The sequence below is a fragment of the Ruegeria sp. C9 genome (assembly GCF_056537585.1).
Genome location: NZ_JBQFRU010000006.1, coordinates 222,472 through 337,814, shown reverse-complemented (window position 1 = coordinate 337,814; position 115,343 = coordinate 222,472). Strand labels below are relative to the sequence as shown.

Below are 115,343 nucleotides of genomic sequence, written 5' to 3'. Positions count from 1 at the left end.
CTCTGCCAAAATCTCGAACGCGCTAGTTGAACTTAAATCTAGCTCTAGATACCCGCCCAGATCGACCTCGGTTCCGCCTGTTATTACATTGGCGTCTTGGTGGTCAGACGAAGCAAACCAACCCGAGGGTAGCCGTTCGATAGTATCGGTTACGGCGGGTCCCAATGCTCGCATCATATCCGGAAGGTCCTCAGTCACTCGCCGGAGGTTCAGCGAAGTCTGCTCTAAAGCCGGAACGTCGATCGGCACACGCGCGGGTCGCGTTATTGCGTGGCGGACATCAATTGAACGCACACGGGAGAGTTCGGGAATGGGTCGCGTCGCAAGCGCTGAATAAAGTTGTTTCGCCAGTTCTGTTAAGGCTGCATGACTCGGAGCTCGCTGACCAAGCAGGCCGCAATTCTGTTCGCCTTGCTCGTTGTTTTCACACGAGCCGAACAGCTCCCCAATATCCCCCAACGTCTCACAAAAGGCACCCGTTTCTCGAAGAGTTGCAGCTGTATCTACCAGCTCAGACCATCCGGTCAGGGCATCAACGGAAGGTCGGCACCAAAGATCGAGCATGTAAGTACTCCCGGCCGGAATCTTCAATATCACCTCGCAGCAAGTGACGCCTTCCACCAAAGCAAGTGTTTTTGATTTTTCTATTTCAGGAGCCTTGAGTTTTGTCTCCCGCTTCAAACGCAGGGCGATGGGTTGGACCTCCGGGTATCTGGCAACTTCTACGAAAGCTACACAAAGCGCGACGTCGCCGTCTTCACCGACAGCGGTCTCAGGCTTGCGCAGGCGGATCACCAGTTCGGAGGCCATCGGATCCGGGTAACAAGGAACCGTCCGACCAAGGCGCAGTGTTTTCGTCCTTCTGGAAGCAAAAACAGTATCGCCTGTTGGTGTTTCTGGTAGCGGCGGCTGTTTCCCAGCCGGCGCGCCAGCTTTCTGCCAGCGTTCTAGATCGCGCGACCATTCGCGCATCGCTTTCAGCCAATCTGCCCCGTCATCAAAAGCAGCGCTGACAATCGCGTTTCGGTCCGCCGCCGCGCCCAGATCATGGCGCAAGATCGGGGCACCGCCCCAGCCTGCGTCCATATGAATATCACGAAGACCATCGCGCGGGCGATCTACTGTGACACGCCGATGATAGGCCGTACGCCAGGGGGGCAGGTCTGATACAGATTCGATACGAGGGTTCACAACGTTGAACCAATAGGGGCCGACCTCATCAAACAATCCGTGTTGTTCTGCAGCTTCCAAATTCAAGAACGACGGCAAGACGATCCTGGTTATTGTGTCGGATCCAATAAGATCAAAGGTGGCGTCGTCGTTTACGCGCGATCGCAGGATCACGGTACCAGATGTTTGGGGCAGGTAGTCCGAAGGATTATCAACCCGGTAACGCCGAATTTCTTCATCAGCTTCGGATTTGGGTATCGCCACACTAACCGGTGCGATTGCTTCACTGCGAAGGAAGCGGCGCCCTTCCACCGGCACATTCGGATCATCCTGGGGCGGAAGCGCGGCATTGGGAGTATCGAGAAACGCTTGGCGCGCACTTTCAGCGTCTAATGTGCCGCCTCCAAGATATACGGCGCGAAAACCAAGACGCCCGGGTTGGCCGAAACGCAAAGGCGCGACCAAATCGGATTCCGAGACATCTTCATCCGCAGCGCTGAGCAGGTCTATTTCACGATTCATCGAGATGTCTTGCTCGGGGTCAATTGGACAATCGCGTTCCGACAACCCCGTCTCAATTCCCATCGGATCACCGAGGTAGGACAGCTCCGCCTCACTAACTTTTGCGATTAAACTGCGTTGGGCTCCTTCGCCCAAAAGCTTCGCCTGCGGCACTGATCGATCAACCGCGGCTTGTGCAAATTTGCGTTCACCCGGTCGATAAAAAGGGGCAATCAAAGCGTCAACATCGTCAATACCAGCAAGCTTGGTTTGGCCGTAGTGAATTCGCCGAGCGGTTAGAAGGTGCCAAGTTGTGATGTCATTGTCGTTCTCGTCGCGATGCAACAAGCCATAGGTCGGCAATCGACCTACCGTCAAATCGGTCGCATCGACATATCGTGCTTCGGAGTTCTGCGTGCATGCCGCACGAGATGCGCCAACCTGGCGGGACAACTCCGAAGAGCAAGCGAAGTTCAGAACTGATAGTCCGCCGGAGCGTAAACAAGAAGGTTCGATGTATTCAGTGTCAACGGCTTCGTTCCACTCTTCGGTTGGGTCTGCTTCACTACGTCTCATCGTATCGCCCACGAGTCCCATCAACCGATCGGCCCGGCTGCCTGCATCCTGAGCAGCCGACTGTACATCTATGGAAACGGTCTCAAACCTCGGGCGCCCCTTTTTTGTTCGGGCTCCTAACAAAAACACCCCATTACTTTGGGTGAGGGCGCGAGAAATCTCATCTGAATCAACACCTGCAATGCGCAGGATGACTTCTTCGCGAGTTGTTGGCAGAAACTGCACGACCTTACCCCCATTGATCCGCGCTTTCGCCAAGGTCCAAATGCAGCGGTTTTGCTGGCTGACCGCTAACTCATTAGATGCGAAACGTATGAAGCAAAAAACCTCACCATCCTGACCTCCCAATTCCAACGCGAGTTCAGTGGCATCAATCTTGAGATCTACAAAGGTTCGAAACAAGCGACCGAGGTCTGGCGTTTCGTCAAGATTGAACAACCGCTTGGCTGCCAAGTTAGGTTTTTTGAGCTTTCCTTCAGTCGCTAAATCTTCGTCAGGTTTTTTGTATTGCTTTGATTCTTCGTCGCTGCTGTCGCGCGCTTTTACCGAGCGCTGCAGCTCTGCGAATTCGATCTCACCAATCGCGTTCGCCAGCAGAAATTGCTTCCGCAATGAAAGTAGTTCTTTGTAAATCGAAGCAATATTTCCGTTCAGATGCGAGCAGGCGCAGCTTTCAGTATCAAGCTGTTCGGTGATTTTCTTCGCAATTTCCGCGATCACCTCGGAGCCGCAGGTACCAGCCCCTTCGCCTTGCGTCACCGCACATGCGGCACGCGCCTCATCAAGTGCGGCCACCGCCATCTTGCGTTTCTTAGCAAGGGTGTCAATTTGGGTTACGTCGCTGCCCTTGACCTGGATATCTGTGCCAATCGCCTGTTCGTCGCTTTCTTTTGCGTCAAGTTCGGCAAGTAGTTCTTTGTATTCTGTCCAGCTGCTGAGGGCGGTTTCTGCACTTGACCGGGCGATTTCGGATAAAGTCGCGCGTGCTGCAACAGGATCATTCGAGAGCGCAAGATAAAGTGCTTCTATCGCGCGTGCCATCTTGGTCAGCAATGCGATGTCGCCTTCTTTACCCGACATGCAAACCATCGAAACAGGAGGGCCCTTTTTCATCGCCTCGTCGAAAGTGTTCAATCCCTTGATCAAGGAAGCCCAATTGCCTTTGCCGTCATTCGTTTCAGGGATCAGTTTATCCCACAGCAAACACGCATCCGATGCGTCGGAGCGTCTGTTCCAGAGCGCGGCACCAATCCTGCGATCCGACTGTTTTGGAGGAGGCAGGAGTTTTGCATTCGCGTCAGAGGGGATCACAGCTATTTCGAAGGCTGTTCCAAGCGCGCGATCCACAATTTGGTCAATTTTCTGTGGCCAGATTGAGACGGGCAGCACACCGTCCCCGCTGTCTTTGAGAGGACGCAATGCCAAGGTGATTTTGACGTCGTCGCCGAATACTCCACTTGGCACCGTTCGGGCTAGTACGTCGACCTTTGCGTCTGGTTCGGTGATATTACCGTTTGCTGGGATCAATTGCGTAGCTCCTTGCACGATGGCTGGCGAAATAGCTTTTCCAGACCTGGTAGTCTTGGTCTTGTCTGCGCGTATTAACGCGTATGGCAGCGGTGGAAGACGGTTTGTCGGGCCCATTCAGACTGGCGTAACGCACTGGGTTTGGCCCCCATAGACTCGCCGATTGTTCGGCACCGGCAGAGGAGAAACCCTTGCCCTCTTTTTTGAAGAGCGTGATCGAGAATTCGACTTTAGCGATTCCGACAGAGAACGAGAATGTGAAGACGGCTGATCCTGTCATTGAGCCTGAACCATCCATCCCCATCGTAACGAGCAGGCTAGCTGAAATTCCGAATATCGCGACCCGACCGGACCCACCCGCAAAAAAATCACCCGACATTTCGGTGAAGCTGCCCATCTTGCGAATGAAGACGCCAACGGTCACGCGCCCTTCCAGCGTTAGCGGGCCATAGGCTATGGCCCCGCCGCCACCAAAAACAAAGCTCGCATCGAAGCCCGTGATGCGCCGCCCGTCAGAAGTAAGCTGAAAGTGCCCACCTCCACCCCAAATTCCTGCAATGATAACAAAAGGATCATCCCTTGATGACAAAGCGGCACCAAACAGCGCCTTTCGGTTTTCGAAGGGTAAAATGGCCAGTGCCGATAGGCCAATATTCATGAATGTCACACCGCCCAAATTGATGGCAGCAATGTTGAGCCTATAACCCGCCTCGATCCCCAAAACACTGGTTGCAGGTTTCACATAGGCACCGCCGGAGCTTGCCGAGAGTGATTTTGCCAACTCTTGGACAAACTCCAGCTCCTTACCGATTTCGTAGCGAACAAAATCGATGGAAAAAGTCGGATCGCGCCCAAGTTGCCATCCCATACGCGCTTCGGAGAAATAGAGTGTGATGGCATCGAACCCGCCAAGTAGCTTAATTTTGAATGGCGAGAGGATGGCTTCGGCGTTTGCCTCAACTGGGAGGTTCGACGAGCCGTCACCAAAGATCGCGTCACCGACATCAATTGTGGTCTTTGAAACAACCCCGAATGAACCAGGCTCACCCGGAGTTGGTTCAAAAATGCCACCGAAACCACGGATTGGCGCGTTGAAGCGCATGGTAGTGGTCAGCCTAGTCGGAACGATTTTGCGTATCTGGGTCTCGATGAGTTGACGCACATTGCCCAAGTCGATCAGGGTAGAAATATCCGAGCGAATTATCTGATTGAGAGTCGTGTCAATGCTTTCCACGATCTGAAACAAGGAAATTGTGCTGGCGTCGGCGGACCAGCGCGCGACTATGGTGCGAAGCGCACGTGTCTTCTCTGAACCAGGATCATCGGAATTTAGCGTGGAAATCCAGCTCTGCTCTTCCGCCAACAAATCTGCTGGCTGTGTTTGGGACACTTTCAGAAACCCGACCTTCTGACTGTAGACATTTTCCAGAGGCAGATCGGGATCGCTAACAGCGACGAACAGATGACGTGCATCGATCGGCTGTGATCCGGGAGCAAGCGGGATGCCTAGGAACTCTAGCGCCTGATTCAAAAAGCTTTCTGTTTCACTCGTCATAGTGGAAAGGATCGTAAACCGTGTCTTAGCAAGAGCATCAAAAAACGCCTCTCCCGCATCCAATCTACCTGCCTGGAAAACCGTTCCTACTACAAAGTCGATGGCTTGGCCGACCTGCGAATCAAGACTGGTCTGTAGTGACGCGAGAGTGTGAGCGGCATCTGCAATGACGACATCGCGCACATTCTCTGCGGCAGAACCAGCGGTGTCCTTGATTTCATCTAGAAGACTTTTGACGGCATTTTTGGCATCGAATCTGAGCGCCTTTTTGATTGCGTCTACCGCTTCAAAGCGGTCTTCAAGGCTACCACCACGTGCAGTTTCGAACGCTTTTAAGGCCGAGGAGATCTCACCCAGTCTCGTCCTAATCGTTTCAGGCTGCTTGATCTCCGAAAGTTCAACCCGCAGTGCTGAAAACTCTTCTGCTATGGGGTGAAGAATGGAGTAGTTGGCTGCCAAACTATTGAGTTCGGCTGCGGCTGCACTGACAAGCTCAAGGACTTCGATCCTCGCTTTGGTGATTTCATCGTCCGCTTGAGCGGCAATATTCGGAAGGCGGTCAATCTCGATCAACACCATTTCGATCAAACTCTGCGCCAGCCCAGCCAAATTGGCCTCAACTTCGCCAGCCAAATCAATCAGCGCTCGCCTCAGATTGACCAGCGATTGGACCTTCGCTGGGGCGGCGTCATTCAGCAGTTCGTTGATCTTGGCTTGCGCGTTCTGGAAATCATCCAAGCTCAGTTGATCAAAAGTCACTTTGTAGGCATTCGCAGCCCTTTCCAAGGCCGCGAACATACCTTCGATCAATTCGGGCCAGGCGCGCAGCATGGCCAGAAGCTCCGTTTTAGGGAATGTAACGACCAGAGCTTCGTAGGTCTCGATACTTGGGTTGGCCTCTGCAGTATCGATAGCATTTTGCGCGGTTTGCTTGGCATCAAGGAACGATTGGTAAGCCCGGTTTGCGCGGGCTTGTTGCCGTGCAAAGTCGGCGAACAGTGTTCCTGCAATGATCCGCATGTTTTCGGCGGCATCGCGAATCTGTGCTAGTTCGTCTTCCGTCTCAAGCCCGAGGGCCAAAAACTCACCAACAAACCTGCGCTCAGCTGCAAGAAACCCACCAATCACCGAGCCATCGCCCAGCAAAAACCTTCTTAGTGGACTAAAACCGATCTCGCGTCGCAGATCGGATTGGCCTTGAGCCAGTGCGGCATCGACTAATTGAAGAGCTTCGTTGATATCTTCAACGGTGCTTTCCGTTTCTTTCAACAAAGATTCGAACTCGGCAATCGGTTCTGCGGTGGTTTTGAGATAAGCAGGGTCAGTAATCGGGACGACAGGTTGTGTAACGCCGGCCATGCTACTAGCCGTCGCAAGGACACAGCTATAAGCATTTAGTATCGGACGGGTTACGCTCAGAACCCCGTCCTCATCGACAAGATTGCCAAGAGTGTTGGTGATTTCGGTCGAAAAACTGCCCGCCACAAACAGAGCATCAATTTCGGCAAATGTGTCGACAATGGCGACGATCTTTCCCTCGATGCTCGTTTCAGTTTGGATCTTATTAAAGTTGATCTTGGTGTTGGTTATTCGCGCACTAAAAGCCTCAGGTGTAATGCCAAAGACTGTTTTAATCGCTTCGTTTTGTAGTCTGGCAAGCTCGATGGCAACTTGGGCAGCAAGCACGGTCGACGCACCTTGCTTTAGCTCGGCCAGACGTATGGCGGCAATCTGAAGCTCGACCAACGCTTCCCAATACTGTAAGGCTTCTCCTTCCAGATTAGCAGCTTCATCCTCAAAATCAGCTGCGATTTGTGCAAGTGCTGATGATTGTTCGATGGAGTTCAAAAGTAGTATGCGTAGATCAAGTTCCTGTATCGCCTCAAAAACCTCATCGAAACTAACTTTGGTTTCAAATGCCTCGTCGATTACTTGCTCGAGGAGGATGGTAATTATTTCTTCGGTAATGCGATCGAATTTCTCATCTATTGCGTCCGCACCACTGCGGCTTGAGAATGGAAGAAGCTTTTGAATTTCAACAACTATAATCTCACGATTTTGGACAATCGCTGAGCTTATCTCATCTAATACTACTTTCTCGATATTCTGCTCTGTGAGAAATTCATCAAAATTTATGGTAAGTTCAGAGAGTCGCTCGACCATTGAGCGTAGGTCCTCAATTTGCCGAAGTTCATCAAGGAAGAGATTTCGTAACTCCAACTTGAGAGGGGAAATAGGATCGTGCGCGACCTGATCTATTGCCACAAGAAGTGCCTTACCAGCAGTCGGAATTGCCATGCTAAGGCTCGCAGCCTTGGCATCGTTATCTTCCTTTGCAACGTTTTCGACAGCCACTCGAAGCCGTGTCAAACCGCTTGCTACACCTGGATAAACACGCCTGATCTCAAGTCGTTCTATCCCTAGATCAAGCGCAGCGCTCAAGAAGGTCTCTTCTACGGTCTCGATACCCTCCAGCAACTCTGGCAACACAGTGCCCCTGAGGAATTGAACGAGCTCAGTAAGGTTCTGTCCAGCTTGATCAAGGCTTTCGCTGATTTGCGGAACGTTGTCGGCAAGTGTGGCCAGAAGAACATCCAGAAGCTCCGTAATTTTGAAAACGCCTAGAATCTTGGCGTTATTGTCGCCTAGGATCTGCTCAAGCACTGTCGATACAGAGGTCGGGGCCTGCACGAAACGAATGTTGTTTATGCGCCCGACACCAGGCACCAAAAGGCTAGCCTCATCACCGGTAGAATTTGCTGGAGACAGTACCTGGCCAAACGCTGGCACTCCATAAACTTCGCCAGAGTTAACAGTCAGGCGTGAACGCGACGTGACCGGACCCTCTTTGCGGGCCAAAACGGCAAGGAATCCGGAAGGACGGCCAATCGCACCAATGCGGTCGCCCTTCCGGCCGACATCCAACGATATTACGCTTAGAATATCTAGTATGGCCTCGATTTCGGGCCTGTTCCCCTGGGCGCCCGACAATTTTTCAGGGTTTGGGTCAGGCAAACCTCTAAGAAGAAACGCCTTGTCGAAGGCTGCGATACAAATCTGTCCTCGTCGACCGCCGGTTAGGCGCGCGATTCTGTCGAGACGAAGTAGGGTAAATTGGATGAATGGGTAGAAGGGCGGCTGATCGCCGGCTGTCAAGAGTGGTCCAAAATCGTAATTTTGACGCGGACTACCCAGAGATTTCAACCGCTCTTCACGGACACGCTTACCCTGTTTGAAAGCATCATTTTCACCTGCGAAATCCCCAGGTGGTACCACAAAGCGACCAGGTCGTCCTTGCGCGCCTATGATCCAGCCCAGAGTTTCGTATCGGCTGTCTCCATCTTCGATTTCCGGGCCATAGCGGCGTGCAGTCCCACCCTGTCGAATGGTTCGCCGGCTGGTCGACGACAGCTTCGCAACCCAGTCCGAATCGTCTTCGTTACGGGGCTGATCGTCAAGGCCATTATAATATTCGACAAGGTTGGCAATGGTTTCCGGGTCGCGAGCAGCCTCGGCGTCAACGAAGATCAGTGGCATCTCCATGCGATCGGGCACATCATCGATCTGTAGTTCAAAGCGCACGTTAGCTGTCTGGATAGGGGCAGTGCGTGGCCAGAAGACTCGCCCTTTTCGTTTCGGTCCAAACAGAATGCGACCATTTGCAGTTTCTTTGATCTCGCCGTCGCTGGGTAGCGGCACAGGCTCGTCAGGATCAACAATATCCGGCGTCTCACGGGTCAGCAGCGTAAGCTTCTCGACCGGCCAGCCGCGCCCACCATCCGGTTGGTCGTACCAGACCGTTTTGTCAGGCTGCGCAACTCGAATAAAAAAACGTTGAACCAGATAGGCGGTCGGTCCCCTTTTACTGCTCGCCGGTGGTTGAATGTATTTGCGTTCGGTTACTTTGACCAAAACCGCGTGGTTTCCGAGCGGGAACAGATAGCCTTTGTAAACAACCTCAACCTTGATATCACGTCCAAGAACCGCGCGATGGCGCCAACGCTTAATGGTTGGGGCTGGAAACAAAGGTCGCCGGTCGCGGGTTTGCGCAGGAGCAGCTGGTTCAAAACTCGTGTCTAAATCTAGTGTGCCGCCCAAAGCAGACAGTCTTAGCTCACTAAACCTCAGTGCCTTCGGGCGATAAATCGCATGGCTATCAAGCGCTTCCAACTCCTTGCCTTCTGCATTGGTTACTGTGTCGACACGCAAGTCAATCAGTTCATAACCATCTGGCGGCACCACCGCATCAGCATCGTTTCGAATTTCCAGCGTTGTAGGGTCGATCTTGCCCATAACAGGTTGACCCGGAACGGAAGTAATTTTGACCAGTTCGTCGCGATCACGGGCGTCCAGACTTGCACGAAAGAGATCAGGACCATTACTTTCAGGTCCTGTTTCCTCAACAATGACGGCCTCTTCGATTTCACCATTCCTTCGCCTAACCCGAGGCAGCGACCACGGCGCCAGCGGCCCTCGCGGTGGTGGTTCATACAATCTAGCCAAGGGGTCGTTGTCGCCGCTAATGCCATCTACGGCCGCGCGGGCTAGATAGGTTTCGGGGCGAAAGTCGTCAGACCAAACCGCACGCAGAAGCGGATTTGGTTGGACTGATGACAAAGAAGCAGTCCAAAGCGGTGCCTCTTCCAGCTCATTAAAATCTTCAGTTTCCGGGGCATCTTCATAAATCTCGGGTTCAACTGGACGGGGCAAAACCCAGATTGCATCTTGCGCTGGCGATAGATTTAGTCGGAACGGCAACTCGATGGAGGTTTCAAAGTCGTGTGGCGGTGTTGAACTGGCGCTCCATATTTCTGCCATCCGTGTGGCCGATGTACTCTGACCGTGCTCGTCTCGCCCGATACCTTGGTGGTGCAGAATCTCAGCAATATTCGTTTCCCGAACTAAGGTGCCATCGGGCTCGCGTTTGTGCTTGACTTCGGCGCGGCGGGGTACCGCCGCAGTTCGATCTGTCCAATCGAGCAATGTGTCCAATTTGAATACCTTTGGACCTTGCACGCCGGGTTGGCCAGGAGGGTCCCATTCGAAAGCCAAACGCGACGGACCTGAGCAGCGTGCGCGTGTTCGCTCCTTGAAGGGCTCAAGTGCACCACCGGCTGGATCTGAATAAAGGAAAACAGCATCCACGAAGAGTTGCCTTGCGCGAGGATGATTAATTGTCTCACGCACCGCGTGAAATTCGGAAAAATTATCAAGAGTATCTTTCGGCAATCCCTCCTGTCGAAAGATGTGGCTTCGCCAGAACTCGCGGAACGCAGCATAATCTGACGCAACTTCATCTTTGAGCTCTGCATATTTTTGCTGAAGCGCAAAACTCTGTACAGCGGGGTTGGCGAAGCCGTTTGGCAATTCGTCCAGATCATTGCTGATCGCAGCTCCGACCTTCGTTTCGGGGTCGACCGTGAATTTCTCTATTTCAATACTCAGTTTGTCGATGCCATTGACGTTGCTGATCGAAATAGGCGGGAGGTTGTCGATAGCAGCTTTCAGGCTTTCGAACTCTACGTCCGCCTCTACATTTAGAAGTCGATTGATCAACCGGTTTGCAGTTTCAGTTAGCAATTCCGGGATGACGATGTCCCACGCGGTTTTAGCAACATCAGGATCAAGGTCTTCGGGCCCCACATAGATGAGTTGATCATCGGGCAAACGTCCGGTTGGGGCATAGTTTTCCTTCGCCGCCTGGTTCACAAGCTTCGAATTAAATTCCAGTAAAGCGCGTATACTCTTTTCGTCACTCAGATGTTTGGTGCTCTTCTCCGGAAGATCAGCAATGATCAGCAAGATCGCCTCGGCATGTTTTCTTAGCGCCTTCCTGGCCTCTATCTTACTCTGTCGATCGCCCTTGCGAAGGGTATTGAAATGACCATGAAGACTGGCGATCTCTGCTGCGCGTTCTTCGATAGGAAGATATTCGACGAGGTCGAAAAAATTGACTCTGGGTAATCCTTTGGCGAAGTTCTCCTGCCTGAAATAGGCTTCTTCCGCCATGTGTTGAGCCGCGAATTCGGCCCTGATGACCGGCCGCATCGAAGAATCTATAGAAGTGGCTGAGCGATTTTCACGGAAGATATCTGAGCTTAGCTCTAGTTCGGCGTTCTCTCCAGTTGCCGAGAGGCGCATATTGCTGAAGCGAAAGTTCAGTGAAAGAAAATCACGCGGTCGGCTGACCCTCAGGTTCACATTGCCGAGAGGCACATCAAGGCCCGGCCGAGCTGCTGCCACGGTAGCAAGCCGATCTCGGGGAATATCTGCAATGATATGGCCGGCACTACGCAGCGACAAACGATTTGGGTCGGTTGGATTTTTATCTGCGTCCCCTCTCGGGTCGTAAATGCCGGATAAGACGTCTTGAAGAAGAAGATAGGGTCGGGGTCCTTCCCCGTGAGCTTCAGCTTTACTGAAAACCTCGGCGTCCCGCAGTTGAACAGGCAACCCGGTCGTCGTTCCCTGCAAACGAAACATCCGAACCTGACCGTTCGTCAGTTGGGTTCGAACGGAAACACCGGCTTGAAAGTGGATAGGGCCGAAGCTGACAGTTGAGAGCTGTGGCACACGGTTGGCTGAGGTGGGCGGTAATACTTTAAGGCTTGTCTTCGGAAGCTGTTCTGGCCCATCCACTTCGACCCCATATTCCTCGTATAGTGGAAGAGGTCGGGCTTCATCATTATCCGCGTGGAACTCAAGTACCCATCCCCGGTTTGGGGGAAGCCTCAGAAGTTTGAGGGATGGTGTGGTTGCCGTGGCCTCATCATCTAATGCCTGTGCGGGACCAGGGTTCTTCTGAAGCAGGGTGGTGTTCAAATTCAGATCCGCCAAAAGCTGTTCCCTGCTTTGAACAGACAATCGCCACTCACTTTCCAGATCAATAGTGACGCTCCTACGTTCCGGTTGATCTAATTCAGAGGTCTTGCGAACGGTGTTGAACCGCAGCCTGACCGTCGGACGAGGTGGGTTTTCGTTTTGGCCTCTCAAAGCAGAGACAGTTAGAGTAGTTTCCAGATCCGACGGTGTTTCAAACCTCTGCGCGGAAAAGTCAGCCTCTCCATCCCATCGCTTTCGCGGCTCAAGCCCGACTAGTGCGCGCGGCCCTCGCACGGCACCACCTCGGTCAGACAGGATTTCGAAATAGGAATCTGCAGCCTTCTGCTGATCCTCAATAATCTTTCCACGCTTCCAGCCAAATTGAAGCGATTGAAATCTGATTGCCTGGTCGGCCAATGTCATCTGGCCAAGCCCTTCATTTAAAGGCCGTACTTGCCAGAACCATTCTGTTTGCTTGTCAATCTGTCTTTGAAGAGAGAGCGCTGTACTGAAGCCTTCGGCATACAACGAGGCGACAAACCGCTTTGATGTGCCCAATGGTCCGCCGCTGATCCGGCTGAAAGTTTCACTTACCCAGCCAGGACCGATAATCAGAGAAAACCCCTTCTCACCTTTCATAACATCGTAAAGCGGAGAGACGCGTTCTCCATCAAATGGTGATGCCGGGAATTCTAAGGCGGTTCGTCGAGACCGATGAACCCAGGTGTTGGTCAGTAGCCGAATTCGCCACAGATTCTTCGAAGTCCCGTCTGCGGATCTGATCGGATCATTAAATACAATGAACTGATGGAAAAGTCTGCGACCATCGCCGCCAAGATCACGATGCAGAAAATGATCTGCTCCTAGGACTGTGATTGTTAGTTCGGTATCTGCGGCAACTGCTTCTCCCTGGTTTCGATCAACTACTGATAGACCGTCTAGCCGAAGTTCGAGCCGATCATCACCAGGCAAACCCAATGGCGCGAACGTCTCGGGACGAAAGGTGAGCGTTGGGTTAGCAGATGAGTTTTGCTTTTCCTCCTGGCTAAGGCGCAATTGGACTAATACTAGTTTGTTTTTTTCATACTTTGTTTCGACGTGAAGGTCTGTAAACGCTTCTGCTGCACGCGCCCCGCCCGGCAAAGTCGCCGCACTTGTAGCGGCACCGACTAGAAATGTCCGTCGGGTAATCGGAAGCTTTGGAAAGCCTTCAGACAAACCTTATTAGTGGCACTTCAATAAGCACCAAAACCAATCTAATTAATCTCAATTTACTTCTCCTCATCGAGGGAGACAAAAGAAACGATTCTGTCTGAAGATGCTCCAACTGATTCGTGATTTTGGCAAGAAAAATTTTTAATCTAAAACTCGGAAGCCAATTAAGTTATTGATTATATTAAGTAAATTTGCACTCTAGCACCTTTTTTTGCTGTTTTTCGATCCGCGGAATCGAACTTCGGTTCCTCCAAGACGAACTCGAATTCGCGGCGGATACGTGCGTGACACTCAACATTCTGAAATGTTTCGTGTTCAATTTAGATCACCAAGTAAGTCAATTGAATCACGAACACCTGTAGGAAATTGATTTCACTAGTCTGAAGTTGATGAGGACAGTTTGGTTAAGTTGCATTTAAAGATGTTCAAGGCGTTAATCACTACTTTCAATAACCAATCATCAGTTTTTACTTGTCTTCCCATATCCCGCCCAATTAAGTTTTGATGTCCAATTCAAGCCTGACCCCTGCTCATGGAAAGTCGTGCTGATGACCGGGAGCCTCCAGATATCAAGCGCCCATCTTTGCGATCTCACCGAGCTTTTCCACTCCGCCACTGGATTTGTTGGGCGACGTCAGGCTCAGCTACACTTCGAAAAAGCAACCTGTCTGAAGTTGCTTTTCACAGCCGATGGTCGCCACGGTAGCGGATGCGGTAACACCACTTTGAGCATTTGATTTCGGCATGATCACGCTCAAGGTTTAACCTGTTTGGCATTTCAAACTTTTATAAGCGCCTAACGTGATTGCTCTGCCGCAAGGTCACTGTCGACTCGTGCAGCTGTCATCTCCTCGATCAAGAAGCAACCGGAATTTGTGCCTCAAATTGATATTTTTTGCACAACTTAATGCTCTCGCGATTCATGCGGTGCCGAAAGTTGATCTTTCGGTTCAAGTACGACCGCTATTGAGTGAAGAACGGACCAGCGATCTGACGCGCGTCTTCAAAATTAGCAGGAGGGGTGTCAACTATCACCGCCGAAAGGCGGATTACTGCCGCGAGATCAGGACCGACAACGTTTTTTGTTCCAATCGCACCGGTGCTGCCTTGCTTCCCTGTTGCACCCGGCCTTCCGTCACTCTCATTCTCTTGCGATCCACCTAGACCGGTGCAACCGGTGCCACCTCGACCTTGCCTGCCGCCTGCGCCGCCCCCCCCAGGGCTTCCGGCCGCAACGATCAGTTGATCGCCGCTGACTAGTCCTTCGCCAAACAGGAGGTCTATCGTGCCGCCGTCGCCTGCGTTGCCGCCGGAACCGCCGTTTCCGCCATCACCTCCCGCATGCGCTCCTCGATAGGCCCCGAAACCGCCACAGTTGCCGTCACGACCATCCGTGCCCGCAGGGCCTTGGCCTCCAGATGCACCGTCACCTCCGCCAAGTTCAAATCGCAGTGTTGAGGCGAAGGTCCCGAAGGCCGCCAGAACAACACCACCATTTGCTCCGTCTCCGCCATCGATCGGCCCTATGGGACGTGTCGAAGGTGACATCGACACGCGGATCCGTCCATTTCGGATTTCGCGAGCAAAGAGGGCCAAATGACTGTCGGCGTTTAAGACTCGACCTCCAAGCTCAATCTCGTTTGCGATGATGACGGTCCCGGCTGGCAACCTGATGTCGTCACCTAGGGTGAGCCGGTTTGCGGTAAGAACAGTCGTTTTTGGCACGTCATCTAAAAGGACATCACCACAGCGCTCCTGATCTCCGACATTACAGTAGACGACATCTTCGAGTTTTGGTTTCAGGAACTCTGATACTGCGGGGATGACACCCGGGATACCGAAAAATGCCATCAAGCCCGAAAGAAATACCAGTCCGCCTAAGACCGTGCCAACACGCTGTTTCGTCATCATTCCTTCTTTCGACAAAATAAAAACGTTCATTGCAAAGTCCAAAGAGATGGTAATTTTGCGGCATACAGAGATCAAGCGCACTGCGCTGGATCAGGATGAATCTAACGTATGATCTTGCTTCACCACCATTGGTAAATTCCGCTACAGCCGCGAACCTAACAAAGCAGACCTTGATGCCAGTTCATTTAACGGAAGGTTTTGTCCGGAAGTTAGGGTTTACCGCGTTTGCGGGGGCGCGTGCCGTGCTCGACTTCTGGTCTGGGCTGCAGAATACCAAATCCACCGCGGTCCAGCTGAATATCCATCCGGTCCATGTTAAGGCACTGATCCGGCATAATGTTCTGGAAGCCTATCGTTTTGGAACGTCTCTGCGCTATGTTCCATCGTCCACGGTACAGACCTTGCTGACTAGGCTTGAAGGCCTGCGCATTGCCTCTCGGGCACGTCATAGATTGCCCCTCTCGGAGTACAGCCGACAGAGCAGGGTGGCCCTGGCTCGCGTTGTCGCCGATTGGGTAGCAGGCCGACTGAGCGGCGTTTGGAGAGATCCGGACGTAGAGGGGTTGGCTGGAATTCTTATAGACTGCGCTGAGATCTTGGAAAAATCGGAGCGCGTGTTTTCTGGTGATCTGTCGCTTCTGGATGCAGCGGCGCGCTTGAGAATTAGTATCGGGTCAATCCGGCTCTTGCGGGATTGTGGATACCTTAAGCAGGTAAAGCTGCGAAACCCGGACACGCAGCATTATCGTTGCTACATCACTGAAGAGAGTATTCAGGCTTTTGAAAAACACTATGTAACGCTGGGCCAAATGGCAGAGCAGTTTGAGATCGCCGCGATCCATTTGGCTCCGGCACTGGATCGCAGAGAAGTTGAGACAATCCCCTGCGAGGCTGGATTTGTTCGTGCCTACCCGAACGAGACACGAGACGTGGTTCGGGAACTGGCGACCAGAGTAACGAGTTAATCTGACTTGATAGTCTCGACGGATATTTGAACCAGTGCGCTGCGGAGTTGGCCAGATACTCTACCGCGCATGCTCACCAATAATAGCAAGGTTTGGGACATGATAATGCCGCCTCCGATGGCCATAGTTCCGCGGTTGCTCGCCTAGTTCCTGTTGACAAAAACTGTGTTGTACCTTCCCAGATGGCTGTCTTGACACTGCGAGAAACACGATGACCCGTCCAACTTTCACCTCTAGCGTTTCGCCTGAGATCGAGCAGGTCATCCAATCTAAGCTCACCGCTTTAGAAGCAGATCATGATGTCCGAGTGCTGTTCGCCATTGAAAGCGGCAGCCGCGCATGGGGTTTCCCGTCTCCCGACAGTGACTACGATGTACGCTTCATCTAAGTACACCGGCCAGACTGGTATCTGAGCATTGAGCCCGGTCGCGATGTCATCGAACTGCCCATTGAGGGCGATTGGGACGTAAACGGGTGGGATATTCGTAAAGCGCTTGGTTTGTTGATCAAACCTAACCCCGTGATGTTGGAATGGTTATCCAGTCCTATCAGGTACAGATGGAATGATGCGATATGTGAACGGCTGATTGCCTTCGCAGCCAAGACGACCTTCGGCGAATCCTGTCTGCACCACTATCGCAACCTGGCACAGAAACAGTGGGACAAGCATGTTGGTGAGAGCCAGGATGTGAGCTTCAAAACGTATTTCTACATCCTGAGACCCGCCTTGGCGATCTCCTGGATCCGGCAGATACCCGATACGCCACCCCCAATGAACCTGCATGATCTCATTAAAGATCAGGACCTATCTCCTAACCTACTCGGGCATATTAACAGGCTTTTGGTGTCAAAAAGCAAAACCAAGGAAATGGGCCGTGGGCAGCGCATAGCGATCGTTGACGATTTCATACAAGATCAAATGGCGTGGGCAGCCGTGATGAAAAAGAACGAAGATCGCCACGACCTCATGGCCGAGGGTAATTGCTTGCTACGGCACATCGTTAAGGAAAATGTCACGGCCTGAAATGCCAATATCGAAGGCATGTGACAGCAGATCGGGCGTTCAACGAGAGACCGGTGCATATAACACCCGAACTGCGATGTGCAGAGGCTTTCTGCTATTGTCTTTTTTCCAAGAAATCAAAACCGGACCCTAGTGCAGCGTGCGGCGAATATTCCAAAGGAAGCCCATTTCAGTCATATTGGTTTCATGCTGCGCGCGCGCGAAGTACGACAGATGTTGCTGGCGCAGAAAATCAAACTCCGTAACGCAGCTGAAAACTGGCCGTTCATTCACAACGCAGCAGTGTCTTACGCTCACGCCCAGCGTGTGGGATAGACTATCCCAAGCTACTATGCTCCTATCTTATGGGATCAAAGGGTGCTTAATGCGGTCATCGTCACATATTGCGATCCTGGTTACTGCAGTTGTCGCCAGCACCGGCCTTTACCTGTCATCTTACAGGTATTTCCTTTCGGAAGAGCTTTCGAAAGCACAGGGACGGCTTTCTCTTTATCAAAGTTCGGTCACCGCTGAGTTGGAGCGCTTTTCGCATCTCACATACGTAATGGCGCAAGACCCATTTGTAATCGGAACTGCGCAAGGTGACAGTACCGGAATTCTCAATCAGAGATTCGAGGATTTTGCAACACAAGCAGGCCTGGACGCGATTTATCTAATGGATCGGAATGGTGTAACGATATCGGCTTCCAACTACCGTGAGGCCGGAAGTTTTGTAGGACAGAATTACGCGTTCCGCCCATATTTCCAAATGGCTCTTTCCGGCGACCAGGGGCGGTTTTACGCGATCGGGACAACAACAGGATTGCCGGGTTATTTCATTGCCAATGCGGTGCATGGCGAAGCAGGAAAACCAGCCGGTGTCGTTGCTATTAAGATTGATTTTTCCAACCTTCAGGAAAGCTGGAAACACTCGGGCGAGCAGGTTCTTTTGGCTAATGAAGACGGCATCGTTTTGCTTTCTTCGAACTCGGATTGGCAATATCGCGCGTTGAAGCCATTGTCAGAAACTCAGCAAGAACGGATTCGAGCTGCCAGGCAATTTCCGGGGCAAGACTTAGATGCGTTGGATTGGGTTGAATTGCCGGGAGACCAGGCCAGAATTGCTGGTACGAAGCGCCTGCACCTTGCAGCTACGGATTTACCCCATGGCTGGTCGCTTCACTATTTTGCAAGTGACGATCAGGCCGTAGCACGTAGTTGGCTTGTAACTGCAGTCTTTGTCCTTTTGGCGGGGCTCGCATTTATCTTTTTCCAGATACAACGCGCAAGGCGAGTAGGCGCGGCCTTAGTGCGGTCCGAAGAAGAAGAAGCAAAGCTGCGGGAGGCAAATGAAAGGCTCGCTATCGAAATCGACGACCGCACGACAGCCGAGCGGAGCCTGAAACGCACCCAAGGCGAGTTGGAGCGCGCAAGCCGATTGGCGGCTCTGGGGCAATTATCCGCGTCGGTCACGCATGAACTGGGCCAGCCCATCGCTGCGATGCGCAATCACCTGGTGGCAGAAGAGATCTCATCTTCCGGTGAGTCCAAGCTGCCGCAAAAAATTGGAAGTCTGGTCGACAGGATGGAAGGGATCACGCGCCAATTGCGGTTCTTTGCGCGTTCAGAGAGTGAGGCGTTTGACGACGTAGACTTATGCACTTCGGTCAATGCCGCTTTGGCTCTGGTTGCGCCAAACATCGAGCAGGGTAAGGTGAAAATCTCAGTTGATGCGCCGACCGGTCCGGTCTTTATCCGGGGCAGTGCACTGCGGATCGAGCAGGTCATCACCAATCTTTTGCGCAATGCGATTGACGCGATGGACGAAGTGGATGCACCTGAAATCCATATCGCTGTCGTAGCTACTGATGATGAAGCGGTGTTGGAAATTCAGGACAACGGTCACGGGTTGGGCGAGGCAACGCTGGCTGAGTTGCAAGAGCCATTTGTAACCACAAGAGAGAGCGGGAGAGGCATGGGCTTGGGGCTGGCCATTTCCACCAGCATTGTCAAAGATCACGATGGCACAATGGCGGCCCGAAATCGTGATGGCGACGGAACAGTTTTTCGCGTCACCTTCCCGATAGCCTCAAATACTGAAGAAACGGACGAATGACCCAGCAGCAAGCCTTCAAGGTTCTGGTCGTTGATGATGACAAATCGATGCGACAATCGCTAGTCGAGTTGCTCGAAGCCGCCGGCTGGACTGTTAGCGCCCTGTCGCGCGCGACCCACGTGACGGAACATCTGGCCAACGCCTCGCCCGATGTCATTTTGTCTGATGTGCGTATGCCCGGCATGTCGGGGCTTGAATTGCTGGCCAGCCTGGACAGGAATGTGGCGCCTCCGGTGGTATTGATTTCGGCACATGGTGACATCCCGATGGCCGTTCAGGCCATACAGGATGGGGCGTATGGGTTCATCGAAAAGCCATATGAACCACGGCGATTGCTGACGGTGCTGAGGCACGCGGCTGAACAAAACCGAATGCGGAAAAGCAATGCTCGCCTAAAAGACAGGCTGTTTAAACTGTCAGGCCTTGACCGCATCCTGCTGGGTCAAACAGACGCCATTACAGACTTGCGAGAAGAAGTACTTGATCTTGCCGATACATCGGTTGCGGTTTTGTTGCAGGGAGATACGGGCACCGGGAAAGAGCTGGTTGCCCATGCTTTACATGATTTGAGCCGCTCGCCGGAGGCACCGTTTCTGGCGCTGAATTGCGCCGCATTGTCGGCCGATACGTTTGAAGCGGAAATGTTCGGCGTCGCGGGTGAATCCGACGGAAGGCTTGTGGCGGCATCAGGTGGAACCTTGTTTTTGGATGAAATCTGCTCGTGCCCACCTTTGGCGCAGGCCAAGTTACTAAGGGTCATCGAAGATCAGCAGGTCTTACCAGTGGGGGCTGTGTCGCCGCTGCCGGTGAGCTTCAGGGTCGTGTCAGCAACCAACGAAGACGTTGTACTGGCAGCCGAGGAAGGCCGCCTGCGTCAGGACCTTTTGTTTCGATTGAATACCGTCGTCCTGTCCTTACCTCCGTTACGGCAAAGACGAGATGATCTGGTTCTGCTAGCAACGCATTTTTTGAGCGAATACGCGCAGGTTTACGAGATAGACGCGCCGGAGCTTGATCAGGACGATTTGGCTGCTCTGCTTGCCCATGACTGGCCCGGCAATGTGCGTGAATTGCGCCATGTTTGCGAACGGCGTATTTTGGCGGCCCGACGCGGAGGAGGGTCGGTGGCGCAGGCTATCCAAAGCGATCAGCAATTTGACGAAGTGCCAGATACGCTGCGCGAAGCGGTTGCAGCTTTTGAACGCGAGCTCATCGGCAAGGCCATAAAGGCGCATAAAGGCCGCATGGATGCCGCCGCCGAAGCGCTCGGGATTGGCCGCCGAACGCTCAACGAAAAGATCGTCAAACTCGGTCTCGATAAAGAGACGCTGTTGTAAGCGAAACCACTCTGCGGATATCCGCAGGGAAACAGAAATTCCTCGCGCGTTTTCCTTCATAGGCAGGCTGCTGCGCATCCTGAATACTCTGCCCAAACACATTGCGTGATCTGGGAGGAGCCATTATGCGCAAACATCTTAACCGGGCGGCCATTGCCGCCCTGTCGCTGACCGTTGCATCCGAAGCACTGGCTGTCGAATGGAATGTTTCCCTGTGGGGCAAGCGTCGTGCCTTTACTGAACACGTCGAGAAACTTGCCGAACTGGTGAGCGATAAGACGGGCGGTGAGTTCACACTCAACATCAGCTATGGCGGCCTGTCGAAGAACAAAGAAAACCTCGATGGGATTTCAATTGGCGCGTTTGAAATGGCCCAGTTCTGCGCTGGCTATCATCGCGACAAAAACCCCTCGATCACGGTTCTGGAACTGCCGTTTCTGGGTGTGACATCGCTGGACCAAGAGGTGGACCTGTCGATGGCAGTCTATCAACACCCGGCCGTTGTCGAGGATCTGGCCCGCTGGGACGCAACCTTGCTGATGCCTTCGCCGCTGCCGCAGTACAACCTTGTTGGCGTCGGTGAAGCGCCCAATTCCTTAACTGATTTCGAAGGTCTGAGCGTTCGGGCGACTGGCGGCATCGGTAAAGCGATGGAGACGGTTGGGGCAGTTCCGACATCGATGTCTGCATCCGAAGTGCGTCAGGCAATGGACAGCGGCATCGTCAAAGCGGTCAGCTTTGCGCCACACGCGCATATGTCCTTTGGCACCATTGAAAATGGCAAGTGGTGGACGACGAACCTCAATCCCGGCACCGTCAACTGCCCTGTCGTGGTGAACACGCTGGCGCTGGAAGATCTGTCTGACGAACACCGCGAAGCTCTGCTGGGATCGGTGGAGGAGGCATTGGATCACTACGTGAGCCACTACCAAACCAAAACGATGGAAGCGTGGGGCCCTGAGCTGGATCAACGCGGCATCGAACGAGTCACTTTCAGCGATGAAGAAATCGCAGCGTTTAAAGAAGCCGCTGCCGCCCCCGCGGCCGAGGCCTGGATTGCAGAAAACACCGAGCGTGGCCTACCAGCACAAGAGCTCTATGATCTTGTGACTGGGAAGATCGCAAACGGCAGCTAATCCACTCACAACCCGGCGTCGGTCAAGCTGGCGTCGGGTACCTTTTTCCCTGACAGCGGAGCAAAACGATGGCCGGGTCATCCCTGGTGCTGTCCAACGACAGCCGTCTCAGCATTCTCGATCAACACCTCTACAAACTGGAAAGCTTTCTGGCCTTGATCAGCGGTCTTGCAGTCTTTTCGCTGATGGTCATGGCCGTAGTCTCCGTTGGTGGTCGGAACTTCGCCAACGCACCACTTCCCGGTTACGTGGACTGGATCGAGCAGGCCATGCCGTTAATCGCCTTCATGGGGATTTCCTATGCGCAGCGTGATGGCGGCCACATACGAATGGACATGGTTGTTGGAGCGCTTAGAGGCCGGACGCTCTATATCGTTGAGTTCATTACAACCGCTGTCATTCTGGCGCTGATCGTCTTGCTGATCTGGGGGAGTTGGGCGCATTTCGCACGCAGCTTTGACTTTGGTGCGCCACTCTGGAGCCGCGACAGCTCTATCGACATAGGTATCCCGTTGTGGCCCGCAAAGCTGTTGGCCCCCGTCGCCTTTAGCGTGCTTTGCCTAAGGCTTGTTCTACAGCTCTGGGCCTACGGTCGCGCGATCCGACACCCCGATCAAGCACCTATTGCCGTCCCACTAATAGCCGATGCAGCCACTCAAGCTGCAATGGAAGCCGAGCACGTCTCCGGCCACGACAACTGAGGTTAAAACTGATGGAACCCATTGATATTGGTCTGATCGTCTCGGGCGGTATGCTTGTTCTTGTGGTGTTAGGGATGCGCGTGGCCTTCGCCGCCGCGACAGCAGGCATGGTTGGTCTGATCTGGATCTTCTGGGCCAAGTTTGGTTATGACCCGGCGCGGTTCGGCAAGGCTGTGACTGTGGCCGTCAAAACAGCAGGGCAGGTGCCGCACTCCAAGATTTCAAGCCAAGCGTTGAGCCTTATCCCGACTTTCATCCTGATTGGCTACCTCGCCTATTACGCGGGCCTGACCAAAGCACTGTTCGAAGCCGCAAAGCGTTGGCTGGCATGGGTCCCCGGTGGGCTGGCGGTTTCGACCGTTTTCGCAACCGCTGGGTTTGCGGCGGTATCCGGGGCCTCGGTCGCCACATCCGCTGTGTTCGCCCGTATCGCCATCCCCGAGATGCTAAGGATCGGCTACGACAAGCGTTTTGCTGCAGGTGTCGTCGCTGCAGGCGGTACGCTTGCCTCGCTCATTCCGCCTTCGGCCATTCTGGTCATCTACGCGATTATTGTCGAGCAGGACGTTGGCAAACTGCTGTTGGCCGGATTCATCCCGGGCATGTTCTCGGCGGTAATTTATGGCTTGCTGATCATTGGCATGGCCGTCGTGATCAAAGGATTTGGTCCCGCAGTCTCAGGCTTTACATGGAAAGAGCGTTTCATGTCTCTTCCGCCCGCACTGCCTATCTTGTTTGTCGTCGTTACCATCATCTTCTTTGTCTACAACCCATTCGGCGGCGATGCTTGGGGCACGCCAACCGAGGGTGGCGCAATCGGTGCCTTCGTGGTGTTCCTGATGGCACTGTATCAGGGTATGCGCTGGGCCGAACTCAAAGACGCGCTTTTGGAAACCGCCAAGCTGAGCGTCATGATTTTCACGATCATTTGGGGCGTTTTGGTCTACGTTCGTTTTCTTGGTTTCGCCGAACTGCCGAGCGCATTCTCCGACTGGATTACCTCGCTTGAGATGTCTCCGATGCTAATCCTGATCTGTATTCTTCTGGCTTACGCTGTACTGGGAATGTTCATGGATGCGATAGGTATGCTGCTCCTGACGCTGCCGGTAGTTTACCCTGCCGTCATGGCGTTAAACGGTGGTGAAGCCGTAAGTGCAGCCGAAAGTACCTTCGGCATGTCCGGGCCGATGTGTGCCATCTGGTTTGGCATTTTAGTTGTCAAAATGGCTGAGTTTTGCCTGATCACGCCACCTATTGGGCTGAATTGCTTTGTCGTGGCCGGCGTTCGTGATGACTTAAGCGTTCAGGATGTTTTTAAAGGTGTAACGCCCTTCTTTCTGGCGGATGCTGCAACCATAGCGATGCTCGTTGCTTTCCCTGCTATCGTTCTGTGGCTTCCCGGACAGGTTTGAAGTGGTTTTCCGATGGGTCCAACGGCGATTGATAGGTTCGAACTCTCTTGCATCCGAAAATGGCCATGCTAGCAGTTGGCGTTCCGAATACGAACTGGACCAATGACAGCTTACTAAGCCTGGTTTGCGTCGCGGTAAAAGACTCGCTGCAATTGCAAAGCGATGCTGCGTCAGCCAAGGCGGAATTGCCAATACCGGCTCTGTCCGCGAGGCAGCCTTTCGCACTTGTTCCACTGAACGGCCATCACTCAACCAGAGATCGCTTCACATAAAACCGCTTCAGCGATGTTCGCGGTTTGTTATGGTTAGCACTTTCAAGTTTTGGTTGTTCTAAGCGACCAGTAGGCCGACATTGTGTTGGATGTATCTTGATATCCTCTTGGCGCAACAATGCACCAATTCGTCGCCTTCGCTCGAATGTCGGCAATTTCGCTAGCACTTGGATTAGAATCGAGCTTTCAGCGTAGGCGCTTAATTTTGCCGGTCATTCGCAAGCCATCACGAATGTTCAGTCCCATCATTGTGAGGTTGGCCGCCCCGGCGATCAGCTCAACCACCTGAACCGTGTAAAATGTACTGTCGAACTCGCCAGCGGCAGCTTTGCCAGCCAGAAACCAGGCTGCGGGTACGAGAATCAGCAAGCCGTTTAGCGCGATTATCGGCATTCGGGCCTTCTTGGCTTTCGTAAGCGCATCCTTGCGTTTCCGGCCCATTACCATGCCCGATCCGCCAGCAATCGCCATTGCCGGTATGAGGATGAACATGCCTTTTAGGATCATTGCCTTGACGGTTGCGACTGTTTCATGGCTCGCAAAGAGCTCGCTGGTGGCCGTTGATGTCCAGAAAAGGAGGATCATCACAAAGCCGATGCCGCCTGCGATGGCGTGAATCTTGGTTTTCATTGCGGTTCCCTCAAATTGGCTTCTGGAAAGGGCTTCGTCAGGCCGTGCAGCAATTTGGCACCGCAACCTTCTCGAACAGATGGGGGGCGGTTACAGCGCTTGAGGGATAGTGGCTGAGCTGCTGCTGAAACTCGGGGTTTGAAAACGCGGCGCGAAAGTCCGCCACAGCCTCCCAGACCGCGTAGTTCATATACATGCTGCCGTCACCAATGGCTTTATGCAGCTGGGTGCTGATGTAACTTGGCTGCTTTTTCATCCATTCGGCATCGCTCTTCCAAGCTTCAACCAAGGCGATTTGGTCAACAGGATCGACTGTGAAGAGATTGACGAGAACGACGGGTCCAGCGTCGACGCCCAATTGCCGTTCAATGGGAAACTCCGGGTCTAGGGGTTTGAAACTTACCATTGCAGTACTCCTTGAAAGCAACTTCATTTTGGTGTCATGTTGTCATATTTAGGAAGCACTAAACACAATGACAATATGTTGTCAAATAAAATGAGGAGTCGATATGCCTAACGAGCGAAGGACCGAAGCAGGAGAAGCCGTCACAGCCTTGATACTGGATGTGTTTCGGCTGAACGGTCGATTGCAGCTTGCCGGTGATCGGCTCGTATCAGAACTGGGTCTAACAAGTGCCCGATGGCAGATCCTTGGTGCCATTGCCTATTCTGATCGACCGGAATCCGTTGCCTGGCATGCACGGACGATGGGCGTTCACCGGCAGGGCGTACAACGGATCATCAATGAATTGAGCAAAGAAGGCATGGTGGAGTTTCAGCCGAACCCACACCACAAGCGGGCGCAATTGGTCGTACTGACCCCAAAGGGGCAGGAGTTATACGAAGCCGCGATTGCGAAGCAAATCCCATGGGTGAATGAACTCTCGGAAGGTCTGCCGCCCGATGATATTGCGACAGCGCAAAATGTTGTTGACCGTCTCAAAACACGCCTTGAAGAAGCCTCAATACGAGAGGTTCAGACCCCAAATCAGAGCTGACGCTTATCCAGAGTGCAGCATCGGTTATTCTGGGCTCGGAACCGACCTCTGAGGCAATCCAGCAATAAGTGTAACCAAAATGGTCAACGTCGGGTTCGAGAGGAACACGATGCTGGGGCTTCGCTGTTGCTCTATCATATTGCGCCAAAGGACCATCAGAACACGCCAAAGGGTTTCAAGCCTCTGGCGCGGTGGAAATCACATGCGAATATAGGATGCGCTAATACACTCGCTTCAGGAGGCGAAATCGCCAAACCGTCTTTACCCAATGGCCAAGTCTATTACACAGTTGGCCAAGTTGTTGAGAATCTCGCCCGAGAAGGTGTTTCTCCGAGCCGGGTTTCCACGTGATTTCCTGCGCAACGAGGGCAAGGGGATCACGCCCGCGCAAGTTTTCGATCTGTGGCAGGCAGTTGAAGAAGAAGCCAAGCGCCCAGAATTGCCGCTCGTCTTGGGCAAACTCTTTGCTCATGCGCCATTCACGCCCGCGATATTCTCTTTCTCCTGCTCGCCCGATGTACGTACCGGGCTTCAACGACTGTCGGTGTTCAAACCGCTGATGGCGCCGATCACTCTGGACCTGTCCGAGGACGATGATTGCCTTCATGTTGCAATCGGTTCAGTCGATCCCACCATTCAAATCCCACCGCGAATGCTCTGGTTCGAAGCACTTTACCTGCTGGAGTGCGCCCGTTGCCACACTGCCGAGCATATCGTGCCAGCACACGTGAAGCTTCCAGTCATTGAACATCCGGGTGAGGAATTACTTTCGTATCTGGGACGCCACCCAACGCCTGGCGCAAGCATTTCCCTTCGTCGCGAAGACGCGGACCTGCCCCTGATCACTGAAAACGAGGAAGCCTGGCCGGAATTTGAAAAGCAACTTCGTCGCAAGATGGAGTCTTATGAAACAGACACGCCCATCGTGATGCGCGCCAAGCGGGCTCTACATGACATGTTGCCTTCCGGTGAGGCAAATATTGAGGCGATGTGCAAGAGGATGGCCATGTCCAAGCGCACGTTGCAACGCCAACTGAAGGAGCAAGGTGAGACCTTCCAAACTCTGCTGGAATCAACCCGTTTAGAACTGGCGATGCACTATCTGAGTGAGGAGGGGCTAAACGTCGAGGAAATCTCTTATTTGCTGGCATACCGCGAGCCGAACTCATTCTATCGCGCGTTCCAAAGCTGGACCGGCATGACCCCGGCCGAGGTGAGGGATATGTCGGAACTTAGTCCGCGCCCACAACGCAAGTGAACTGCCGCGCTATCGTACGCTCCAATCTGCGTTTGTATCCGGAGATTCCGATCGCATCGACTTGGGCCAAACGGAGCAAATGATCCGGTACAAGACAAGTTGTCCAAAACAATTGGAGAAAATAATGGCAAACACACAGCAAGTTGCGCTCGTTACCGGTGCATCGTCGGGCATGGGTAAAGTGATTGCTCAGCAACTGATCAAGGATGGATTGACTGTCGTCGCCGCCGCCCGACGGGTGGAGCAAATGGACGATCTGAAAGCGCTCGGCGCGCATCCTGTTGCCATGGATGTCTCGGATGAGGCCAGTCGCAAATCCGCTGTCGCTGAGATCACCAACAAGTTCGGGGGCGCGGATGTGATGGTGAACAATGCGGGTTTCGGACTTTATGGTGCGGTCGAAGACGTGCCGATCGAGGAAGCACGCTATCAGATGGACGTGAATCTGTTCGGTGCTGCCGCGTTGATACAGGAACTGCTTCCCGACATGCGCGAGAAACGTGCGGGCAAGATCATCAACATAACGTCGATGGGTGGCAAGATCTATACGCCCTTGGGTGCTTGGTATCATGCCTCGAAACACGCTCTCGAAGGTTTGTCTGACTGCCTGCGGCTTGAGCTGAAACAGTTTGGTATTGACGTGGTTGTGGTCCAACCCGGCATCATTCAGACCTCTTTCGGAAATGTTGTCGAAGGCCCGATGCTGAAGTTTTCGGGCAATACGGCCTATGGACCGATGGCCAAAACCGTCGCCAAGGCAACCGCCGAAAACTACAAGGATGGTGGCGGCTCGTCTCCACAAGTGATTGCAGATGTTGTGTCCCGGGCGGTGAAGGCTCGCAGACCCAAGACCCGCTACGCCGCCGGAAAATACGCAAGCTTGATGATGGGCGTCCGCAAATGGTTGGGCGACCGTGCTTTCGACCGCATGGTCATGTCGATCGCTCGCTGATCCTGCTTTCCCCAACTCGCTCCGACCGAACACTTAAGGACAATCAGATGAAAACCAACAACGCCATTACTCACTTGAACCCGCAGAAATGGGCCGACACCTCTCCCGCCGAGAGGTTAGCCCTACTGGAAGCTGTACGCGAAAACCTAAAGAAATTTGGCGGTGAACTCGCTGCCTCGGACACGGCCATGAAGAATGATCAGATGGGTGAAGAGATTTATACTGACCCGTTATCAATGATCGCCACGATTGTTCCGATGGCCAATACCGTTTCTGCTGCAATCGACGTTTATGAAGGCATCGTGCATGGAAAGATGCCGGAACCGATCAGCATCACCAAAGTTGGTAATGATCGCTATGACATTGCGGTCTTCCCAATCGACACCAAGGACAAGCTGATGAACGGCGACCGGAAGGATTTCATTCGGGTCAAGGGCGAACCGAAGCAAGTGAATCCGATGGACAAATCTGCCGGGATCACCGCCGTATTGGGCGCAGGGAACTATTCGTCGTCTTTGGAGATGCTCAAGGCAATCTTCTTCGACAACAAGGTCGTGGTGCACAAACCACACCACCTGAATGCCGATAGCGATAAGGTTTGGGAAAAGGTCATGGCCCCGCTGATCGATCATCAAGCCCTGGCTTTCGCTGATCACGACCAAGGCCGTGTGCTGACGACTGATACCAGGATCGACAAGATCTACTTCACGGGCGGTGCGGGTACCGCCAAAGCAATTCAAAGTGCCACCCAGGCCGAATTGATCTCCGAATGCGGAGGCAACAACCCGGTGATCATCGTGCCGGGCGACCGCCCTTGGACCGATAAGGAAATCGCTCATCAAGCACACCAGATAGTCACGATTAACAAGCTCAACGGTGGAGCTGTCTGCGGTCGGGTTCAAACATTGGTAACCTCGAAACACTGGGCCCAGCGGGATCAGTTCCTGGATGCCATTCGCAAGGCGATCGTCGAAGACACGCCCGCCGAGGGCACCTATTATCCGGGGGCTGGCGAGGTGAAAGACGGGTTCCTCAACGCCTATCCGCAAGCTGAGCGGCTGTCACCGGAGGGCGGTCTGTTCAAGGCGGCTGAAAACCTGCTGATCACCGGGATCGAAGTGGACAGTTATGGCACACGCAACGAGGCTTTCTGCCAGATCACAGGTGAGGTGCCGTTGGACGTGCCTGCCAACGCTACCGAATTCCTGCCCGCTGCAGTTGCCTTCTGCAATGAAAAGCTGCTTGGCACGTTGGGCAGCGCAATCCTGATCGACGAGGACACCAAGAAAACGCATCAGGCTGCTCTGGACCGAGCGATAACTGATATGGAATACGGCGCAATTGCCGTAAACGCCATGCCACCATTCATCTTCCTTTCACCCTGGTTGACATGGGGCGGCAACGAAGAAGGCAAGGAGTTCGTCTCGGGAGTCAGCAATTTCGGCAACGCCATGTGCTTCGAGAATGTCGAGAAATCGATCTTGACTGCTGGCTTCATGTCGCCTGGTCACATGATAAAAACCAACAAGGGCGCCTTTGACACGCTGGCTACGGAAATGGCCAATTATGCGGTTGAGCCATCCTGGCGAAACCTAACATGCCTGATGGGTGGTGCTATCATGGGTGGTTTCCGTCGGAAGGATTTCTGAGGCCAGTAACCCGGAGCCACGGTGCGTTGTACGTGATGACCCTAATACCATTTTGGCGGTAGGGTTTGAGGTTGTGGGCGTTTTTTCAAAATGCTGGATTGGGCGGTTTTGCGACTCTCGCGACCATTGGGGGCAGGCAGTTACCTTCTGATAGAGGCGTTTGATTATGTTAAGGACGACCTACCCCGGACGTTCAACTCGAGTTTTGAGATTTCCGTGTTGGCGGGCAGAATAGCCATTCTTTGACCGCGTGCATTTAATTGGCGTTGGCTCTTAGACGATCCACTCAAAGGCATACCCGGCTCCAATCGACCCGAAGACAGCAAGCAACAGATATAACATGAATGGCTTCAGTTTGAGCACCGGTGCGATGGCCATTGCACCCCAGATGCTGACTACGCCACCCGATACAAGGAAAGCCATCGCTGCGCCTTCGGACATGCCGTTGTCGATCAGCCCTCGCGTCAGTGGGAGTGCCGCGTACCCGTCGATATAGGCTGGGGCACCAATGAAGACAGCGGCGGGTATGGCCCACCATTTGTCTTCCCCGACATATACTGCTAGCGATCCGGGCGTCAGTGCCGTGTTCAGGGCGTACTCGGCTGCAAACGCCGGTATCAGGCAAATTAGGATAAGCCGACTGGTTGCCGAGAACTGTTTGCCAAAGGAACGTCGTCTCGCCTCGGACCTCCATACCCAAGGATCAAAGGGCTGACCTTCGCCGCATCGCGCAGCACTTAGTTGGCGAGCGAGATCATTATCGCGAAGCGCATTCATTGCCCAAGGCGCCCTGGAAAATAGCCCGGTAATCGCCCCCCCGAATACACCCAATCCGAAAGCTGCAAGAGTTTTGCCAATCGCAAAGCTCAGACCCAATGTTGCGGCGGTGGTCGCGAGCATCGCCGGGTCCGTTATCGGAGAGGACAGCCAGAATGCCATGATCGGTGCAAGCGGTACACCTGCAGCCAGCAACCCAGCCATTAACGGCAACACTGTAACACCGCAGACGGGCGTAACAGCTCCGATCAGCGACGCGGCCAACACCGATCGAAATGTCCTGCCCTCAAAGGCAGCAGCAATATGAGTGTCCGCGCTGCTGGCAATGATCCAGGCCGCAAGGATGATACCCGGAATGACGATTGGGGCGACGACAATCAAGCCCAAGACGACAAACTTTACAGCGTTTGCCGCGTGTTCCGGCCAAACAAGACAGACACCCGACAACAGCACCAGAGAAACGCCCCACATCAGATTTTTCCGGGTAGATGGTCGATGGGCAGCGGTTTGATCGGACATTACCTACTCCTTTGAACTTGAAAATTAGAGTGGCACGAGCCATCTTTGAAACGAATAGTTTCAATTTCAGATATTGGAAAAACAGATGGAGAATCTGGATAGCGATCTTTTGCGAACCTTCGTCGCCGTGGCTGAGGCTGGCAGTGTCACGGATGGTGCAGCTCGTATCCACCGGTCCCAATCTGCAACGAGCCTTCAGATCAAACGCCTGGAATCCATTCTGGGCCGCCCTGTTTTTGATCGGCATGGTCGCGGGGTTGTGTTGAGCGATGCGGGGCAGACGTTGCTGTTCGTTGCGAAAGACGTGACGGCCCGCCTCGACGCGGTACAGCGGGAGATTTCACACAATTCTGTGAGCGGAAAACTACGCTTGGGCATACCCGACGATCACGGGCGCGCCAAACTCGCGACGATTATTGCGGCGTTTACCAGTCATCATCCTAAAGTCGAACTGGAGGTCACCTGCGCCTTGAGCGCACATTTTCCTGATGCGCTCGACAAAGAGCTGTTGGACCTTGCGGTTTACGAGGTTGAAACTCCATCTGGTTTTGAGGAACTCCTTTATGAAGACCCGACTTGTTGGGTGTCTTCGGCACATCGGGATTTTTCAGCCGATGAAGTCCTACCAGTGGCCCTTTTCGATGAAGCGTGTTGGTGGCGCGACGCTGCAATCAGTTCGTTACAAGCCCGCAGAAAGCCATACCGTATCGTCTATTCGAGCCAAAGCGTTTCTGGCGTGATTGCAGCGGTAGAGGCAGGGATCGCGGTTGGATTGTTGGGCCGGTCGTCGCTTCACATCGGGCTATCCGTGGTCAACGAGACATTGGGATTTGGTAGCACACCTGCCTCCAAACTTGTGATGACTTCAGGCAGACCGAAAGGGCATGGGCCGCAGGACGCAATGAAAGCTGCTATTCGAACGGCATACTTGTCCAGAGCATGATGGGCCGTTCTAGCCCTTTTCCAACCTTCTTTGCATGAAGGATCAATGGCCGCTTGCAGGTGAATTGAAGCAATGGACGTTGGGCGCGATGATTAGCTGACCACTCAACCAAAGATCGCTTCACAAAATTCTCTATGCCATCACGTATGTCATCCAAATGAACGGTCTGCTGGCGGAAGATGGTGAGATCGGTCAATAAACGCTGCATCAGGTACTGATGCTGAACAGAGCTGTCACGGCAGCCTTTGGGGAGGGCAAGAAAGTATTAAGCAGCGCCAACGAAAGTAGTCTGACTCGCCACATGTCGCGCTTTCTTCTGGCGAGGCGGCGGTGGGTCCAATCGTGGGAGGGCAATGTCTTAACCTGTCTGAATGCCGGGAATGTCGGCTATGAACAAACGTGACCATCTTCTAGAATACTGAACTTGTCGCGGCCAACTAACCTACAGACTAAGTTCTCAGTGTGCTGGTCAACTCATCCTATACCCAACATTTCTAAGCGTAACGATCCGCTGACCCTCGCTTCCAATTTTGCGCCGTAGGCGACCAACGTAAACATCGACGACGTTGGTTAATGGATCTTCGTTCATGCCCCATACGGAGTTTAGGATGCGCTCTCGGGACAGAACCCGACCCACATTTGTTAGAAATAGTAGAAGAAGATCGCGTTCTTTTTTAGATAACTGAACCTCCTTGCCAGCCACGGTCACGTGAAGGGAGCGTCTGTCAAAGCTCAGGGTTCCGCATTTGATGACGGTGTCTCCGAGATCGCTGGCATAATTGTTGGCGCGCCGGTGCAGGGCTTCAATGCGCGCGATGAGTTCGTCGAAGTCAAACGGTTTCGGAAGATAGTCGTCAGCGCCAATTTTCAATCCTTCGACCCGTTCTTCGGGGCTGTCCAATGCGGTTAGCATCAGGATGGGGATTTTGGATTTACGGGCGCGCAACTTGCGGCAGACATCCTGCCCTTGAATTCCCGGCAGCATCAGATCCAAAAGGATGACATCGTATTCGCCTGTGGTCACGTGCTCTAGAGCTTCTTCCCCGCTTGAGGCATGATCGACGGTCCAGCCTTCTGCGGACAAACCACGACGGATGAAATCGGCAACGCGTACCTCGTCTTCCACAAGTAGAATATTCATGTCAGCCTCAATTCGCTCGGTGCTTCAATCCATCACAATGCCAAAAGGAGTATGGCCGCTTCGGTTCTGGAAACAGAAATTCAGATATACAAAAAAACATCAGCCCATCTCTCGCCACGTATCTGATTGCACAACTTTCATCCGTGGCCCTTTGGGCAGTGTTAAGACAATTTTCAAACCACCCTTTCGACGGTCCTGAAGGTCAACGGTTCCACCATGGGCCTCGACAATTGATTTGACGACTGGAAGGCCAAGACCGCTGCCCTCGATTCCCTGACCCGAGGCGTTCGAACCCCTATAGAAGCGGTTGAACGCCTGGGACTTTTCTGCAGCGCTTAAACCGGGCCCGTTGTCTTCGATTGTAATTGAGCATGAGGCGAGGCCCTCTTCCAGCTTGGCCTCGATCGTAGGACCGCCATAGCGCCGGGCGTTTTGCAGCAATGCCAAAAGGGACTGGCGCAGGCGAACTTCGTCGACCGAAGCGACAACTTTGTCCTTGGGCGTTTCAACCTGAACCGGCTCAGGGAACATGGCGATGGCATCGTGCAATATCTTTCGCAAGTCGGTCTTCCTGCGATCAAGCCGAAGCTGACCCGCCTCGAACCTTGCCACCGTCAACATATCGTCGACGATCTGATTGGTGTGCTTGGCAGAATCCCGGATACGGGCCAGGGAATCTGAGACTTCTTCGGACAGCTTGTCAGATGTCCTTAATGTGACATCGGCCTCGCCAAGTATGATCGCCAGTGGCGTGCGCAATTCGTGGCTTATGTCGGCCATCAGCTGTTTGCGGTTTTCTTCCCCGGTCTCAAGTTTGTCGATGAGTTGCTGGAGCTCGGACGTTCTTGCCGCGACGGTTTGTTCAAGTTGTCTTTTTTGTTCCGCGCGGCCGGCTTCACGTGCGGCCAAACCTTCGGCCATGCTATTCAGAACGGTACCGAGTTCCCTGAACTCGCGACTGCCACCAAGCCTCACAGGCTCAGAGTAGTCGGCCCTGCGCAGATGGCCGATACCTTCGGCAAGTCGGATCAAAGGCTTCCTGATCTGACGATTGAATGACACGAGGGCCACCAGAAGCACTCCAATGGCAGCTGCCACAATCATGTAGACCAATCGTTTGTTCCATTCCCTGAAAACCGTGGCCTCTGTCAGAACGTCTTCGACTTCCTCGATCTCTTCATCAAGCGCGGATTTGATTTTTCGGTCAAGTTCGTCATCGATGTCTCCGTCCAGAAGGGCTGCCAGACGTTCGATGCGAACAAAGGTTTCAACCGGGCTGCCTTCTGCTGTGAGGCTGGCAATGGCTGCATTCACGGATTCAATGTCGTCCTCAATCTGATCGAGCAGTTCCAGCTCTTCGATTTCCTCGTCGCCAACCATTTGGATTTCGCGCGCGATGACATTTCGAATGTCTTCAAGAGTTTTCGCGATTTTAACTTGCAGCTCTGCTTCCCGGGCACCGTCATCCCGATCCCCGATCAGAAGCGCGTCGCCATGTTGTTTGAACAGGCGGTAAAGGTCTGCCTCAAGCCGGAGATGGAGCCCATAAGATTCTTGGGCCAGCAATATCCGGGCGTCCCACCAACGGGTTTTTTCCAGACTGTAGAGGGTCAATCCCGCAAGCCCGCACAGAAACCCGACGAGAACAGCGGCGTATACTCCAAACAGGGTGGATGAGCGCATATCAAATGACCTTTGAATTCTCATTCAGATTAGAGGTGACGTGATCATCGGCCAATATTATCGTTGCCGACGAAAGCTCTTGAAACGCCGCGAGCAGTTCAGCTTGTTGATGTCGGCAGGCAGCCCACCTGATTGAGGAGATTACAACAACTTCGGCCTCGCACAGTACAGCGCGCGCAAGATCTAGCCGCAAAGTTTGATCAGATGACAGCCCGTGGCCGTTTTCAGCGATACGTTGGTCAAGACCTTCGGGGGCCATGAGCAAGTCGGATAGACCTAATTGCCTCAGCACTTTCGCGATCCTGCGGTCGCTGGGCCGTTTCCGGCACATCAAGGTTGCGGATCGGCGCAAACTGCCCTGAAGCCCGATATGGGCGTCTCCGATGAACGCGAGTTTTGGTGGAATTTGATGCTCACCATAGCGCACTTCAATGCCGTCATAAGTGTCAAAGCCCGCGATACATCGCGCGAGCTTACTGGCGTACGGTCCCGTCAACTCTGAGGTCCTGTTCGGTTTGGCAACAAATGTGAAAGGTGCTTCGTCAAGTTTTCCGGTGACGTTAATGACTATGGCATCGGTTTGTTGTGCGACGTTTCGATTGACCGTTGGCTCCGAAAGAAGCCGTTGAGCTTTCTCGCGCGCAACGCGCCAGGCACAGTGAAGATCCCAAGCACTCGCGAGATTTTGTAACGGAAGCGCGATCAATGCCATCACAGCAAGGCAGGCCGCAACGGTCGCAGGGGCGATGCCTGTTTGGCCAGCTTGCCAAAGCATCAAGAGACTCACGAATGCTACACCCAATCGCAGGATCGCCTGAAGGCCAACCACGCGGCCACGGCGTGCCAGCGCATCATGGCGCAGCGTTGCACCTTGCGTGTCTAGCTTCTGTAATTCGCGGTCTGTCCTGCCCATTAGGTCGAGTTCAGGGGCAATCGCAATCCGCTCGATCATGGAGATCGCAATGCTGGCCCGGCGCCGGCGCAGTCTTCGGTGCCTATGCTCAAGATGCCAGGCCATTGCCGCTGCTAGCAGCAGAGTCAGACCAAGTGCTGCCATTCCACTGACCGCAAGTACGGGATTTAGATAAAATAGAATGGCTGCGGCGCCTGGGATTATTACTGCCGCAGAACAGACGCTTGGTAAACCGCGTCCAAACCAAATGCGGGCTGCTGACAAATCACCAACAAACCTTAAGGACAGCGCGCCGACTCGGCGTCTCTCATGGCGCGATTTGGGAAGTTTTGCGATCTGCTGATAGAGCGCACGCCGCAATGAGATCGCATAGCTTTGGCCGAGCGCTTCCGCACGATATCGGCACAGGAACAGACAGGCGGCAGTGCCTACACCGGAACCGGCCAATTGCAATACGGTCTCTATGGCAAGCGCATGTCCCGCGTGTATCGCCCCAAACGCGTCCCGTGTCGCGAAAGCAGCAAAGGCTAGTGCAACCGCTTGAAAGACACTGCTTGATACCACGAGGACCGCATCGATGATGCGATCCCGTGTGGCCAACCTGGGGAGGGGGGTCATGCGGCCACGTTCTCTGGTTCATGCCGCATCAGGGGGGCAACATGTTGGGCGATCATTGCAGGCGACCAAAGGTCTTCACGCGACAGGATCGGGCACCCGGTGGCTTCAAGCGCTTCGGCCGAGGCGAGGGGTGAGCAACTTACCTTCCCAGAAATCGCAAATGGGCTTAGCCCAACCCGTTTAAGCACGGTGACGCCGCCTAATGCGCTCAGCGCATCTGGTGCTGCAAACAGGATGCCATCCAGACGATCCCGAATGCGTGAGGATCGGAGTATTGCGCGGGTTTCCTGTTGGAATACGCCATCTGCGATTTCTACAACCACCACCTCGGCCCCTCGCGATGCGGCTGTCGCGACCAGAGTGTCAAAGCCGGTTTCGATCTTCTCCAGAGGCATCCGATAGGTTGATGCCATCCCGACATCCGTAAAATCAAGCGCGGGCGCGCCTGCATCCTCAAAATTGTTGAAATCGCCAAAGGCCCCGGTGCCTGTGGCTTTGACACCCGACGCAGAATACCCCGCACGCGTCAAGCCATGCCCCAGGCTTGACGCAGCAGTTGTCTTGCCGGAATTCATCGATGCCCCAAAAACGCCGATAACAGTCACTTGGTTATTGGCCGGCAATTGGGGCAGAGCATAGTCCGCGATATTGATCACCCGATTTTTAGCGTCGGTGAGAAGGCCTAGGGTTTTCAGCCGTGTGGGGTCCTCCATACGGATATGCGCGGCATCCACCCGGCCCGCTACGCCGCCGCCCGCAACCAGATCGATGAGATCATCGTCGACAACGGCACTGGCAAGAAACTGGTCTGGCGCATAGCGATCACCCAGGCACAAAACAACAAAATCGCCTGGATAGCTGGTCGAAACACGCCGTTCGGCTAGCTGTATTTTCTTGTGGTGCCCGATCTCGACGATCTCGCAGAGGATCAGATCACCTGCTTTTGCGTTGCTCATCTCAGTGCTGAGCCCGTGAACATCCGACCGATCAACGCGGCGGGTTGTGAATGCCCATTTTGCGATTTCACAAGCGCTGAGGGGGATTGGGGGAAACTGTTTCATGTTTTGCTCCGTGGCTGACGTGTCCATGGTTTCATCTTGTCAGCACCGTGTGAGAAAGGTTGCAAAGGTGCATGAAGGGACGTGGTGCGATTGAATGAACAGCAGATGAACGCGATGTTTGAGCGGGGGAATTGGGCGCGGGCTTAGATTCGTAGCGGCCCCAAAATCCCGGGTTGGCAGAGAAAGACGGATTGAGCTAAACACCCAACGTCGGGTGGCCGGCGATCAGTCGTCATCGCCGTCATCATCCCCATTGTCGTCCCCGCTATCATCTCCACCGTCATCATCACGGTCGTCACCGCCACCCTTTCTGCCAGAGCCGGCATTGCCGTCATCTCGCTCTCCTCCGTTCCGATTTCCCCGATCTTCACGCTCGTCTCGATCATCATTCTTCCTGTCCGAGCTTTGCCGTAATTCCCTGATCGTAATGCGGCCGTCACCATTTTGGTCGATATCCTCAATCAATCTGCGCGCACCTGCTTCTCCGAATGCAGCCACAAGTTCATTGAAACTAAGAACGCCGTCAGAGTTTGTATCGACAGAGCGAAAGCTCGCTGTCTGTGCAGTGGCTTTGCCCGATAGACCAATCCCGATCATCAAGATAAGAGCGAAAATGAACGAATAGAACGTATGGCCGGATGTCCTTATTCTGCACTTTGTCGCCTCGCGTCGATCTAACAACAAAGATATCCCTTTAACCGACGTTTGTTCCTTGAGATTCAAGTATTTCTATCTCAGTAGGACAAGATAGCGCGCTCGGATGAAGCGCTGATATTCTGCTGATGAACGTCAGATGAATTTTGGTGACGCTATGGAGTGCTTTGCAGATTGTTTGGCGTGGAATTTAAATTAGCGTTTTCGCTGGCTAAATTTATCAGATGATAAATTAACTATACTTTGCAGCCGCGTGAGTTATCGGGTCCGATATGTTTACTTAATGTCAGCTTGCAACAGACCTTCAGTCAGTTCGCTTCCCGACTGAGAGTATTTAATACTTTCGTATTAAGTGCTTCTACCCGAAAAAACCTAGAGGCTTGTCAATTGTTTTTATGGAGCTTGACCAGTTCGTGACAGCTTCTTAGTTGGTTGTACCATCGCATAACTCGTCAGGAAGTCTGGCGACTTTCTTTAATATAACAACAACTTGCTTGCTCTCACCGTTAGAAGGCATACCAAGAGATTCAACGTTAAGCCACAGCCGACGTCTGAATGCTCGCACGGTCAGTTGATCAACCATTTGCTCCGAAGCTTCCATTTTTCGTCAACGTAAAAAATAAATTCTTACAAATGTTTAAGCTTTATGAAAGGTCGGTTAAAACTCTGAATACTCTACGGACCACTTAGTCGTTTGGTAACGAGGCGAAGGTCTGATGCTGAGTTCTGTTTTATCCGTTTTGGCTGGCGTTCTTTTTGAGCTCGGTCATTTGTGGCCCGCATTCCTTCTTGGTTCGGAAAGTGTACTGGCTTTTACAACCAACACTGCCCAATATTTGGCCCTTGCCTGCGTTGTCGCACTGAGTTTTTTGCACAGAGGGCACAATAACTCCCGAGACCCTAGCGCAGTAGTTTTGAAAGTGACATCAGAACCCAAGTGTCTTCCCCGTCAAGGGACAGGCGATCTTCCTTGTTTGGATGACAGATTGGTTGATCAGCTGTTTCTTCACGCCCAAGCAGTTCGAAGAAACAGGCACCCAGTTCGACATTCTACTTCCACGATCACAGCGAGAATTGGATAGCAAATGTCGAGACACAAAGGTGATGCCACCTCTGTGCTGGCCAGATTTGGCGAAAGGTTTGGCTTGGTTCAAAAACTCGTCATTACCATCCCACCTGCAAACAATAGGACTCGTCCAATCAATCAAATGCGCGGTGCGGGTCAGATCAACAATTCTAAGGCCAAAAAGGAGCCAAACATGTCGTTGGACATTTCTAAACTAAGTGAAATCAAAGGTCTTCTGGGGGCGTGCCTCGTCGACAGCGATACAGGCCTTACTTTAGGCACAGAAGGCGGTTCCAAGTTTGATCTTGATACCGCCGGGGCAGCGAATGTTGAAGTCGTCCGTGCCAAACTTCAGGCAATTGAAGCTTTGAAACTTAACGATACCATCGAAGACATTCTGATCACGCTTGGCAAACAGTTTCATCTGGTTCGTCCACTAGACAAAAACCCAAACATTTTTGTGTATGTCGCGTTGGATAAGAAGACCGCCAATCTGGGGCTCGCCCGATTGCAAGTAAAAGCTGTTGAAGAAACGCTCAGCCTCTAGCCTGCAACGAAATGCCAAATGGACTTAGCCATCCCGTTATGGCTGAGTTCACTTAACCCCGCATTGGTAACTGCGATAAACGGATCCAACGGTAATGTCGGAGGTCTTAAAATGAAAGTACTCGTCGCAGAAGACGACAAAAAGACCGCCGAATTTGTCAATTCCGGGCTGAGATCGAACGGTTTCAGTGTGGAGTGGTATGATGATGGTCGAGATGCTCTCTCATATTGTTTGTACAACGAATGTGACGCCATAGTCTTAGACCGTATGTTGCCCGGAATGGATGGTCTCTCTGTTCTCAAGGCCTTGAGGGCCGCGAAGAAACAGACCCCAGTTTTGTTCCTCACATCAATAGGCGACGTTCAGGACAGAGTTGAGGGTTTGACCGAAGGTGCGGATGACTACCTGGTTAAGCCTTTTCATTTTTCAGAACTTCTGGCGCGCCTAAACAGCATTATCAGACGACAGCCGACCGGCATTGCCTCAACTGGGCTTCAAGTCCACGATCTTTCGATGGATCTGCTCAGCAGGGTGGTGAAAAGGCAAGACGTTACAATAGACTTATTGCCCCGTGAATTTGCGCTGTTGGAAGTTTTGATGCGGAATGCCGGTCGGATCGTGACACGCAACATGCTTTTGGAGCAAGTCTGGGACTACAACTTTGATCCAAATTCGACCGTGATTGAAACGTATATAAGTCGCCTTAGGTCGAAGATCGACAAACCCTTCGAGACGCCACTTTTGCACACGTCTCGAAACGTTGGATACAGCATTCATGGGCCGCTCTAGCATTCTCTCAGGTGCTCCGTTCCGATCGGCTTGTTTCGCGGCATTGATAGTCTGGATCATAACTACAGTGTTTGGCTCTGCTGTCTACTTAGCGCTTGCAGACAGGCTTCGCAGTGATCTCCAGCAACAAATCCTCGATGAAGAGCTCCTGCTTCATGAGATTTTACTGGACGGCGGCTCAGAACCAGTTCAGCGAGCAATTGAACATTTGAATAGTCCCATTCGAACTGGGCTTCACGTAGTCGCGCTGTTCGACCAGAACGGTTCATTACTTGCTGGATCAGTTGCGAAAACGCCCGATACGATAGGTTGGCACGAAGTCGATCCGGATTTTTTGCAGATCGGTGGGACCGCGCCCGTCTATCTTCTCCATGTATCAGAGTATCTTGGGTATCGCACAGTGGTCGCTCGCAGCCTGACACCACCTAATCAGGCTTTGAAAACCCTTTGGGAAGGGTTGTTGCTGCTGACGCTTTCGACAACTGCCGCTGTCCTGGGTCTTGGCTATTACTTCAGCGCTCAAGACCATCGAAAACTTCAAAGGATTGAGCGAACCCTCGACCAGGCCTTTCAAGAAGATATCAGCCTTCGTCTTCCCGTGTCAGATACAAGCGACCTAAGCGATCGAATTTGCCATATGATCAACCGACGTCTCGACTGGATTTCGAGCTCACTCAACTGTGCTCAATCCACTGCGGTCACAATTGCCAGCGATTTGAGGAGCCCTTTGTTGAACGGGTTCATGGCTTTACAAAAGGTATATTGCGAAGTTGAGCATGGTGGTGACCCACGACAAGGCCTCGACGATCTAGAGAAAAATCTTAGGCGCATCAGAACTGTCTTCGACACAGTACTCACAGTATCTCAAATCGAGGCTGGCGGGCATGAAGTAAGCTTCCAAACCGTCAATTTGAGTGCACTCGTTGAGAATGTGGCAGAGGCGTTTCATCCGGTTGCGGCGGAAGCAGGTAAACACATCACTGCTGACTACAACGCCGACACGATTTTGATACGAGGCGACGAAGACATGCTGAAACGGCTGCTCGTCAATCTTGTGAACAATTCACTCCGGTTTTGCCCTTCTGGATGTTGGATCAGGATTTCCCTAACGGCCACGACTGAAGCGATACAGCTGATTGTTGAAGACAATGGACCGGGGGTTCCGGATCCACAAATCAGCAAGATTTTTGACGCGTTTTTCCGAGTTGACCACACAAAAAACGACACTGGAAATGGGCTCGGCCTATCGCTTGTTAAGGCCATCGCAATGCGGCACGGCGCACTTATCACCGCAGAAAACAACAAACCGGGCCTGCGGGTATGTGTGAGCTTTGGGAAGCCGCCGATTGCGGCCCGAACACAAGCTGATGATTTGTGCAGCTCAGAATTCTAACCATCACCTAGACCACTCAAACCTGAAAGTTCAACCTCTTTGATCGGAAACACAATGATGAAAAATGCAATATTCCTAGTGGCACTCCTGCCTGCGAGTGCGGCGACTGCGGGCGAGACAGTATTCCAATGCAGGTCAGAAACAAACGGAGAAGTAATCCAGGTTTTTCAGGATGCCGACCTCTCAGAAGCGCGACTAATAGTGCAGGATACAGAAGGCATGGCCTCTGTCGCACACGGTCTGGACGGCATAACATTCATCCACATCAAGCCCGACGAAGTCTGGACGTTGGTGCTCCATTTTCCAACCATGACCTATGAGTTGTCCACTCATGGTGCCACACCAATCGAAGATCACGGACATTGCACAAAGAGTGGATGATCAACACAAATCACTCGGTGTTCATCGGGTAGATCGCAATAACCTTTCAAAAACGTAAGGATGGTGAAAACCCGCTGGCAAGATCACGTTGCAGAAGGTGCTGTCAGGTTCGGAACTGAAGCCGAATACTCGACTGAGGAAGCACTCGTACCCCTTCTTGAGGGTATTACCGGTGCCGTGAAGACACGGACCACTCACTCGTAAGCAAGCTTCCCTCAGTCAAAGCAGCGCGCCCTTCCTCCCCCTCGGAAGGGCGCGTTGTAAGTTCAACTAAACCTGCTTTCTGTTGCTTCCTAATACCGGCCGTGAACTCCTTGTGCGTTGGCTGTCAAAAATGGCTCGATGTGCTCAATCAAGTGCAGCTTGCATGGACGTCAAAGCGTTGACTCTACTGAGCTTCGCTGGGTCCGCATCGCCAGTGTTGCAACACATTCGGCCAAATTCCCCATTTTTCGAATGAAAATGCAGCTAAAACCCTCAGATCACATACTCGATCCGCCAGAACAGGTTCGTCGTTAGCCGAACAACATGGTGACGACACAAAAACCGGACTAAAGAAGAATGAAACGCTCAAACATTGTATCTGGAGCAGCCTTTACTACCGCGTTGTATGCTGCGGTTGTCATACTTCTTTCGGTTGCAGCATTGGCATTTTTGACATTTGAAAGAATTCGTGGCGACTTGCAGCGTGAAATGGACTCGTTGCTAATCGATGAAATGCGTTTCATACAAGAAATTCTGGACGATAACGACAACGATTCCGACGTGGTGCAAGCGATTGATGACGCGACACTCTGGTTGCCGTTCGACACGAGTTTGATTGGTCTGTTCGATAGTCAAGGGAAGCGTCTGGCTGGAAACATCGACGAGTACCCATCCTTTCGAGGCTGGGGGGAAATCGAAGATGATGGCATTAACCTAGGCGGTGAAAAGCGTATCCATCGTGTAAATGTGCAAACCTACCGTGGCTTCGTAATCGTGGTTGGTCGCGATCTTGCATTTGTAACAAGCACACTTCGATCGTTGGCTTGGTCTTTGGTTGCAATCGGATTAGGAGCAACGCTTTGCACGCTATTGGTTGGCTACATCACCAGCATAAGAACATATCGCAAACTTGATCAAATGGCGAAGACGCTCAACAAAGTCTCAAGAGGGGAAGTCAAAGCGAGGCTTCCGGTCGGCAAGAACAATGATCAGATAGACCGGGTTTCAAGGCTAATGAACAGCCATCTCGACAACCTGACTGCTTTGATGTCAACAACACGATCAGCCGCTGCGGCCATTGCGCATGATCTGAAGAACCCGCTCACCCATGCTTACATCACACTTCAGCAAGCGAGGGATTCACTGCAATCGGAGGGTAAATCTGTCGAAGCTATTGACCAAATTCAATCTGAACTTGATCGGCTCAAATGGACCTTTGAAACAGTTTTGCGGATCAATCGCATCGAAGAAGGCAACAGTTCAAAAGCGTTCAGCTATCTGGATTTGAATAGACTGGGTCGAGAAGCTGTTGAGAACATGATCCCGCTAGCGGAATTGAAGGCACAAAGCCTTAGTTTTGTGGAGAACCAATCAGGGCGCACACTAATCGAAGGCGATGAGGGTATGCTAAAACAGCTCTGTGCAAACCTTTTGCAGAACTCAATTGATCATTGTCCAGAGCATTCCAAGGTTCTGCTGATCGTTGAACAAGAAGAAAGCATCGTTACGCTTTCGGTAGTCGACAATGGCCCTGGCGTTCCAGAAAACACACTAGGTAAGCTTTTTGTTCCTTTCTATAAACTGGAAAGTGAACGTAACAGTGTTGGGAATGGTTTGGGGTTGGCGCTAGTGAAAGCTATTGCAGACCACCATTCGTCGCTCTTAACTGCCATAAACAATTCACCTGGGTTGACTGTTTCAATTCAATTCGAAGTTGCGTAAGGGCACTTAAAAGGTGAGCGAACCTATCTTGGTGTTTACGAAACTTGGGACCGAAGAAGGTAGTCGAACAATCAAAGCCGGGAGAGACTGTCTCGAAACAGCGACCGTTCGAGGTGTCGACAGGGCGGGGATGCCCCGCTTTGATGTAATCAGGTAATTCGGCGTTTCTAAACAAACCCAATATCGCTGACGGAAGCAATTCGTCGCGATGGGTGTGGATAAACTAGTGGACCTAGATTGGCTATATAAGAAGAACGAACTGCTTAAACGAGCCGAGTCGGATTTAACGTTGTACAACTTAATCCTGTTGGTGGCTTCAAACGGCAACTTCTAAGGCCGGCTGATCGTTGTGCGTGCATTGACCGTGTGTGCTTCAGGCTCAGCGTCTTGGAAACGCCCCGGTGGCCGACATCGAATACCAGAACCGTTTTGAAATCGGTCTAATCGGTCTTGGTATAGTTGGCTGACTGCCTAAAGCCCGTGCGGCCTGGAATATTGGGCTACTTTGATGTGATGGAAAACCTTTGAGTCGCAAAAGGCAAAACCAGTGTGCCTATCAAAAGTCGAATCACTCAAAATCAATGGCTTACTGGTCGCCGAATGGCAAAACTATGTGTCGCCCTACATTCCTGTTGAACGTCACACGAACCTGACCCAACCGTCACAGTTGGACCAGAAACGGGGTGAACGTTCGACATTAGAAGGCGCCCCCAAAAGTTGGACATCAGTTGAGTTTGATCTTTGCGTCATCAACTTTCACGCCACCCCCATCTCAGACTCCCGCAAACAGTTTGGTTTGATCTGACTTCCCTTTCGGAAAATTAGAGCTGATTTGCAGGCCAGACAGCGAAGCTGCCTGTTCCTGCTAATCTGCCACGTGGCGAACGCGGGAGGGGGCGAGACAACGCTATTCGAAAGGGGTGGTGCGGCCCGCAGGCACAGCCGAGGACACGGCCCTGTCTAAGAGGGTTGCCCGAGGGGGAGGGCCGGGCCCTCACCCTGACGGCTAGGGGAGTTTGGCTTGTCCCAATCCCGCTGGCCCACGAAAGGACGGTGATGGGAAAGAGGGCTTGCTGCTGTTTGCTATTGAACCCGTCTGTCAAACTTCAAAAAATAATTGTGGCAACACAGCGGACTTTCGCTGCGCTTGAAAAACCTGACTAGGCTCTGGGCAGTGCCTTCACAGCGGTGCAGCTCCGCAATGCTGTCCTCACCATTCAGGCCGTCCAGCACGATCCTGATTTGCTCTTCTGCCGAAAAATTCTATCGGGTCACACCGCGAGTGTCCTTTACCACCTTCTCACCGTGGCTATGCTTGGTTCCGGGTTTCTTTATCCTCGCTACTCCTTGGCGGTTATGGTGAGTCCGAAACCCTTCTGTAATCGGGCGCGGTATTGCAAGGACATTGCGCCTGAAAGTGCTTGCTTCTGTCCGTGATCTGCGTGGTGCACTCAAATGCTGCGGTTGGCTCTGACGGGGAAAGCCTATTTCCCTTGCGGCATATATTTTTATCAGGGTTTCTGTCGGCATTTCCCGCGCTGCGTCCTTTCAGGGGCGCCTTCCTCGCGAGGGCAATTTTGGCGCGCTTTGCACCACATCGGGCGGCAACACGCATCGGCCATGCCTTCAACGGAGTCCATCAGGTGGTTCTCACAAGCATCACATGCGCTGCTTCGTAAAGCGTCTATCCCACACTGGCATCGCCGGGCTTGGTATTTGATGTGACTCGATCCGTTTGTCTGGATTGGTTTCGCCATGGCGTCATGCCAAAGCAGGCTCCCACCGACTTAGATGAACGGAAACGTTTGGGTCCCTCAATGGCAACACGGAAGCTCATTGCAACTATGGCGCCGACACCGGGAGTTGTCATAAGGCGACGACAGACATTATCTTTGCGAGACTGATCTCGAACCTGCTTGTCCAATTCAGCAAATTCTTCTGCCATCGCATCACGCGCTGACGGGAGCGGGAAGATTGCCGCCACCAGGACCGGGTTACCTGCGATCATGCACATTGCCGCGCTCTTGACTGAAACATCAAGACCCACGAAATAAGTCTCGGTCATCTCCTTTGAGCTTCAAATCACTACCACAATTTTGGTGAACCGGCCCGATGACCGCATCTCCCTTATCAAATCCACCTAAACTAATCCATTGGCGCCGACGTCAGACACGACTGCATGCCTGATCTGAGACGGCACATTGTTAACCCGTCAGTTCCCTCGATTGCGAGCCTCCAGCCGTTCCAGATTGATGACTGTAGACAGCATCAGCCGATCGTGGCTCCAGTCCTGTGTTTGGCGAACTGATGCTGATCCGATGGCGAGAACTAATGCAAATGAAAGTATCAGTCCAAGAAATACCGCAGGCAGTCGGGTGTCTGCCATCGGCGCTTCGGTCAACGCTAACACGCGCTGCCGCAGTACGTGCTTTGCCTTTGTTCCGTAAACCAGTGCCACATTAAGAACACGTGGATTGTTCAACGTAATCGATCGCGCGCAGAATTCCAGCAAACAGGTCGTATACTCCTTTGAATCTATTCCCTTACGAGACACGACGGATTGGTCACAGGCCAATTCGCGTAGCCGGTCGAATTGGTGTTTGAGCACCAGATAGGCCGGGTTCCAGAACAGCAAAGGTCGCAAAAGCTCGAACCCAAGCTCCCATTCCACGTCATTGGCTCGGATGTGCTGAAACTCGTGCGCCAGGGCAAATCGCAACTCATTTGGTGTGTTCAACAGATGACTGGGCAGCACGACGTGCCGGCGGCGAAGGCCACGCACAGCGAACGGTACGGTAATCCGATCTGACAGGCGAATGTCCACCTTGGCGGATTGCCGCCAAAGAAAACTGGTCGTGATCGCGCTGCGGATGGCCCATGCATCGCGCATCACACGAACTGTCAGCACCGCTGCAATAAGAGCGAATGCGATCAAGGCGCAGTTTGCGGCCATGCTTGCGCCTGCCAGTACGTGGTCCAGCCACCGCTCGCGCGTGTTAAGTAGGGTTTCAAACTGTGCTGCTGGCATGGCAATGTCGCCGCGCAGATAAGCGGCCACGGCAATATCCCCCAGTGCAACAGGTTGCCCCGGCCAGACCAGTCCTGCAAGGCTCGAGACCCCTGTAGCCAAAATGGGGCTGACAAGAACGCAGATACAAAGTGCCTTGAGCAAGCGAAGCTGAGCCACAAATCCATATCGCATCGATGTCCTATCCAGCGCCGCGCGCACTGCCAACCAGATAAAGGCCGACAATCCAAGCACGACATTCAGATCAAGAAACGTATCGAGAACCGGTTTAACCGCTGTCATTTTGCAGTCTCCTCTCTACCAGTGCTCGAATTTCCTCCAAATCATCTTCTGTCAGCCCCTCATCGTCGACCAGCCTTGCAACCAGCGTTGCGGGTGTGTCGTCAAACAGGGTCCGAGAAAGATTCTGCAGCGACCGCGACTGGTACCTGTCCTTTTCCAGCAGGGGTCTGTAGATCAGCGACTTGCCGTTCTTCTCGCTTTCGACGAACCCTTTTTCATCAAGGATACGCAGAATAGTCGCGCCGGATGTATAGGCCAAATTACGATCAGAAGGCAGGCGATCAAGGACATCACGGACCGAACCCTGACCCAGCGCCCAGAGCTCATTCATAAACTCAAGCTCCACTTCGGTCAGTAGATTTGTTGTCTTTTTTTTTCGCATCGATCTCGGAGTCGCCATTTCTTAGTATGCCTGACAGACAAGCATCCTTTCGCTGTTTCTCAAAGCTTAAACTTTCCAGAAGACGAAGACGCCCCAACCGATGGACAGGAAAAGAGGCGTCCATACAGGTTGGCCTACCAGCCCAAGCCAGGCCAGGAAGATATAGGTCGAGCCGAGCAGTGTTATGAACAACCGATCGCCCAACGTGGTTGTCAGACCAAGTACACCGCGACGTTCAAGGCCGTCGCGGAACTTGAACCCTTCCATTAGTCCAATTAGTGCGATGGCCGCGAAGATACCCACGAATACCGCCAACGTCGCCGGGGTCCAGGCCATCCAGAAATCAGGCCAAAGAGGGGCGATCCACGAGAATCCCTTTTCCTCTTGCTGGCCAACATTGCCCCATCCGGCTTGCTGGGCGAATGCCATCGAAGGCAGGAAGGGGAGGGTGAGAAGAAGTCTACGCATATCGAACCTCACACACGGCCCATCGCGAAACCGCGCGCGATGTAGTTGCGGACAAACCAGATGACAATGGCACCAGGGATAATGGTCAGTGTTCCGGCTGCAGCCAGCAGACCCAACTCATACCCCGCGCTGGAGGCGGTGCGGGTCATCACGGCGGCGATGGGCTTGGCCTCGACCGCGGTGAGGGTCTTGGCCAGCAACATCTCGACCCATGAAAACATGAAGCAGAAGAAGGCCGCGACGCCGACACCCGCTTTGATGTTGGGCAGGAAGATCGTCACGAAGAAGCGCGGGAAAGAATAGCCGTCGACATAGGCTGTCTCATCCAATTCTTTCGGGATGCCGCGCATGAAGCCTTCGAGAATCCAGACCGCCAGCGGCACGTTGAACAGCGTGTGCGCGAGCGCCACGGCCAGATAGGTGTCGAACAGGTGGATTGACGAATAGAGCTGGAAGAAGGGCAGCGCGAACACCGCCGCTGGCGCCATCCGGTTGGTCAGCAGCCAGAAGAATAACTGCTTGTCGCCCAGAAACCGATAGCGCGAGAACGCATAGGCCGCTGGCAGCGCTACACAGACCGACAGCACCGTGTTGATCGTCACGTAGATTATCGAGTTGATATAGCCCCAATACCACGTCGGATCGGTGAAGATGGTGACGTAGTTCTCCAGCGTGAAGGTCTGAGGGAACAGGGAAAAGCCCGACAGGATCTCGTTCGTGGTCTTGAAGGACATCGCCACCAGCCAATAGATTGGCAGCATCAGGAACGCGATATAGAGGATCGGGATAATGGACCTCTTCTTCATTGCGCGTCATCCTTTGTCATCAGAGTGTAGAAGACCCAGCTGACCAGCAGCGTGATGGCGAAGTAGATCAGGCTCATCGCGGCCGCAGGGCCAAGGTCGAACTGTCCCAGCGCGATCTTTACAAGGTCGATCGACAGCAAGGTGGTTGAATTGCCGGGGCCACCGCCGGTCAGAACGAAAGGCTCGGTATAGATGTTGAAACTGTCCATAAAGCGCAGCAGAACGGCGATGGTTAGGACAGTCTTCATCTTGGGCAGCTGGATATAGCGAAACACTGACCACGGGCTGGCACCGTCGATCTTAGCGGCCTGATAATAGGCATCCGGGATCGACACGAGGCCCGCATAACACAGCAGCACAACCAGCGACGTCCAGTGCCAGACATCCATGACGATCACGGTGATCCAGGCCGACAGTGGCTGTTGTGTCATGTCATAGTTGATGCCCAGGACGTCATTCAGGAAGTAGCCCAGCAGGCCGATCTTGGGCAGAGTAAAGATATTCCACATCGAGCCGACCACATTCCACGGGATCAGCATCGGCAGGGCCATCAGGACCAGACAGACCGGCACCCAGAACCCTTTGCGCGGCATGGAAAGCGCCACGATGATACCAAGCGGCACCTCGATCAGCAGGATCAGAAAGGTGAACAGGAACTGCCGTCCCAGAGCTGCCTGAAACCGGTCGGAACGCAGGATCTGTTCGAACCAGCCCAGTCCTTCCCAGAAGAACTGGTTGTTACCGAAGGTCTCCTGCACCGAATAGTTGACCACCGTCATCATCGGCACCAGCGCATTAAACGCGACCAGCGCCAGCACCGGCAGGACAAAGAACCATGCTTTTTGGTTTTCCGTTCTCATTGCGTCCGCTCCTCGGTTGCGATCCAGCCGTCGCGGTAGACGCGAGATTGTTCGGGTTTGAATTGCAGGTACACATGTGAGCCAGGGTTGGGCGCATTGTGTTCTGCTACGGCTTTCACCGGCGTATCACCGACCATGGCACTGACCACATAGTGTCGCCCGATATCTGCGACCTTGGTGACATGGGCAGGGATGCCGGTTTCGCCAAAGCTTATATATTCAGGCCGGATACCCAGATCGGTGCGGCCTCCGTCACCGTGGGTCTGGCCTTCCAGCATCACTTCATGGCCTTCGAATAGGGCCCGATCGCCCTTTGCTTCGCACGGCAGCACATTCATGCCGGGTGAGCCGATGAAATGGCCGACAAATGTGTGCTGAGGGCGTTCGAACAGTTCCACAGGGGTGCCGATCTGCACGACTTCGCCTTCCTGCATCACGACTACTTCGTCCGCGAAGGTCAGCGCCTCGGTCTGGTCGTGCGTGACGTAGATCATCGTGGCTTTGACGCGCTGGTGCAGCTCTTTCAGCTTGGACCGCAGTTTCCATTTCAGATGTGGGTCGATAACAGTCAGCGGCTCATCGAACATCACCGCGTTCACGTCGTCGCGCACCAACCCACGACCCATCGAGATTTTCTGTTTGTTGTCCGGGCTCAGACCTGAGGCCCGGGTATTCAACATATCCGTAACGTCCAGCATTTCTGCAATCTCATCGACGCGACGTTTGATCGTTGCCGGGTCAACCCCCCGGTTCTTCAACGGGAAGGCCAGATTTTCGCCCACAGTCATCGTGTCGTAGATCACCGGGAACTGGAACACCTGCGCAATGTTGCGTTGATCTGGGGGCAAGGCAGTAACGTTCTGACCATCGAACAGAATCTGTCCCTCGGAAGGCGTCAGCAACCCCGAGATGATGTTCAGCAGCGTTGACTTGCCGCATCCTGATGGCCCCAGCAGCGCATAGGCGCCGCCATCGCGCCAGGTGACGTCGATTTCCTTCAGGGCGTAATCATGTGGCCCCTTGGGATTGGGGAAATAGCTGTGTCGCAGGTTTGCAAGCTTGATTTGTGCCATGTCAGGCTATCCTTTTGCCGTCTTGGCCGAAATACCGGCAATGGGCCGGGTTCATGTAGAAGCTGTGGTCTTCGCCCACCTGATAGGGATGGACACCCGAGGCCAGGGACACCCACGCCTCATCCCCATGCTGGAAGTGCGCGCTGGAATCCGAGCCCGAAAGCTCGGTCACGATGACACGCCCGGTCAGCTCCACGTCGGCGTCGGAAGAGCGGAACGGGGTCACCCGGTGCGGACGCACGGCGACCAAGTAGTCACCATCGGCTATATCGGTGACTTTCCAGCCACCACCGCCGACCAATTGCGCCTGCGCTTCAGACACAGTGATGCGCGCCACATTGATGGGCGGGTCAGAGAACACACGAGCTGCAGAGATGTTCTCGGGGTTGCGATAGATATCTGAGGTGGGGCCAAATTGGGTGACGCGCCCGTCCTCCATCAAAGCGGTGTAGCCGCCAAGCATCAACGCCTCTTCCGGTTCCGACGTGGCATAGACGACCACGGCCCCGCGCCCGGCGAACAGGTCGGGCAGTTGTTCACGCAGTTCTTCACGCAGCTTGTAATCGAGGTTGGCCAGTGGTTCGTCAAGAAACACTGCGCGGCTTTCCTTTGCAATCGCGCGGGCCAGCGCGGTACGCTGCTGCTGGCCACCTGACAACTCATGCGGACGGCGCTGTAGCATTGGGCGCAACTGCAGCAAGTCGGCGGCCTCTTCGACGCGGCCTTCGATTTCGGATTTTGCCATCCCCGCCACGCGTAAGGGCGAGGCGATGTTGTCGAAAACGGTCATATGCGGGTAGTTCACGAAGAACTGGTGTACCAAACTGATCTGCCGCTTTTGCGTGTTCAGCTTGGTGACGTCCTGCCCGTCCATCAGAACTTTGCCCGAGGCGATCGGGTCCAGCCCGGCCATCATCTTGATCAGCGAGGTTTTGCCCGACCCCGTCGCGCCCAGCAACACGTTGAAATGGCCAGTCTTGAGCGTCAGGTTCGTAGGCTTGATATGGATGACATTGCCAACCCGTTTGGTTGCGTCTTTAAGTTCGATCATGTCCGTGGGTTCCGGTCCTTCAGTGCGTCGCACTGGCCTTGGGGTGGGGATGCCGCACACGGCACCCCCGGTTTCGCTTGCTTACTGAGACTGCCAGCGCTGAACCAGTTCGTCATAGTTGACGGTCTGGCCCTGCGGCTTTTCGTTCTCAAGCTTGGCCTTGGGCGAGCCCGGCTTTTCCAACCAGAAGGCGGCATCCTGCGGCTCGTTCAGACGCGGGCCACAGCCACCGTAGACACCGGCGCTTTCGTCAGCGGCCTGCATCCGGGCCATAGTGATGTCCATCTCTTCTGCCAGACGGTCCATCGCCTCTTGCGGGGTGAAGGCGCCCGAGTTCACGTCACCGATCTGCTGCCACCAGATCTGGGCCAGCTTCGGATAGTCCGGCACGTTGATGCCGGTCGGTGACCATGCCACACGGTCGGGTGAGCGGTAGAACTCGACCAGACCACCCAGCTTGGGTGCGCGCTCGGTGAACGACTCGTGGTTGACCGAGCTGTCGCGGATGAAGGTTAGGCCCACATGGGATTTCTTCACGTCGACAGTCTTGGACGTCACGAATTGGGCATAGAGCCAAGCCGCCTGAGCACGATCCGCAGGCGTCGACTTCAGGAAGGTCCACGACCCCACGTCCTGATAACCAACCTTCTGGCCTTCTTCCCAATAGGGGCCGTGCGGACTGGGCGCCATCCGCCACAGCGGCGTGCCTTCGTCATCCACGGTGTTGTTGCCCTCGGACTTCGGCTTCACCATGTCCGCGGTGAAGGCGGTGTACCAGAAGATCTGCTGAGCCACGTTGCCCTGGCTGAGCGCCGGCAGCGACTGGTAGAAGTCGTAAGACGCCGCTCCTGGAGGCGCATACGCTCGTAGCCATTCATCCCACTTGCGGATCGCATAGACCGCAGCCGGGCCGTTCGCAGCACCACCACGCGAAACGGACGCGCCAACAGGGTTACAGGTGCCCGCTTCCATGCGGATGCCCCATTCGTCGACGGGAACGCCGTTCGGTTCACCCACGTCACCGGCACCGGCCATCGACAGCCAGGCGTCAGTCATGCGCCACCCGAGGTCAGGCGCGCGCTTACCATAATCCATGTGGCCATAGATCGTGGTGCCATCGACTTCTTTCACGTCATTGGTGAAGAACTCGGCGATGTCTTCGTAGGCCGACCAATTGACCGGAACGCCTAGGTCATAGCCGTATTTCTCTTTGAACGCGGCCTTGTTGGCTTCGTCATCGAACCAGTCCTTGCGGAACCAATATAGGTTCGCAAACTGCTGGTCAGGCAATTGATACAGCTTGCCATCAGGGCCGGTGGTGAACTGAATGCCCATGAAGTCATCCAGATCCAGCGTTGGCGAGGTTGTCGCCGCCCAATCACCTTCCATCATATCGGTTAGCGGATAGGCCAACTGCAGGCGCGAATGTGTCCCGATCAGGTCGCTGTCGTTGACATAGCCATCATACAGATTCCGTCCGGTTTGTAGCTGAGTCTGTACGGCCTGAACCACTTCGCCTTCGCCGAGAATTTGGTGATTGACCTTGATCCCGGTTATTTCCTCGAACGCCTTGGTCAGAACCTCGGATTCATAGGAATGTGTCGGGATACCCTCGGACAGGACATTGATTTCCATTCCCGAGTACGGTTGTGCAGCATCGATGAACCACTTCATTTCGGACAACTGTTCGTCCTTCGACAAGGTCGATGGCTGGAATTCGTCGTCGATCCAACGTTGTGCTGCGGCTTCGTCGGCCCAAGCAGGACCATGCCCCGCAATGACGGCCGCTGCCGCCACGGCGGAAAGTAGATGTCTCCGCATCTGTCTCCTCCCAAAGATTATGTGATCCGGTGCAGACCGGATGGCAAACAGCATCGATGATATTCGGCGCTGCTGTCAAACTAATTTTTTAGTAGAAAGGAAGAAGTAGAGTAAACCATTGTTTGATATCAATTATTACCGTTTGCGTTGGAGGATGAACTTCATGGATCACGCCAATTAGCATCAAATACGTGCGCTGCAAACGGCCCATTCCTTCCGTTCGACCCTGGTCACCTTCTCGCGGTGCTGACCGTCAAAGCTGTCGTTCGCTGCAATCGCGAAGCTGGAAAGTAGACGATGATCTGGGGAACGGCTCTGAGCGGAGATGTAACTGTAACGGACGATGTTGCAGCTTAGCCCAACAGACCTGCCATCTATGGATTGTGGTTTCGTCAGGACCCAAGGGCGGGTGCTGATTTGGATGGCCTTTGTGTACTTCGAAGATCTCACGTGCAAACTATCATTCCAGCTCGAACATCTGATCAGTTGGACTTGGCGATCTCTAATGCTTGTTCCCTTAGCCAATTGATCGCTGGATTGAAGCGGCTACGCTCGTGGCGGACAAGAAAATAAGGGAAGCCACAACTCGGCCGAAACGGAGCTGAACAAAGAGAGGTCAATTTCTGGACTTGCTTTGCCAGCCGCTTGGGGACAGCTGCAACTGCATCCGTCTGTCCTACCAAAAAAGGTAATGTGGTGAAGTAAGGCTGCTGGAACACAGCATTCGAACCATCTCCTTTTTCCCTCATGATCGTATCGGGTTTCAGACCCGAAGTGCCCGGAAAACTGAACTCGATTAACCGGTAAGCTGAAACGTCTTGCGGAGTAAGTGCCCGTTTTGATGACGCATGTTCTTCAAGCGGATGGCCTTGTCGGAACAGGATTTCGTAGGTTTCATCAAATAGCTTCTGAACAAGTAAATCGTTCCTGGCATCCAATTCCGCGTATAGCAGCAGATCAATTGCTCCTTTTTCCAAATCGGTAAAGCTTTGCGGCACCAGTGGCGAGACATCGAACCTTATTGCTGGTGCGGTAACGGCAAAGACCTCCATCATGGGTCCCAGGACAGCCGCGACGCCGTAATCTGTCGAAGCGATGCGGTAGCAATAGTTGGACTGTGCTGGATCAAAGGCGGAAGGCTGGAAGACGTCAGCTATCGCTGACAGGGCAGCATCGACCGGTTCATTCAAGCCCAGAGCATGATCCGTTAATTGGTATCCGGACTGCGTTCGGATCAGCACCGGATCTCCAATAAGGTCGCGTACCCGGGCGAGTATTCGACTGGCGGCGGGCTGGCTGATCCCCAGATGTATTGCCGTGCGTGTCACGCTGCTTGTGCGAAGCAGGAGCTGCAGGAACCGTAGAGTCCTAACATCCAGAGAAGTTAAAATGTCATTCATTTTTTGCATGCTCATCATGCTGTTTGCGTCATCCCAATTATGCCCGTCGCGAGTTAACTGACAAGTGAAGCCTAACAGGGCGCCCCCCCAGATCGGGGCGCTAGATCCAAGATCGTTTGGTTGTCGAGACCATCAAACTGTATACGAAAGGGCAGCAGCAGTGATTACACGACGCATGTTCAACTCAATCGCGATTGCAACATCCTTGAGCGGAGCTTTCGCCGCCCGCGCTAGCACAGCGGAGGCATCCGGTGACCCAGATCAATCGGCATTTGGCTCTTATGATGTTGAAACAGTGTCCTTTGACAGCTCTGGGGAAACCCTTGTTGGAAAGTTGTTGAGACCTGCTTCGGAAGGACCTCACCCGGCCGTTGTGATCATCGGCCCTGTTGCATTCGTCAAGGAACAGTCACCGGTGCAATATGCAACCCGCCTGGCATCGCGCGGGCTGGCCGTTCTGATATTCGATCCACGCTATCACGGAGAAAGCTCGGGCACACCCCGACGCTACGAGTCTGGTGAAGCCAAGGTTGAAGACTGCCAAGCCGCCCTCGGTTTTCTCGCAAACCAAGAAGGCATCGACGCAAACCGGCTTCATCTTCTCGGGATTTGTCAGGGCGTCAACTGGGCGATTGAAACAGCGGTGACAGACGGTCGCGTGGCCTCTCTCGGGGTTGTTGCGGGCCACTATCTAACTGAGGAAACCGCCAGAATGTACCTTGGCAGTGATGCCGAGGTTGAAGCACGCATGGATCGCGCGGCCAAAGCAGCCACCGAATTCGAAAAAACGGGGGAAGCAAGCTACATCCCAATCGTCGGCTCTGAGGATGCCCTTCTGACCGCAACAGCCATCGCAGACTGGTACCTACCATGGGATAACAGGGCCCCTTGGCTGACTTTCAAAGGGGGTTGGGAAAACCGCATCACCGCGATGAGCGAAGCTGGCATTTGGGGCTGGCGGATCGACGAAACAGCCCCTCAACTGAGCCTGCCTGTATTGATGATCCATGGCGACAGAGCGGCAAGCGGTCAGGTCATTCCCCGCCGCATTTTTGAAGAAATCGCGTCAGAAAAGAAGACGCTGTATTGGATCGACGGCGCCAACCAGCTTCAGTTTTACGAAGACCCGTTGATCATTGATGCCGCCGTCAATGCTCTGGCTCCGCACTTTCTTGCCTCCAATCGAACCCTTTGATGCAAACCGCTCGGTTCATTGACGCCGCCCCGGAACAATCATTGCCGGAAAAACGGGCGGCAACATCAAGGCACAGATACACCGGAGAAATATTTGAGATGAGAGTTCTTTCGCTATTGTTCACTTGCACCACGGCCTTACCTGTTGTCGCCGAACAGGAGCTGCCGCCCTTTACCGAAGCCGTTTTGCCGATGGGAAATGATGTCTATACCGTATCGATTGGACCGGGTGGGCCAGATGAAGAGTTCAGCTCAGACGCCACTAACGGCGGGCTCTACAAGCTCACTCCTGATGGCGCGACCGAAGAAATCAAACTCTCAGATGGGCAAGGTCTGCGCAACCCAACAGGGATGGTGCGTTCCGGCAACCAGATTGTCATTGTGGATGGCAATGAGGTCATTTCTACCGCTTCGGATGGCACGGTAAACTGGCGTCAGGCTCTCGATGACGATGGTGTTTTTCTCTACGATATCGAAGCCCTCGACGACGACACCCTTCTTGTGAGTGATTTTGGGCGCGGCGCATTCCTATCGGTCGCAGCCCAAACCGGACAAATTCAACCTCACCTCGGCGCTTTGCGCATCAGTGGTCTCGCCCGCTTTGCAATCGCAGAGACAGGTATTTACGCTGTGTCCTGGGGCAGCGACGACGCCTGGGACAGCGCTTTGTATTGGGTTCCGCATTCAGGCAACGGAGATACTGCTGTAGCTGTTTCAACCGGCTTTGGTAACTTGGAATCCGTTGAAGTCGTGAACGGCACAATTGTTGTCGGGGGTTACCGGGGTCACGAGAAGTACCCGAATGCGAGGCTCTTGCGCGTTGGAACTGATGGGTCCGTAGATCCGCTGAGCGTCGGGTCTCATTCGCGTGGGATTTCCGATATACTCTTCGATGGGTGGTCGATTTGGCTGACCTATTTCTATGACGCATCCTATGCGGAGTTGCCGTCTCAGACGGTGAAAAATCTCGACCAATAGACGCACTCCGGTTTTCATAGCGCCAGGCTTCCGCAGTAGCATATGGTCGGGGAGCTAACTAGCGGTCCAAAGCGGCCACTGGACATGCTGCAATGGCAGCGCACTTCCAGACATTCGCTACAGACGCGTAATGCTCGCTCTGCAGGTGGTCACGTTAATTGTTTCCCATTGCGTGCCTTAGATATCACGTTCGTTCGAGTGTTAGTCTTTTGATGTCAGATTATGGCAGCCGATCACGCCTGCATATTTCATCGCTTACAAATTTCTCCACCCATTGATCAACCCAACCGCCGCGTCTGCATAGCTCCTTGGGAACTGGTCGGATGTCCGGGCTTTCATGATCGTATGAAGTCCCAGCAACAGGCCGATCAGCAGCTTTGCCGCCTCATCCGGGTCAACATCGATGCGCACGGCCCCTTCTAATTTGGCGCGGCTGAGGATCGCCGCAAACCGTCCTTCCAGGGCGGTGAGGTATCTCTCGATTCGGGCATTCACCTCGGGGTCAGTGCGGTGAAACGAACTGATCGAATTGAAGGCAAGGCACCCCGCATCCTCGATCTTCGGCATACGTTCTGCCGAGGCGATACCCTGGAACCAATCGCTGAGGTCATTCAGCGAATAGGTGTCGGGGTCGGGGAAGTGCCGAGCCTCGGCATTGTCCAGATAAGTATCAAGTGTCTTTAGGAAAAACTTCTCTTTTCCGCCATAGGTGGTTTGCAGTGTGAACCGAGTTAGCCCGGTCTCCTGCTCCAGTTCCCGCGTGCTGGCACCATGGTATCCCCGCCGCCAAAACAGGTCCAAAGCGCCTGCCACAGCACTGTCGTGATCCGTCTTGCGTTTGCGCGCCACAGATTTCTCCTTGCTTTTTCTATCCGCATGGATAGTAATAAATTCCTATCCACTTGGATAGCATTGCGGGCGCACGGCTGCAAATGCCACATGGCCCCACGTCAAACGGAGACCTGACATGACCGCCATCGACCCGACAACCGGGGCCTCAAAGCCCGTAACACTGCGCGCCATCTTTATTCTGAACGCGCTGAAAATCCTGCTGGCCCTTGGCTTCTTCGCCGCGTTCAAATTCTACGGGCTGCAGGTCGGAGAACTGGCAGGCCCCCAAGCCGCCAACCTGATGCTCTATACGATGCTGGGATATATGGTGACTTTTGCCTGCATCATCGCATCCATCCTCAGGCGCAGCCTGGTCGGTATCCGCGCAGCGATTGCCGTTGATTTTCTGGTCTCGATCCCGGCAACGGCGGTCATCGGCTTTATCATCGCGATCATCAGCATGGGCCTGACGTTCACGGCCTCTGCCCGCGCCTATTTCGCATATCGCGGCTGAGGTGTTCCGATGAGTCGCCCAAACACGATCGACGGCCATTGTATCTGCGGCGCGGTGCGCTTTCGGGTGCAGGACAACATGGCCGCCTTCAAACTCTGCTATTGCAGCTTCTGCCAAAAGGCCTCGGGCTCGGCCCATGTTGCGAATGCGTTCACCACGCCCGATCAGATCGTATGGCTGGAAGGCAAAGACATGCTGACCACCTTCGACGTGCCCAATTCCCAAGTACGCCGGGTGTTCTGCCGGAACTGCGGGACGACGCTGCCATTCGAGACTCAAAACGGCAAGTTTCTGATTGTCCCCGTTGGCAGCTTGTCCTGCCCGCCGTCCCAACCCGTTAACGCGATCGTTGGCTGGGCGTCCCGACCTGCATGGTATGGTGAGGCGCTGGGTCTGATCGAAGAGACTTGCAATGCAGAAAGAGTGGCTCAATGAGTACCGAACAAGAGATCTCACCCGACTTCCCGTTTGACTCGAAATATGTCGAGGTGAATGGGCAGCGCATTCACTATGTCGAGGAAGGCGACGGCTCGCCGGTTCTGTTTCTGCACGGCAATCCCACCTCGTCTTATCTGTGGCGCAACATCATTCCCTATGCCGCCGGGCAGGGCCGCGCTATCGCGATGGATCTGATCGGCATGGGCAAATCGGATAAGCCGGATATTCCCTACCGCTTTGTCGACCACGTTCCCTACGTTGACGGATTCATCGAGGCGCTGGGGTTAGAGGACGTAACGCTCGTCATTCATGACTGGGGCTCGGCATTGGGGTTTCACTATGCGCACCGACATCCCGAGAACATCCGCGGCATCGTGTTCATGGAGGGCGTGGTCCGCCCGATGAGTTGGGCGGGATTTCCGCCCGATTTCCGCACCGGGTTTCGCTTGATGCGGACGCCGGGTCTGGGATGGATGATGATCTCGGGCCTGAATATGTTCGTCGAGAAAATCCTGCCAAGCGCCATAGTACGTGATCTGGCACCGCAAGAAATGTCGCAGTACCGTGCGCCCTTTCCCACAGCACGAAGTCGCAAGCCGGTTCGTGTGTGGCCTTGCGAGATTCCGATCGATGGCACGCCTTCTGACGTTCATGAGATCGTCAGCGCCAACAGCCGTTGGTTGGGAGAAACGCAAACCCCGATGCTGATGTTCCACGCCACGCCCGGAGGCACCATCGGGACAAAAGAGGTCGCCTGGTGCCATCAGACCATCCAGAACCTCGAAGCGGTGGATATCGGCAAAGGCATTCATTTCCTACAGGAAGATAACCCCCATCTGATCGGAGAAAAGCTGGAGGAGTGGTTGGCGCGATTGCCCGCATGACCCCGTGCTGCCACGTGTAGCGGCTGAGCCGTATACATAAATCAGATTTCCTGATTTTATGCTTTAACTATCACCCAATACGTTCAAAGGCCAAACACCGGAGGGAAACCCTGTTGAATCTGACGACCCCCATCCCTTTGATTCTGGCGGCTGTACTGCCCGCCTTTCTGGACCGGTGCTCCGGGTCTGATACCAGCGTCGCTTTGGGCGTATTGGCGCGCGACCGGGTGGCCTTGACCGCGACAGCCAGTGAAATCGTCGTCGATTTGCCTATTGCCGAAGGTGCCGTGGTCAAGGCAGGCGACACGCTGGTTCAGCTTGATCCAACATTGCAAAGCTCAAAACTGGCACTGGCGCAGGCTGAACTGGAAAAGGCGCAGGCCACGCTTCTGAAGCTGCAGGTGGGGCCGCGACAGGAGGAGATTGCGATAGCCGAGGCCAAAGTCGCGGGCGCTGTTGCACGCCTTGCCGATGCCGAAGCCATCTATGACCGAAACGCCAGACTGGTCGAAAACTCGGTCGTGACCGAAGCGCAGGTAGCAAATGATCTGGCCCTGCGCGATTCCGCGCGAGCTGAACTGGCCAGCGCTCAGGAATCGCTTAAAGAGTTGCAGAACGGGACCAGACCCGAAGACCTGGCGGTTGCCGAAGCCAACGTACGGGCCGCCGAAGCGTTGGTTTCCGCCGAGCAAACAGTTCTGGACGACTTGACGGTTACGGCCACCCGCGACGGCGTGCTGGATTCCCTGCCGTGGAATTTGGGCGAGCGGGTAACATCCGGCAGCCCGGTTGCCGTGATGGTCACGGGCCAGACGCCTTACGCGCGCGTCTATGTGCCCGAGCCGCATCGCGTCAATCTGAAACCCGGCGACACGCTGGAAGTACGCATTGACGGGCTGGCCGATCCGCTGGACGGCGTGATCCGCTGGATCAGCGACGACGCGTCCTTCACCCCCTATTACGGATTGAACAAGGACGACCGCACGCGCCTTGTCTATTTGGCCGAGATTGACTTGCCCACTGCAACACCCGACCTGCCCGCCGGAGTGCCAGTGCAGGTCCCCATGCCATGAGTGAAATCGTCGTCTCGACGCAGGGGCTGACCCGTCGGTTTGGGGAAAACACCGCAGTCAACAATCTGGACCTCGAAATCCGAATGGGCCAGATATACGGGTTTCTCGGCCCCAACGGCTGCGGCAAGACAACCACCATGCGCATGCTGACCGGCCTACTGACCCCCAGCAGCGGGGCAATTTCGGTTTTGGGCCGATCAATGCCCGAAGCGGCTGAGCCGTTAAAAAATGAGATCGGGTACATGACCCAGATCTTCTCGTATTACCGCGACCTGACAGTGCTGGAGAACCTTCGGTTCGCGGCAGAAATTTATGGCATTCCAGTGAAGTCGGCCAAGGACCGAATTGAAGAACTGCTGCACACCTATGACCTGACAACCAACATTGATCAGCTCAGCGGCAGCATGAGCGGCGGGCAAAGACAAAAACTCGCCCTTGCAGCGACCGTCATGCACCGACCAAAACTGTTGTTTCTGGATGAACCGACCTCGGCCGTTGACCCAGAAACCCGACGCACTTTCTGGGAACAGCTGTTCGATCTGGTCGATCAGGGCGCGACGATGATCGTCTCGACCCATTTCATGGACGAGGCCGAACGCTGCCACCGGTTGGCGATCTTGCAACACGGGGTGAAGAAGGCGGACGGCTCTCCGCGTGAGTTGATGGATGATCTGCAGGCCGATGTTGTCGAAGTTGAAGGCCCGGACCTGCGCAAGGTCAAACACGCGTTGGACGTCCAGCCCATGATCCTGTCGACCGCGCAAGTCGGATCGCGGCTGCGTGTGCTGGTGGACAAATCCGAACCTCAGCCGGTGGACATGTTGCGCGGCCAACTTGCTGCGTTTCCCGACCTGTCCCTGACCCCGCAGCGACCAAATCTGGAAGACGTGTTCGTCAGCGCCACACGGGGGCCAAAACAGTGATCTCGCCACGCCGCATCGCTGCTGTATTGAAGAAAGAGCTGCTACAACTTCGGCGGGATCGGATGACCTTTGCCATGGTGATTATGATCCCCCTGATCCAACTGCTGCTGTTTGGCTATGCGATCAACACCAACCTGCGCCATGTGCCTGTCGCACTGGTGGACAAGTCCGGAACCGAGTTGTCCCGAACATTGGCGCAGATCGTTCAGGCCACGCAGGTCGTAACCATCACCGAACATCTAACAACCCCACTAGAAGCCGAGCGCGCGATCACTGAATCCCGCGTGCGCGCCGCGCTTATCATCCCATCAGACGTCAGCCAACGCCTTGCCCGAAGCCCGTCTGTCGGGCTGGGCCTGCCCAACGCAACGGACAAGACCAGCAGCCGACCGGTTGCCCATTGGATCGTCGATGGCTCGGACACGATGGTGGCCAGCGCAATCAAATCCCTGCGCACGATGCCTTTGACAGAACTGCTGAAACAACCACCAAACCGGCAGGTGCCTACCTTCGAGGTGACGCTTTACTTCAACCCTGAACAGCGATCAGCAGTCAATATCGTGCCAGGTCTTGTCGGCGTGATCCTGACCATGACGATGATCCTGTTCACTTCAGCCGCCATCGTCCGCGAACGCGAACGGGGCAATATGGAGATGCTGATCAACACCCCGATCAAATCGATCGAACTGATGATCGGGAAGATCATCCCCTATATCTTTCTGGGCCTGATACAGGTCGCAATCATCCTCGGCCTCGGGCATGTCCTTTTCGATGTCCCGATAAACGGCGGATTGGGCACTTTGCTTGTGGTGACTTTGTTGTTCATCATCGCCAGCCTGTCGCTTGGGCTGGTGATTTCCACGCTTGCGCAGAACCAATTGCAATCAATGCAGATGACTATCTTTGTTCTGCTGCCATCGATCCTGATGTCGGGCTTTATGTTCCCCTTCGACGGCATGCCGCAACCAGTCCAGATGATTGCTCAGGTTCTGCCCGCCACTCATTTTATGGACATGATCCGCGGCGTGGTCCTGCGTGACGCGTCGCTATACGAGTTGCGCTGGGGAATTCTCTGGATGATTGGATTTGCGGCATTCGGATTGTTGGCGGCCACTTTAAGGTTCAAGAAACGGTTGGGTTGAAGGCGGCCCAGAGCCGCCGTCCGTGCGGGATTTGAATGCTGCATTGAGGCTTCCCAGAATCGGGAATTGAAAGACCTCTGTTGAAAACTAAACAACTCGAGGCGCAACCGCAGCCTCATCCGAGCAATGTACGCAACTCACCGTTTTCAAGAACAGCAGTACGACGAGGATCGTGCATCGCAGTTTGAAGCATGGCATGAGCCAATTCATCGGAAGTTACACCGATGGACGGCATCAGCCTTTGGAGCGGTTTGAGAAGATAATCACCCTTCTTCCACGTGTTCCTCGGCCCCGACGGCGCAATATAGCCTGGACGAAAGGCGAATTTCCTTTCGAGGTCAGATGCAAATAGCTTGCTCTCCGCTTCGCCCTTAATCTTCAAAGCAAAGGACATGCCGCCGCCAACAGACCCAGCGCCTTGAGCGGAAAACAAGCAGAACGTCACACCGGGCGCAGACCTCTCGCAAGCCACCAGCAAAGCGCGCATCCAATCGACTGTGATTTCCTCGTATTCTGTTCGACTGACGCGCGCGGAATAAGTGGCAAGGCAATGGAAGACGGTGTCGATGCCATCAAGATAGGCTTCGATGGCTTGGGTATCGCCGAATGCTGCAAACCTCACATCGGTCAGCTTTGGTTGATTCATATTGCATGGCCTGCGCCCAAGTGACACGATTTCGCGCGCAGTTTTTTCGTTCAGCAATGCCGCAAGTGCCGAGGAACCCACCATCCCCGTCGCACCGGTCAGCAAGACGCGGCCAAGTGGTCGTGTTGTCTTGTCAGGTGAATTGGGCACGGCGCTCTGCCTCGGCTTTCAAGCCGCGATTGAAAGCTTGGTAACCTTCCACATACATCTTTGCCAATCGTCCGCCCATCAGGAAAGTGATGCCCCCCATGATTTCATCGGATTGTAAGAAGCGAGTTTTGCCACCCTCCAACGGCTCAACACAAAAGTGGTGGTTATCGCGAATGCCACCCAGCCCCTTCTCAGCCCAGAAAAACTCCGTCCCCTGCACGACCGAGATGGTATGATCCAAGGTGGTCAGTTTCTCCTTTGATGAATCAAGCTGAAAGTCTACGGTGATTGTCGATCCATCCTTGATCTCTCCGTGGATGCCCACAAGGAACGCCGCCCAGTCCTTGTAGTTTGGCGTGTCGGTCAACGCCGACCAGACCACGTCCGGCGGCGCATCGATCACAATATCGGTGTGGATTTTGTAATGTGAGAGGCTCACTTTTTCCGATGATCCGGTTTCCATGACAATCCTTCCTTTGAGGTCTCAGGCGTTCTGTGGTGATACGCGATCCCCGCCCTGAATTGTGATCTGCCCAAAACGATCCCGCATGCGCTTGGATCGAAAAAGGTAGATCGAGATGATGATGTAATTGACACATTCCTGGGCGAAGTTCCGGTAGCGATCCGGATTTTCCAACATGTCTAAGGTTTGCACAGCACACATCGTGACAAGCGCGGTGAACATGACCAGCATGGCAATCGGAGTGACGCTCCAGCGCAGGACGTATCCGGCCAGATAGGTGGCACCCGAAGCGGTGATCAATATCCAATGGAGAGTTTGCATGCCCGGCGGAAAGGTCGCGTTTTGCAAAGGCATAAGCGGCGCCAGCCCGGTGAAGTATTCAAGAAACCCGAGAAGTCCCCAGCCCAACATGATAGCTGAGGCGAGCACGATCAGATACTCGAACCCCCGCGAGAGTCGCTGCATGAACCTGTTCATCCCCGTCCCTCAGATCGTGAATGTCTGGTCGGTCATCTCTTCCGAGAGACGCCACAAACGTTTGGCCAAACCGTGGTCTTCGCAAATTGGATTGCGGATCGCGACCCCGGTCTTGCCACTCATTTCTTCGGGGCCCGTAGGGCCGTAGTACTCGCCGCCTTTGACCTGATCAGACAAAGCGGCGAACAGAGTTGGCCTCGCAGCTTCTTCATTGGAGTGCAGAAGTTGTTCGACTTGTGCCTTCATGTTAGCGCGCGTTTCTTCGTCCAAATCGTTGAACAGACCGGAGTCCGACCCGCCCGGATGCACAGTTAGCGACTTCAGCAACTTGCCCGAAGCCTTGAGTTGACGGTCCAGTTCGTCGCCGAACAGAAGGCAGGCGAGCTTTGATTGACCGTAAGCGACACCACCGTCCCGGTCGCATGTAAGATCGTCAAAGTGAATGTTCGCGTTCTTGTGGGCGATACTGGAAAGCGAGACGATCCGCGATGCGGGGTCGTCCAGGAACATGTCGATCAGCAGTGCGGTCAGCAGAAAATGTCCCAGGTGGTTGGTTGCGAATTGCAACTCGACACCGTCAGCATTTGTTTGAGCTGAGTAAAGCAGAATACCCGCGTTGTTTATCAGCACATCCAGCTTGGAGTACCGGGCGCGGAAAGCCTCAGCGAACGCGCGAACCGAAGTCAAATCACTTAAGTCCAGCACGAGGATGTCGATTGATGCGGAAGGAATTCGCGCGAGAACGTTTGCTTTGGCGGCTGCGGCCTTTTCAAGGCTGCGGCACGCCATGACGACGTGAAAACCTGCTTCGGCCATACCGACTGTCGTTTCAAACCCGATTCCATTGTTTGCACCGGTGACGATCGCGACTTTTCCAGATTGGTTAGACATCTCGCATCCTGACAAATTGACATATTGTGAGTGATTGTCAATATTGACACTAAGCGCTCATTTGTCAATATGTAAATCATGGAAGATCGCTACGACTATATCCTCGAAGCCGCGAAGCAGCTTTTTCTTCGCTACGGCGTGAAGCGAACGGGCATGAACGACATCGCCCATGAAGCGGGCATCTCGCGGCAAACACTATACAAAGCATTCGCAAACAAGGATGAGGTGCTGCAGGCTACGATCCGGTCGCTGGCAGACAGAGTCGTTCTGGATATCGAGGCCGGTCTTAAAAAAGCTGACGGACTTGGAGCACAACTTGATATCGTCTTCAAATATGCCGTCATTGAGCACTATGATTTCTTGCAGTCTTCGCCCAATGCCGAGGACATCATCGCTGGCGTAACTTCGACAAGTCAGAATGAGCTGGAGGCCGGCGCAAAGCGAAACACCGAGATCATCGCGCGTGTCCTGGAGCCGTATTCGAGTGCGATTGAAAGCTGTGACCTGACTGTTGATCAGTACGCGGATTTTATCCAGCGCTCTTCAACAGCGGCCAAGTACAGCGCAAAGAACAAGAAACACTTGATCGGATTGCTGTCCGCTTTGCGAATGTCGGCGTTGAAAGTCACCAGCAGCGTTTAGACGGGTTAGGCCCATAGCAGACCTTGAACAGAAAATTGAAATGCTGCGTTGGCAGCCCGCGTTGCCGACATTGGCGGCAAGCGCACAGTATCGATACAGTTCTGAAAGCTACCTAGGGCGGTCTGGGGCGTGGGGGTTACGCGTTATCAAGCTTTCTATTTCGTTTATTGCTGCAACCGGCAAGGCACCGAAGGTCAATGCCGCTGATATACCCTCAATTTGTTCTTCTGTCCGAGCGCCTGGAATCGGTATGTATGTTTCAGATTGGCCCCAAATCCACCCGAGAGCCCCCTGCACAAGCGTTCGGCCATTTGTAGTCAGTAAATCGCGAACCGCATCGAGTTGTCGCATGAAGTCTGGATTTGCCCTGCCATCCGTATAGTACTCCATCCAGCTTTCGCCGGATGCGCGCACATCATCCGATGCGATAACGGTATTCTGATGGTACTTCCCTGAAAGCAGCCCCATCGCAAGTGGTGAGCGGATAAGGGACAACAGTCCTTCCTCTTGGACAACCTGTTGCATGCGAGGCGCATCGAAAAAGACGTTCATCACGTATTCGACCGCCTTGAAACCATCCCTGGACGAGGCCGTCCTGGCGTTTTGGGAATAGTCAGTGCTCCAACCATAGGCGCGCAACTTCCCCGCCTCTTTTAAACGGCCCAGTTCGTCAAACACGGCCTCGGCCTGGTCTATTGGCATATCGTTCACATGCAACAGCAAGAGATCAATCCGATCCCGTTCCAGCCGCGACAGACACCCATCTAGGGCAGGGCCAACCTGAGCTGGGGTGAAGGGGTCAAATGAAATCTGCCTGCTCGCTTCATCGATCCCAACCCCAATCTTTGTGACAATCAGGGTGTCGGGTCGATGCTTGAGCGCTTTGCCTAACAAACGTTCCGAATGCCCCGCGCCATAGGCGGCAGCGGTGTCAAAAAGTGTGATTCCACCATCCAATGCGGCGTGGATTGTACGAATGGAGACACCGTCGTCCGATCGGGTGTAACCCAACGACTGCTCGCCACAATACATTTTGCCACCAATCGGCCAGCACCCCATGCCAAGGGGTGAGATTTCGGTTTCGAGAAAGTTCATGTGTGAGTCTCCTGACTGATACTTCAGAAGAAACGCCATCACAGTCTTTTCATCAACAATATAAAATGTAAGTTTCATTTCATGTATGAAAGCTACTTTGACTGGGACAACCTGCGGCTTTTTCTTGCGGTTGCCAGAGCGGGCGGGCTTGGGCCAGCAGCTGAACAGACCGGCAAGAGCGCACCCACACTGGGTCGGCGCATGATCGAGTTGGAACGCAATCTGGGAACTGAGTTGTTTCACCGTAAACCGCGTGGGTACGATCTGACTGAGGACGGACAAGCGCTGTTGAAAAAAGTCGAACGCATCGAAGCGCGTGTCCTACCTGTCACGGAAAGCGGCCTTGCCACCTCACCACCGTTGGTTAAAATTTCGGCCGGGACCTGGGTGACAAGGATTTTGATCAGCGCTGTCGGAAGACTTACGGGATCAATGTCAGTTCGGCTGCGTTTCATCTCGTCAGAAGACCTACTGAACATCGGGCACAGGGAAGCCGCGATTGGTATTCGAAATCACCGGCCAGAAGAGATAGGCTTGGCCGGTCGCAAGATCGGGCGAGTTCGGTTTGGAGTCTATGCTGCGGATGAAAGCATTTCGACCTGGGTTCGCGTGATGTCCAAAACACCCTCGGCCAGATGGGTGAGAGAGCATTCGCAAGAGGACGACGCCATCGAAGTTACGGCGCCACAAAATGCGCTTGAGCTTGCAAATGCAGGTCTTGCCCGAGCGGTTCTGCCAACTTTCATTGGAAACACGCAGCCGGGCCTGATACCAGTGTCACCTTTGATTGACGATCTGGAACATGATCAATGGCTCGTCACGCATCATGAAGATCGGTTTCTTGCTGAGGTGCGGCATGTCATAGATCGCGCTCATGCAGTGATGTCGGAAGCTTGTGAAAACGGTTGAACCGATGTTGGCTGTTAGCACTATTCGCCCAACAGTTCCATCAACCGCGCGTAAGCTGTTTGGCCGCGTCTGAAGGTTGGCAGACGGAAAAACTCGTCCGGTGCATGTTGGTTTTCATCCTCATGTCCAAAGGCAAACATGACAGCGTGCAAACCCAGTTCGTCCAGTAAGGTCGACATCACAGGGATCGAGCCACCAACGCGGGTTTTATAAGCGGGTTTGCCGTAAACCTCTTCGAGAACCTGACCCGCGATGGCAGTTGCGTTGTGGCCAGCAGGTACAAGAAATGGGTCCGCGCGCCCAGGGTTGCGCGATACCTGAGCGGTGACACCCGGCGGGCATTCGGCCTCGACATGGGCGGAGATCAGATCAAAGATCTTTTCAGGACTCTGATTAGCGACCAAGCGACACGTGATCTTAGCCGAAGCAACCGCGGGCAAAACGGTCTTTGTGCCTTCCCCTTGCCAACCGCTGGTCAGCCCATTGACCTCAAGCGTCGGACGTGCCCACAGATTTTCACGTGTGGAATATCCTGGCTCGCCCAAGGTCTCTGGTGCTCCAGTCTGGGCAAGATAGGCCGCTTCATCCCAAGGCACCCGCGCAATTGCCGTGCGATCTTCATCGGTCAGCTCGATGACATCGTCGTAGAAGCCATTCACCGTGATCCGACCATTGGTCGATTTCATACTGGCCAGCAACTGGGCAAGCGCCATCGCGGGATTTGCGACGCCGCCGCCATGCATGCCAGAATGCAGATCGGATTTCGCGCTCTGAACCGAGATCTCAAGTGAGGTGAGCCCTTTCAGACCCAGAACCAGTTGCGGCGTCTCGGTATCCCACTGACTTCCATCGGCTGAAAAGATCATATCGGCCTGAAGTCGGTCGAGATTCGCCTCGATAAAGGGCGGAAGGTCGGGCGATCCGATCTCTTCTTGGCCCTCAAAGAAAAACCGCACGTTCACAGGCAGCTTCCCAGTCTTCGCCAGCAATGCCTCAGCCGCGAGGATCGGTATTAACATTGCACCCTTGTCGTCGGTCGCCCCACGCCCGTAAATCCGATCGCCGCGGATCGTCGGCTCGAACGGAGGTGAGGACCAGAGCTCAAATGGTTCGGCTGGTTGCACGTCAAAATGGCCATAGATCAGGATTGTAGGCGCATCCGACCCGGCATGCAGCCAATCGGCACAGACCACCGGATGGCCTGCTGTCTCCATCATCTGAACGTTTTCCATTCCCGCCATAACCAACCGATCAACCACCCACTGCCCGGCCTTTCGAACATCGCCCGCGTTTTCGGGTTTGGCTGATACCGATGGAATACGAATGAAGTCGCACAGCTCTTCAACAAAGCGCGATTGGTGTGTGTCGAGATATTCGGTCCAGCTCATTCCATACCCTCTCTGATGCTGGCGCTCAACTTACGAAACTGGCCGTAGCCCGCAAGCCTGCGGAAGATAAATTGGGGTCAGGATCATAGCCAGCGCTCTTGCTCAACACCCGTTTGATATCAACCCGAGGCTTGCCGTGCGACTTAGTGGAGAAGGGGGCGAGCTTCGCCATCTACTCGTCGGTTAGCTGATAGAGGTCTCTTATGTCACCGCACCGCTTTAGGAGCCGTGAACCATACAGCAAGCGAAAATCAAGGCAACCTGACCCTAAAATAGTAACATTTGAAGACGGTCGCGCTTCGTCTGCGTTTGCAAAACAAGTCTGCTGCATTTGCAGCAATGTCAGTTTCAAGGTCGAGATTATGAAAAACTAAACTGACGATGCCTTCAGCACTGCGAGATCAGGGCGTAGATAGGCCTCAGGGTAAGACATTGGTTTAGATGGCCCTCGGGGAACAACGCCATTCCAACTGCGCCCGAAATATCCCTGGCGGCAATGCACAAGGGATCCGGAGTTTGCAACGCCAGGCAGTGCATACACACGGCATAGCCAACGCCATAAGTATGGGTAGTCCAATATCCGCGCTCCGTTAAGCTTCATCCGCACATAGTAGACGGGATCATGGCGATAAAGCGTAGGGAACAGGCGCAGATCGGCCTCTGTGAAGTGAATGCCGGTTAAAAAAGGCCTGCCATCAGAAAGGAGCTGCTCCAATTGTTCAAGTGCCTCGAAATAGGCGTCAAATGCTGCCGTATAGATCGTTTGATCGGACGAAAATCCGGCCTTGTAGGCGCCGTTGTTGATCGCAGTGTAGATCAAGTCATTCAAGTTATGGATGTGTTGGCGCAGTGCTTCGTCGTCCGGGTAAAGCCTCACGCGCCTCTTTGCTGGGATGGTGCCGCCAAGGGACTCTGCAGAGGCATCCAACATGCGGATAATTTCGGCGCTTTCGTTGCTCACGATTTGGCCTGATTTCTTATCATAAAGGATCGGCAGGGATTGTTCTTCGGAGCCTTCGGCACGGTAAATATCTTTGGCAAGGCGCAGTCCTCTGCCAGTTCCGGTCTCTCCGGTGCACTCTGGCAAGGTCTCGCTTGTGAGCGAAGCAATGCGGTTGGGTGCGAACTCCCACAGGTTCGGTCCTTCTGGATCGTCTTTGCCAGTGCGGTTGGGAAATGCCACATCCATCGTGACGCCGTCCTGCAACCCCAGAACACTGCGCGCCAAGGTCACGCGATGACACCACGGGCAATTCAGCGCCACAAACAGGTGATATCGGTTGGGTTCTGCAGGAAAATCCGGATCGCCAACGGAGTGGCGAAAGCCGCTGACGCCGCGCACAAATTCACCCCGTGCGCGGCGCTCAGTGATGGCAGTCTGGTCTTCTTCAGTAGATGTGTCGGTCATGACGTCAGCATCATCCTCTGAGTCTGTGATGCAAGATAATTGGTACGGCCAATTCTTCTTCATCACTCAAGTGGCGTTCCAGAAACGCTTTGATCGCTTCGCTTGTCGCATGAAGCTGCCCGGTCTCATCATAGGCTTGGGCCTCATCCAGAGCAGACAGTTTGATCACACGGTTCGCTGCGCGGGTGAAATCATCCAACACCTTGTTCAGATCGGCGTGATCCTGTTCCAGAAGCTCAAGCCCCGCATCAAATCGCGGGTCTGCAGTCGACAATTCAGGGAAATAGCTACGATCTTCCCAGCCGTGATGACCATGCAGGCTCCCGACCAGGTTGCCGCCATAGTGGGACAGCCGCCCAGCATAATCGTCCAACCCCAAATCGTTGTTCAACACATTTTCCGTGTCCAATCGAATACGTTCCGCCAAGTGGTGGAACATCAGGTGTGCGCCGAGCCAATGCTTGGTTTTTTCTTTGAACCCAGGGTGCGCATCCCAGCTGTCGCGCGGGTATTTTTCCAAGAGAAACCGCATCTCTTTCGGCATATCGTCTTGGCGGATAGTGTATTTATCGAGCATCGGTCGTCTCCTTTCGTGACATAGGTGGGAAATCGGATCAGTCTCACCAGTAGCGCAAAACGCACAGTGACTATGCGTCAGCGAACCCCCGCAAAGTGCATGCCGCCTTGATTAGCGATCGCGTATTTAAGTTGGTGATGTCACGTTGCGTGAAGTCAGACAGGCTGTCTTCGCCGCAAACGCCAGCGTAGACCTGCATAAATTGAGCGGTTATACCAGAGTTTCGCGCGAACCGTTACGCACCGACCTTCAATTCAAACACTGGGTTGTAATGCACGCTCTAGTGCGCGCTTCTCCGTTGGCCATTCAGATTAGAAGTGCGGGGCAAAAAAAACGCACCCCGCACCAGCTTCTAACGACCGCCCGCTTTCCCGGGCATGTTCATCCGCTTGGCCGTTCGTCGTGGCATTTTCATGCGCAGGTCACGCGGCGGTTTGGCTTTGGTCTTCACACGATTCGCAGATTTCGATGTGTCCTCCGCAGCAGGAAGGGTTCGCACAAGGGCGATTTTTGGTGGCTTAAAGGGCATATTGCACCTCATGACAAAAAGAAGCTTAAGTCGCGCAGATGCACGACTACGAATGCCCACAAGGGGCTAGCGTCGTGTGTCCATTGTCAGAGTCCTCCGCAGGAGTGTTTCGGTGCGCATTCTGCCATTTAGGTCAGCGCGCGGCGGGATCAGAAAGAATGCTGGTCCATTGTCAGAATATCCTTTGCGAGTGTTGGGAGCGTCTCAGACAACCGAGTATTTGTCAAACCTGTTCAACGAACAGCGACATTTGTCGCCTCGCTTCCGAGCGCGGCCCTGAACTGCGGTTGGTCGATCGGTATCATTGCAATTGCGCGTGGCGTCAGAGAAGAAAATTTCTGCTCAACCAAAACAGACTGCAGTCCTGCATCAAGAACCTTGAGACTACCCCAATTGTTCATGCGGGCATTTCTTAGGCTTATTGCTGATCAATTTCGAATGCTCGGCGATCAAGTCAGCCAACTCTGGCCGGCATGAACCGCAGTTCGTTCCCGCACTAAGGGCGTCTCCGATATCGTCCACATTGATCAAACGCTTGTCGTGAATGGCGCGGATAAGGGTTTTTAGCCCGACTTCGAAACACGAACAGACGATTGGGCCGCAGTCCTCAGAATCAACAGATGAATGGCCAGACAGAATCTGCTGAGGCGTTACCTCAGGCAAAGTTGCCAAATAGTCTCGCATCAGGGTGATAGGTCGGCGCGAGACGAAGAGCACTGCCGGAATGCGCTGACCGTCTGACAGCGCAATTCTATAAGAGCCGCGTTTGGGATCTTCTACTGAAGTCGCCGTTGCATCCGGTAAACTAAACCAAACGCGAGCGGTCTTTTCCCAGTCTTCAATAATCTGGTTCCCTGCCAACTCCATCCTGTAGCCGTTGGTTGTTCTGGCTGTCGCCGAATACTCTGCTTCAGGGAACGCTGCATCGGCTGAAACGGCGAAACCGTACCATGCTGCTCTCATACGTCGAACAGATACCGCTGTTGATTTGCTTTCCGGCTGACCAGAAATCGGGTCAGTTACACTAGGAATTATCTCGTTTACACGGGCCGACGGTGCCGTTTCTCCGGTCCAATGAATGGGCGCAAACACATTGCCACGCGCAATAGATTCCGTAATGCGAAGCCGAAATATGCCGCTTCCGACTGAACTACTAACTTCGACCAAATCGGCAGGACCAAGCCCCAGTTGATCAACGTCCTTTGGGTTCATTTCCAAATAGGGCTCGGCAAGGTGGGCCGATAAACGAGGCGACAATCCGGATCGGGTCATGGTGTGCCACTGATCCCGATTTCTCCCTGTGTTCAACAGGAAAGGGTAGCGTTCTGATGGCTCTGCCTTGGGCGTTCGATGGGTGACCGGCACAAACCGCGCCTTGCCATCAGGATGAAAAAACTGCCCGTCTCCGAAGAAACGACCGTCAGTTTTCCGCGATGCCGTGGGCCATCGTGTCGGGCACATCGCATCATAATCTTCGTCGTTGATGTCCGAAAAGCCAGCAATCTCAAAATCTTTGCCAAATGAGACGGCAAGCGAGGACATGTTCGCATATTCCCTAAAAATCTGCGCCGCAGACTCATAGCTGAAGGCCTCGGCCCAACCCATGCGGCGGCCAACCTCGGCCAAGATATCCCAATCCGCACGTGCCTGTTCCGGAGGGGTCAGAACGGCTCGTTGCCTGCTGATCATGCGGTCGGAATTGGTTACTGTGCCGCTTTTTTCGCCCCATCCTGCTGCTGGAAGCAATACGTCTGCGAGACGCGCGGTGTCTGTTTGGGCAGTCAGGTCGCTTACAACGGTGAATGGGCAGTTTTTGATCGCCGCCTTGACTCGATCGGCGTCCGGCATCGTGGCCGCTGGATTGGTGTGGATGATCCAAAGTGCTTTGATCTGGCCATCTTTAACGGCGCGAAACATGTCGACAGCTTTGAGCCCCTGCTTTTCTGGCAGGATTGGCGCTTTCCAAAAGTCCCGGACGGCTGCTCTGTGGGCCTCGTTTTCGATATCCAGGTGACACGCAAGCATGTTGGCCAGACCGCCGACCTCTCGACCACCCATGGCGTTCGGTTGGCCGGTAACCGAGAACGGGCCCATCCCTGCGCGTCCGATGCGCCCCGTAGCCAGATGGCAGTTCAGGATCGCGTTGACTTTGTCTGTTCCGCTGGAGGATTGGTTTACGCCTTGACTGAAAATCGTAACAACCCGCTCGGTTCCAATCCACAGATCGCAAAACGCTTCGATTTCACCTGGGGTAAGTCCGGTCTCATCCGGATCATCAAGCTGTGCGAGTTCAAGGGCTTCAGTGTATCCTACGCTGCGATCCAGAAAATCCGGTGCCACATGCCCCGATTGGTGAATTCTGCTCAGCAAGCGGTTGAACAATGCCACGTCACTGCCGGGTTGCAACGCCAGATGGAGATCGGCCTGATCGCAGCTTGCAGTTCGACGTGGATCGACAACCACAATCTTCGTACCGCGCGCCTGACGAGCAGCTATGACGCGTTGATAGAGAACGGGATGGCACCATGCGAGGTTTGAGCCAACCAAGACAACCAAATCAGCCTCATCCAGATCCTCATAAGTCCCGGGCACGGTATCTGTGCCAAAGGCGCGTTTGTGTCCGGCCACAGTTGACGCCATACACAGTCGAGAATTGGTGTCGATGTTGGCCGACCCCATAAAACCCTTCATCAGCTTGTTGGAGACGTAATAATCCTCTGTCAGCAACTGCCCCGAGACGTAAAATGCCACGCTGTCCGGTCCATGGTTCTTGATTGCGGCAGAAAACCGATCTGCGACCAGTTGCAACGCGTTGTCCCAGTCTGTGTCTCGGCCAAAGGCGCGAGGAGCCAGCAACCGATGTTCCAGCCCAACTGTTTCGCCCAAAGCCAATCCTTTCGAACACAAACGCCCAAAATTCGCTGGATGATCCGGATCGCCGCGAACGGTCAAGCCTCCGGCCCCATCGGGCCGCAAAAGCACACCGCAGCCGACCCCGCAATAGGCGCAAGTCGAGCGAACTTCAGGCAGACCACTTCCGTCCATCAGGCGGCGCTCCGCCGGGTAACTGCGCTGTCGTCTAACAGGATACGGTCGTCTTCAATGCGCACGGGATAGATGGTGATGCGGCCATCATCCGCGCCTTGCGCCTCGCCCGTATTCAGGTCAAATACCCAATTGTGCAAAGGACAGGTCACCGACTGCCCGTGCACGATACCCTCAGACAAAGGACCGCCCTTGTGCGGACAGCTGTTGGTCGCGGCATAGACCTCCACCTCGGCAGTACGGAAGACAGCGATGCAGCCGATATGCGTCTTGACCAGACGCGCCCCACGCAAGGGAACCTCGTCGATATGTCCGATGTCGATCCAGCTCATTCTGCGGCCTCCAGTGTGAAATCTGCAATTGGCGCGTAGGTTTGCGCTTTCTCTTTGACGTGTTCGGCCCACGGGTCTTTGCGGTAGATGTTTTGCGACAGTTCAAACCGCGCGACGAGGGCCGCGCGATTTTCAAGGTCGTCCACGACCTGCACCTTGACCCAGTCCATGCCCACCTTACCCAGCCATTTATATAAACGGTCCAGATACTTGCCGCCTTCGCGATAGGCTTGCGTGACGGCCATCACGATCTCGACCGCTTCTTCTTCGGTGGGAATCTGACAGAGTAGCTCGGTCTCTTTGACATCCATCCCTGCGGCCCCGCCGATGCTGATCTGATAGCCAGATTCGACGCAGACCACGCCGATGTCCTTGCAGGTCGCCTCGGCACAGTTTCGAGGGCAGCCAGATACGGCCAGCTTCAGCTTGTGCGGCGTCCACGACCCCCACAGGATTCTTTCAAGCTTTATGCCAAGCCCGGTGCTGTCCTGAGTACCAAACCGGCAATGATCGGTGCCGACGCAGGTTTTGACCGTGCGCAGACCTTTGGAATAGGCGTGGCCAGAGACCAGCCCGGCTTTGTTCAGGTCTGACCACATGGCGGGCAGATCTTCGCCTTTGACGCCCAGCAGATCGATCCGCTGACCGCCCGTGACCTTGACGGTGGGAACATCGTATTTATCCGCCGCATCTGCAATCGCGCGCAGTTCGTCGGGCGTGGTGATCCCGCCCCACATACGCGGTACAACGCTGAACGTGCCATCCTTCTGGATGTTGGCGTGTTTGCGTTCATTGACGAAACGGCTTTGTGGGTCGTCTTGGTATTCCAGCGGCCAGTCGGCCAGCAGGTAGTAGTTGATCGCGGGCCGACAGACATGGCAGCCATTGGGCGTCGTCCAACCCAGTTCCTGCCAGACGGCAGCCTGACTTTTTAACTCCTGCCCTTTGATCAGGCGTCGCACATCCTCATGAGTCAGGTCGGTGCATCCGCAGACCGGCTGCGCGGCAGGCATCTGGAACGCGTCGCCCAGAGTGACCTGCAACAATTGCTCAACCAATCCTGTGCAAGTTCCGCAGGATGCGCTAGCCTTTGTGGTCGTGCGCACCGCGCCCAGATCACCCGCCCCCGCATTGATCGCCTCGACGATGTCACCTTTGCATACGCCGTTGCAGCCGCAAATCTCCGCCTCATGCGGCAATGCTGCAACGGCTGAGAGAGGGTCCGCAGTGTCGCCCCCCTGATATGCGGGTCCAAAGATCAGCGTCTCGCGCATTTCTTCTACGCTGGCGCCGTCTTTGATGAGGCCAAAGAACCAGCTGCCATCAGTGGTGTCACCATACATGACCGCGCCGACCAGCCGATCCTCTTCAATCACAAGCCGTTTGTAGACCCCGCGCGAGGGGTCGCGGAACACGATATCCTCGCGCCCCGGCCCATCCGCAAAATCCCCCGCACTGAACAGATCGCAGCCGGTGACCTTCAACTTGGTCGATAGGGTTTTCTGAGCAAACGCAGCCTCTTCACCCAACAAAGCCTGCGCAGCCACTTTCGCCTGATCGTAAAGCGGCGCGACAAGACCGAAGACCGCCCCGTCATGTTCGACGCATTCACCTACCGCAAAGACATCCGAATCCGAAGTCAGCATCTGGTCATCCACATGGATACCGCGCCCGGTGGCCAGCCCAGCCTCTTGCGCCAGAGCTGTGTTGGGGCGGATACCCACGGCCATGACAAGCAGATCACAGGGCAATTCGGTCCCGTCGTCCAGAAGCAGCGCGCGGACCTTTCCGTCCTGTCCGAGGATTTCTTTAGAGTTCGCATGCAGGCAAATCCTGATGCCTTTGTCTTCCAGCGATTTCTTCAGCAGGTAGCCTGCGGCCTCGTCCAGCTGTCGCTCCATCAGGTGACCCATGATATGCACCACCGTCACGTCAACGCCATGGGCAGCCATACCCGCGGCGGCCTCGAGCCCCAGCAAGCCGCCGCCAATCACGACCACCTTGTTGTCAGGGCCCATGCCCATCATCTGCATGGTGTCTTCCAGATCGCGGTAGGCAATCACACCCTCCAGATCATGCCCTGGCAGAGGGATCATGAACGGGTTAGACCCTGTCGCAATCACCAGCTTGTCATAGGGAACGTGGCCGTTCTGACCTTCGACCACCTTCATCTCGCGGTCGATCTTCGCGACCTTTTCACCAAAGCGGCAGGCAATGCCCCGCGCGGCATACCAGGCGTCGTCATGGGTGACGATCTCTTCATAGGTTTTCTCGCCCGACAGTACCGGGCTGAGCATGATACGGTTGTAGTTCCCGCGCGGCTCGGCATTGAACAGGGTGATGTCGAACGCATCCGGCGCGGCGTCGGTCAGGTGTTCCAACACCCGGCCTGAGGCCATACCCGCGCCTATGACAACAAGTCTTTGCTTCATGATTTCACTCCGCTGCAATCGCCTTGGGGGCGGGTGTTTTTGGCATGGCGCCATGTTCATATTCTTCGAGGAAATCGAGGACTTCCTGCCGGTAAGCATAGTAATCCGGGTGCTCCAGCAGGGCTTTGCGCGTGCGCGGACGCGGCAGCTCAACCTTGGTGATCTTGCCAATCGTTGCCTGCGGACCGTTGGTCATCATCACCACGCGATCAGCCAGTAAGATCGCCTCATCCACGTCGTGGGTAACGCAGATCGCAGTGACCTTGGTGCGGGACCAGACCTCCATCAGGACTTCCTGTAATTCCCATCGGGTCAGGCTGTCGAGCATCCCAAAGGGCTCATCCAGCAACAGCAGCTTGGGGGACAGGGCAAAGGCGCGGGCGATGCCGACGCGTTGCTTCATGCCGTTCGACAAGTCGGAGGCGGATTTGTCCATAGCATCGGCCAGTCCGACCCGTTCCAGATAGTATTCGACCACATCCTGACGCTCGGCCATGCTGGCCTTTGGATAGACCTTGTCCACCCCAATCGCGACGTTCTCCTTGGCGGTTAACCATGGGAACAGGTTGGGGGATTGGAACACCACCGCGCGTTCGGGATCGGCCCCTTCGACGTGACGGCCATCCAGCTTGATCGCACCCTTCGAGATGTCGTTCAGCCCCGCCGCCATGGTCAAAACCGTGGACTTGCCACAACCCGAATGGCCGATCAGCGAGATGAACTCGCCCTTGTCGATCTTCAGTTCGAAATCCTCGACCACGGTCAGAGGGCCTTTGGGCGTCGGATACACCTTGTGAAGCTGCGAGAAGTCGAGGAAGCGGTTCTCGATCAGCCCCTTTTGCGCCTCGGCCACCGCCGTTGGAACACCGTGGATTGGGGTGACATCCGGGAGGATACGCGAGCCTTCGACCTTGGCCTCGATCCCCACATCCATCAGGTATTTGGTGACGTCCGCGCGCAGGCGTTTGAAAGTCTCGTCATTGTTCATGGCTCCACGATCCCGAGGGCGCGGGATTGAGACAGGGAATTCCTGCCCCAGCGTGCCATCCGGGTTCAGGGCAATGATACGGTCGGCCAGAATGATCGCCTCATCAACGTCATTGGTGATGAGGACACAAGTTTTCTTGTCAGCTTCCCAAATATGTTCGATCTCATCGGCCAGATTGGCGCGGGTCAGCGCGTCGAGCGCCGACAGAGGCTCATCCAGCAACAAAACTTCGGGGTTCATCGACAACGCACGCGCCACATTGACCCGCTGGCGCATCCCACCCGACAGCTCTGCCGGGCGGCGGGTAGCGGCGTGACTGAGGCCGACCATCTTGACGTAATGCGCGACTTTTTCGGCCTTCTCGGTCTTGCTGAGACCCGGAAATACCGTATCCACCGCCAACCCCACATTGCCACTGACCGTCAGCCAGGGCATCAGCGAGTAGTTCTGGAAGATCACGCCACGCTCAGGGCCCGGCCCTTTGATCGGAGTGCCTTTGAAGGTGACCTCTCCGCCGGTTGGGGTGTCCAGCCCGGCCATTAGATTGATAAGGGTGGTTTTGCCGGTGCCGGAAAAACCGAGGATCACCAGAAACTCACCCTCTTGCACGTTCAGATCGATGCCTTTCAACACATCCGTGCGCGCGGTGCCTTCACCGAAGGATTTCGAGGCGTTCTTGAAACTTAGGATGCTCATCGCACTCACCGGTTGTTTGTGAAGGTAAACAGGGATTGCAGCGCGTACATCACCCGGTCCAGCAGGAAGCCGATGATACCGATGGTGAAGACCGCAACCATGATCTTGGCGAGCGAACTGGAGGAACCGTTCTGGAACTCATCCCAGACAAATTTGCCCAGACCGGGGTTCTGCGCTAGCATTTCCGCCGCAATCAGAACCATCCAGCCGACGCCCAGTGACAGACGCAGGCCGGTGAAGATCAGAGGCAGGGCAGAGGGCAGCACCAGTTTGGTGATCTTGGTATAGGTGTTCATTTTCAGGACTTTGGAGACATTCACCAGGTCCTTATCGATGGAGGCTACACCCAAAGATGTATTGATCAATGTGGGCCATAGCGAACACAGGGTCACGGTAATGGCCGAGATCAGGAAGGATTTCGCGAACCAGCCGTCATTGGTGACGTAAACGGCCGAGACGATCATCGTGACGATCGGCAACCAGGCCAGAGGCGAGACCGGTTTGAAGTTCTGGATTAGCGGGTTTAGGGCTGCATTTGCAGTCGGAGACAGGCCGGCCGCGATACCAAGTGGGACCGCGATGACGGTGGCGATCAGAAACCCAAAAAACACTGTTTTGATCGAAGTCCAGATTTGCTGGTAATAGGTCGGAGCACCCGTGAAGGCGACCTCTTTCACTTTCTCCGGCTGGCCAGCGTCAATGAATTTCTGATTGCGCTTCTCGACCATGGCCTCGAACTTCGCGCGTTTGGCCGCTTTGGCCTTGGCATCTTCGTTCAGGCTGACCATTTCTTCCCAAACCTGCGCCGGCCCCGGAACCGCGCCGAGAGAGGTCTGCACCTTGGGGGCCAGCGTTCCCCACAGCAACAAGAAGGCGCAGATCGACAACAGAGGCACGATCAGCAACCGCCATATCTCGGTCATCTGAGCGCGGGGATTGTCCCCGGCGGCGGCTTTCAGGACCGGGGTCGCCCAGCTGAGACCCAGAACCTGGAACCATTTGTCGGCTGCATTGATGCGGGTGAAAAGGCGGGCGCGACGTTCCTCTCGGGCAGCGTCTGCGTTGAATTCGGGATCGACCGTTGTCATCTGATGTGTCCTTGCGATGGCGGGGCACTTTGGGGGCTGCGCCAGGCGCGGGCCGGGCGCGGGTTTTGGGGAATTAGCCTTGCACGTCCGAGCCGATGATCTTCTGCTCGCCCTTCAGGCCTATGGACAGGCTTTCGAGATAGGCGTTGGGTGTGCGTCCGTCGTAAGCGATGCCGTCAATGATATCTTCGGCCGGGGTCGGCGCTTTGTAACCATCGCTGTCCCAGGGGAAGTCGGCTTCATTCGCCAGACCTTCGTCGACCAGCAAGCGGGCGGCTTCCAAATAGATCTCGGGTTTGTAGACGGACTTGGCGACCTCGTCATACCAGCTGTCGGGCTTGGACTCGGCAATCTGCCCCCAGCGGCGCATTTGCGTAAGGTACCAAACGGCGTCCGAGTAGAACGGATAGGTCGCGTTGTAGCGGAAAAACACGTTGAAATCGGGGACCTCACGCTTGTCGCCTTTCTCATACTCAAACGTGCCGGTCATCGAGTTGGCGATAACCTCATAGTCCGCACCCACATATTCAGCCCGGCTCAGAATCTCGACGGCTTCAGGGCGGTTGGCATTTTCGTTCTCGTCCAGCCACATCGCTGCGCGGATCAGGGCCTTGGTCACGGCCAGAGTGGTGTTGGGGTACTGTTCTGAGAACTCGGCATTGAGACCAAAGACCTTTTCGGGGTTGTTCTTCCACAGCTCGTAGTCGGTAATAACCGGAACGCCGATACCCTTGAACACAGCCTGCTGATTCCACGGCTCACCCACGCAATAGCCATAGATCGTGCCGGCCTCCAACGTGGCAGGCATCTGCGGTGGAGGGGTCACCGACAGGAACACATCCGCACCAATCTGACCGGTCACGTTTTCAGGGCTGTAGTAACCCGGATGCAGACCACCGGCGGCCAGCCAATAGCGCAGCTCGTAGTTATGGGTCGAAACCGGGAAGACCATGCCCATGTTGAAGGGCTTGCCTTCTGATTTATACTTCTCGACGACCGGGGCCAGAGCCTCGGCGCTGATCGGATGCTGGGGACGGCCGTCGTCCATCAACGGGATGTTCGGCTTCATCTCTTCCCAAATCTCGTTGGAGACGGTGATGCCGTTGCCGTTCAGGTCCATTGAGAATGGCGTGATGATATGGGCTTCGGTCCCATACCCGATGGTTGCGGCCAATGGTTGTCCAGCCAGCATATGTGCGCCGTCAAGCTGTCCGTCAATCACGCCATCCAACAGCACCTTCCAGTTTGCTTGTGCTTCCAGCGTCACGAACAGGCCTTCGTCCAGAAAGTACCCATTCTCATAGGCGACAGCCAGCGGCGCCATGTCGGTCAGTTTGATAAAGCCAAAGGTCAGCTCGTCTTTTTCCAGTTCCAATTCGGCCAGTGCTGGAGACACAAGCGCCGTCGTCGCGGCGAGGCCTAAAAGAAGCTTTTTCATCTCGATCCCTTTCGGTTCAGCCCAACCCCATGGGCAAACAAAAAAAGCCGCCGACACAGTCCGCCGGGAGGAGGTGGCGGATGGTCGAGCGGCTTTGCTCTTCTAAGGTGCCCTGGATTGTGGGCGAATTCCGTCGGTGGGCGTCGTTGCCTTCCGATGTCCCGATTAAGTCAGACGCGCAGTGCGACGTCATCATTTTTTGACATCTTCACTTCGAGAATTCTGCAGTGCAGCAAAAAGAGATGCTGCGCTGCAAAAAAATTGTGCAATCTTACCCTGCGGGCTCGAAAATGCGCCGGTCGAAGAAGACGTTCCGAGACAGAATCAGGCTGCCATTGGCTGAGGCAACTGCCGTCGACTCAGACAAAGCTCCTTCAAGTTTCTCGGATGCGCCGGGTGTTTCCACACCAAGCCCTTGCAACTCCCGACGATAGAGATCACTTCGAAAGACCTTGGCTGCTTGTCGTTCCGCTGTACCGGCGTCCAGCCCGTTTCTTAGCGCCAATTGATGCGCGACCCATTTTGCCTGACTACGCCACGGGAAGGTGGCAGCACCGTCAAAAAACTCGACAAACCCTTCCACACTGCGTTGCTCGCCGCGTGCAGATATGGCGAACTCACCCATTAACGCTCGGTCGATCAGCTCGGGTGAGACATTGAGGTAGGTTTTGCGTGACAGCATCTCGGACGCGGTTGTTCGGCTGTCCGAGTTTGACAGCCAGCGTCCCGCACGCCATACGGTCCGCATGAGACTTCCCAGCAAATGCGGTTCCGTCTCGGCCCAGTCGTTTCTGACTGCCAACACCTTTTCAGGTGCACAAGTCCAGATCGCCTTTCCGGGCAACAGCAGTGCGCCAACACTGTCGTCCACTGCGAAGGAGCCCCAAGGCTCGCCCACGCAAAAGGCATCGATCTCGCCTCCCGCAAGCGCCTGCGCCATGAGTGGCGGCGGGACGGTGCGGATTTCGACCTGTTTTGAGGCCAGTTTGGTTCCCGCAATCCAATAGCGCAGTAGCTCGACATGCATTGAAAATGGGAAAGGCACGCCAAACACCAAGACTTCATCGGCAGCTTTTGCCAGTGCAGCCCCAGCCGCAGCGGCATCGGTGAAATCAAAACCATAGCCCTGGTCGATCAGTCGCTCGGCCAATTGCGTTCCAACACCTATAACATTGCCGTTCAAAGACAGGACAGATACCGCAGATAGCGGTGTCGCGATTCCACCAAGACCCAAAGCCATCGCAACGGGGACAGGCGATAGTAGATGCGCCGCGTCCACATGCCCAAAGGCCAGCATATCGCGCAGAGAGGACCACGATGGCGCCGGACGCAGGTCCAGCGAGATGCCTTCAGCATGGTCAAACCCCATCTCGCGCGCGACGATCAACGGGGCCGCGTCGACAAGCGGCATATACGCGACGGGCAGTGTTACGGTTCTCATGACAACAACCCCGAAGCAGTGACCAAGGCTTCGGCCACCTCGGCGACGCGGCGGTTTTGGTTCATCGCGGTTTTTCGGAGTAGCGCATAGGCTTCGTCTTCCGAAATGCCCTTGGCTTTCATCAGCAAACCTTTTGCGCGGTCGATCACTTTACGCTCTTCAAGCGCACGGCGGGTTTCTGCAAGTTCAGTCCGCATCTGGCGCAGTACTTGAAACCGAGCGATGGCGGTATCGATGACAGGTTTAATGCGCTCAGCTTGCAATCCATCAACAACATAGGCTGATACACCGGCTTCAACAGCAGCTTTCGCCAATCCGCCTGCGGCGCCTGAGACGAACATAGCCACGGGTCGTTCCAATGGGCCCGAAGCAACGGTAAGTTCTTCCAACATATCTCGAGAGGGGTTGTCGATATCAATCAGGACAATATCTGGGCTATGAGTAGCAATTTTCCTTGCCAGCCCGGAGACATTGCCGATTACAGAAACGTCTACGTCTCCGGCCTCTTTAAGAGCATCTACAATCGCAAAGGCTCGTTCTTGGTTCTGCTCGACTACAACGACAGTTAGATGTTGGTTCATAGGGTCACAAGTGAGGCCAAGGCGCATTGGTAGCAATTCCAGCGCCATTTAATGATTCATCAGGCTGCCGTTCGCCCAATTTTTCAGCTTGATTTCACACTTAGCGGAATACCTGCACAGTTTTTCTACATGCTATCAAAGAAATCCGTGATAGCACATCGCATCATTTTTTGGTTTTTCAGTTGCGCTACCAGTTTGCTTGAGGCACCAGATTCCACTTCCATCTGCAGATCAAAACCGAAGGTCCGCTTTGACAACTAATACAATGTGTTCCCGCGCCTGCAGCAAATGACTGCTTTCCGCCGATTCTTTAGAAAAGCAACGTGTTCTGGAGCAGAAGTAACGGCACAGCCAACTCAGCCGCACTTGTTTTTGGGGCTAGTAGGATTTGGACAAGCCAAACGCCTCTGGCGATCAGGGGTAAGACGCTGCCTTCCCCCTCGGGCAACCCTATTAGACAAATCCGTGTCTTCGGCTGCGCTTGCGGGCCGCACCACTATTGTCGAATAACATTGCGTCGCCCCCAAGCGCGTTCGCCACGTGGCAGAGCAGCAGGAACAGGCGCCTCCGGCGTCTGATCTGCAAATCAGCCCTGGTTTTCTCGAAAGGAAGTCAGGATCAACTAAATCGGTCCGGGTTCTGGATGAAGGAAGGGACGCGAAAACGGCAAGGCTCTGTCGCTGCTGGCAGAACTATGTGTCGCCTTACAACAAGGAAATGTGGAACTTCACTGATCGTGGACTCAATCGACAACCAAAACCTCAACAAAGCGGTCGATCACGTCATTCAATTCTGACCCAAACGTCAAGCATTTCTGACCCAATACTAGTAACCGCCATTCAACGACGCTGCTGTTAGTGTTTCAAAAGAGTACAGTTTACCGTCCATCTTTCCGAATAGAATAACCGCTACTCCCGCTTTGAGGTTCCCGAAACCCAGAACTCGTTTCGCCTAGACCTGACCCGCTTGGACATAAAATCGACGAAGAGCCGGACACGCGTGGTGTTTCTAAGATCACGATGCAGCAATAGCCAAATGTTTCGGTACGGTATCGGCTTTTGGAAGGGCGCACGGATCAGATCGGGATGGCGGTCGCCAAGATTGCACGCAAGATAGGCCATGCCAAGACCGGACGCCGCCAATGTGATCAAGGGCACAAGTTCTGAAACACGATGCTTAAGCCGGGCTTTCGGATAGTAACTGTCTTTGATCCATTTGGCTGTAATGGCCTCTTCTGGCTCATGCCAACCGATGAAATGCAACCCCTCGCCGCCATTGTCGCAGATCCGTTCGGCGTAGTCTCGCGTGCAATAGGCTGCTTGAGACATCTGGACCAACTTTCGCCCGACCACATCGTCCGTCACCTCATCCGCGATACGCAGGGAGATGTCAGCCTCTCGTCGCATCAGGTCTCGGATGTCGTTGGTGAAGTTCAAGCTCAGGATGATGTCTGGGTAAAAATCTGCGAAGGCGGCAAAATCATCCATCAACGATGTCATTGCCAATCCATGGGGAAGAGTAACGTAGACCGTGCCCGAGGGTTGCGCATCTCTGCCAACAATGACGCGAGACGCAGCGGTCATTTCAGCTTCTACCCGTTCGGCGTGAGGCATCAGATCTTCGCCGAGCTGAGTCAGGGCGAGGCCGGTTTTTGAGCGATCAAACAACCGGCTGCCGACGCGTTCTTCCATGACTGAAATCCTGCGCGTCAGCGTGGTGTGGTTCACCTGAATACTGTCAGCTGCCCCCCGAAGAGTTCCGGTTCGGGCAACCGCCAGAAAGTACTTCAGATCGTCCCAGTTCAGGGAATGGCTTTCCTTGATCGACATACATCTTGTGTTTCATTTTTGAAGCACTGTGTCCAGAAATACCTATCTACAGATCATTTATTGGCCATCCTACCTTGGGCGCATCAATCGCAAACCCAAGGACCATACCCCATGAACCAAATACAATCTGTATTGATCACAGGCGCAAATGCCGGACTGGGCCGCGAGGCGGCCCGACAGCTTGCACTGCAAAAGGGCATATCCAAAGTTTATCTGGCTTGCCGCAACCCAACGAAGGCGGAAGCCGCAATTGCAGCGTTGGAACGTGAGACCAGGCGCAAAATCTTTGAAATCGTCCTGATGGACGTGACCGATCCGGCTTCGGTTCGCGCCGCTGTAGCCGAACTTTCCACCCCAATCGACGCCGTAATCCTGAATGCAGGCGGCACGGGTGGACGGCATCCGAACAGCCTCACCAGCGATGGCGTGACCAACATCTTCGCCACCAATGTTCTCGGCCACGTGGTGTTGGTAGACGCATTATTGGAGCGTCAGTTGGTAACGTCCACAATTCTGTATGCCGGATCCGAAGCCGCACGCGGCATTCCCAAAATGGGTATGCGCCGCCCGGACTTGTCCGATGGAACAGTCGACGAATTCAAATCAATCGCTGATGGCAGCAAGTTCGGCCCCGAGGGCGATCCGATGCAGACCTACGGCTACGCCAAGCTCACCGCGACCCTGTGGATGGGAGCGATGGCACGTCAGCACCCCCATATTCGCTTTGTCACAATGAGCCCGGGTGGTACCGCAGGTACCGCTGGCTTTGACGACCTGCCGTTTATAAAACGTATTGTCTTCAAACATATTGGCGGCGTTCTGATGCCCATATTCGGGATGATGCACGGCGTTGAGGCTGGGGCAAAACGGTATCTGGACGGTTTGCTGAACCCGGAATTCAAGACTGGCCACTTCTACGCCAGTCAAACCGGCTATCCCACCGGAGCAGTCGTGGATCAAGCTAGCATCGACGGGGCTCTGTCAGACGTCACCACTCAGGATAACGCGAACCAGGCACTACGTCAGTTCGCCTGAAGCAAAGGAGAAATGAAATGGAAACCATACTGAACATCTTGGTCATCCTTGCAACTCTTATGCTGTCTAGTCTCGGCCTCATGTCAATGTTTGCACCCCGGCGCATGATAGCCAACTTTGCTATCGAGCCGGTCGGCACCACTGGACTCAGCACGATCCGTTCGGTGATCGGCGGGCTGTTTCTGGCCTCAGTGGCTTTGCTGGTGATCGGTCTGACCACTGGGCAGACACTGGGATATGTGGCTGTTGCAATCCTGATGGCGGTTGTTGCTGTCGGACGTATTGTGGGAATTCTTGCGGATGGGTTTGACAAGGCAGTTCTGCCACCGTTGGTCGTTGAACTTGTAATCATCGCGGTTTTGCTGTCAGCCTACTACCAGCTCTCCTACTAATCGCCTTCGAAATAGATGGATGGTGGCGAGAGTGAAGTGGCCGCCGTCCAATCAGCCCATCATTATTCGCACCAACTAGCATTCGAACAGTTTCCGCTTTGTCCCGTATAGCGACCGGATCAGATCACGGGACCGAACATTCCGGATATCCAAATCTGTCATTCGTGAGGGGCACAAAGAATGTCAGCGACGAGCCCTAAGAAATGAATTCCGTGAACTGCTCGAACTGATAGTTCGATTTGACATGCAACATTATTGTTGCATGATGAAGCATGAGCGTTCATTTTGATCCGCAACTAAGCATTCTTTTCAACGCCCTTGGCGACACCACGCGGTTGTTGATCCTTGAAGAGCTGAGAAAGCGTCACGACCAGACGCTTTTCGAACTTTGTGCTCGTTTGTTGGAAGAGCATTCAGTCACAATTTCCAGACAAGGCATAACTCGACATCTGAATACGCTTGAGCAGGCAGGTCTGATCACCACGACTTGGCGGGGGCGCACAAAAATTCACACCCTGGTGGCCGCGCCGATCGCGGGTGCGATCAATCCCTGGGTGGACCTATATTCCCAAGGAGACGCACTATGAAAATGTACATGAAGAGTATTTCTGTGGACGATCAATCTAAGGCTCTGGATTTTTACACCAACAAACTTGGGTTTGTTGTGAAGCACGATATTCCACCCGGCCAGCACCGCTGGTTAACACTGGTATCAGCGGAAGAAGCCGAAGGAGTGGAGTTAGGCTTAGAGCCGAATGTGCATCCGGCGAGCCGTGCCTATCAGGAAGCACTTGTGGCTGATGGCATTCCCGTTTCGGCATTCAGTGTTGACGACATTGACGCAGAGGTTGCCAAGCTCGAGGCGGCAGGGGTGGAATTTATTAAACCCCCAGTGAAGGCAGGTGGCGCGACAATGGCAGTGTTCGACGACACCTGTGGAAACCTTATTCAGCTAGTTGAGTTGCATGTCTGACCGTCAAGAATAGCAATCCCGTCAGTTAGACGACGTGGGTATGCAAGACATCGATGTCAGCTTTAGTGATGGAACACTGGGGCACGTCACACAACCCATCAACTCAGACCTCCCAGCTGAAACCAGTCGCCTTTTCGGATACGTTCCATAGCTGAACCATCACATCCTTCTCATATGCATGCGGGTTCAATGTACCCTTGCCGACCGGGCCAACAGCTTCTAAGCGGCCTGTTGGTCCGTAGAGTGCGCGTTGTTCGGTCAAAGTCTCTTCGATGGCGCACATGACTTCGGGATAGGACCCTTGCTCGGCTGTTTGAACCATAGGAGTCTTGGTCATCAGCCACCAGATGAACCGCATCGTCCGGCTGCCACTTGTGCTGATCAGTGACGTTGCCGAAGAGCCGGGATGGCAAACATAGACTTCGACCTCGGTGCGCCCTGCGGCGGCAAGCCTGTCCTGTAATTCATAAGCGAACATCATTTGCGCCAGCTTGCTTTGCGAGTAGGCGGTATTCGGCCCGTAACCCTCTCCCCAGTTCATGTCGTCGAACTTGATCGTCTTCAAACCCATGTTGTAGCCGAGACTGGCGACAACAACGATCCTACCTTTCGAGGCTTCGATCCGCTCAAACAGAAGACCACAGAGCAGGAAGTGACCGTAATGGTTGGTACCGAGCTGGCTCTCGAACCCATCCTCTGTCAGCTTGCGGGTTGGCACCTGCGCGATGGCAGCGTTGCAGATGAGCGCATCAATCCGGGGAACAGAATTCAGAACTTCTTCCGCAGCTTCGCGTACGCTTGTCAGCGAGGCCAGATCCATGCGAATGAAGCTCACTTCCGCCTCGCTGCCGAGCTCAGTTTTCAGGTCCTCAACAGCTGCCTGAGACTTCTCAACCGAGCGGTTCAACATTACGACCTTGGCGTTCTTTTTTAGGAGCGTCCGCGCGGCCTGGAACCCGGCACCGGCGTTGGCACCCGTGATGAGGTAGGTCTTGCCGGAGAGGTCGCCGAGGCGCTCAGGCATCCAGCCTTTGGGTCCAAAGGTGGTATCGGGCATCTTTTGTCTCCTAACTGCGTCAGCGCAGGGATCGAGTGAAGAGTGTGTTAACTTGGAAATGCATATAACTCTCACCAAAGCACAGAAGCAGGCGAGATCATCGCGAATACTTGCCCGATTACATCAAGGTAGTTGCCAGCATCGATCTGGAGCCATTACATCTCTGTTATGAGCAAGGATCAGATTAAACAAATCATCGCTAACCGAACCGAAACAGACGGCCTGACCGAGACAGGCATCAAGGGCGTGCGGCTATTTCGCGCCACGCAATCAATCCCCTGTGTTCCAGCCGTTTACGAGCCCTGCATCGTGGCCATTGTGAGTGGTGTGAAGGAAGCCGTTCTGGATGGCCGAAGATACGAATATGACAACAGTCAATACCTCTGCTGCCCAATGTCGATGCCGGTCAAGGCGGGGACGCCTTTGGCCTCGCATGACAACCCTCTCTACGGGGTTATGATCTCTCTTGAGCAACGCGCCATGGCCGAGTTGGCAATGGAGATGGAAAATGCCGGGGGCGTTCTGCCTTCGGTCAAAGGAGATCTGCGGGAGCCAGGAATTAGGTTTGCACGATGGGACGATGGATTCACTGAAGCTCTGCTGCGGCTACTGCAGCTCGGAAACAGCGAGACGGATACAGCAGTTCTTGGCGGGGCGCGATTACGTGAGGTGCTCTATGCGATCCTGAGGGGAGAAGCTGGCACCTTCGCCCGGCAGGCATTCGGTGCTGGCAACGCCATCGCACGTTCCATTGCGCATGTGTCGTCACATCTGGATGCGCCGATCTCGATAGAGGATATGGCAAGCCGAGCGGGCATGAGCCGGGCCGTCTTCCATCGCAAATTCAAGCAGGTCACGACGATGGCACCAATCCAATTCGTTAAGTCGATGCGCCTCAACAACGCCGCCATGAAGATCGCGGGCGGGATGCCTGTGAACGAAGCCGCAATGGACGTTGGTTACGTCAGCCCGTCCCAGTTCAGTCGCGAGTTCAGGCGCATGTATGGGCAATCGCCGAGGCAATGGGGTAACGCACAGAAACTTCCGGTCAGTGTTGCTCAACGCTGACTTTCGAAGGGAAGGCAGACGTTGGCGCAGCTTCGGCGAAAGCTTCATTCGTCCCGCGAGGAGGCAGCCTTTCGAACTTGTTCCACAGAACGGCCATCACTCAACCAGAGATCGCTTGACATAAAACCGCTTCAGCGATGATCGCGGTTTGCCATGGCGCTGCAATTCGAGCGATGGTTGCAAAAATCGGTCAAACTGGAACTCTGCTGGTTTCAGCGCCAAGCTTTATCGCAACTAACTTCATGGAGTCGCCTGGCGCTCTTTTTCTGGCCAGAATTCATCCACCACGACATATGCGATAATTACAAAGAAAGCGGCGCTGGCGACTTGCAATACGCGAGTGATGCTCTTGACGTCAGCCTCGTCTGAAAACGGCGCAACCGAACCGCCATATACAATCAGAGCTGTTGTAATAGCGGAACCGGCGGCGGCGGCGAGCGGGACTTTTGACTTTCCAAGTGCTCCGAGTGTTTGGCAAAAGAAAAAACACAGCAGAATGGGGGTTAGAATAACCGGAGCTATTACGTTTATTTCATAGCATATGATGGAGACTGCCGCCCCAAGTAGATTTGCCGTCAGCATTGCTTTTGCAACTGCTTTGCCTGCAGCAGGCATTGCCGCAAGTTGCTGGCTCAGCAGGGCGACAAAAAACAGAACCAACAAAGCAGAAGCGCCGGAAATAAAGAACGCCATAGCAAAGGGCACTGTGACAAGAGACATCCTGACTATTCGGCGATGTGAGTCGAAGTCCGGCGATGCTGCAGCTTTCTTTTGAGGTGCCGCTTGAGGTGCAGCGGGTATCAACACGAACATCAGCGTCGATACGAAGCCAGCAAACAGCAGGTTCAACGGGATCCAATACACGAGCACCAGAGCCAGATCCTGTGATTGCAGCACCAAATTCGGAATCATCAACGCCCCCATGAGAGCGATGACACCCGGCAATACTCCGGCACCGGAAACTGACCAAATGAAAGACAGGATTATTCCAATGGCCACCAGAATGAGAAACACAAGTGGATAAGGTGAGAAGATTGACGACAAAAGGAACGAAATGAACATCAATCCAATCGAGAAGACAAACAGCTTACCAAATGCTGCCAAAGGTAGTGCCGCAGGTGCTTGAAGGAAAAGGGCAGTGAACACCGCCCCAACAATGGCAAGGGGCCACCCAAGAAATAGGCCCAATGCAAAGACACCGGTAACACCCAGCGCAAGCCTGGTGACAGAGCTTTGATCCTCAGTACGCATAGGAGAAGATTGAAACCACGCGGATGTAGGCGCGGCCTACGAGGTTCAGCAACGAGTTGTCGCTTAGATACATGATCACATCGGCCTGCCCGTTCAGTTGAAAGCGAAGATCGTCTTCGGCACTTCCAGCTTCATAGCCGGGTAAAACAATCCTGACCGGAAACCTTTCAGGCTCCCGCAAAAATCCCTTGGTGCTTGGCGGGCTCGCCAATTGCCCCGGCTCATCACCGCCACTCAAAGAAACAGCAGCACTAAAGCTCTCAATGACGCCCGGAACAATCTTACCTGGATGCATATCCAACACCACATCAACCGGAGACCCTATTGAAGCTCTTCCCAGATTGTTTTCGGTAAAATACGCCTCGATCCAGACGTCGGTTGCATCCAGAAACGTCAAAAGATCCTGGCCGGATCGCGCATACGTTCCGGGGGCAATCAGCAGATTAGAAATGACACCCGTCGCCGGAGCACGCAGTTCGGTCCATTCAAGGTTCAGTTCCGCATCCGCCAAGGCCGCCAATGCGCGCTGGATTTTCGGGTTTTCAATCCCATCGTCACCAAGCCTTTGCTTCGCTTTTTCCAAATCAGCTTTTGCGTTCTCAAAGTTTGCCTCAGATTCTGCCAGTTGTCCTCGTGCATCATCGGCCTTTGAGACGGCAATCAACCCTTTCTTTTCAAGCGCAAATACACGTTCCGTCTGAATGCGCATCGTATCCAGATCGCTCTGCGCCCTTGCGAGTTTGGCTTGTGCCGCACTTACCTCTGCCGAAGACGCACCCACCTCTTGGGTCGCCGCTTCAAGATCAGCCTCCGCCTTTGAACGCTCGATTTCGTAGGGTCTGGAATCTATTCGAACCAGAACATCACCTGCCGAAACGACTTGGCCGTTTTCTACCAAAACTTCCGTTACCGTTCCAGTCACCTGAGGCACGATTTGGGTGGCCACAGCTTTTACTCTGGCGTTCCCGGTAAATGGCGTTTTTCGATCAGCGACCAAGTACCAAACAAGAAAAAACAGAATGACAGCGAGGGTTGTCCATATTGTCTTTCTCATTTCAACGCACCTTCAGCAGCGTCATCGGCTTCGGGCGACGCATCAATCCAAACCTTGAACAGCTCATAGAAGACAGCAAAGAGAACCGGCCCCATAAAGACGCCGATCAAACCGTAGGCCATCATACCTCCGAGAACACCGATGAGGATGACCAACATGGGAGTCTCAAGGCCTTTTGAGATGAACACAGGTCTTAGGAAACTGTCCATTATCATGACTGGAACGGCCAGTATGGTGAAGATCAAAGCAGTTCCGCCAGACATGGAGCTCCATGCGTAGATAATTACCGGTATAAGAACCAATCCGGGCCCGATTTGGATAATTGAGAGTATGAGGCAGACAAATGCCAGTGTGGCGGCCGAAGAAATCCCAAACAAAGCCAGCAGTATCCAAACGAAAACAGCCTGAATGGCTGCTACGCCAATCACGCCTTTTGTAACGTTCCGGATCGTTGCGCCTGCCAGTGTCACGAATTCACCGCCGCGTGGTGCAAAGACACGGTTGGCAAAGCGCTGAAGACCCTGGACCAAATTTGGCCCCGGGCTGAACAATGCCCCCATAATCAATACAGACAGAGCTAAGCCCAGAAGCCCGATACCAATGCCCAACACCTTTCCGAAGAGCGATTTGGTGATCTCAAGGATTTGCGCGCCGTATTTTGCAAGCGCGCCGTCCAGATTGCGCTCAAACATTCCCCAGACATCGGAGATTTTATTTCCAACCAACGGCAACTCCTTGAGGCCCTCGGGCGCAGGGGGGATTTTCAATTCACCCTTGTCTGCTTGTTCCGCGAATTCAGACCCTAGTTCTGCAGCACCAGACACCGCAGTTGCGACTGGCCCCAGGGTCAGAACAAGGCCCAACAGAACGATAATTGTTGTGGCAAGCTTCTTACGTCCTCCCAGCTTGGATTGCAGCCAATCAAATGCCGGGTAGAGCGCGACGCAGAGTATCGTTGCCCAGATGACTATGCTTGCAAGCGGAGCCACCATGACCAGGGCGCTGTAGAGGAATAATCCGAGAAAGAGCAATCGTATCGCGAGGTCGACAATCTTCGCGTCCTGGGTCTTTTCCATTCCATCCCTCCACTATCTGTTTTCCAAACAATACACTCAAAAAACGTAATATGTATATTTTTTGAGTTTTCGGCGATCATCTATCAGTTTGAAGGTACGAGTGAATCCGAGGCACGGCTTCAGATGCGCGGTCGCACTGATACCTGCGCATGAACTCAAATTGCCTTAATTTGGGATAATCTATTTGTCCGTTTTTTCGTCGTCTTGGGACAAGATTGTATCTGCCACTGTGGTCGCCGCAGTCACGAAAACACCCAAGCCTACAATGATATACACCATTGTGAAGATTTTCCCCGCCGCAGTTTCAGGTGAGAAGTCACCGAACCCTACGGTCGAAATTGTCACTACGGAAAAGTAGATCGAGTCTAGCCAACTCCAACCTTCGACAAAGTGGTAGAAGACTGAGGCCCATAAAATCATTCCGACTGTGAAGGCAAGAAGGCCTTTCACTCTACCGTCCTTGAAAGCGACGCCTATCCCACGTGTTATTCTAGTTAGCGAATTCATTGTGTCCCCGTCGTTTGAAGAATTCACATATAACAGTAATTAGATGGATGTGGGAAATTGAAGCATTTTAACCGCGTCTAGTTTAATTGGGGCGTCCAGGCGCAGTCGTCAAAGCTAATGCAATGTGCCCGTTTATGAAACGTTAAACGCGTTTCAAGCCAGCTATTTTGAAACTGGGTCAGCAGCACATCCTAAATTTGGTCCTTTAACCGTTTCTTGGCCGCCCGACCAATTCCGCCAGAGAAGTCGGCTAAATGGTCAAGGTCATTTAGGGTTCAGCAAAATAAGAAGCCACATATTCCATTAACATGATGCTTTAATGGTCTAGTCTGCCCAAGAAAGGAATCAGAACCTTAGGAGAAAAGCGTGCGGTTCATCACAAAAGGTGTAATGGTTTGTTGCGCTGTCGCGTTCGTCGCGGTTGTTGTGGCATGGCTTTTCCTGTCCTCTGCGTTGTTTTCTTCTGTCAGAACCACTTTTGTTGAAAACCTGATCTCGAAGAAACTCGGTCAGGACGTGTTAATAGAAGATGAAGTGCGTCTAGGCCTTGGTCGGCAACTGCAGGTATCCGCAGCGGGATTGGTACTACCCGGCGCGATCAAGACCAAAGCGAATCTGGCGGCAATCGACAAACTTGAGTTCAATATTTCTGCCCGCGACCTTTGGAACAGCAAATTGTCGCTGAGTGAGCTTTCTCTCTCGGGTGTTCACCTCAACTTGATCACGGACAAAGACGGTGTCGGAAACTGGCAGTCCGCTTCCCAAATGGGCACTAAAGCCGGGGATCCGGCCAAACCTGCAAACCTGTCTGTGGCTGGAATTCTAACGGACCACGAAATTGACCTGACCGATGTCACCGTTCTTTACCAGAACGATCTAAACGGGCTTGGTCTGGATCTGCAGCTTCCTGAGCTGAATTTAAAGCGTGATACAGAAACAGACGTTGTGACCGCGGTTGGGGCTGGTTCACTAAATGGAGAGAAGTTTGATCTGAACGCGAGCATTCCCGCGGACGACCCGTTTCAGGTCGCTGTGAACTTCGAACAGATTGCGATTGCCGCCGAAGAAGTCCTTCAAGAGAACGGGCTACAAGTGAATACGACCATAGAGGTTGCCGAACTTGGTCAGCTTCTTGATATCCTGAAACTCAACCGCGTTCTGGAGGGTTCAGGAAGCATTGGTGCAACATTCAAATCAGTCGACGGCGTAGCCCGGATTGATGACCTGGCTGTATTGACTGAATTGGATGGTGGGCAAAGCCTTTCGCTGACGGGACAAATCGGAGAGTTGGGAAACCCAGAAGACGTATCCCTGACAACCCGCATTCGGTTGTACCCTGAAGATGCTGAACCCGGCCCAGCCGCGTCGCGGTATGATCTAAAACTAATAGCAGTTGACATGGTTATCGATAGCGTCCCCGGGCAGGTCCCGCAGCGACAAATGGTCATTGAAACCAACGGGTTCACATTGGATACCTCTGGTGAAGGGCCGCCCCCGATTAAGTTTTCCGAGCTTTCCAGAACACCCGAAGGCGCCTTGAGTGTTGGAAACATCAATTTGAGAATTGGGAACCCTGCTGATCCATTTATCATTTTGAACGGTTCGGTCGAAGACGCGTTGCAATTACAAGGCATATTGGCCGATGGGTTAATGGATATACCCGCAAGCAGCTTGATCTCACCAGAGCTTCTGGGACCGGATGATCAACTTGGTCGATTTTCTGGTAACTTTCATTTGAACGGCGACATCAATCAGCTTTCGCTGACAAATTTGGATGGCCAGACAAGCGAAACGGAACTTTGGAACCTTGAGGTGCATGGCTCTGTAAAAAATGTGCTCAAATTCGAGAACCTGGATTTGGCAATTCAAGTAGAAGTCCCCTCCGGAGCGGACCTATTAGAAGCCCTATCGCTTGAACGGGTGGAAACTGGACAGGCTAACTTTGAAATTGGCCTTGCCAGCGAAGGAACCGATTGGGATGCGAATGCCAAAGTCAAGGTTGCCGACTCTGTCCTGCAAATTGTGGCCGATCTTGATGATGCAACGAGTGATCCTGTACTGCAGGGTTCCATAGAGAGTGACTTGATAAAGATAGATCAGATCCGAACCATCGTTCAGGCCGCTGCACAATTGAGGAAAATAGGCGGTCTAGACCCCGACGAGGAAGACTTCATTGAAGAATCCGGCGACACTAGTCCTCTAACAGATGTAACGCTTAAACCTATTGGGCGTTCAATTCTCTTGTCCGGTGTGGATATGGATGTCGACGTTGACCTTCGGCACATAGAGGGTGCCAAAGGCATAAGCAGTTTGCAGAGTGAACTGACGCTCAACGAAAATGAACTCAAGGCCGGACCTTTGAATTTTGAATACGGAGGTGCTCATTTCGATGTCAGCGGACAAATGGATCTATCGAACGACGCGCATCTGCTCACGCTGACCGGCACAGCAGGCGGCTGGCAGCTTGATGAAATTCTTCACAACCTGAACTTCAAAAAGGGCGCAAGCGGTACCATCTATGCAGATTTTTCGGTGACCGGCGGAACCGATTCACCTAAGCATTTTGCCAACAGCATGAACGGCAATGCCACGGTCTCAATGCGTGACGGCTCGATCGAGACCCAGCTTTTGGATCTGGCAGGGCTAGGGATACTACCTTGGGTGTTTACCAAAGAGAAACAAAAGGTTGCTCCGATCGTATGTTTGCGTGCACCGATTAGTATTTCCAATGGAAGTATTTCGACGAAACAAACCACATTGGAAACAGATCATGTCCAAGTCGTCGTCTTTGGCGGTGTTAATGTGGCGGGGAAGGTTTTGGACCTAAATCTGCAGCCCCGCAAGATTGGCGAACCGCTTTCGAAGAGTCCCTGGCCCGTGACCTTGAAGGGCCCACTAGCAAAGCCGAAGATCAAGGTAAAAGACGGTCCCAAGCGACTGAAACGATCGGATGGTGCGGACAAAATGCCGGCAAAAAGAAAACTTTGCGTTCCGGATATTTTACAACTGCAGTAGTGGCGAAGGCAGTCGACAAAAGAACACAAATAAAGTTCAAAAGCTTAGTTAAGCGTGACCGACACATAGTTCTGCCACCAGTGACAAAACTTTGCCATTTTCGCCTCACTTCTTTCATCTGGTATCCAATTCAACTTCATCTTTTGGGATTACTTCGGGCGGAATGCGGAAATTCGCAGCAGGTGAGAGGGATATCCGGCGAACTTAAGTAGCAAGCATTCAGGCTTAGGTGACTGTGCAGGCTGTACTCTGACGAGCCGACCACTCAACCAGAGAACGCCTCACATAACTCCCACAGGACGCTCGTGTTTCGACGTTTTTAGTAAACAACCAATGGTTTTGTATCCCGCCAATGAAGGCTTCTTTTAGCGATGATGTCTTTTTTCCCAAGCCTTGTAGCCAAGCGTTCCTTTCGACCTATCTGATCATGGAAGATAGATTACTGGAGCTTAAAATGAATCGGCACCGGTAGACTGAGGGTTACGACGAAGCGATTAAAACACAATGCGCGCTTCGCCGTACACTGTAGTTACTTCAGATAAGTGTTGAACCAATCAATGGTGCGGTACCAGGCTAGGTTTGCCATTTCCTCGTCATAACGAGGCGTGCTGTCGTTATGAAAACCATGGTTGGCATTATCGTAGATGTAGGCTTGTTAAACCTTTTCGTTGGATTGCAGGGCGGCTTCAAAATCTGGCCAACATGCGTTGCTGCGCTCATCAAGCTCTCCCATCTGAATCTGCAACGGTGCCTGAATTTTGGCCACATCCTCAACTGCTGGCTGGCGACCATAGAATGGCACGCCCGCCGCCAATTTTGGGGAGGCCACGGCAATTGCGCTGACCACACCACTGCCATAGAAGAAACCCACAACTCATCCCGCCCTGGCTCTGAAACTTCACTAAGCCTTTGATAAAAATTGACACTTTGATCACTGGCGTAGATGCGGGCTGTCGCAGAAAGTTGATCCGCATCCAACTCAAGTTGGTCATTCAACTAGACAAAAAAGTCTAGTTTCTCCGTATCATTCAGGGTGTGGTAGCGCCCTAGGATCGTAGACGCGAGCATGAAGACTGAAACTTCACCTCCGGCGACAATAGCGCTTCACATAGTTCGGCTATGGACCGTTCGTCATCTTGGCCAGCCTCTTGTCGGGACGCTCCAGCAATTGGTTCAATAGATTACCCAGAAACCAATTCCGCTGCATTTCAGGGCTCCATCTGACTACTCAGGTATTCGCCTGTTCGACGATAGTGATCAACCAGGTGCCGAGTTGCGCTGTCTGCGTCGTGGTTTAATGCGGCGTCCAAGATTTGCTGGTGCTCAGCGGCAATGTCCCGCTTCTTGTAGCTCGAACCGCCAGCCGCCAGATAGCGATAGCGAATGTTCAGGTCGTATAGCTGCGAGCAATACCGTAGCAGCAACGGCAGTTTTGCATTTTCCAACAAGGCCATATGAAACGCTTTGTGGGCGTCTTCGAAGTCAGGCGCACCTTTTTGACTGGCCTTTTTCATATGATGGTGACGCAAGACTAGCCTGTCCTCCCAAGCTCCGTCTGCATTGACGATGGAAGCGCGCAGCGCTGTTTCCTCGAGGTTGCATCGCAACAGAAGTATTTCTTCGAAGTTACACTTGCTGACCGGTGCTGCCCGAAATCCGCGCTGATCAATCCGCTCGACCAACATGTCCGATGTCAAAAGGCTAAGCGCTTCGCGAACCGGACTAGCGCCGGTGTCCAAAAGCCCCCGAAGCTGCTCGATCTTGAGTTTTTGCCCCGGAGGTAATTCTCCGGTCAGGATCATTTCGCGCAGCCTTCGATACGCGCCATGCGTGGCTGATGTCTCTTTGCCCTGAGTATCAAGCATGGCGTCCATATCCGACTGTTCCTATTTCGCGGCAAATACTCTTGAGTGCACTTAACTGAAGGCACTTGTTCCAGTCGATAGGCCAACTGAAAGGTTCAGCGAGCCTTCGTTGATCAACCAGCGCCGAAGTACAAAACTACGTGCGCCACTTTTGTGTATAGGATCGTCTTCGGCCAGCTTCCGGGCGGCTTCAAGGCTGTCGGCGCGATAGATGATCAGTCCCATCCCCTGCATATGCTCGCCAGTTTCATCCGACATGGGGCCTGCAAAAGCCAGCTGCCCCAAACGTTCCAGCTGCGTCTGATACGCCAAGTGATCTGGCAGTGACGCCTTTACATCTTCGGGCGATTTGGCTGGCGTGCTCAGCGCGACGTAAAGCTCCAAAGCAAGAGCACCGCGGCTTTTTGCTTCTGATTTGTAGTCTGCCCAAGCAACCATTTGCTGCCTCCAAAAATATCGATATTATTTGACATATTGCAAAATAGTCGGCAAAAATCAAGTGAACTGACATGGATGGTGAAAATGAAATACCTGGTGGGGGAGACTTTGGATGGCACAGCGGTTTTTGCTGTAAACGGCGAAAATGCAGTGAATCTAACGGCTTTACATCCTGCAATCGGTTCGGATTTGATGGGTTTGATAGCCGAGCCTGAACTGGCCGACTCACTTTCCGGCAAAATTGACGCCGCAGACAGTGTGCCCGTGTCTTCCATCACTCCTGCATTGCCCGTTGCCGCTCCCGGAACGATCATTTGCATGGGGTTGAACTACACGGACCACATCAAGGAAGGCGGGTATGATATCCCGGAGTATCCGACGCTGTTTATGCGCGGGAAGAATTCGATCATGGCGGCAGGGCAACCTATGGTGCGGCCGACCTGTTCCGAGAAACTCGACTACGAAGCCGAGCTTATGCTGATCGTTGGAAAACGCGGCCGTCATATCTCGGAAGAGGACGCATTGGATTATGTCTTCGGCTACACCGTGTTTAACGACGGGTCGCTGCGGGATTATCAGCGTAAAACCGTTCAATGGACGCCCGGCAAAAACTTCGATGACACAGGCGCGATCGGCCCTTTCACTGTAACGCCGGAAGACTTGCCGGAGGGAGCATCCGGCCTGAAAATCGAAAGCCGAGTGGGGGACGAAATCCTGCAAAGCTCGAACACCGCCAACATGATCTGGGGAGTCCCTCAAGTCATCGCCACGATCTCGGAATATACCACTCTCGAACCCGGTGATCTGATTGCGTTGGGTACGCCGCCGGGTGTTGGTCACGCCAAAAAGCCCAATCCACGTTGGTTGAAGCCGGGTGAAACCGTCGAGGTCGAAATTGAGGGCATCGGCATATGCGCCAGCCCCGTCATCGACGAAAAGGACGCCGAGACTAAGGTGGCCGCAGCATGAGCGCACCAACCGGGGCAGAGCTGGAGGCACTTCGCGCAAAGGCGCAGCAAGATCATCGCGATCTGCGCGAGCGCATCCCACGTCTTTCAGACGACGCAATTGCCCTGATCCTCCGCGAATCCAGATCTCATTACGCCTGGACCGACAAGGCTGTTTCTAACGAATTGCTTGAAGAGATTTACGACATCACGATCAACGGCGCGACCAGCATGAACACGCTGCCCGCCCGCTTCGTTTTCGTGAAAAGTGCGGAAGGAAAAGGGCGCCTCGCCAAGTCGTTAAAGCCGAAGAACGTGCCAAAGATGATGGATGCGCCGGTCACCGCGATCATTGCTTATGACATGGACTTCTGGAAGGAATTACCTTTTCTTTTCCCGCACGAAGATCGACGGCCACTTTTCGAAAACAATCCCGAATATGTAGCAGATACAGCGTTTCGCAATGGAACGCTTCAGGGCGCTTACTTCATGATCGCCGCGCGTGCGGTTGGGTTGGACGTCGGCGCCATGTCTGGCTTTTCAAACAAGATCGTCGACGAGGAATTCTTCGCGGGTACGACGCTCAAGTCGAACTTTCTTTGCAATCTGGGCTACGCAGACGAAACAGGATTGTTTCACAAGCTGCCTCGCTTCTCATTCGAAAAGGTTTGCTCTTATGCATGAGGAGGTGACCCCGTGGCGATGAAAGTCAAACCTGTCGTGACCTACCGTACGACAGCTCAATGCCCGACTCATGCGCGGACTGAGATACCAATTCGCGATCTTGATGTTGTTGTCGATGAACCCGTCGAACGCGGCGGGACAAATCTTGGTCCGTCTCCGACCGAAACCGCAATGGCAGCCCTGATCGCCTGTACGAATGTCATCGGGCACAAGAACGCACATCGGTTGGGAGTTGACCTCGGCACTGTGACAATCGACGCGAAATGCAGGCTGGATCGGCGCGGTGTCCTGATGGAAGAGGAGATCGATGTTCCGTTTCCCGAAATCGAACTCACTGTGAAGTGCGATACGCCCGCCAGTCAGGAGGATCTGACACGCGTGGGCGAGGAGACAGCCAAGTATTGCGCCATCGCAAAACTGTTTCAAGCGGCAGGCACGGACCTGACCGTCAACTGGGTCAAAACCAACCAATAAAAATCGACAGGACCCGACTTTCTGGGAGGAGAGAAATGAAAAACTGGACTAAACGCAGCCTAATGGGATTTGCTCTGGCAGGCACCATGGCTTTGCCTCTTGCAGCAGAAGAGACCATTTCCGCCGTCGTGATTGATGGCTATCCCGATCGGGCCTTGTGGGTGAAAGAATTCACCAACTTCTTCATTCCAGAAGTGGACAAGCGGCTGGCCGACTCCGGCAACTACAAGATGAACTGGCAAGAGAACTATGGCGGTTCGATCGTAAAGCCGAAGGGTGTGCTGGAAGGGATCCAGCTTGGCCTTGGCGACATCGGCATTGTCACAACTATCTTCCATTCGTCCAAGTTGCCCAGTCAGGGGATATCGGGGTCGACCCCCTTCGTGTCATCGGACTCTCGCGCGGTAGCCAAAGCCGTGGATGAGATCGCGCGCGAATACCCAGCGATGCAAAATGAGTTCGCTGCGCAGAACCAAGTCTATCTGGCGACCGGTGTAGTACTCGATACGTATCAGGTTTTTTGTACAGACCCGGTCTCGGCTGTTTCTGATCTGGAAGGCCGAAAAGTGGCAGGGGCGGGACTGAACCTCCGATATCTCGAAGGTATCAAAGATGCAGCGGGGGTTCGTGGTGGCCTGACCGATTTCTACAATATGCTGCAAACCGGCCTTGTTGATTGTGCGATGCTGTGGCCTGAAGCAGCCAAGACCTTCAAGATCGCCGAAGTAGCTCCTTACATGCTCAAAGCTGACTTGGGTGCCGTGAACTCCAAGACGATCACAGTGAATTCTGACTATTGGGCAAAGTTGCCGGATGAAGTCAAAGGCGTTCTGCAGGCCGTCGCAATTGACTACCGTGATCATGTGGCTGGCATCGCTATGGACCGGGCTGCGGCCTCAAGGGACGCATACACCGAAGCCGGCGGGACGATTGTCGAAGTTTCGGACGAAGACCGAGCGGCCTGGGCCAACGCAATGCCAAATGTAGCACAGGAATGGGCAGCCACACTGAATGAGAACGGTGAACAAGGCGACGCGATACTGGCCGCTTATCTCGGCAAGCTGCAGGACGCCGGTTTTACCGGAGTGCGTGACTGGACAGCCGAGTAACAGTCTGGCGATCCACGAAAGGGGCCTTTCATGCTGAAGACCGCAGTTGCTGGCTTGTCGCGGGTCGCCAATTCGCTTGCTATCGCCGCCAACGCATTGGGTACGCTTGTCGTCCTTGCGTTGGTGGTCATTCTGAATGTCGACGTCATTGCGCGCGGTCTGTTTTCGGCACCTCTGCGTGGCACCTATGAAATGGTGCAATTTTCGGTCGTGATGATCGTTTTTTTGCAGCTGGCCGACGTAGTCAGAGTGGATCGGCTGACGCGCTCGGACGGGTTTCTGAACCTGCTACACCACCGCCGTCCTGGGCTAACGGCCAACCTGAGGCGCATTATCAATGCCATCTCTGCAATCTTCATGGGTCTGATTGCTTATGTAACCTTTCCCGAGTTCCTGCATATGTGGGAGACACAGGACTACTTCGGAGTTCCGGGTCTTTTCACTCTGCCATGGTGGCCGGTCAAACTGGTCATCGCGTGCGGTACTGCGCTTGCCTGCGTGATCTTCCTGCTCAAGGTTGTCACGGCGCAGGACCGCCCGCATCTAATTCGTGCACCTGAATATGACGAGGCCGCAGAATGACGCCGATTGAGATTGGCCTGATCTCGGTCGTTGCCATCGTCTTTCTGATTTACGCAGGCGTTTACATTCCGATCGCATTGGGCGTTGTCTCGTTCGTGTCGATCTGGCTGATGCGGGACAATTTCACGCTGGCGCTCAACCTGCTGAAAGTGGCAGTCGGCGACAGCGCGATGGAATACAGCTTTGCAACCATCCCATTGTTTACTTTCATGGGGCTCATTGTCTCAAAAGCCGGGTTGGGCAGGGACATCTACGAAGTCATGACCATGCGATTTCGCAAGGTCAAAGGCGGTATCGGTATGGCAACCGTTGGAGCCAACGCCGTCTTTGCCGCAGTGACTGGGTCGTCAATAGCCTCCGCATCCGTGTTCACCAAGGTCTCGGTCCCGCAGATGATGGCGCAGGCTTATAACCCACGGTTTGCTGTTGGCGTGGTCGCCGGGTCTTCGGTTTTGGGGATGATCATCCCGCCCTCGGCGATGCTGATCATCTATTCCTTTGTCGCCGAGCAATCTGTAGGGGACATGTTCCTTGCGGGCGTTATTCCGGGGATCATGCTGGCGATCGCTTATGTAGGCGCGATTTGGGTTATGGGTCGTTTCACCCCAGCATTCGTCGGTGGCCGCGTTGTCGAAGACACCGAGTGGATGTCAGGGCGCGAGATAGCCTCCAAAACACTGCCGACACTGTTCATCATTACCATCGTCCTTGGTGGTATCTACACAGGTTGGTTGACTGCCGTAGAAGCAGGGGCCGCCGGAGCTCTCGTTGCGCTAATCATCGCGGTTGCCCGTAAGTCGATGTCTCCACGCGCATTCTGGGACGCGTTGCTGGAAACCGGTCACATCACAGCCGCGATCCTGTTCCTGATCACGGCCGCTTCAATCTACAGCCGCATGCTGGGGCTGGCCGGGCTGCCCAATCAACTGCAAGATCTGCTTGCGGGGAATTCCGCATCTTTCTGGTCGATCATGCTGCTCTATGTTCTGTTGATGCTATTTCTGGGAACATTGCTCGACACCGCGTCGATCATTCTGATTGTGGTACCGCTGTTCCTGCCCATGGCCGAAGCGCTTGATATGTCGCTGATCTGGTTTGGCATTATCACCGTGGTCGGGGCTGAAATCGGTCTTTTGACACCACCTTTGGGTATATCCTGCTTCGTTATCAAATCCACGATTAACGATGACCGCATATCACTTAAGGACGTGTTCATGGGCGCACTTCCCTTTGCGTTCGTGATGCTGATCGTTCTGTTCATTCTGATCGAGTTCCCGATCCTCAGCCTTGCCCTGATTTAAGGAGGACAAGATGCGCTCTGTCACCAAAGACAATATCACCGACGTCTTCATGGGGTACCTGTCCAAAGATACTGATCCACGGATGCGTGAAATCATGGGCTCCCTGGTCAAACACCTCCACGACTTTGCGCGGGAAACCAACCTGACGCATGACGAGTGGCGGGCCGGGATTGCGTTTCTGGAAGGCTGCGCTGCGGTGGAAACCGAGGATAGGCATGAATTCGTGCTAGCCTCGGACGTGTTGGGCCTGTCGTCATTGGTTGATATGCTGCATTCCAGTGCCGATGCGACCAGTTCGTCCGTTTTAGGTCCATTTCACGTCTCGGGCGCCCCCCCGCTGCCAATCGGTGGCGATATGAAGCGTCACTACGGCGGGCCGGTTCTACTTGCAGAGGGCGTGATCCGCGATACCGAAGGTCATCCGATTGCCGGGGCAGAACTGGATATCTGGCAAACGGCACCCAACGGCCTCTACGCCAGTCAAGATGAAGAACAGGACACCTATTCTTTCCACGGGCTGATGTCAGTTGGCGATGATGGCAGATATGCGTTCACCACAGTTAAACCAGTTGAATACACCGTGCCGTCTGACGGGCCAGTCGGTGATATTCTGCGCGCTTGTGGTCGCCATCCATGGAGGCCCTCACACTTGCACTTTATCGTCAAAGCCCCCGGGTATCGCTCACTCGTGACGGAGATTTTTCCGGACAATGATCCCTATTTAGATCAGGATACTGTCTTTGGCGTTCGGGACGATCTGGTAATGACATATGTTGAACGACCTGCATCAGAATTTCCCGATGGCATGGAGCTTTCTGGTAAGATTGCCGAACCTTTCTTGCACGTGAATTTCGACGTGACGCTTGCCAGGGTCTGAATGATATTGAGGAGGCTTGAGGTGCTGAAACATATCTCCATTTTTAGTGCAGCGTTATTTTGCAGTACCGCCGTCGCAGAACAGCGACCGATCTTTGACGCACATATTCACTACAGCCACGATGCCGTCAAACTGGTTCCGCCTGAACAGGTGGCCGAAATCCTTCGAGATGCAGGCGTGCGTAAAGCGCTGATTTCCAGCTCGGATGACAATGGCACTCAGCTATTGTTGGCCGTGGCACCGGACATCGTTGTTCCGGCGCTTCGCCCTTATCGTCGTCGCGGTGAGATCAACACCTGGATGCACGATGAAACTGTAATCGAGTATCTGGAAACAAACCTGGCAAAAAACAACTACGAGGCCATCGGCGAGTTTCACGCTTACGGAGATGACATCAAGACGCCGGTCATCCAGCTTATGATTGCACTGGCGAAAGAGCGGAACCTAATCCTGCACCACCATGGTGATCGCGAGGCCGTTGACTTGATCTTCGAAACATGGCCGGAAGCTCGGGTATTGTGGGCCCATTCTGGGTTTGACGATCCAGCCAGTGTGGTCGATGCGCTAGATATCTATCCCGGGCTATGGGCCGATCTGGCATTTCGTTCGGACATGGTTTCGCGGGGCCGTGTCGACCCGGATTGGAGGGCTGCGTTCCAAGCCCATCCCGATAGGTTCATGGTCGGTACGGATACGTTCGCACCTGAACGTTGGTACTACGTAGGCCCTCATGCCGATTTTTCGCGTGAATGGTTGGATTTGCTGCCGGACCAGATCGCAGACAACATTGCCTATGCTAACGCAGAACGTTTGCTGGCATCAGAATGACCCACTGCGCTGCTTGGTTTCTTATATGGTCCAGCGCGGCGGTTGCTTGTGAAGCGACGGGGCAACGCATGAATTCGGAAGTTCAAAACGCACCCAAGGTTTATCTGACGGTCGACGAAATCCCGTTGGCCCAACCGTTTTCGGTGTTGGTCTCAGTTTGTAGTGAAACTGCTGTGGGCCAAATGCGTGTGGATGCAATCATGCCCGCTCATCAACATGGTATGAACTATACTCCCAAGGTTACCGCATTGGACGGCGGAGTGTTCCGAATTGATGATATGTTGTTTCACATGCCGGGTTTGTGGGAGCTGCAAATCGATGTCGACGTCAGTGGCCAATCGGTTTTCTACACGTCAGAAATTGCGCTGAAATGAAGCTGTGGATGACAGCTGCGCTAATTTTTCTGACCGGGGCAGTACGTGCAGATGTCTTGTTGACCGAAGACGAAATTGAACAAACGTTGCCCTTTGGGCCGTGGCCACCATCCTTCCAGCCGGATCCAAGCAATAGATTTTCCAAAGACGCCACGGCAATCAAGCTCGGACAGGCATTATTCAACGATCCGGTATTGTCAGTCGATGGTGCATTTTCATGTGCAAGTTGTCATGATCCTGATCAGGCATTTACGACGCCGGAGGCGCGGGCACTCGGTCGTGATTTGTTAAATCGAAACACACCATCACTGCGAAACCTTGCCGGGCTGCGCTGGTATGGTTGGGGCGGCAAAAGCGATAATCTTTGGGCAGCCAGCCTGCATCCGATCATCGAAGAACAAGAGATGGCGCATAGTGCCGAAAGCCTAAAGATAGCTATCTCTGAAAGTACCTACATTGATGATTTTGAAGCCATATTTGGTCACCTCCAGGATCAAAGCCCTGAACTTTTTCTGGTAAATACTGCAAAAGCTCTTTCTGCTTACTTGGAGACCTTAGCCACCGACCGGACGATATTTGACGATTTTCGCGAAGCTTTGGAGCGCCGGGATATTGCAGCGGCTAAGGAATACCCCGAAGCAGCTCAGCGAGGTCTTCAGCTCTTTTTAGGGCGCGGAAAATGCGTATTTTGCCACAACGGTCCGAGGTTTTCCAACAACGAGTTCCATGACGCAGGTGTGCCATATTTTCTGAATGAAACCGAGGTTGACCAAGGTCGGTTCGGAGGATTGAACATTTTACTCTCAAGCCCCTACACACTGGACGGCAATTGGAACGACGATCCAGAAAAGAAAGGTGCCTGGGCCGTGCGAAATGTACGCAGGAGCCATTCTGATTTTGGAACCTTTCGGACGCCCAGCCTGCGGGGAGTGGCTGAAACCGCTCCTTACATGCATGACGGCAGCTTAGATGATCTGAAATCTGTGATACGGCATTACAGCAAAATTGATACTGAAAGGCTGCACGCCGACGGTGAAGCCATTCTTTCGGAATTGAATTTGTCTGAGCAGGAGATTGCAGACTTAGTTGCGTTTTTGGTTACGCTCTCCAAGGAGTCTTAATAAAGCACTGGTGTTAAGGGCTTGGGAATGGGCTAATTGGCGAGCTATCTTAGCCTCTTCATCTCTGGGACGAATTCGCTTCCGAAATCCTTAAACCTCCGCCTTTCACAAGCAGATCCACAATTGCGTCGACCCCGCTTCTGTGACGAAGTGACGAAAACAAGAATGGCCTTCCTTTACGCATCATTTTCGCATCACGTTCCATAACCTGCAGCGAAGCGCCAACATGCGGTGCAAGGTCGGTCTTGTTGATTACAAGGATGTCTGATTTCGTAATCGCCGGCCCGCCTTTCCTGGGTATTTCTTCGCCTGCAGCGACATCGATCACGTAGATGGTCAGATCCGCCAGTTCCGGGCTGAATGTGGCTGATAGATTGTCGCCTCCGCTTTCAATCAAAACAATATCGAGATCCGGATGACGTGTCTGCATCTCGGCGACGGCGGCCAAATTGATCGAGGCGTCTTCGCGAATTGCTGTATGCGGGCAACCGCCAGTTTCGACGCCGATGATCCTGTCCCGCGGCAGGACCTGCATGCGCATCAGCGCTTCGGCATCTTCCTGCGTATATATGTCGTTAGTAATAACTCCCACCGAACAGACATCGCGCAGCGCTTCAGACAAGGCGGCGGTCAAAGTGGTTTTTCCGGCTCCTACTGGGCCTCCAATACCTACGCGAAGCGGGCCGTTCATACTGGTCATGTGCGGAAAATCCTCGAATATTGTGTTTCGTGCTTCATGGCCGCAATGTCCCCCAAGAATGCGGTAGAGCTTAACTCGTCCAGACTCGCCTTTTTTGCCCTTTCAGCAATCTGGGCGCACAACGGTGTCAGCTGGCGGATCAACCGCTGCGCCTCGGTCTGTCCCAGTGGTACCAGGCGCGTCGCACAGGCGACAAGGTTGCTTGCGAATGCTTGCAGAAACATCTTGGTCGTCAGCAGCAAGGGAAGGTTTTGAAGTCTTGCAGCCCGTCCAATCGAGACGGGGTAGGTGAATTGCCCAAGGTCCAATTCCCAGACACCTTTGGTGACATTTCCGAAGGCCTGTCCCAGCAATTCGGTTTCCATGAGCCTTTCGGATGTCGCACAAAAGGCGCGCGCCGCGATATCGACGTTGATCAGTTCTTCTTTGTCATGCGCGTTGAAGGCCGCCACAACGAACACAGCATCATTCCACCCAGAGCCATGTTCCAGCACATCTGAAATCCAGGCTTCAGTATCCCGAGAATTCGCGACAGTTCCCCCGTCAATCGCAGCTTCAAGCCCGTGAGAGTAGGCAAACCCCCCAACAGGATAGGCAGGGGACAACCATTGTGTCAGCGTCAGGATGTCGGCGTCAGTGGGTGTGGCCATGGGTCCTGCCGTGGCCATAGGCCCCGCCTTCGGGGGTGAATGGTTCATTCACCTCTCGCACTTTTGCTCCGATTTTAAGAAGCATATCACGGATGACGTGATCGACCTGGATCAACAGGCGAGTCTTTTCAATCTGACAAGGCGTGTGCCGATTGCCGATATGCCAGGCGATACGTGTCAGGTCCGGTGCTTTTACCTCCAGCAACACTTCCGGTGCTGCCTGTATTTCCACTTCGCGACCGTCGTCCAAAACCAACGCGCCACCGTGGTTCAGTGAGGTCGTTTGCGCGAGATCGATGAGAATCTGTTCGCCGCTTTCGCAGGTAAGAACCTTACGCCGCAAAAAACGGTCGTCGTAGGTCAACGAGAGACAGTCTGCCGGATCGCCATGCGTGTGATCCGAATACTGGCGCGCAGTACAGAGCAGGGCGGTCATACCATCACCTCCTCTGCAGCGGGAATAGTCAGAGCCAGATTGAGTCCGAGAACACCCGATGCACGATTCGTTCGCGTGTCAGACCGCGGTTTTTCAGCTCTTCGTCGCTGAGCGATTGCAGGAATTCGACTTGCCGGACGCGAGATTGAGCTTCGGCTACGCTGATCAGGGCCGAGTAAATTGACGACCCGATGGATACGATTAAACCGGCCAGCGAAAAGCGCGTGTTTGTATGTGTTGCTGAGTGTGCCATTTGGACCCTCGTAAACGTTGGTCCTCCCATGGGTTTTTATATCTGTCATATTGGCCTCACTTAGAAGTGCGTATTTGGTCATTGCTGCCTTGCACGCGCCGCAACGCAGCACATTTTTTGATCAGAATAAAAAATATCGTTGCGCCATCGGCAGCGTTTCGGCGGGTTGGCAAGTCAGCAATTCGCCATCCGCACGCACCTCGTAGGTTTCCGGGTCGACCTCGACATGCGGTGTGGCGTTGTTCAGCAGAAGATCCTGCTTGCCAATTTCTCGTGTGTTTTGGACGGCGACGGTTTGCTTTGCCAATCCCAGTGTATCACCGATCCCATCTGCATGGGCCGCCTGCGAGACAAATGTGATCGCCGAGTTTTCCACCGACCGTCCGTAAGCGCCAAACATTGGGCGACTATAAACCGGCTGCGGTGTAGGGATCGACGCGTTGGGATCGCCCATTTGCGCGCAGGCTATGGTGCCGCCTAGCAGAACCATCTCGGGCTTCACGCCGAAAAAGGCCGGGTTCCAAAGGACGAGGTCAGCGCGTTTGCCTTCCTCGATGCTCCCGATCTCGTGGCTGAGCCCATGGGCAATAGCAGGGTTGATCGTGTATTTGGCGATATAGCGACGGACGCGAAGGTTGTCGTTCTCACCGGTTTCTTCGGCTAGGCGCCCGCGCTGTTTCTTCATCTTGTCAGCGGTTTGCCACGTGCGGATCAAAACCTCTCCGACCCGACCCATGGCCTGACTGTCAGACGCGATGATGCTAAATGCGCCCATGTCGTGCAGTATATCCTCGGCTGCGATTGTTTCACGCCGGATGCGGCTTTCGGCAAAGGCCACGTCCTCGGGGATGGATTTGTCGAGGTGGTGGCAGACCATCAGCATATCCAAATGTTCCTCAACCGTGTTCACGGTGAAGGGCCGCGTGGGATTGGTCGAGGACGGCAGAACGTGGTTCTCGCCGCAGATCTTGATGATATCCGGAGCATGGCCTCCGCCTGCGCCTTCGGTGTGGAAAGCGTGAATAGTGCGACCCTTCATGGCCGCCACGGTGTTTTCAACAAAGCCTGATTCATTGAGCGTGTCAGTGTGAATCATCACCTGCACGTCCATCGCGTCGGCCACCGATAGGCAGCAATCAATGGCGGCCGGGGTGGTTCCCCAGTCCTCGTGCAGTTTCAGGGCACAGGCTCCGGCTTTGACCTGTTCTTCGAGCGCGGCAGGCAGCGAAGCGTTGCCCTTACCCGCAAAGGCCAGATTCATCGGGAAAGCATCCGCCGCTTGCAACATCCGCCCGATATGCCATGGACCGGGGGTGCAAGTGGTGGCCAATGTCCCATGCGCAGGACCTGTGCCACCGCCCAGCATGGTGGTCAGGCCGGAATGCAGCGCGTCTTCGATCTGTTGCGGGCAGATAAAGTGGATATGACTGTCGAACCCACCTGCCGTCAGGATACGACCCTCGCCAGCAATGGCCTCGGTACCGGGTCCTATGATGATGTCGACACCGGGTTGTGTATCGGGGTTTCCCGCCTTGCCGATCTTGGCGATCCGCCCGTATTTCAGGCCAACGTCGGCCTTGTAGATGCCCGAGTGATCAACGATCAGAGCATTGGTGATGACCGTATCCACAGCGCCTTCGACGCGCGTGGCCTGAGACTGTCCCATTCCGTCGCGGATTACCTTGCCGCCGCCAAACTTGACCTCTTCGCCATAGCTGGTCAGATCACGTTCGACCTCGATCACAAGATCGGTATCGGCCAGCCGCAGCTTGTCCCCTGCGGTCGGGCCGAACATCGCGGCGTAGTCTGAGCGCTTGATTTTTGCTGGCATCAGAGTGCCCCCATGACCTTTTGATTGAAGCCGTAGACCCTGCGCGCACCACTGATCGGGATCAGCGAAACTTCGCGGGCCTGCCCCGGTTCGAACCGCACAGCGGTGCCTGGCGCAATGTCCAGGCGCAGGCCACGCGCGGCAGTTCGGTCAAAGTCGAGCGCCGGGTTGGTTTCGGCGAAATGGTAGTGTGAGCCGACCTGAACCGGGCGGTCGCCGGTATTGGCGACCATCAAAGTGATCGCATCAGTGTCGGGGTTCAGGGTAATTTCACCATCAGCCGGGAACAGCTCCCCGGGGATCATTTGTTCAGCTTTGTGATCAGCGCGACAGCAGCCAGCGCAACAACCGCCAGCCCAACGCCCATCGCCGCATAATCGGTGCCGTGGGCGTGGATATGCGTTCCGTTATGGGCGGCTGCCGGGCCAGCGAAGATCAGGGCGGGGAAAAGCATGCGTGTCATATTGGTTTCCTTTTCAGCGAATGGGGTTGTGGACGGTCACCAGCTTGGTGCCATCTGGAAAGGTGGCTTCGACCTGAACTTCGTGGATCATTTCGGGCACACCTTCCATGCATTGCTCTCGGGTGATCACCTCGGCCCCGGCTTGCATCATGTCAGCAACTGAACGCCCATCGCGTGCACCTTCGACCACGGCATCGGTGATCAGGGCGATCGCCTCGGGGTGGTTCAGTTTGACGCCGCGGTCCAGCCGTTTGCGGGCGACTTCGGCGGCCATGGCGACCAACAGTTTGTCTTTTTCGCGAGGGGTCAGGTTCATGTCAAAGCATCCAGCATCGAGGCAGCGTGTCTTTGTTCAACCGACGCAAGATCGGCATCAATGTGCGACGGAGGGCAAAGCTGTTTTCGGCAAGAACACGAGCAACCAACAGGTTATTGCGGATCATAGTCGCACCTGCTGTGTCGGGCAGCATCTGACGAATGGCATTCAGATGACCTTCGGCTGACTCCGATACAAAGACGATCAACGCCATCGCACCCGCGCCGTTTGCAATATGCGGTTTGGACAGATGTTTGTGCCAATCACCCGAGTACTGGATCGCGTCAAGGAACACCTTTTTTCCTTGGTACCGTATCTCGATCCGATCGTTTAGACGGATATCGGTCAGCGTCTCGCCCATCGCAATACGGCCGAAGACCAGCGGCTCTACCATCAGCATCTCGGCATCTGGCGCCATCTCGATTTTCAGGCGTCGCTCCAGAGCGCTGCCATTGAACAGAATAGTCTCTTGCGGCAACCAGTTCAGCCGGGCTTCAGTCTCAACAGTCAGATGATTGGTAATCTGGCCACATTCTTGCGGCTTGGCCTTGTAGGCGCGCTCGCACGCTTGTGTTGTCAAAGTCAGCGCCGTTCCTTTTGCTGCCTTACCGGAAAGTCGAAATGAGTCGCCTCCGGTTACGCCGCCTGCCGTGTTAAGAAGAACCGCGTCAAGATCAGGTGTGTTGGTTCTGGGGAACAGACATTTATAAGACCCGGACTGGCGAAACTTGTTCAGCACCGTTCTGTCACCCAATTGCTTGGTACTCAAACTGACGGCGCCTGCAGCGCGCGGTGGAATAGCACTGTGCATAGGCAATATGGCTGCAACGTGGGTAATAGGGCACCTTTGGAGCTTTGATTGGTGCCACTTGTTTCTCTGTTGAAGGGGCGGAACACTAATCTACAGTGTCGAAATCTGCTTAATTCGACATCGCGCGTCTAAATTTTAGACAGCGACCCCGGTCTTGGATGAAAAAATAGGCGCATCGCGCCGATTTTCCGAATTGGGTTAAAGGTAAGTTGCCAAGCTTGCTGCGATGCAGAAACCGTATGGGTGCCACCGCGGAAACGACCCGGGGGTGTGTGACGGCTGCGCGAATTGGACCTCGAACACAACCGCCACACGGAACGCAACAACAGTTGCGGGGATCAGGTAGAAGAAGAGTGTGCCTTTGTGCAAGCCCTCTCTCCCGGCCCCGCCAGGAGGATCACATGAAATCGCTCAAATCCACACTCGCCGGATCGGCAGTATTTGCTGTCATGGCCACCGCCGCCTTGTCGACCGAAGACACGATCAAGGTAGGAGTGCTGCATTCGCTTTCCGGTACGATGGCGATCTCGGAAACGACGTTGAAAGACACTATGCTGATGCTGATTGACCAGCAGAATGCCAAGGGCGGTCTGCTGGGTAAACAGCTTGAAGCTGTCGTGGTCGACCCGGCCTCTGACTGGCCTCTGTTTGCCGAAAAAGCGCGTGAGCTGCTAACCGTCCACGAGGTGGATGTAATCTTTGGCAATTGGACTTCGGTGAGCCGCAAGTCGGTTCTGCCAGTGATCGAGGAGCTAAACGGTCTTCTGTTCTATCCGGTCCAGTATGAGGGCGAAGAAAGCTCTAAAAACGTCTTTTATACCGGTGCTGCTCCGAACCAACAGGCCATCCCCGCCACGGACTATTTCCTGGAGGAACTGGGGGTCGAGAAATTCGCTCTGCTCGGCACAGACTATGTCTACCCCAGGACCACCAACAATATCTTGGAAAGCTATCTGAAGCAAAAAGGTATCGCGGAAGCAGATATCTTCGTTAATTACACGCCTTTCGGCCATTCCGACTGGTCCAAGATCGTGGCGGACGTGGTCGCGCTGGGCGCGGATGGTAAAAAAGTCGGTGTGATCTCGACCATCAATGGTGACGCCAATATTGGTTTTTACAAGGAATTGGCAGCGGCTGGTGTTTCGGCAGATGACATTCCGGTCGTGGCCTTCTCGGTCGGTGAGGAAGAACTGTCCGGTTTGGACACCACCAACCTCGTCGGTCACCTCGCCGCTTGGAACTACTTCCAGTCGGCGGATACTGAGGCCAACGCGGAATTTGTGGACACCTGGAAAGCCACCATGGGTGATGAACGTGTGACCAATGACCCGATGGAGGCGCATTACATCGGCTTCAACATGTGGGTAAACGCCGCGACCGAGGCCGGTTCGACCGAGGTCGATGCCGTGCGCGCCGCGATGTATGGGCAGGAATTCCCGAACCTGACCGGAGGCACCGCTGTGATGCTGCCGAACCATCACCTCGCGAAACCGGTTCTGATCGGCGAGATTCAGGAAGACGGCCAGTTCGATATCATCAGTGAGA

At 54.1% G+C, this 115,343-nt stretch carries 98 protein-coding genes and 3 pseudogenes (2 of these 101 only partly in view); 44 read left to right on the top strand and 57 right to left on the bottom strand.

The genetic code is table 11. From position 1 onward, the window contains the following. The 3 genes from ACR0NE_RS17340 to ACR0NE_RS17330 all read right to left on the bottom strand — a co-directional run. A protein-coding gene (locus ACR0NE_RS17340; RefSeq protein ID WP_170597748.1) for a hypothetical protein crosses the window boundary here: on the bottom strand, nucleotides 1-3,774 show its 5' portion. Its footprint begins 1,791 nt before the window's first position; 3,774 of the gene's 5,565 nt are visible here — the first part of the coding sequence; its start codon is at nucleotides 3,772-3,774; its stop codon lies off the left edge, out of view. After that, nucleotides 3,755-13,369, bottom strand: a complete 9,615-nt coding sequence (locus tag ACR0NE_RS17335; protein ID WP_170597746.1) for a coiled-coil domain-containing protein — start codon at nucleotides 13,367-13,369, stop codon at nucleotides 3,755-3,757. Before ACR0NE_RS17335 ends, ACR0NE_RS17340 begins: the two co-directional genes overlap by 20 nt. Before the next feature lie 960 nt (nucleotides 13,370-14,329). After that, on the bottom strand, nucleotides 14,330-15,277 hold the full coding sequence (locus ACR0NE_RS17330) for a hypothetical protein (protein ID WP_170597744.1): 948 nt from the start codon (nucleotides 15,275-15,277) through the stop codon (nucleotides 14,330-14,332). A 173-nt stretch (nucleotides 15,278-15,450) separates the two neighbouring features. Between ACR0NE_RS17330 and ACR0NE_RS17325 the strand changes: the two genes are divergently transcribed. The 7 genes and pseudogenes from ACR0NE_RS17325 to ACR0NE_RS17295 all read left to right on the top strand — a co-directional run bounded on the left by ACR0NE_RS17325 (nucleotide 15,451) and on the right by ACR0NE_RS17295 (nucleotide 23,947). Next, nucleotides 15,451-16,242: a hypothetical protein gene (locus ACR0NE_RS17325; RefSeq protein WP_170597742.1), complete on the top strand. Its 792-nt coding sequence runs from the start codon at nucleotides 15,451-15,453 to the stop codon at nucleotides 16,240-16,242. A gap of 211 nt (nucleotides 16,243-16,453) precedes the next feature. After that, nucleotides 16,454-17,266: pseudogene (locus tag ACR0NE_RS17320) on the top strand (nucleotidyltransferase domain-containing protein). Nucleotides 17,267-17,630: 364 nt separating this feature from the next. Continuing rightward, nucleotides 17,631-19,361 (top strand): ATP-binding protein, encoded by a 1,731-nt coding sequence (locus ACR0NE_RS17315; protein ID WP_170597737.1) that lies wholly within the window; start codon nucleotides 17,631-17,633, stop codon nucleotides 19,359-19,361. After that, nucleotides 19,358-20,698 (top strand): sigma-54-dependent transcriptional regulator, encoded by a 1,341-nt coding sequence (locus ACR0NE_RS17310; RefSeq protein WP_170597735.1) that lies wholly within the window; start codon nucleotides 19,358-19,360, stop codon nucleotides 20,696-20,698. Before ACR0NE_RS17315 ends, ACR0NE_RS17310 begins: the two co-directional genes overlap by 4 nt. Before the next feature lie 125 nt (nucleotides 20,699-20,823). Then, a complete protein-coding gene (dctP, locus tag ACR0NE_RS17305; RefSeq protein WP_170597733.1) occupies nucleotides 20,824-21,834 on the top strand; it encodes a TRAP transporter substrate-binding protein DctP in 1,011 nt (336 codons plus the stop codon). Between the two features lie 68 nt (nucleotides 21,835-21,902). Continuing rightward, nucleotides 21,903-22,535 carry a TRAP transporter small permease gene (locus tag ACR0NE_RS17300; RefSeq protein ID WP_170597731.1) on the top strand — a complete coding sequence of 211 codons (633 nt, stop codon included), beginning with the start codon at nucleotides 21,903-21,905 and terminating at the stop codon, nucleotides 22,533-22,535. A gap of 11 nt (nucleotides 22,536-22,546) precedes the next feature. Further along, nucleotides 22,547-23,947: a TRAP transporter large permease gene (locus ACR0NE_RS17295; RefSeq protein WP_170597730.1), complete on the top strand. Its 1,401-nt coding sequence runs from the start codon at nucleotides 22,547-22,549 to the stop codon at nucleotides 23,945-23,947. Nucleotides 23,948-24,405: 458 nt separating this feature from the next. Here ACR0NE_RS17295 and ACR0NE_RS17290 read toward each other — a convergent pair whose 3' ends face one another. Together ACR0NE_RS17290 and ACR0NE_RS17285 are read right to left on the bottom strand one after the other, a co-directional pair. Beyond that, nucleotides 24,406-24,849: a hypothetical protein gene (locus tag ACR0NE_RS17290; RefSeq protein ID WP_170597728.1), complete on the bottom strand. Its 444-nt coding sequence runs from the start codon at nucleotides 24,847-24,849 to the stop codon at nucleotides 24,406-24,408. A gap of 37 nt (nucleotides 24,850-24,886) precedes the next feature. Further along, nucleotides 24,887-25,282 carry an antibiotic biosynthesis monooxygenase family protein gene (locus ACR0NE_RS17285; RefSeq protein ID WP_480459789.1) on the bottom strand — a complete coding sequence of 132 codons (396 nt, stop codon included), beginning with the start codon at nucleotides 25,280-25,282 and terminating at the stop codon, nucleotides 24,887-24,889. A 76-nt stretch (nucleotides 25,283-25,358) separates the two neighbouring features. Here ACR0NE_RS17285 and ACR0NE_RS17280 point away from each other — a divergent pair, with 76 nt between their 5' ends. The 4 genes from ACR0NE_RS17280 to ACR0NE_RS17265 all read left to right on the top strand — a co-directional run bounded on the left by ACR0NE_RS17280 (nucleotide 25,359) and on the right by ACR0NE_RS17265 (nucleotide 29,706). After that, nucleotides 25,359-25,847, top strand: a complete 489-nt coding sequence (locus ACR0NE_RS17280) for a MarR family winged helix-turn-helix transcriptional regulator (RefSeq protein ID WP_170597726.1) — start codon at nucleotides 25,359-25,361, stop codon at nucleotides 25,845-25,847. Between the two features lie 268 nt (nucleotides 25,848-26,115). Further along, nucleotides 26,116-27,105 carry an AraC family transcriptional regulator gene (locus ACR0NE_RS17275; protein WP_170597724.1) on the top strand — a complete coding sequence of 330 codons (990 nt, stop codon included), beginning with the start codon at nucleotides 26,116-26,118 and terminating at the stop codon, nucleotides 27,103-27,105. 124 nt (nucleotides 27,106-27,229) lie between these two features. Beyond that, complete coding sequence (locus ACR0NE_RS17270) at nucleotides 27,230-28,057, top strand: oxidoreductase (RefSeq protein WP_170597722.1); 828 nt, start codon at nucleotides 27,230-27,232, stop codon at nucleotides 28,055-28,057. A gap of 47 nt (nucleotides 28,058-28,104) precedes the next feature. Then, a complete protein-coding gene (locus ACR0NE_RS17265) occupies nucleotides 28,105-29,706 on the top strand; it encodes an aldehyde dehydrogenase family protein (protein WP_170597720.1) in 1,602 nt (533 codons plus the stop codon). 273 nt (nucleotides 29,707-29,979) lie between these two features. On the opposite strand, the gene ACR0NE_RS17260 is transcribed toward ACR0NE_RS17265, so the two are convergent. Beyond that, the gene (locus tag ACR0NE_RS17260; protein ID WP_170597719.1) at nucleotides 29,980-31,002 is read right to left on the bottom strand and encodes a permease; all 1,023 of its coding nucleotides are present in this window, start codon (nucleotides 31,000-31,002) and stop codon (nucleotides 29,980-29,982) included. An 85-nt stretch (nucleotides 31,003-31,087) separates the two neighbouring features. Here ACR0NE_RS17260 and ACR0NE_RS17255 point away from each other — a divergent pair, with 85 nt between their 5' ends. Then, nucleotides 31,088-31,945 (top strand): LysR family transcriptional regulator, encoded by an 858-nt coding sequence (locus ACR0NE_RS17255; protein ID WP_170597717.1) that lies wholly within the window; start codon nucleotides 31,088-31,090, stop codon nucleotides 31,943-31,945. A gap of 469 nt (nucleotides 31,946-32,414) precedes the next feature. Here ACR0NE_RS17255 and ACR0NE_RS17250 read toward each other — a convergent pair whose 3' ends face one another. The 5 genes from ACR0NE_RS17250 to ACR0NE_RS17230 form a co-directional block, all read right to left on the bottom strand. Continuing rightward, the gene (locus ACR0NE_RS17250) at nucleotides 32,415-33,086 is read right to left on the bottom strand and encodes a response regulator transcription factor (protein WP_170516058.1); all 672 of its coding nucleotides are present in this window, start codon (nucleotides 33,084-33,086) and stop codon (nucleotides 32,415-32,417) included. Nucleotides 33,087-33,185: 99 nt separating this feature from the next. Then, nucleotides 33,186-34,769, bottom strand: coding sequence for a sensor histidine kinase (locus ACR0NE_RS17245; RefSeq protein WP_170597715.1), 1,584 nt, complete (start codon nucleotides 34,767-34,769; stop codon nucleotides 33,186-33,188). A gap of 1 nt (nucleotide 34,770) precedes the next feature. Continuing rightward, complete coding sequence (locus ACR0NE_RS17240) at nucleotides 34,771-36,300, bottom strand: ABC transporter ATP-binding protein (protein WP_170597713.1); 1,530 nt, start codon at nucleotides 36,298-36,300, stop codon at nucleotides 34,771-34,773. Continuing rightward, a complete protein-coding gene (locus ACR0NE_RS17235; RefSeq protein ID WP_170597711.1) occupies nucleotides 36,297-37,361 on the bottom strand; it encodes a DUF1611 domain-containing protein in 1,065 nt (354 codons plus the stop codon). Before ACR0NE_RS17235 ends, ACR0NE_RS17240 begins: the two co-directional genes overlap by 4 nt. 225 nt (nucleotides 37,362-37,586) lie before the next feature. After that, a complete protein-coding gene (locus ACR0NE_RS17230; protein WP_170597709.1) occupies nucleotides 37,587-37,958 on the bottom strand; it encodes an EF-hand domain-containing protein in 372 nt (123 codons plus the stop codon). 1,142 nt (nucleotides 37,959-39,100) lie between these two features. Between ACR0NE_RS17230 and ACR0NE_RS17225 the strand changes: the two genes are divergently transcribed. The 5 genes from ACR0NE_RS17225 to ACR0NE_RS17205 all read left to right on the top strand — a co-directional run bounded on the left by ACR0NE_RS17225 (nucleotide 39,101) and on the right by ACR0NE_RS17205 (nucleotide 44,117). Further along, nucleotides 39,101-39,628 carry a roadblock/LC7 domain-containing protein gene (locus ACR0NE_RS17225; RefSeq protein WP_480439453.1) on the top strand — a complete coding sequence of 176 codons (528 nt, stop codon included), beginning with the start codon at nucleotides 39,101-39,103 and terminating at the stop codon, nucleotides 39,626-39,628. A 111-nt stretch (nucleotides 39,629-39,739) separates the two neighbouring features. Next, the gene (locus tag ACR0NE_RS17220) at nucleotides 39,740-40,417 is read left to right on the top strand and encodes a response regulator transcription factor (protein ID WP_170597707.1); all 678 of its coding nucleotides are present in this window, start codon (nucleotides 39,740-39,742) and stop codon (nucleotides 40,415-40,417) included. Further along, a complete protein-coding gene (locus ACR0NE_RS17215) occupies nucleotides 40,404-41,810 on the top strand; it encodes a sensor histidine kinase (RefSeq protein WP_170597705.1) in 1,407 nt (468 codons plus the stop codon). Before ACR0NE_RS17220 ends, ACR0NE_RS17215 begins: the two co-directional genes overlap by 14 nt. A 219-nt stretch (nucleotides 41,811-42,029) precedes the next feature. Next, nucleotides 42,030-42,191, top strand: coding sequence for a hypothetical protein (locus tag ACR0NE_RS17210; protein WP_170516072.1), 162 nt, complete (start codon nucleotides 42,030-42,032; stop codon nucleotides 42,189-42,191). 561 nt (nucleotides 42,192-42,752) lie between these two features. Further along, nucleotides 42,753-44,117 carry a sensor histidine kinase gene (locus tag ACR0NE_RS17205; RefSeq protein ID WP_170516074.1) on the top strand — a complete coding sequence of 455 codons (1,365 nt, stop codon included), beginning with the start codon at nucleotides 42,753-42,755 and terminating at the stop codon, nucleotides 44,115-44,117. 1,161 nt (nucleotides 44,118-45,278) lie between these two features. On the opposite strand, the pseudogene ACR0NE_RS17200 reads toward ACR0NE_RS17205, so the two are convergent. From ACR0NE_RS17200 to ACR0NE_RS17150, 11 genes and pseudogenes are all read right to left on the bottom strand, one after another. Next, nucleotides 45,279-45,452 (bottom strand): annotated as a pseudogene (locus ACR0NE_RS17200) (IS3 family transposase); the annotation flags it as partial. Nucleotides 45,453-45,801: 349 nt separating this feature from the next. Continuing rightward, nucleotides 45,802-46,182: a transposase gene (locus tag ACR0NE_RS17195; RefSeq protein WP_170597703.1), complete on the bottom strand. Its 381-nt coding sequence runs from the start codon at nucleotides 46,180-46,182 to the stop codon at nucleotides 45,802-45,804. Nucleotides 46,183-46,329: 147 nt separating this feature from the next. Next, nucleotides 46,330-47,427: a M56 family metallopeptidase gene (locus tag ACR0NE_RS17190; RefSeq protein WP_170567383.1), complete on the bottom strand. Its 1,098-nt coding sequence runs from the start codon at nucleotides 47,425-47,427 to the stop codon at nucleotides 46,330-46,332. Next, nucleotides 47,414-47,809 carry a BlaI/MecI/CopY family transcriptional regulator gene (locus ACR0NE_RS17185; protein WP_170567382.1) on the bottom strand — a complete coding sequence of 132 codons (396 nt, stop codon included), beginning with the start codon at nucleotides 47,807-47,809 and terminating at the stop codon, nucleotides 47,414-47,416. Before ACR0NE_RS17185 ends, ACR0NE_RS17190 begins: the two co-directional genes overlap by 14 nt. 66 nt (nucleotides 47,810-47,875) lie before the next feature. Then, nucleotides 47,876-48,277: a DUF2160 domain-containing protein gene (locus ACR0NE_RS17180; RefSeq protein WP_170597701.1), complete on the bottom strand. Its 402-nt coding sequence runs from the start codon at nucleotides 48,275-48,277 to the stop codon at nucleotides 47,876-47,878. An 8-nt stretch (nucleotides 48,278-48,285) separates the two neighbouring features. Beyond that, entirely contained in the window at nucleotides 48,286-49,083 is a 798-nt protein-coding gene (locus tag ACR0NE_RS17175) for a carbohydrate ABC transporter permease (RefSeq protein WP_170597699.1), read from the bottom strand. Continuing rightward, the gene (locus ACR0NE_RS17170) at nucleotides 49,080-49,943 is read right to left on the bottom strand and encodes a carbohydrate ABC transporter permease (RefSeq protein ID WP_170392846.1); all 864 of its coding nucleotides are present in this window, start codon (nucleotides 49,941-49,943) and stop codon (nucleotides 49,080-49,082) included. The genes ACR0NE_RS17175 and ACR0NE_RS17170 overlap by 4 nt, the downstream gene beginning before the upstream one ends. After that, complete coding sequence (locus tag ACR0NE_RS17165) at nucleotides 49,940-51,016, bottom strand: ABC transporter ATP-binding protein (RefSeq protein ID WP_170597697.1); 1,077 nt, start codon at nucleotides 51,014-51,016, stop codon at nucleotides 49,940-49,942. The genes ACR0NE_RS17170 and ACR0NE_RS17165 overlap by 4 nt, the downstream gene beginning before the upstream one ends. Before the next feature lies 1 nt (nucleotide 51,017). After that, on the bottom strand, nucleotides 51,018-52,067 hold the full coding sequence (locus ACR0NE_RS17160; protein WP_170597695.1) for an ABC transporter ATP-binding protein: 1,050 nt from the start codon (nucleotides 52,065-52,067) through the stop codon (nucleotides 51,018-51,020). Nucleotides 52,068-52,148: 81 nt separating this feature from the next. After that, complete coding sequence (locus ACR0NE_RS17155; protein ID WP_170424638.1) at nucleotides 52,149-53,888, bottom strand: ABC transporter substrate-binding protein; 1,740 nt, start codon at nucleotides 53,886-53,888, stop codon at nucleotides 52,149-52,151. Between the two features lie 482 nt (nucleotides 53,889-54,370). Further along, nucleotides 54,371-55,306 carry a LysR family transcriptional regulator gene (locus tag ACR0NE_RS17150; RefSeq protein WP_170660571.1) on the bottom strand — a complete coding sequence of 312 codons (936 nt, stop codon included), beginning with the start codon at nucleotides 55,304-55,306 and terminating at the stop codon, nucleotides 54,371-54,373. A 187-nt stretch (nucleotides 55,307-55,493) separates the two neighbouring features. On the opposite strand from ACR0NE_RS17150, the gene ACR0NE_RS17145 reads away from it, so the two are divergent. Then, nucleotides 55,494-56,483: an alpha/beta hydrolase gene (locus ACR0NE_RS17145; protein ID WP_170597691.1), complete on the top strand. Its 990-nt coding sequence runs from the start codon at nucleotides 55,494-55,496 to the stop codon at nucleotides 56,481-56,483. Between the two features lie 98 nt (nucleotides 56,484-56,581). Beyond that, nucleotides 56,582-57,460, top strand: a complete 879-nt coding sequence (locus ACR0NE_RS17140; protein ID WP_170597689.1) for a hypothetical protein — start codon at nucleotides 56,582-56,584, stop codon at nucleotides 57,458-57,460. 255 nt (nucleotides 57,461-57,715) lie between these two features. Here ACR0NE_RS17140 and ACR0NE_RS17135 read toward each other — a convergent pair whose 3' ends face one another. Further along, entirely contained in the window at nucleotides 57,716-58,309 is a 594-nt protein-coding gene (locus ACR0NE_RS17135; RefSeq protein WP_170597687.1) for a TetR family transcriptional regulator C-terminal domain-containing protein, read from the bottom strand. 118 nt (nucleotides 58,310-58,427) lie between these two features. Between ACR0NE_RS17135 and ACR0NE_RS17130 the strand changes: the two genes are divergently transcribed. From ACR0NE_RS17130 to ACR0NE_RS17105, 6 genes are all read left to right on the top strand, one after another. Next, the gene (locus ACR0NE_RS17130; protein ID WP_170597685.1) at nucleotides 58,428-58,805 is read left to right on the top strand and encodes a hypothetical protein; all 378 of its coding nucleotides are present in this window, start codon (nucleotides 58,428-58,430) and stop codon (nucleotides 58,803-58,805) included. A 9-nt stretch (nucleotides 58,806-58,814) separates the two neighbouring features. Then, on the top strand, nucleotides 58,815-59,240 hold the full coding sequence (locus ACR0NE_RS17125) for a GFA family protein (RefSeq protein WP_170597683.1): 426 nt from the start codon (nucleotides 58,815-58,817) through the stop codon (nucleotides 59,238-59,240). Next, the gene (locus ACR0NE_RS17120; protein WP_170597681.1) at nucleotides 59,237-60,127 is read left to right on the top strand and encodes a haloalkane dehalogenase; all 891 of its coding nucleotides are present in this window, start codon (nucleotides 59,237-59,239) and stop codon (nucleotides 60,125-60,127) included. Before ACR0NE_RS17125 ends, ACR0NE_RS17120 begins: the two co-directional genes overlap by 4 nt. Nucleotides 60,128-60,240: 113 nt before the next feature. Continuing rightward, nucleotides 60,241-61,200 carry an HlyD family secretion protein gene (locus tag ACR0NE_RS17115; RefSeq protein WP_480459782.1) on the top strand — a complete coding sequence of 320 codons (960 nt, stop codon included), beginning with the start codon at nucleotides 60,241-60,243 and terminating at the stop codon, nucleotides 61,198-61,200. After that, the gene (locus ACR0NE_RS17110; protein WP_170597679.1) at nucleotides 61,197-62,123 is read left to right on the top strand and encodes an ABC transporter ATP-binding protein; all 927 of its coding nucleotides are present in this window, start codon (nucleotides 61,197-61,199) and stop codon (nucleotides 62,121-62,123) included. Before ACR0NE_RS17115 ends, ACR0NE_RS17110 begins: the two co-directional genes overlap by 4 nt. After that, on the top strand, nucleotides 62,120-63,265 hold the full coding sequence (locus tag ACR0NE_RS17105; protein WP_170597677.1) for an ABC transporter permease: 1,146 nt from the start codon (nucleotides 62,120-62,122) through the stop codon (nucleotides 63,263-63,265). The genes ACR0NE_RS17110 and ACR0NE_RS17105 overlap by 4 nt, the downstream gene beginning before the upstream one ends. 115 nt (nucleotides 63,266-63,380) lie before the next feature. Here ACR0NE_RS17105 and ACR0NE_RS17100 read toward each other — a convergent pair whose 3' ends face one another. The 4 genes from ACR0NE_RS17100 to ACR0NE_RS17085 are packed head-to-tail and all read right to left on the bottom strand — an operon-like array spanning nucleotide 63,381 to nucleotide 65,892. Continuing rightward, on the bottom strand, nucleotides 63,381-64,016 hold the full coding sequence (locus ACR0NE_RS17100; protein ID WP_170597675.1) for an NAD-dependent epimerase/dehydratase family protein: 636 nt from the start codon (nucleotides 64,014-64,016) through the stop codon (nucleotides 63,381-63,383). Between the two features lie 28 nt (nucleotides 64,017-64,044). After that, nucleotides 64,045-64,524, bottom strand: coding sequence for an SRPBCC domain-containing protein (locus ACR0NE_RS17095; protein ID WP_170597673.1), 480 nt, complete (start codon nucleotides 64,522-64,524; stop codon nucleotides 64,045-64,047). A 21-nt stretch (nucleotides 64,525-64,545) separates the two neighbouring features. Further along, entirely contained in the window at nucleotides 64,546-64,989 is a 444-nt protein-coding gene (locus tag ACR0NE_RS17090) for a hypothetical protein (RefSeq protein WP_170597671.1), read from the bottom strand. A 21-nt stretch (nucleotides 64,990-65,010) separates the two neighbouring features. After that, complete coding sequence (locus ACR0NE_RS17085) at nucleotides 65,011-65,892, bottom strand: oxidoreductase (RefSeq protein WP_170597669.1); 882 nt, start codon at nucleotides 65,890-65,892, stop codon at nucleotides 65,011-65,013. A 78-nt stretch (nucleotides 65,893-65,970) separates the two neighbouring features. Between ACR0NE_RS17085 and ACR0NE_RS17080 the strand changes: the two genes are divergently transcribed. After that, entirely contained in the window at nucleotides 65,971-66,534 is a 564-nt protein-coding gene (locus tag ACR0NE_RS17080) for a TetR/AcrR family transcriptional regulator (RefSeq protein WP_170567357.1), read from the top strand. A 108-nt stretch (nucleotides 66,535-66,642) separates the two neighbouring features. On the opposite strand, the gene ACR0NE_RS17075 is transcribed toward ACR0NE_RS17080, so the two are convergent. Then, complete coding sequence (locus tag ACR0NE_RS17075; protein WP_170597667.1) at nucleotides 66,643-67,629, bottom strand: aldo/keto reductase; 987 nt, start codon at nucleotides 67,627-67,629, stop codon at nucleotides 66,643-66,645. Between the two features lie 81 nt (nucleotides 67,630-67,710). On the opposite strand from ACR0NE_RS17075, the gene ACR0NE_RS17070 reads away from it, so the two are divergent. Then, entirely contained in the window at nucleotides 67,711-68,538 is an 828-nt protein-coding gene (locus ACR0NE_RS17070; RefSeq protein ID WP_170597666.1) for a LysR family transcriptional regulator, read from the top strand. Nucleotides 68,539-68,558: 20 nt separating this feature from the next. Here ACR0NE_RS17070 and ACR0NE_RS17065 read toward each other — a convergent pair whose 3' ends face one another. The 12 genes from ACR0NE_RS17065 to ACR0NE_RS17010 all read right to left on the bottom strand — a co-directional run bounded on the left by ACR0NE_RS17065 (nucleotide 68,559) and on the right by ACR0NE_RS17010 (nucleotide 86,310). After that, nucleotides 68,559-69,926, bottom strand: coding sequence for a dipeptidase (locus ACR0NE_RS17065; RefSeq protein ID WP_170597664.1), 1,368 nt, complete (start codon nucleotides 69,924-69,926; stop codon nucleotides 68,559-68,561). Nucleotides 69,927-70,296: 370 nt separating this feature from the next. Beyond that, complete coding sequence (locus tag ACR0NE_RS17060) at nucleotides 70,297-71,334, bottom strand: glutathione S-transferase C-terminal domain-containing protein (protein WP_170392825.1); 1,038 nt, start codon at nucleotides 71,332-71,334, stop codon at nucleotides 70,297-70,299. Nucleotides 71,335-71,344: 10 nt separating this feature from the next. Next, a complete protein-coding gene (locus ACR0NE_RS17055) occupies nucleotides 71,345-71,911 on the bottom strand; it encodes a hemerythrin domain-containing protein (RefSeq protein WP_170392824.1) in 567 nt (188 codons plus the stop codon). Nucleotides 71,912-72,824: 913 nt separating this feature from the next. Beyond that, the gene (locus tag ACR0NE_RS17050; protein ID WP_170597662.1) at nucleotides 72,825-75,485 is read right to left on the bottom strand and encodes a nitrate reductase; all 2,661 of its coding nucleotides are present in this window, start codon (nucleotides 75,483-75,485) and stop codon (nucleotides 72,825-72,827) included. Further along, the gene (nirD, locus tag ACR0NE_RS17045) at nucleotides 75,485-75,817 is read right to left on the bottom strand and encodes a nitrite reductase small subunit NirD (RefSeq protein WP_170392822.1); all 333 of its coding nucleotides are present in this window, start codon (nucleotides 75,815-75,817) and stop codon (nucleotides 75,485-75,487) included. The genes ACR0NE_RS17050 and nirD overlap by 1 nt, the downstream gene beginning before the upstream one ends. Further along, nucleotides 75,814-78,249, bottom strand: coding sequence for a nitrite reductase large subunit NirB (nirB, locus tag ACR0NE_RS17040; protein WP_170597660.1), 2,436 nt, complete (start codon nucleotides 78,247-78,249; stop codon nucleotides 75,814-75,816). Before nirB ends, nirD begins: the two co-directional genes overlap by 4 nt. Before the next feature lie 4 nt (nucleotides 78,250-78,253). Beyond that, entirely contained in the window at nucleotides 78,254-79,933 is a 1,680-nt protein-coding gene (locus tag ACR0NE_RS17035; RefSeq protein WP_170597658.1) for an ABC transporter ATP-binding protein, read from the bottom strand. Between the two features lie 5 nt (nucleotides 79,934-79,938). Beyond that, nucleotides 79,939-81,021 (bottom strand): ABC transporter permease, encoded by a 1,083-nt coding sequence (locus ACR0NE_RS17030; protein ID WP_170597656.1) that lies wholly within the window; start codon nucleotides 81,019-81,021, stop codon nucleotides 79,939-79,941. A 73-nt stretch (nucleotides 81,022-81,094) separates the two neighbouring features. Beyond that, nucleotides 81,095-82,459 carry a CmpA/NrtA family ABC transporter substrate-binding protein gene (locus ACR0NE_RS17025; protein ID WP_170597654.1) on the bottom strand — a complete coding sequence of 455 codons (1,365 nt, stop codon included), beginning with the start codon at nucleotides 82,457-82,459 and terminating at the stop codon, nucleotides 81,095-81,097. A 271-nt stretch (nucleotides 82,460-82,730) separates the two neighbouring features. Continuing rightward, the gene (locus ACR0NE_RS17020) at nucleotides 82,731-83,900 is read right to left on the bottom strand and encodes an ABC transporter substrate-binding protein (protein ID WP_170597652.1); all 1,170 of its coding nucleotides are present in this window, start codon (nucleotides 83,898-83,900) and stop codon (nucleotides 82,731-82,733) included. Continuing rightward, nucleotides 83,897-84,481, bottom strand: coding sequence for an ANTAR domain-containing protein (locus ACR0NE_RS17015; RefSeq protein ID WP_170513598.1), 585 nt, complete (start codon nucleotides 84,479-84,481; stop codon nucleotides 83,897-83,899). The genes ACR0NE_RS17020 and ACR0NE_RS17015 overlap by 4 nt, the downstream gene beginning before the upstream one ends. A gap of 908 nt (nucleotides 84,482-85,389) precedes the next feature. Further along, a complete protein-coding gene (locus ACR0NE_RS17010) occupies nucleotides 85,390-86,310 on the bottom strand; it encodes a LysR family transcriptional regulator (protein WP_170597650.1) in 921 nt (306 codons plus the stop codon). 111 nt (nucleotides 86,311-86,421) lie between these two features. Here ACR0NE_RS17010 and ACR0NE_RS17005 point away from each other — a divergent pair, with 111 nt between their 5' ends. From ACR0NE_RS17005 to ACR0NE_RS16990, 4 genes are all read left to right on the top strand, one after another. Continuing rightward, entirely contained in the window at nucleotides 86,422-87,345 is a 924-nt protein-coding gene (locus ACR0NE_RS17005) for an SDR family NAD(P)-dependent oxidoreductase (protein WP_170597648.1), read from the top strand. Nucleotides 87,346-87,362: 17 nt separating this feature from the next. Then, nucleotides 87,363-87,737, top strand: a complete 375-nt coding sequence (locus tag ACR0NE_RS17000; RefSeq protein WP_170392813.1) for a DUF4345 family protein — start codon at nucleotides 87,363-87,365, stop codon at nucleotides 87,735-87,737. Nucleotides 87,738-88,009: 272 nt separating this feature from the next. Then, nucleotides 88,010-88,324, top strand: coding sequence for a winged helix-turn-helix domain-containing protein (locus ACR0NE_RS16995; RefSeq protein WP_170567335.1), 315 nt, complete (start codon nucleotides 88,010-88,012; stop codon nucleotides 88,322-88,324). Continuing rightward, the gene (locus tag ACR0NE_RS16990; protein WP_170597646.1) at nucleotides 88,321-88,710 is read left to right on the top strand and encodes a VOC family protein; all 390 of its coding nucleotides are present in this window, start codon (nucleotides 88,321-88,323) and stop codon (nucleotides 88,708-88,710) included. Before ACR0NE_RS16995 ends, ACR0NE_RS16990 begins: the two co-directional genes overlap by 4 nt. A 103-nt stretch (nucleotides 88,711-88,813) precedes the next feature. Here ACR0NE_RS16990 and ACR0NE_RS16985 read toward each other — a convergent pair whose 3' ends face one another. Continuing rightward, entirely contained in the window at nucleotides 88,814-89,767 is a 954-nt protein-coding gene (locus tag ACR0NE_RS16985; RefSeq protein WP_170597644.1) for an SDR family oxidoreductase, read from the bottom strand. A 168-nt stretch (nucleotides 89,768-89,935) separates the two neighbouring features. Between ACR0NE_RS16985 and ACR0NE_RS16980 the strand changes: the two genes are divergently transcribed. Then, nucleotides 89,936-90,835: an AraC family transcriptional regulator gene (locus tag ACR0NE_RS16980; RefSeq protein ID WP_170597642.1), complete on the top strand. Its 900-nt coding sequence runs from the start codon at nucleotides 89,936-89,938 to the stop codon at nucleotides 90,833-90,835. 240 nt (nucleotides 90,836-91,075) lie between these two features. Here the strand turns inward: ACR0NE_RS16980 and ACR0NE_RS16975 are convergent, their stop codons facing one another. From ACR0NE_RS16975 to ACR0NE_RS16960, 4 genes are all read right to left on the bottom strand, one after another. Beyond that, entirely contained in the window at nucleotides 91,076-92,086 is a 1,011-nt protein-coding gene (locus tag ACR0NE_RS16975) for a DUF2955 domain-containing protein (RefSeq protein ID WP_170597640.1), read from the bottom strand. Further along, nucleotides 92,076-93,140, bottom strand: coding sequence for an HlyD family secretion protein (locus tag ACR0NE_RS16970; protein WP_170597638.1), 1,065 nt, complete (start codon nucleotides 93,138-93,140; stop codon nucleotides 92,076-92,078). The genes ACR0NE_RS16975 and ACR0NE_RS16970 overlap by 11 nt, the downstream gene beginning before the upstream one ends. After that, nucleotides 93,137-94,216, bottom strand: a complete 1,080-nt coding sequence (locus ACR0NE_RS16965) for an AI-2E family transporter (RefSeq protein WP_170597636.1) — start codon at nucleotides 94,214-94,216, stop codon at nucleotides 93,137-93,139. The genes ACR0NE_RS16970 and ACR0NE_RS16965 overlap by 4 nt, the downstream gene beginning before the upstream one ends. Before the next feature lie 180 nt (nucleotides 94,217-94,396). Beyond that, the gene (locus ACR0NE_RS16960; RefSeq protein ID WP_480439390.1) at nucleotides 94,397-94,666 is read right to left on the bottom strand and encodes a potassium channel family protein; all 270 of its coding nucleotides are present in this window, start codon (nucleotides 94,664-94,666) and stop codon (nucleotides 94,397-94,399) included. 423 nt (nucleotides 94,667-95,089) lie between these two features. Here ACR0NE_RS16960 and ACR0NE_RS16955 point away from each other — a divergent pair, with 423 nt between their 5' ends. Beyond that, a complete protein-coding gene (locus ACR0NE_RS16955; protein WP_170597634.1) occupies nucleotides 95,090-97,738 on the top strand; it encodes an AsmA family protein in 2,649 nt (882 codons plus the stop codon). Between the two features lie 529 nt (nucleotides 97,739-98,267). On the opposite strand, the pseudogene ACR0NE_RS16950 reads toward ACR0NE_RS16955, so the two are convergent. From ACR0NE_RS16950 to ACR0NE_RS16940, 3 genes and pseudogenes are all read right to left on the bottom strand, one after another. Next, nucleotides 98,268-98,567 (bottom strand): annotated as a pseudogene (locus tag ACR0NE_RS16950) (dienelactone hydrolase family protein). 379 nt (nucleotides 98,568-98,946) lie between these two features. Next, a complete protein-coding gene (locus tag ACR0NE_RS16945; RefSeq protein ID WP_480459775.1) occupies nucleotides 98,947-99,603 on the bottom strand; it encodes a GntR family transcriptional regulator in 657 nt (218 codons plus the stop codon). A 51-nt stretch (nucleotides 99,604-99,654) separates the two neighbouring features. After that, on the bottom strand, nucleotides 99,655-100,041 hold the full coding sequence (locus ACR0NE_RS16940) for a YciI family protein (protein ID WP_170597631.1): 387 nt from the start codon (nucleotides 100,039-100,041) through the stop codon (nucleotides 99,655-99,657). 84 nt (nucleotides 100,042-100,125) lie between these two features. Here ACR0NE_RS16940 and ACR0NE_RS16935 point away from each other — a divergent pair, with 84 nt between their 5' ends. The 10 genes from ACR0NE_RS16935 to ACR0NE_RS16890 all read left to right on the top strand — a co-directional run bounded on the left by ACR0NE_RS16935 (nucleotide 100,126) and on the right by ACR0NE_RS16890 (nucleotide 108,338). After that, nucleotides 100,126-101,010 carry a fumarylacetoacetate hydrolase family protein gene (locus tag ACR0NE_RS16935; RefSeq protein ID WP_170511714.1) on the top strand — a complete coding sequence of 295 codons (885 nt, stop codon included), beginning with the start codon at nucleotides 100,126-100,128 and terminating at the stop codon, nucleotides 101,008-101,010. Next, nucleotides 101,007-101,672, top strand: a complete 666-nt coding sequence (locus ACR0NE_RS16930; RefSeq protein ID WP_170597629.1) for a malonic semialdehyde reductase — start codon at nucleotides 101,007-101,009, stop codon at nucleotides 101,670-101,672. Before ACR0NE_RS16935 ends, ACR0NE_RS16930 begins: the two co-directional genes overlap by 4 nt. A gap of 18 nt (nucleotides 101,673-101,690) precedes the next feature. After that, nucleotides 101,691-102,146, top strand: coding sequence for an OsmC family protein (locus tag ACR0NE_RS16925; protein WP_170597805.1), 456 nt, complete (start codon nucleotides 101,691-101,693; stop codon nucleotides 102,144-102,146). A 35-nt stretch (nucleotides 102,147-102,181) separates the two neighbouring features. Further along, nucleotides 102,182-103,255 (top strand): C4-dicarboxylate TRAP transporter substrate-binding protein, encoded by a 1,074-nt coding sequence (locus ACR0NE_RS16920; protein ID WP_170597627.1) that lies wholly within the window; start codon nucleotides 102,182-102,184, stop codon nucleotides 103,253-103,255. Between the two features lie 30 nt (nucleotides 103,256-103,285). Further along, nucleotides 103,286-103,837 (top strand): TRAP transporter small permease subunit, encoded by a 552-nt coding sequence (locus tag ACR0NE_RS16915; protein WP_170597625.1) that lies wholly within the window; start codon nucleotides 103,286-103,288, stop codon nucleotides 103,835-103,837. After that, on the top strand, nucleotides 103,834-105,138 hold the full coding sequence (locus ACR0NE_RS16910; protein WP_170403583.1) for a TRAP transporter large permease: 1,305 nt from the start codon (nucleotides 103,834-103,836) through the stop codon (nucleotides 105,136-105,138). Before ACR0NE_RS16915 ends, ACR0NE_RS16910 begins: the two co-directional genes overlap by 4 nt. A gap of 10 nt (nucleotides 105,139-105,148) precedes the next feature. Further along, nucleotides 105,149-106,015 (top strand): dioxygenase family protein, encoded by an 867-nt coding sequence (locus tag ACR0NE_RS16905; RefSeq protein WP_170597623.1) that lies wholly within the window; start codon nucleotides 105,149-105,151, stop codon nucleotides 106,013-106,015. A gap of 21 nt (nucleotides 106,016-106,036) precedes the next feature. Beyond that, nucleotides 106,037-106,843 (top strand): amidohydrolase family protein, encoded by an 807-nt coding sequence (locus tag ACR0NE_RS16900; RefSeq protein WP_170597621.1) that lies wholly within the window; start codon nucleotides 106,037-106,039, stop codon nucleotides 106,841-106,843. A 68-nt stretch (nucleotides 106,844-106,911) separates the two neighbouring features. Next, nucleotides 106,912-107,217: a hypothetical protein gene (locus ACR0NE_RS16895; protein WP_170392793.1), complete on the top strand. Its 306-nt coding sequence runs from the start codon at nucleotides 106,912-106,914 to the stop codon at nucleotides 107,215-107,217. Beyond that, nucleotides 107,214-108,338 carry a cytochrome-c peroxidase gene (locus tag ACR0NE_RS16890; protein WP_480459773.1) on the top strand — a complete coding sequence of 375 codons (1,125 nt, stop codon included), beginning with the start codon at nucleotides 107,214-107,216 and terminating at the stop codon, nucleotides 108,336-108,338. Before ACR0NE_RS16895 ends, ACR0NE_RS16890 begins: the two co-directional genes overlap by 4 nt. Nucleotides 108,339-108,396: 58 nt before the next feature. Here ACR0NE_RS16890 and ureG read toward each other — a convergent pair whose 3' ends face one another. The 9 genes from ureG to ACR0NE_RS16845 form a co-directional block, all read right to left on the bottom strand. After that, on the bottom strand, nucleotides 108,397-109,038 hold the full coding sequence (gene ureG / locus ACR0NE_RS16885; protein ID WP_170597617.1) for an urease accessory protein UreG: 642 nt from the start codon (nucleotides 109,036-109,038) through the stop codon (nucleotides 108,397-108,399). Continuing rightward, a complete protein-coding gene (locus tag ACR0NE_RS16880; RefSeq protein ID WP_170597615.1) occupies nucleotides 109,035-109,688 on the bottom strand; it encodes an urease accessory UreF family protein in 654 nt (217 codons plus the stop codon). Before ACR0NE_RS16880 ends, ureG begins: the two co-directional genes overlap by 4 nt. Continuing rightward, on the bottom strand, nucleotides 109,672-110,124 hold the full coding sequence (gene ureE / locus ACR0NE_RS16875) for an urease accessory protein UreE (protein ID WP_170424891.1): 453 nt from the start codon (nucleotides 110,122-110,124) through the stop codon (nucleotides 109,672-109,674). The genes ACR0NE_RS16880 and ureE overlap by 17 nt, the downstream gene beginning before the upstream one ends. 28 nt (nucleotides 110,125-110,152) lie before the next feature. Continuing rightward, a complete protein-coding gene (locus ACR0NE_RS16870; protein WP_170392788.1) occupies nucleotides 110,153-110,377 on the bottom strand; it encodes a DUF1127 domain-containing protein in 225 nt (74 codons plus the stop codon). Between the two features lie 121 nt (nucleotides 110,378-110,498). Continuing rightward, nucleotides 110,499-112,208 (bottom strand): urease subunit alpha, encoded by a 1,710-nt coding sequence (gene ureC / locus ACR0NE_RS16865; protein ID WP_170597613.1) that lies wholly within the window; start codon nucleotides 112,206-112,208, stop codon nucleotides 110,499-110,501. Then, on the bottom strand, nucleotides 112,208-112,513 hold the full coding sequence (locus ACR0NE_RS16860; protein WP_170402578.1) for an urease subunit beta: 306 nt from the start codon (nucleotides 112,511-112,513) through the stop codon (nucleotides 112,208-112,210). Before ACR0NE_RS16860 ends, ureC begins: the two co-directional genes overlap by 1 nt. Then, on the bottom strand, nucleotides 112,510-112,671 hold the full coding sequence (locus ACR0NE_RS16855; protein ID WP_170392785.1) for a peptidase M23: 162 nt from the start codon (nucleotides 112,669-112,671) through the stop codon (nucleotides 112,510-112,512). Before ACR0NE_RS16855 ends, ACR0NE_RS16860 begins: the two co-directional genes overlap by 4 nt. A gap of 13 nt (nucleotides 112,672-112,684) precedes the next feature. After that, the gene (locus ACR0NE_RS16850) at nucleotides 112,685-112,987 is read right to left on the bottom strand and encodes an urease subunit gamma (protein WP_170392784.1); all 303 of its coding nucleotides are present in this window, start codon (nucleotides 112,985-112,987) and stop codon (nucleotides 112,685-112,687) included. Between the two features lies 1 nt (nucleotide 112,988). After that, nucleotides 112,989-113,798, bottom strand: coding sequence for an urease accessory protein UreD (locus ACR0NE_RS16845; RefSeq protein WP_170597611.1), 810 nt, complete (start codon nucleotides 113,796-113,798; stop codon nucleotides 112,989-112,991). A 401-nt stretch (nucleotides 113,799-114,199) separates the two neighbouring features. Here ACR0NE_RS16845 and urtA point away from each other — a divergent pair, with 401 nt between their 5' ends. Next, nucleotides 114,200-115,343, top strand: the 5' portion of a protein-coding gene (gene urtA, locus ACR0NE_RS16840; protein WP_170392782.1) for an urea ABC transporter substrate-binding protein. It continues 137 nt past the right edge of the window; only the first 1,144 of its 1,281 coding nucleotides appear in the window; its start codon is at nucleotides 114,200-114,202; its stop codon lies beyond the right edge, outside the window.

Bases quoted from the DNA above. Each gene is read 5' to 3' on its own strand.
- ACR0NE_RS17330 (WP_170597744.1), bottom strand. From the start codon at position 15,277: ATGATGACGAAACAGCGTGTTGGCACGGTCTTAGGCGGACTGGTATTT.
- ACR0NE_RS17325 (WP_170597742.1), top strand. From the start codon at position 15,451: ATGCCAGTTCATTTAACGGAAGGTTTTGTCCGGAAGTTAGGGTTTACC.
- ACR0NE_RS17315 (WP_170597737.1), top strand. From the start codon at position 17,631: ATGCGGTCATCGTCACATATTGCGATCCTGGTTACTGCAGTTGTCGCC.
- ACR0NE_RS17310 (WP_170597735.1), top strand. From the start codon at position 19,358: ATGACCCAGCAGCAAGCCTTCAAGGTTCTGGTCGTTGATGATGACAAA.
- dctP (WP_170597733.1), top strand. From the start codon at position 20,824: ATGCGCAAACATCTTAACCGGGCGGCCATTGCCGCCCTGTCGCTGACC.
- ACR0NE_RS17300 (WP_170597731.1), top strand. From the start codon at position 21,903: ATGGCCGGGTCATCCCTGGTGCTGTCCAACGACAGCCGTCTCAGCATT.
- ACR0NE_RS17295 (WP_170597730.1), top strand. From the start codon at position 22,547: ATGGAACCCATTGATATTGGTCTGATCGTCTCGGGCGGTATGCTTGTT.
- ACR0NE_RS17290 (WP_170597728.1), bottom strand. From the start codon at position 24,849: ATGAAAACCAAGATTCACGCCATCGCAGGCGGCATCGGCTTTGTGATG.
- ACR0NE_RS17285 (WP_480459789.1), bottom strand. From the start codon at position 25,282: ATGAAGTTGCTTTCAAGGAGTACTGCAATGGTAAGTTTCAAACCCCTA.
- ACR0NE_RS17280 (WP_170597726.1), top strand. From the start codon at position 25,359: ATGCCTAACGAGCGAAGGACCGAAGCAGGAGAAGCCGTCACAGCCTTG.
- ACR0NE_RS17275 (WP_170597724.1), top strand. From the start codon at position 26,116: ATGGCCAAGTCTATTACACAGTTGGCCAAGTTGTTGAGAATCTCGCCC.
- ACR0NE_RS17270 (WP_170597722.1), top strand. From the start codon at position 27,230: ATGGCAAACACACAGCAAGTTGCGCTCGTTACCGGTGCATCGTCGGGC.
- ACR0NE_RS17265 (WP_170597720.1), top strand. From the start codon at position 28,105: ATGAAAACCAACAACGCCATTACTCACTTGAACCCGCAGAAATGGGCC.
- ACR0NE_RS17260 (WP_170597719.1), bottom strand. From the start codon at position 31,002: ATGTCCGATCAAACCGCTGCCCATCGACCATCTACCCGGAAAAATCTG.
- ACR0NE_RS17255 (WP_170597717.1), top strand. From the start codon at position 31,088: ATGGAGAATCTGGATAGCGATCTTTTGCGAACCTTCGTCGCCGTGGCT.
- ACR0NE_RS17250 (WP_170516058.1), bottom strand. From the start codon at position 33,086: ATGAATATTCTACTTGTGGAAGACGAGGTACGCGTTGCCGATTTCATC.
- ACR0NE_RS17245 (WP_170597715.1), bottom strand. From the start codon at position 34,769: ATGCGCTCATCCACCCTGTTTGGAGTATACGCCGCTGTTCTCGTCGGG.
- ACR0NE_RS17240 (WP_170597713.1), bottom strand. From the start codon at position 36,300: ATGACCCCCCTCCCCAGGTTGGCCACACGGGATCGCATCATCGATGCG.
- ACR0NE_RS17235 (WP_170597711.1), bottom strand. From the start codon at position 37,361: ATGAAACAGTTTCCCCCAATCCCCCTCAGCGCTTGTGAAATCGCAAAA.
- ACR0NE_RS17230 (WP_170597709.1), bottom strand. From the start codon at position 37,958: ATGATCGGGATTGGTCTATCGGGCAAAGCCACTGCACAGACAGCGAGC.
- ACR0NE_RS17225 (WP_480439453.1), top strand. From the start codon at position 39,101: ATGTCGAGACACAAAGGTGATGCCACCTCTGTGCTGGCCAGATTTGGC.
- ACR0NE_RS17220 (WP_170597707.1), top strand. From the start codon at position 39,740: ATGAAAGTACTCGTCGCAGAAGACGACAAAAAGACCGCCGAATTTGTC.
- ACR0NE_RS17215 (WP_170597705.1), top strand. From the start codon at position 40,404: ATGGGCCGCTCTAGCATTCTCTCAGGTGCTCCGTTCCGATCGGCTTGT.
- ACR0NE_RS17210 (WP_170516072.1), top strand. From the start codon at position 42,030: ATGGCCTCTGTCGCACACGGTCTGGACGGCATAACATTCATCCACATC.
- ACR0NE_RS17205 (WP_170516074.1), top strand. From the start codon at position 42,753: ATGAAACGCTCAAACATTGTATCTGGAGCAGCCTTTACTACCGCGTTG.
- ACR0NE_RS17195 (WP_170597703.1), bottom strand. From the start codon at position 46,182: ATGACCGAGACTTATTTCGTGGGTCTTGATGTTTCAGTCAAGAGCGCG.
- ACR0NE_RS17190 (WP_170567383.1), bottom strand. From the start codon at position 47,427: ATGACAGCGGTTAAACCGGTTCTCGATACGTTTCTTGATCTGAATGTC.
- ACR0NE_RS17185 (WP_170567382.1), bottom strand. From the start codon at position 47,809: ATGCGAAAAAAAAAGACAACAAATCTACTGACCGAAGTGGAGCTTGAG.
- ACR0NE_RS17180 (WP_170597701.1), bottom strand. From the start codon at position 48,277: ATGCGTAGACTTCTTCTCACCCTCCCCTTCCTGCCTTCGATGGCATTC.
- ACR0NE_RS17175 (WP_170597699.1), bottom strand. From the start codon at position 49,083: ATGAAGAAGAGGTCCATTATCCCGATCCTCTATATCGCGTTCCTGATG.
- ACR0NE_RS17170 (WP_170392846.1), bottom strand. From the start codon at position 49,943: ATGAGAACGGAAAACCAAAAAGCATGGTTCTTTGTCCTGCCGGTGCTG.
- ACR0NE_RS17165 (WP_170597697.1), bottom strand. From the start codon at position 51,016: ATGGCACAAATCAAGCTTGCAAACCTGCGACACAGCTATTTCCCCAAT.
- ACR0NE_RS17160 (WP_170597695.1), bottom strand. From the start codon at position 52,067: ATGATCGAACTTAAAGACGCAACCAAACGGGTTGGCAATGTCATCCAT.
- ACR0NE_RS17155 (WP_170424638.1), bottom strand. From the start codon at position 53,888: ATGCGGAGACATCTACTTTCCGCCGTGGCGGCAGCGGCCGTCATTGCG.
- ACR0NE_RS17150 (WP_170660571.1), bottom strand. From the start codon at position 55,306: ATGATGAGCATGCAAAAAATGAATGACATTTTAACTTCTCTGGATGTT.
- ACR0NE_RS17140 (WP_170597689.1), top strand. From the start codon at position 56,582: ATGAGAGTTCTTTCGCTATTGTTCACTTGCACCACGGCCTTACCTGTT.
- ACR0NE_RS17130 (WP_170597685.1), top strand. From the start codon at position 58,428: ATGACCGCCATCGACCCGACAACCGGGGCCTCAAAGCCCGTAACACTG.
- ACR0NE_RS17125 (WP_170597683.1), top strand. From the start codon at position 58,815: ATGAGTCGCCCAAACACGATCGACGGCCATTGTATCTGCGGCGCGGTG.
- ACR0NE_RS17120 (WP_170597681.1), top strand. From the start codon at position 59,237: ATGAGTACCGAACAAGAGATCTCACCCGACTTCCCGTTTGACTCGAAA.
- ACR0NE_RS17110 (WP_170597679.1), top strand. From the start codon at position 61,197: ATGAGTGAAATCGTCGTCTCGACGCAGGGGCTGACCCGTCGGTTTGGG.
- ACR0NE_RS17095 (WP_170597673.1), bottom strand. From the start codon at position 64,524: ATGGAAACCGGATCATCGGAAAAAGTGAGCCTCTCACATTACAAAATC.
- ACR0NE_RS17090 (WP_170597671.1), bottom strand. From the start codon at position 64,989: ATGCAGCGACTCTCGCGGGGGTTCGAGTATCTGATCGTGCTCGCCTCA.
- ACR0NE_RS17085 (WP_170597669.1), bottom strand. From the start codon at position 65,892: ATGTCTAACCAATCTGGAAAAGTCGCGATCGTCACCGGTGCAAACAAT.
- ACR0NE_RS17080 (WP_170567357.1), top strand. From the start codon at position 65,971: ATGGAAGATCGCTACGACTATATCCTCGAAGCCGCGAAGCAGCTTTTT.
- ACR0NE_RS17075 (WP_170597667.1), bottom strand. From the start codon at position 67,629: ATGAACTTTCTCGAAACCGAAATCTCACCCCTTGGCATGGGGTGCTGG.
- ACR0NE_RS17070 (WP_170597666.1), top strand. From the start codon at position 67,711: ATGTATGAAAGCTACTTTGACTGGGACAACCTGCGGCTTTTTCTTGCG.
- ACR0NE_RS17065 (WP_170597664.1), bottom strand. From the start codon at position 69,926: ATGAGCTGGACCGAATATCTCGACACACACCAATCGCGCTTTGTTGAA.
- ACR0NE_RS17060 (WP_170392825.1), bottom strand. From the start codon at position 71,334: ATGACCGACACATCTACTGAAGAAGACCAGACTGCCATCACTGAGCGC.
- ACR0NE_RS17055 (WP_170392824.1), bottom strand. From the start codon at position 71,911: ATGCTCGATAAATACACTATCCGCCAAGACGATATGCCGAAAGAGATG.
- ACR0NE_RS17050 (WP_170597662.1), bottom strand. From the start codon at position 75,485: ATGGACGGAAGTGGTCTGCCTGAAGTTCGCTCGACTTGCGCCTATTGC.
- nirD (WP_170392822.1), bottom strand. From the start codon at position 75,817: ATGAGCTGGATCGACATCGGACATATCGACGAGGTTCCCTTGCGTGGG.
- nirB (WP_170597660.1), bottom strand. From the start codon at position 78,249: ATGAAGCAAAGACTTGTTGTCATAGGCGCGGGTATGGCCTCAGGCCGG.
- ACR0NE_RS17035 (WP_170597658.1), bottom strand. From the start codon at position 79,933: ATGAGCATCCTAAGTTTCAAGAACGCCTCGAAATCCTTCGGTGAAGGC.
- ACR0NE_RS17030 (WP_170597656.1), bottom strand. From the start codon at position 81,021: ATGACAACGGTCGATCCCGAATTCAACGCAGACGCTGCCCGAGAGGAA.
- ACR0NE_RS17025 (WP_170597654.1), bottom strand. From the start codon at position 82,459: ATGAAAAAGCTTCTTTTAGGCCTCGCCGCGACGACGGCGCTTGTGTCT.
- ACR0NE_RS17020 (WP_170597652.1), bottom strand. From the start codon at position 83,900: ATGAGAACCGTAACACTGCCCGTCGCGTATATGCCGCTTGTCGACGCG.
- ACR0NE_RS17015 (WP_170513598.1), bottom strand. From the start codon at position 84,481: ATGAACCAACATCTAACTGTCGTTGTAGTCGAGCAGAACCAAGAACGA.
- ACR0NE_RS17010 (WP_170597650.1), bottom strand. From the start codon at position 86,310: ATGTCGATCAAGGAAAGCCATTCCCTGAACTGGGACGATCTGAAGTAC.
- ACR0NE_RS17005 (WP_170597648.1), top strand. From the start codon at position 86,422: ATGAACCAAATACAATCTGTATTGATCACAGGCGCAAATGCCGGACTG.
- ACR0NE_RS17000 (WP_170392813.1), top strand. From the start codon at position 87,363: ATGGAAACCATACTGAACATCTTGGTCATCCTTGCAACTCTTATGCTG.
- ACR0NE_RS16995 (WP_170567335.1), top strand. From the start codon at position 88,010: ATGAGCGTTCATTTTGATCCGCAACTAAGCATTCTTTTCAACGCCCTT.
- ACR0NE_RS16990 (WP_170597646.1), top strand. From the start codon at position 88,321: ATGAAAATGTACATGAAGAGTATTTCTGTGGACGATCAATCTAAGGCT.
- ACR0NE_RS16985 (WP_170597644.1), bottom strand. From the start codon at position 89,767: ATGCCCGATACCACCTTTGGACCCAAAGGCTGGATGCCTGAGCGCCTC.
- ACR0NE_RS16980 (WP_170597642.1), top strand. From the start codon at position 89,936: ATGAGCAAGGATCAGATTAAACAAATCATCGCTAACCGAACCGAAACA.
- ACR0NE_RS16975 (WP_170597640.1), bottom strand. From the start codon at position 92,086: ATGCGTACTGAGGATCAAAGCTCTGTCACCAGGCTTGCGCTGGGTGTT.
- ACR0NE_RS16970 (WP_170597638.1), bottom strand. From the start codon at position 93,140: ATGAGAAAGACAATATGGACAACCCTCGCTGTCATTCTGTTTTTTCTT.
- ACR0NE_RS16965 (WP_170597636.1), bottom strand. From the start codon at position 94,216: ATGGAAAAGACCCAGGACGCGAAGATTGTCGACCTCGCGATACGATTG.
- ACR0NE_RS16945 (WP_480459775.1), bottom strand. From the start codon at position 99,603: ATGCTTGATACTCAGGGCAAAGAGACATCAGCCACGCATGGCGCGTAT.
- ACR0NE_RS16940 (WP_170597631.1), bottom strand. From the start codon at position 100,041: ATGGTTGCTTGGGCAGACTACAAATCAGAAGCAAAAAGCCGCGGTGCT.
- ACR0NE_RS16935 (WP_170511714.1), top strand. From the start codon at position 100,126: ATGAAATACCTGGTGGGGGAGACTTTGGATGGCACAGCGGTTTTTGCT.
- ACR0NE_RS16930 (WP_170597629.1), top strand. From the start codon at position 101,007: ATGAGCGCACCAACCGGGGCAGAGCTGGAGGCACTTCGCGCAAAGGCG.
- ACR0NE_RS16925 (WP_170597805.1), top strand. From the start codon at position 101,691: ATGAAAGTCAAACCTGTCGTGACCTACCGTACGACAGCTCAATGCCCG.
- ACR0NE_RS16920 (WP_170597627.1), top strand. From the start codon at position 102,182: ATGAAAAACTGGACTAAACGCAGCCTAATGGGATTTGCTCTGGCAGGC.
- ACR0NE_RS16915 (WP_170597625.1), top strand. From the start codon at position 103,286: ATGCTGAAGACCGCAGTTGCTGGCTTGTCGCGGGTCGCCAATTCGCTT.
- ACR0NE_RS16910 (WP_170403583.1), top strand. From the start codon at position 103,834: ATGACGCCGATTGAGATTGGCCTGATCTCGGTCGTTGCCATCGTCTTT.
- ACR0NE_RS16905 (WP_170597623.1), top strand. From the start codon at position 105,149: ATGCGCTCTGTCACCAAAGACAATATCACCGACGTCTTCATGGGGTAC.
- ACR0NE_RS16895 (WP_170392793.1), top strand. From the start codon at position 106,912: ATGAATTCGGAAGTTCAAAACGCACCCAAGGTTTATCTGACGGTCGAC.
- ACR0NE_RS16890 (WP_480459773.1), top strand. From the start codon at position 107,214: ATGAAGCTGTGGATGACAGCTGCGCTAATTTTTCTGACCGGGGCAGTA.
- ureG (WP_170597617.1), bottom strand. From the start codon at position 109,038: ATGACCAGTATGAACGGCCCGCTTCGCGTAGGTATTGGAGGCCCAGTA.
- ACR0NE_RS16880 (WP_170597615.1), bottom strand. From the start codon at position 109,688: ATGGCCACACCCACTGACGCCGACATCCTGACGCTGACACAATGGTTG.
- ureE (WP_170424891.1), bottom strand. From the start codon at position 110,124: ATGACCGCCCTGCTCTGTACTGCGCGCCAGTATTCGGATCACACGCAT.
- ACR0NE_RS16870 (WP_170392788.1), bottom strand. From the start codon at position 110,377: ATGGCACACTCAGCAACACATACAAACACGCGCTTTTCGCTGGCCGGT.
- ureC (WP_170597613.1), bottom strand. From the start codon at position 112,208: ATGCCAGCAAAAATCAAGCGCTCAGACTACGCCGCGATGTTCGGCCCG.
- ACR0NE_RS16860 (WP_170402578.1), bottom strand. From the start codon at position 112,513: ATGATCCCCGGGGAGCTGTTCCCGGCTGATGGTGAAATTACCCTGAAC.
- ACR0NE_RS16855 (WP_170392785.1), bottom strand. From the start codon at position 112,671: ATGACACGCATGCTTTTCCCCGCCCTGATCTTCGCTGGCCCGGCAGCC.
- ACR0NE_RS16850 (WP_170392784.1), bottom strand. From the start codon at position 112,987: ATGAACCTGACCCCTCGCGAAAAAGACAAACTGTTGGTCGCCATGGCC.
- ACR0NE_RS16845 (WP_170597611.1), bottom strand. From the start codon at position 113,798: ATGCACAGTGCTATTCCACCGCGCGCTGCAGGCGCCGTCAGTTTGAGT.